Origin of the sequence: Peribacillus sp. AS_2 (assembly GCF_026891895.1) — a bacterium.
Classification (GTDB): Bacteria; Bacillota; Bacilli; order Bacillales; family DSM-1321; genus Peribacillus; species Peribacillus frigoritolerans.
In genome coordinates this window covers 1-114,784 of the sequence record NZ_JAPTGA010000015.1, presented here as the reverse complement: position 1 = coordinate 114,784, position 114,784 = coordinate 1, and the positions used below count along the sequence as shown (strand labels likewise).

Here is a 114,784-nt window from a genome sequence, read left to right as displayed (position 1 = left end):
ACTTGTTCAGTTTGTCTGCAGTTTTTTTAATTAAAAAGTTCTTTTGATTTCAGAAATCCGCACCTTTTCCGCAAGACTGTCTGCCATGCCGTTTCAAAGCAAGCGCCTGTGGTGTCTCTCTTCTAGCCAGTACTTCGGCAGGAGTGTCGCAAATTTCTTCAATCTAATGAGGGTTTCATCCATATAAAAAGTAAAAAAACATGAAGGTTAACCAGCTATTCTTTAAAATCAAGGTTCAGGATGAGACCATTCCGAACCATGATTTGAAACAAAGTTGATTGGAACGTAAGGTACGAGACTCCTGCGGGAAAAGCGCGTCAAAGGGAGACCCCGCAGGCTTGCGCCGAGGAGGCTCCCGGACGGACCGCCCGCGGAAAGCGAGAGCCTGGAGTGGAAAACAACTTCTAACCATCTACTAACTGTCGCTTGTGGCTAGCCAAGCGTTTTTTTGTAGTGGCATTTTATTTATCAATTGATAAAAGTCAGATGATTACGAAATCTGAACAAGGATTCAAGGTATTAAATTCTTTATTGTACTTTAAATGAATAAGGATTAAGATAAAAGAATCGAAAGGAAGTGGATACGAGTGAGCAGCAGTTCTTATGATCCTGAACCCAGAAAGCAAGAGGAAGCCAATATGATGCTAGAAGTCGAGACTGTTATTCTCCCTGAGTATCTGCTCGAAGAAGGTAAATAAGGCTTTCTCTATAGAAGAGGAGGTCAAAAAATGATTGAAATCTACAAGACGGATGATAACCGTCACCTGAACAATATCGAGGAAATGACAAAAGGTTCCTGGGTGAACATTGTCGCGCCCACAGAAGCTGAAATAGATTATATATGCTCGACTTTGAAGTTACCGATCAATTTCATGAAAGATCCACTCGATGATGAGGAAAGACCGCGAATCGAAAAAGAGGATGATAATGTTTTAATAATTGTCGACTTCCCATATTTGACCAGGGATGAAGCCGACTTACCGATTTTTGAAACGATCCCCATAGGCATGATCTTTACCAAAGACTGTTTCATTACGGTATCTCTGAAAGAAACTCCGATATTGGCGAATTTCAAAAACAATAAGATCAAAGGATTCTTCACCAATAAGAAGACGAGATTTGCTTTACAAATATTATTCGAGATTTCATCCTATTATTTACGTTACCTGAAACAGATTAACAAGATGACTAATGAAGCCGAACGTGAATTACATCAGTCGATGAAAAATAAAGAATTATACACTTTCCTTGCTTTGGAAAAAAGCCTGGTTTATTTTACGACATCATTGAAATCCAATCGTGTAGTCCTTGATAAGATCCTCCGATTTAATTATCTGAAAATGTATGAAGAAGATAAAGAATTGCTTGAGGATGTAATCATCGAAAATGCTCAGGCTATCGAAATGGCAGAAGTGTATCTATCTATTCTTAGCGGTATGATGGATGCATTCGCTTCGATCATTTCCAATAATGTCAATAATGCCATGAAGTTTCTAACATCAGTGACCATTATATTAACGCTTCCGACGATGGTGGCAAGTTTTTACGGAATGAATGTGGAACTGCCATTTGAACATAATCGGTTTGCTTTCATTTTTACATTATTAATTGCCATCACTTTGGCGGGGACGACTGCATTCATTTTCTGGAAGAAAAAATATTTTTAAGATTAACCGGCTAATTAAGCCGGTTTTTATTATGGGTTTGTGCAATTTGGAACATTGATTGAAACGTAGGGCACTCGCTTTCCGCGGGCTGTCCGCCCTCGGCGCATTTGCGCTTGTGGGGTCTTTCATGGACTCGCTTTTCCCGCAGGAGTCTCGCACCTTACGTTCCAATTATAGTTCAACTGGTGCGAGAACCATTAGGTTGATGCTGCCAAGCATGTTTTTGTTTTATTCCTCAAAAAAATCAGAAAAACCTTCACTGTTAATGCGATCTGTATAAGGGTTTTCATCATTTACATTCTTTGCATCCAAATTGGTTTTAATCACTAAACGGGGACTCTGTGACGCTTCTCTTATGATACGATCGTTCAACTCTTTAAAATCCGGTACATTCTTATTGCCAGGTTTGTTTGGTTCCAATAAAACCACCTCCATTTTTATCTTTGCAATAAATGATGGGGTGTATTCATGAATAATCTTAGGTTTGGGAAGGATAAAGGACTGAGGAGGAGATCAAGATGACCAAATGGAACGAGCAAGCATCTCGCAATAATAATTTAAGGGCAAGTGATTTAAACCCAGATGGAGCCCGAAAAGGAAAAATGGATTCAAAAACAATTGATGGAGATCAATTGAATGATCTAAAGATCCAAGAGGAAATCAGAAAGCAAAATATGTAAGAGAAGTCCCTGATTTTATTGTAAAGCAAAAAAGAAACATGCAGCGGAAAACGCTTGGCGGATAAACCAAGCGTTTTTTTCGTATCATGGTTTGAATTTCATGGTTGATTTAGGATTCACTTTTATCAGGTACGCTTTTGCTTTTTAAGTGAAGAGGGTTGAGTGAAGGACCCGGTTTCTTTTGTAGTGGTACCTTGCCCCTCTACCTGAGAAGAACCTAAACGAGTTTGTGAAGCATCTTTCTTGTTTTTTCCATTCATGTTTATCACCTCGATATTACTTTTCCTATTTCCTTTGCATCCTATACATATATTGAGGGGGATAAGGACAGGTTAGAAGGTAGAGGAGGTGTGTGTTGATGTCAAGAATCGGTGTTGAAGAATCATTAACGAATATTCAGGAAGCACTTCGTGAAAAAGGTTTTGATGTTGTGGAAATTAAACAAGAAGCTGACGCAAAAAACGTGGATTGTTGTGTGGTAACAGGTTTGGAAAGTAATGTAATGGGTATAAGCGATACTTCATTAAAAGCGTCTATCATTGAGGCAAATGGTTTAACGGCTGATGAAGTGTGCCGCGAGGTTGAAAATAAAGTGAATACCATTCAATAGTTCAAAAAGTGCCTAAACCGATATAGGGTTAGGCACTTTTTCCGTTTATTCAAGGTTACTGTGCTATGGAAATTTCCGCAATCAATTCCACTGCTACATTCCCTTTGATCGCCCGGGAAATCATACATGAAGTCTCGGCTTTCTCAGCAAGTCTCCCCGCTTTTTCAACCAATTTTTCAGAAGTACCCGGCACCAATATAAGTGCGGGGCGATGAATGATTTTCTTATAGGTGAATACACCATTCGTAACATCCACTAACGCTTCCGATTGCATGGTCAAGCTCACCTTTTCTATATGGGACCGCTCTAACATGGCAGCATAGGTAATGATATAGCAGGTCGATGCCGCTCCAAGCAGCATTTCATCGGGATTAGTTCCAATCCCTGGTCCTTCCATTTCCGTAGGAATGCTTATCTGTGTTTGAAGATTCCCTGAATGAATCGTGCCGCTATCATTTCTGCCGCCAGGCCACTCCGCAGTTAAATGAAAGTGATGTATTGTCATTTTTTAACCTCCTTACTATTCTGTAGTGTAAACGACAAAACAGGTTAAGTATCCGATTTTGCTCAATCAGTCAAATAATCCAGCGATTTCCGGAGTTTTTAAATGGCAAAGAATCCACCGCTGTGCGGATCTAAGAAATGAATTGATCAAATAAATTACCGCCCTGCCGAATTACGTTTCCAGCAGGCTCAATTTCTGCTAGCTGACAGAAGCATGCTTATTAAATATAAGATACATGTTGATGAAACAAAAGGCAGAGGCATTAGGCTATTTTAAGCACAATATTGGATAGGCTTTTCTATAATGATATAGACGGTTTTATATAAATAATACTTCATTAAGGAAGGGCTGAAAAGTTGACTACATTGAGTAATATGTTCGATTTGACTAATAAAACGGCTATCATTACCGGCGGCGGCAGAGGACTGGGCAAACAGATCGCCATGGCGTTGGGAGAGGCTGGCGCAAATATAGTCATTGCCTCACGAAATCTGCCTTTATGTGAGGAGGTATGTGAAGACTTGCAATCGATGGGTGTTAATGCCGTTGCCTTTGAATGTGATATCACCGATGTGAGCGCCATTGACCATGTCGTTCAGGAAACGGTTGCTCAATTCGGCACGATTGATATTCTTGTCAATAATAGCGGTACGTCTTGGTCAGGTCCGCTTTTGGATCTTCCAAAGGACAAGTGGGAAAAAGTATTGAATGTTAACGTTACAGGTACATTCCTGTTTTCACAGGCTGTAGCGAAGGTCATGAAGCAGCAAAATTCCGGAAAAATCATAAATATTGCATCGGTGTCAGGTCTTGGCGGGACGTTTCCTGAGCTTTTGGATACGATAGCTTATAACACCAGTAAGGGTGCCATCATTACAATGACCAAGGATTTAGGAGTTAAACTTGCTAGATACGGCATTCAAGTCAATGCAATTGCACCTGGATTTTTCCCGACTAAAATCACAAAGAAAATTCTTGAAAAGTCTAACTATGACATATTAGGTAAAACTCCGGCTGGCAGGTTTGGCGATGAAGATGATTTAAAGGGTGCCGCCGTTTTTTTAGCCTCACAGGCTTCTGACTATATGGTGGGCCATATTTTGATCATTGACGGTGGAATATCAGCATTAGTATAAACGGAGGAGAAAGGAAGGAAGAAATATATGGCGGAAAAATCCAATTTTTATAAAGGGCTTAAATTACTGGGCACACAAAAAGAGCAACAGCTGAATAGTAAAATTCAAAATCTGCTGAATAATCGCGAATTAATCGAAAGAGTGAGCAATAATGCGCAAATGCAGGTACCAAGAATAAATAGTCTGCAGGAAACCTCAGAAAGAATGTCCATCATCATGAATTATCCAACAAAAAAAGATGTGGCGAGTTTAGCGAAATTAGTCATCCAACTCGAAGAAAAAATTGATGGGTTGGAAGAATTGGTCTCTATACTAGTTGAGAGTAGGGGCGGAAATGTCGGGGGTAATTCTTCAATTCGCAATAAAGGCAATGCCAATTCATCCCGCAGCATCAAAAAGAAATCAAGATTGGCATCCAATGAAAAGGAAGGGAGTAAAAAAAGGTTATCTGATTTTATAAATAACTCCTTATTGTTAAGCTCACAGCTGCCTGAGTTCAATTCAGTTGGTCAGGAGAATTCAAATGGCTAAGCGGAAAGTGCCGAAAAATCAATCTGAATCCAAAACTAAATGGCAACATTTATTGGATATTCCCAATCAGCTAATGCCTGAAATGGGACTGACTCCGAAAATAGCGGTGTGGAAAAAAAACAAATCAACGCTTTGGTTTTATCCCTCAGCACAAAAAAAATATGATGTACCGGTTTTTCTTATATATTCACTCATCAATACTCCTTTGATTCTTGATTTATCTCCGGGGAATAGTTTAATAGAATCTTTTGTAAATGAAGGTTTTGATGTGTATTTGCTTGATTTTGGAAGCCCGGGCTTTGAAGATGGTGACATATCGATCGAAGATTATATCGTCGATTATATTCAAAAAGGAGTGCAGCGTGCGTTACGTCACTCTGGAGCATCAGAAATTACAGTCATGGGGTTTTGCCTCGGAGGTACAATAGCCGCAATATATGCTGCCATTGCAGACGAGCCCATCAAGAATTTGATACTTTCCGTGACCCCGGTGGATTTCAGTGCCTCGGAATTTTTTGATCAATGGCAGGAAGCGTTAAAAGAAGGAACAGCGGATTTTGACGAGACAATAGATATTTATCAAACGATACCGGCCAGTGCAGTTAAATATGGTATCAGGTTAATTACATCACCCGTCTATATATCACCTTATTTATCTTTATTGAATCAAGCGGATGATGAAAAATACGTTCAAAACTGGCGCCGCTTCAATGCTTGGGCTAATGGGCATGTACCGTTATCCGGAGCAGCCGCAAAACAAATAACCAAGGATTTATTGATAAAAAATAGCTTGGTTAATGGTGGTTTTAAGGTAAGGGGAAAAAAAGCGAAGCTATCGAAAATTGATGCTAGTGTTTTGGTCATAGCAAGTAAGTATGATCGACTGGTCCCACAGGAAATGATTTATCCGGTAATGGAGCATTTAACATGTAAGGATAAGACATATAGCCTACTGAAAAGTGGACATGCTGCTAGACAATATTCCGGTGTACTCCCATATTATTTGAAGGAATGGCTGCCAGGGCGTTCTTCACCAATTCAATAAGATTAATTAGGGGGATGTGAAATGTACGTGTTGAACGTCAGTGAGGATATCAAAATCATGCCGGTTGTTGAGTATTTAGGCTTTGCGTCATTGATATTTTCAAAATTTTTTGCAACATTTCCGGATTACTAAAGCGAAATAAAATAAAAGGGCTGGCTCGTTAAGTAGAGCCAGTCTCTATTGTATCATTGATAATATTTCACACGTTCTTCAAGTGGTGAGAAGTCTTTATCGCCAGGTTCTGCAGTGGGTTTTCCAAAAGGCAACTGTGCGATGAGTTTCCAATCTCGTGATATATCCCATGTCTTTCTCACTTCGTCATCGATTAAAGGATTATAATGCTGAAGGCTTGCACCAAACCCTTCAATTTCCAAGGAAGTCCATACGACAAATTGTAAAATGGCAGAAGATTGGTTCGACCAAATCGGAAAATTCTCAGCATACGTTTTGTATTGTTCTTGTAGCCTATTTATTTTGGCCTGGTCTTCAAAGAATAAAACCGTTCCATAACCATTTATAAATGATCTCATTTTTTCTTCCGTTTTTGTAAAATCTTTGCCATCGGCTGCTTTTTTTAATGTTTCTTTCGTGATATCCCATAATTGGTCGTGGCTTTGACCAGTTAGTACAATCACTCTGGCACTTTGGGAGTTGAAAGCGGAAGGGGAGTATTGAACGGCATGATCGATAACTTCTTTAATCCTTTTATCAGGAACAACATGTTCCTTGCTAAGGGAATAATAAGAGCGTCTATCTTCAATTGCACTAAAAAAATCTTTAACCATATATCACAACCTCCATTCTTATACCGATTTATTTTGGCCTGTATTTTTTATTTTATGATAAGTGAATCCGGTTGAAATTATTTGAATGAAAATGGTTGACAATTTTATCCCTGTCGTTTATCTTTAAATCAAGATATTTGCATTAAAAGTATTACGTTAGGTTAAATACCTTGAATTCGAGATATTATTAGCGGATTAATTCATCTCCGTAAGGGGAGATTTATAAAGATAGGAGTGGTACGGATGGAATTAAAAGGATTACATCATGTTTCGGCGATTACAGCAAAAGCGGGAAATAACTTTGAATTCTACACAAAAGTCTTAGGGATGCGATTAATCAAAAAAACGGTGAATCAAGATGATGTTCGTGTGTATCACTTATTTTATGGAGATCAAATTGGTTCACCGGGTACGGAATTGACGTTTTTTGAAATTCCGAATGCTGCCCGCACTCATGAGGGAAACAATAGCATTTCAGAAATTTCTTTAAGGGTGAGGGATGATGAAGCGCTAGGATATTGGAAAAAACGGTTTGTGGAATTCAATGTTGAGCACGATGAAATATCGAGCCGTTTTGAAAGAAAGGTGCTTTCTTTTAAAGATCCTGAAGGGCAGAGGCTTCTACTGGTTTCCGATCAGGATAATAACGGCGTTGATGGAGGATTTCCGTGGGATGGAAGCCCAGTGCCGCAAGAGTTTTCCATACTTGGATTAGGACCAGTAAAACTCACAGTACCCAATATTGAACAAACAGAAAGTGTTCTTATCGAGGTATTGGGGTTCAGGAAATCAGGCACATACCCATCCGCAATCAGGGGGCAAAATCCGATAGTCGTTTACGAGACAGGTGAAGGAGGAACTGGAGCAGAACTCCATATTGAAGAAAGGAATGACATACCTCGGGAAAGGCTGGGGAGGGGTGGAGTACATCATGTTGCCTTTCGGGTGGATGATGAAGAAGAATTGAGAAAATGGGTAGAAAAAATTAGTGAATCGAAATTCGTGAACTCGGGATATGTGGACCGCTTTTATTTCCGTTCACTCTATTTTAGGGAGCCGAATGGCATATTGTTTGAACTAGCTACTGATGGACCTGGTTTTGAAGTGGATGAAGCTGAGCAGCATCTAGGTGAGAACCTTGCCCTGCCACCTTTTTTGGAATCGAAAAGAAAGGATATTGAATCGAATTTAAAACCACTTAATACAAAATCAACTAATTAATCAACGGGAAAGGAAGTAATCGGCATGCAAAAGCAAAATGCAGGGATACATCATATAACCGCAATTGTAGGCAATCCTCAAGAGAATGTGGATTTTTATGCTGGAGTATTGGGAATGCGTATGGTGAAGAAAACCGTTAATTTTGATGATCCAGGCACCTATCATTTATATTTCGGAGATGAATCCGGTTCACCGGGCACAATCATCACTTTCTTTCCTTGGCCTGAGGCATACCGAGGGGCAATTGGCTCCGGACAAGTGGGGATTACAACATATGCCGTTCCGGAGGGTTCAATGGGCTTCTGGGAAAATCGTTTGGGTAAATTTAATATAGACTTTGAAAAGGTTTCACGTTTCGGTGAGGAATATCTTGAGTTCCAAGACCCACATGGTTTGCAACTTGAACTGGTTGAGCGTAAAGAAGGTAAAAATAGCGAGTGGTCATTCGGGGGTGTACCAGCTGATAAGGCGGTCAAGGGTTTCGGCGGAGCTGTATTATTTACATCAAAACCGATCAAAACGATGGAACTTTTAGAGGAAGTGATGGGCCTTCAAAAGGTTGGGGAAGAGGGCGATTTCATCCGCTTCAAATCCACATCGGATATCGGCAATTTGATCGATGTTAAAAAAACGGTTTTACCAAACGGTAAAATCGGAGTGGGAACTGTCCATCACATTGCATGGCGTGCGAGCGATAATGAAGATCATAAAGAATGGAGGGAGCATATCGGTAACCATGGCTATGGTGTGACACCCTTTACAGACCGACAATACTTCAATGCCATTTATTTCAGGGAAGATGGAGGCATACTCTTTGAAGTAGCCACAGATCCACCTGGCTTTGCTCATGATGAAACGAAAGAAACGATGGGCAGTAAATTAATGCTGCCGCCATGGTTGGAAGAAAAGCGGGAAGTTATGGAAAAAACGTTACTGCCGGCAGTGCCGAGAGTACTAGAGGAGGATAAATGATGAAACATATTTTTCAAAAAGGAAGTAATCCAGAAGCTCCGTTACTACTGCTGTTACATGGCACTGGAGGAACGGAAACAGATCTCTTGCCATTATCCGAAATGGTTTCACCGGGTTCGTCCGTACTGAGCGTACGGGGAAATGTACTTGAAAATGGAATGCCCCGTTTTTTCCGACGGTTAGCTGAAGGGGTTTTTGATGAAGAGGATTTGATTTTCCGAACGAAGGAGCTTTATGACTTCTTGGAATCAGCGTCCGGAAAATATGACTTCGACCGTGACAGAGTGGTGGCATTAGGTTATTCCAATGGTGCAAATATAGCGGCAAGTTTGCTGTTCCATTACGAAGGGGCCTTACAAGGAGCGATTCTTCATCATCCAATGGTTCCAAGACGAGGGATTGCTTTGCCGTCCCTTTCAGATATACCTGTATTTATAGCTGCAGGTAAAAACGATCCGATTTGCCCTGCAGAAGAAACTGATGAACTTAATCAACTTTTACAGCAAGCTGGCGCTACAGTTGAAGTTCAGTGGGAAAATTACGGTCATCAGTTGACACGTTCAGAGGTTGATGCAGCAGGTTCATGGTTTCAAAAGAACTTTTTAAAAGAATGAGGGGGAATGAAGATGATTTCTGTTAACCCTGAAAGTCTGACTGAACGGGATAATTATAAGTTTTTGACTGGAAGCATTATACCGAGACCTATAGCGCTGGTTACGACACAATCCGAAACCGGTACAATCAATATAGCGCCGTTCAGCTTTTTTAACATAGTCAGTTCAAATCCTCCGATGATTTCCATTTCTGTTCAACGGAAAGAAGGAGTTTCAAAGGATACAGCCCGAAATGCAATTCAAACAGGTGAGTTCGTTGTTCATATCACTGACGAAAATAATGTTGCTGATGCAAATCGAACGGCCAAGGAACTCCCATCTGAAGAAAGTGAATTGGGTCTTACTAATTTCACGCTGGCTGTTAGTGATAGGGTATCCGTACCAGGATTGGAAGAAGCAAAGGTGCGTTTTGAATGTACATTAGAGCAATCGATTCCGTTGGCAGGTTCCAAGAATGAACCTGGTTGTGATTTACTGATAGGGAAAATAGTCTGCTATCATATAGAGCAAGATATTTACCATAATGGCCGTATTGACCCGAAAGGGCTAAAACCTGTAGCAAGATTAGCAGGTCATACTTATACAAAACTAGGGGAATTATTTGAAATAGAACGTCCTTAAGGAAAAAGAAAAAAATGGCGACATCTTTTAAGATGTTGCCATTTTTAAGACCAAAATGACCCCGGTTAGTTTTATTTGCCATTATAATAAGCTTAGCGCTTGTTCCAAAAATAAGCAGCCTTTTAATATTAATGCCGCAGACGCCATGATCGTTAGCATTTAAAAGGAAGTCTTTACATTCCGAAACAAAACTTGACAAATTTTTCATAGATTGATAAAGTTATAAAAAAATAATTTCTTATCCAGAGAGGTGGAGGGACTGGCCCTATGAAACCTCAGCAACAGGTCTACAAAGACACTGTGCTAATTCCAGGGGGTGAAACCTTGATAGATAAGACCGTACGTGTTTATTTGTCAGTAACGCACTCTTTTTTAGAGTGCGTTTTCGTTTTTTCTGGATGCAAGATTAAGGAGAGTAAGAATGGATAACAAAAGGAAGCATGATTTTCAAAGGCAAATGCAAGCACGGCATATAATAATGCTATCGCTTGGCGGGGTGATTGGAACTGGTTTATTCTTAAGTTCGGGTTATACGATTCAACAGGCTGGTCCGTTCGGAACCATCCTTTCGTATCTGATTGGTGCATTAGTGGTTTATCTAGTCATGCTATGTCTAGGTGAACTATCAGTGCATATGCCCGAGACTGGTGCGTTTCATAGTTACGCAACCAAATACATCGGACCAGGGACAGGGTATACAGTAGCCTGGTTGTATTGGCTAACCTGGACTGTTGCACTAGGTTCGGAATTCACGGCTGCAGGATTGTTGATGCAGCGATGGTTTCCATCAATCAGTGTCTGGGTATGGAGTGCTCTATTTGCCATTTTGGTTTTGGCATTAAATGCGTGGACCGTTAAGTTTTTCGCTGAATCCGAATTCTGGTTTGCGTCTATAAAGGTATTTGCTATTGTAATATTCATTATTCTGGGAGCTGCGGCAATGATAGGTTTCATTCCAATGATTAACGCACAATCAGCTCCGTTATTTTCCAATGTTACAAGTGCAGGTTTATTTCCAAATGGTGCTTTTGCCATTCTAATGACGATGCTCGCGGTGAATTTTGCATTTTCTGGAACTGAATTAATCGGAGTTGCAGCTGGAGAAACTGTGAATCCGAAAAAAACGATTCCAAAGGCAATCCGTATGACATTATGGAGATTGATTATCTTTTTTGTCGGTACCATCGTTGTTTTATCCGCATTATTGCCTGTTTCGGATGCAAGCGTATTAGAGAGCCCCTTTGTTGCCGTTCTAGAACGAATTGGAGTGCCATATGCAGCGGATATTATGAACTTTGTTATATTAACTGCCATTTTGTCCGCTGCGAACTCAGGACTATATGCCTCATCCAGGATGCTTTGGTCACTTGCAGATAAGAAAACTATTTCACCAATATTTGCAAAATTGACAAAACGGGGTGTTCCCTTAAATGCAGTCCTTTTCAGTATGCTGGGCGGTGTTTTAGCACTTTTCTCGAGTATTATTGCGCCGGATACTGTATATATAGTGCTTGTATCCATTTCTGGACTAGCCGTGGTTATAGTTTGGATGAGTATTAGCGCGTCACAGTTTCTATTTCGCAGACGATATATAAACGAAGGAAACTCAGTTAATGATTTGGCTTATCATACACCATTATATCCATTCGTACCAATCGTTTCATTTATGCTATGTCTTGCTTCTTGCATAGGAATTGCATTTGATCCTACACAAAGAATAGCACTATATTGTGGCATTCCGTTTATTTTGTTTTGCTATGGAAGTTATTATCTGACACAAACCATAAAGAAAAGAGGAGTAGACCATGAAAAATAAAATTAACCCAATTGAAGCAATTTTACAAGGTCATTCAGTTATGATTTTGGACGGAGCTTTAGCTACAGAGCTTGAAAGTCATGGGTGTGATTTGGACGATCCCCTGTGGTCTGCACGAGTATTACTTGAAAATCCAGAAGTGATTTACCAGGTGCACTCTGACTACTTTCGAGCTGGTGCTGACTGTGCGATAACGGCAAGCTATCAAGCAACGGTTGAAGGTTTCGCCCTCCGCGGAATACAAGAAAAAGAGGCATTGGATCTAATCAGGAAAACGGTTTTACTAGCAAGAAAAGCAAGAGATGACTTTTGGAAGGAAGAATATCAAACGATTAGACCTAAGCCATTGGTTGCTGCATCAGTTGGACCTTATGGGGCTTATCTTGCAGATGGTTCAGAGTATGTTGGGAATTATGGTGTTTCAGATGAAACTTTGGAGGCATTTCATCGCTCACGAATATCAGCTTTGATTGAAGCAGGAGCTGACATTTTAGCATTTGAAACGATTCCTTCCCTGCAAGAAGCAAAAGTATTACATTCATTATTGAAAGATTATCCAGAAGTTTATGCTTGGCTGTCTTTTTCTTTGAAAAATGAAAAAGCGATAAGTGACGGCACATTGCTGGAGGAGTGTGCCAGATTGTTTGGGGACAGTGAGCAAATTGCCGCAATTGGCATCAACTGTGCGCCTGTATCAGTTATCACGGAAGCCATACAGGTGTTGCGTGCAAACACGCATAAACCAATTATCGTTTATCCGAATTCCGGTGAATCATATAATCCAGAAACTAAAACATGGCATGGTCCAGAATCATGTAATAGGCTCGATGTGAAATCTGAAGATTGGCACCATGCGGGGGCAAATATAATTGGAGGATGTTGCAGAACCGCTCCACATCATATTGCTGGCATTTCAAGAAAGTGGCGACCTTCCGTGGTAACGTTCTCCTAGCATTTTTTGTTATCAAAAATATTGTTATTAAATATGTAAGTAGTCGGGAAACCTATAAACAAAAAGAACAGGAATCTGGCGGTTCCTGTTCTTTTTGAGCTCTTTATTCAGATTCGAGTAATTTGAAAGGATTGAATTATTAATTTCTTGGCACTTCAGAAATAAGTCGCACAAGATCAGCTGAAAATTACAGGTAAACCAACCCTTTTGCAAAAACTGTAAAAAGAGAAATTAAATCATATTTTTTTCGTGCTTGGGAAAACTAGACAAACAATGAATGGAAAGGAGAGAATGAGTTATGAGTCGTGGTAAAAATTTTAATCATAAAGAAAAAGGACATCCAGGAAATTTACCCAATAATAGAATTAGCGAAGAGAAGGAACACAGCCGCCAGTATGAACAGATTGAGGATATTGTCACTCATGAAGCTTTCAAGAATAGGGAAAAAGAAGATGAAATGCCTTAAAATATGGAAATGCAGCATATCTGTTGAGACATTATATTGAGGAATTTTCCATTTCTTTAAGGATTCCAATAATAGAAGCACATGAATTAAGACATAACGCTCACTTCATGTTGCTTCTTTTTTGATATTAATTCACCGGGGGAAACCATGATCTTTTCCATGTTTTTTCTTTCATTGCAAATAAAGAGGGAAAATGAATAAGTCTAAAGAGGACAACAGAAAATGAAAATGGATGGGATTTTTTAAAAAAACCGACTATCTTCTATATATTAGTTAATGAAATTTAAATTTCAAACACGGAAATAATTACGTGCAACCGTCAAAATGGGCGAACCGACTATCCTAATTGATGAAAGCCGCGGTATATTACAGTTATAATGAACATGTCAGGCAGTATAAGAACCTGCTGAAGAAGTACGGTTCTTTTACCAAATACCAGTTTAAACTCAATGTCTGCCTATGTTTCATTTTGTTTATCGCGATTTATTTCCACTTCCCGTTTAGCTCTAATAAAAGCGATAAATTGAATCGTTTCCTCTTCAGAAAGGGAAATTCCATCTACAGCTAGCTTCATATCTGGTAAATCCGTTAATTCCATGACTTGAGGCGACTCATTATCCATATCCTTAGATTGATAATCTACTCGACCCAGAATGTAATCAGTTGAGGTATCATATAAGCCTGCCAATAAATTAATCGTTTCTAATGAAGGGCGGCGGTGGCCCGATTCGTAACCGGCATAGGTACTTTTGGCGATTCCGAGCCTGTCAGCGGTATATTGCAAAGACCATCTTTTGGACTTCCTTAATGTAGTCAATCTATTTAAAATCATTATTATTACTCTCCTTTTATATAAATCCATTATAACATCATATTGAAAAAAGTGTACGCGTAATGAATAACTTTCGCTTGATTTCACTATGAAACATGACTATAATTACATGTGTTGTACGCGTTACATGAACATTTACAGCGGAAACATCCTTTTCTGAGATATTAGAATGATAGTGAAACAGGGAGGCTTATTAGGGGGTAGTATATTGGAAAAGTTAAAATCAAAAATGAAGAAGTTGATGTTGCTTACTACAGGTGGTACAATTGCATCGTTAGAAGGAAAAAATGGACTTGTTCCAGAAATGAAAGCTGACGAAATTTTAGGCCACCTACCGGGATTGGATTTACTATGTCAGATTGATAGTAAGCCTTTGATGAATATTGATAGTACAAATATGCAGCCGGAAGATTGGACAGAAATGGCACAATCCATCCATAAGCACTACCATGATTACGATGGCTTTGTGATAACCCATGGAACAGATACAATGGCTTACACTTCTGCTGCGCTCTCATATATGTTACAAGATTTAGGGAAACCAATCGTCATTACTGGTTCTCAGGTCCCGATTGCCTTTAAAAAGACAGATGCCAAAAGGAATATCTCTGATGCGATCCGGTTTGCTTGTGAAGATATTGGAGGAGTATATGTTGTTTTTGATGGCAGAGTCATTCAGGGTACGAGGGCCATTAAATTGAGAACGAAAAGCTATGATTCGTTTGAAAGTATTAACTATCCTTATATTGCGACCATATTCAAAGATAAAATTGAGTATCTAAAGCCAGTTCATTCACGAAAGAATAAGGAAGCTAAGTTGGATGCTTCCCTATGTACTGATGTTGCTTTAGTCAAGCTGCATCCCGGTATTAAGCCTGAATTCTTTGATTTCCTGAAAAATCAATGTCGGGGAATCGTAATTGAAAGTTATGGAAGCGGTGGTATTCCATTTCAAGGAAGAAACATTTTAGAGAAATTGAATGAGTTAGTACAATGTGGAATATCCGTTGTCATTACTACCCAATGCTTAGAAGAAGGGGAAGATATGGATATTTACGAAGTGGGACGAAAAGTGAACAAGAATGTCATCATTCGTTCCAGGAATATGAATACAGAAGCCATCGTTCCTAAGTTGATGTGGATATTAGCGAAGACGCAGGATCCTAAAAAAGTGAAGGAAATGATGGAAACACCGATTGCAGAGGACATTACATTCTAGAACAAACAAAGGGGCAAGAGGAAATGTTGATAGAAGAGAAAACATACCGAATCGAGAAAGACTTTCTTGGGGAAAAGGAAATTCCAGCAGATGTTTATTATGGTATACAAACTTTACGCGCAGTGGAAAATTTTCCGATTACCGGTTACAAAGTCAATGAAGAAATGATTCGTGCACTGGCCATGATTAAAAAAGCGGCCGCTTTAGCGAATATGGATACCAAACGATTATATGATGGTATTGGAAGCGCTATCGTCAAAGCTTCTGAAGAAGTGATCGATGGAAAGTGGCATGAATATTTCATCGTTGACCCAATTCAAGGCGGTGCGGGGACATCGATGAATATGAATATTAATGAAATCGTTGCCAACCGTGCGTTAGAACTTATGGGACACAATAAAGGTGATTATGTACATGTTAGCCCAAATAGCCATGTTAACATGTCTCAATCAACCAATGACGTATTCCCAACTGCCATTCATTTATCAACATTGCGTCTTTTGGAGCAATTGTTACAAACAATGACCAAGATGAGTACGGTTTTAAAGAAAAAAGCAAAACAATTTGATCATGTTATCAAAATGGGACGCACACATCTTCAGGACGCAGTGCCGATTCGCCTTGGTCAAGAATTCGAGGCTTACAGTCGCGTTTTGGATCGGGATATAAAAAGAATAAGTCAATCACGTCAACATTTATATGAAGTGAATATGGGAGCAACAGCAGTGGGAACGGGATTGAACGCAGATCCGCGTTACATTGAAAACGTTGTTACATATTTAGCTGAAATCAGTAACTTGCCGCTTGTAGGAGCAGAACATTTAGTAGATGCAACCCAAAATACGGATGCATACACTGAGGTATCAGCTTCATTGAAAGTATGTATGATGAATATGTCTAAAATTGCAAATGATTTACGTTTGATGGCTTCAGGACCGAGAGCGGGATTAGGAGAAATCACACTTCCAGCCCGTCAACCAGGTTCATCCATCATGCCAGGTAAAGTAAATCCAGTCATGCCAGAATTAATTAATCAAGTCGCTTTCCAAGTAATCGGGAACGATAATACGATTTGCTTAGCATCAGAAGCGGGACAACTAGAGTTGAACGTAATGGAACCAGTGCTTGTATTCAATTTGTTGCAATCAATCAGCATTATGAACAATGCTTTCAATGTCTTTACAGATTATTGCTTGGAAGGCATTGAGGCTAATGAGCAGCATTTAAAAGATTATGTCGAACAAAGCGTCGGAGTGATTACAGCAGTCAATCCGCACCTTGGGTACGAAGTGGTTTCACGTATTGCCCGTGAAGCGATATTGAAAGGGAAATCAGTTCGCGAACTTTGTTTACAATATGATGTGTTGACAGAAGAAGAATTGGATCTGATTCTAAATCCTTATGAGATGACAAAACCCGGAATAGCGGGGGCTTCTCTTTTTGATCGGCAATAACCAGTATCTTGGTAGAAAATATGAATCTATATGATTTTTGATATAATGACCATGCCTTTAGGACCGTTGGTATAAAGGCATGGTCATTTTTTATATGCATTTCAATAAGGTATGTCAAACAAACGTCCGTCAACTTCTTTTTGTCATAGATAACTTAATATTCAGTTATTGCGAGCATCAATCTAATCATGAATCGGTTTAACTGACAGTAGAAAACCCATCCCCCTTAGAATATATCCAGGGGGATGGGGAAACTTGAGCTCAATAATATGCCTGTATTAGCCCTTTACCACTTCCTGTCCTCGAACATTCCAAGTACATGCAAAGACCACTACTGCCAATACACAAGAAATCGTAATTAGAATTTTGTTCAAGATTCTAATCGTACCGTTCTATTCAGTATTGTTCAGCCATACATTACAAAGATGTAAATAGAATGATTAAGGGGGAACTGCTTTGTCAGAAGGTGTGCATAGTATCATATTACCTGTTTCCAAAAAAACGGTATGGGGTTTTGTAAGTAGCATAGATCGTTGGGCACCTCTAGTCCCAGGATATATCAATCATGAGATGTTAAATGAGCGGACACTTATTTGGGAGTTTAAAAGCGATTTGGGATTAATGAAGAAGAAAATTAAACTGGAAGTGAATATATTGGAATGGATTGAACCAGATAAGGTAACATTTAAGCTTAAGGGATTAAATGAAAAATTTGATGGCCATGGCTATTTTTTAGCAGAAGAGTGCGGAATTGGACAGACTAAAATGACTGGCTGCCTGGCGATTACGGCAAAAGGCGCTAAAGCCCCTATCGTCAATGTTTTGTTAAAAACCTACGTTCCCCAAATGACAATCGAGTTTTCTGAGGCAGTTGCTCAAAGTCTCCTTGTACAAAAATAGGAATTACATATTGGAGTTTTATTGGATATTGGCACTTGACAATTATACCTAAGTGGTATGTATTATAAATTGTAAGATTTTTATCAAACCTTCATTTCGTCTGAAAGGGTTTTATGATGGATGTCTGGATAGGATTCATAAGTAATAGGCAGGGTAGGAGGCCTCACATGGAGTACGATAAGCAGGTTAAAAATAGAGTGAAGCGAATTGAAGGACAGCTTCGCGGGATTTTGAAAATGATGGAGGATAATAAAGATTGCAGGGATGTAGTAACTCAGTTATCTGCAACCAGATCTGCAATCGATCGGACGATCGGGGTAATAGTAAGTTCCAATCTTGTTGAATGCGTCCGGGAGGCTAATGAATCCGGGGAAAAGAATCCCGAAGAGCTAGTGAAAGAAGCTGTGAATTTATTAGTGAAAAGCCGGTAAGCAATTATTTTTTTGTTAAATTGGAATTTTTAAAACAAATATTATTAGACTGCCTGGCCAATCTGAGAAATTTTAGTGTCAGGGGTGGATGGATTTTTTAAAATGGACCTCTACAAGAAGAGGTCCATTTTTGTGAATTCTCTGTTTTCATTTCTGATAAGCAAATCCTTTGATATAAAGAATTTGCATGGTATCCTTAAAGGGATAAAAATTTAGTGAGGGTATGCTATGGAATTTACGCATGTTACATCGGTTTTGCTCGGCCTCGTCATCATTCTAAATATTTTATTTGCAACGATTGTCATATTTTTTGAAAGAAGGGAAGCGAGCACGACCTGGGCTTGGTTATTGGTATTATATTTTTTGCCTGTAGTCGGTTTTATTTTATACCTGCTTTTTGGAACAAGTTTAAGGCATGCACACTTATTCCAATGGGAGGATAAGAAGAGGATCGGGATCGAAGAAATCATTGATAAACAGATGGAAGAGCTTTCAACGAATCATTTTCCTTTTCGAAATGCTTCTTCGAGTAATTATCGTGATTTGATTTATATGCATCTCCGAAAAAATGATGCCGTACTTACTGAAGATAATAAAGTCGATATTTTTACGGAAGGGAAAAATAAGTTTGACCAGCTTTTTAAAGATATCGAAGCGGCCGAAAACCATATACATATACAATATTACATCATTCAAAGGGACGGCCTGGGTAAACGATTCATTGAAGCTTTGACTAAAAAAGCGAATGAAGGCGTCAAAGTCCGGCTGCTTTATGACGAATTGGGATCTAGAGGGATGACTAAACGTTTCTTCAGGGAATTTAGGCAGGCTGGAGGACGAGTGGAGGCATTTTTTCCATCCAAATTAAAATTTATAAATTTACGACTGAATTTCCGTAACCATCGAAAGCTCGTCATCATAGATGGAAAAGTAGGATATGTTGGAGGCTTTAATGTTGGTGATGAATATTTAGGGCTTAATCCAAAATTCGGTTATTGGCGTGATACACACCTTCGTATAGAGGGTTCGGCTGTCAAGGCCATTCAAACTCGGTTTATCCTGGATTGGAATCAGGCATCAAAGCATCATGATATAACTTATCAGCCTCATTATTTCCCTATTGTAGAGACTCAAGGAAATATTGATTTGCAAATAGTGACAAGTGGGCCGGATTCGGAATGGGAACAAATTAAAAATGGCTATATTAAATTAATTTCATCAGCAAAGAAATCGATTCTCATTCAAACACCTTACTTCATACCGGATGCCAGTTTATTGGATGCACTCAGGATTGCCAGCTTATCAGGGGTAGATGTGAAAATCATGATTCCGAATAAACCTGATCATCTTTTTGTTTATTGGGCAACGACTTTCAATGCAGGGCAGTTATTAAGAGCGGGTGCTAAGGTATACATCTATGATAACGGCTTTATTCATGCGAAGATGATCGTGGTGGACGAAGAGGTCTCCTCGGTGGGGACAGCAAACATTGATGTCCGTAGTTTTAAATTGAACTTTGAAGTCAATGCCTTCATTTATGATGAAGGCATGGCCGAAACACTGACCAGGATTTTTTATAAGGATATCGATGTATGCAGGCAGCTTACAATTGAAGAATTTGAAAAGCGATCAAAGTGGATTCGTTTTAAAGAGTCCATTGCAAGGCTGGTATCACCGATATTATAATATTTTAAATAAACGAACCATTACAACATGGTCTGTTCAGACTGTAGACAAATTCGAAAAATCGAGTTTGCCTGCAGTTTTTATAGTACGGAGCTTGACTTCAGAAATCCATTCCATTTCAGTTGTAGACCATTGTTATTCATTGAGTTTGCAAAATCGTTGACTTCCTCTCCAGGCACTCGCTTTCCGCTGCGGGGTCTCCCTTGGACGCGCTCTTCCCGCAGGAGTCTTGCACACCACTCCAATCAACTTTGCTTTATTTTTAGATTGAACTTCTTTTGTCTCAAAGTCAATGATTGAGGCTTCCTGCATTTTTAGTCTTATCCTAAAATCACGATATGTGGTGAGACCATTCCGAACTCGTTTTGGTACAATAGTTTATATCTAGAAAAGGGGGAAAGGCTGTGAAAACGTTTATAATCACAGGAGCTTCAAAAGGTTTAGGTGCTGCAATTGCAAAAGGGTGTTTGCAGACAAGTGATCATTGCATTTTAGTTTCCCGTACGGCCCATCCTGAAATGCAGCGGATTGCTGACGGTTCCGGGACGAAACTTACATTTATTTCTCAGGACTTGAATGAAACTGAAAAGTTGCCTTCCTTAGTCAATGAGATTCTTACTGAAGTCGATGATACAAGTGATATTTATTTCATTAATAATGCAGGTGTCATTGAACCTATTAAGCCGGTAGGAAACCTTGGTATAGTAAATTTGGAAACGAGCATGCGGGTGAATTTCATGGCACCCATCGTATTGGCTGATGAATTCGTTAAACAGACAAAGGACTGGAACAGAAAGAAGGTATTGGTCAACATATCTTCAGGAGCGGCAAAAAATCCATATCATGGCTGGGCAGCCTATTGCAGTACTAAGGCGGGGCTGGAAATGTTTACACGGGTTGCAGGGTTGGAACAGGATAAAACGTCTTTTCCTACGTCTCTCATTTCTTTTTCACCAGGGGTAATGGATACGGAGATGCAAGGGACAATCCGATCAGCAGACGAACGGGACTTTGCCGATCGAGACAAATTTCATGAATATAAAGAGAAGGGCATATTAAGAAGCCCTGAATTTGTAGCAGATAAACTTTTGCAGCTGCTTGAAGCAGAAGATTTGGAAAATGGGAAGTTCTACGACATTAAGAATTTACTTTGATGTATAGGAGAATATGGCTTATAGCTTGGGGGTGTCCTTTGGACAGCCTTTTTTTTTGTGAACCTTTTATTCCATTAAAAAAAGACTAAAAACCAGAATATCATCATTAGGAAATGTGATAATTCGTTCTAACCAATTACCTGAATAACATAAACTTTTTTGGAGGGAGTTTGGAGGGTTTTGAATGACGATCATTATTGTGAAAAAAGGTGACAGCCTTTGGGAAATTGCCTCGAAAAATAAAGTTGCCCCATCGAGGATAATTGAAGTCAACGGATTGGAATCAACAACTTTGGTTCCTGGTCTGGCATTGTATATACCTAATGAAAAAGCGGTGAATCGAAGGTATCTAATTAAAAGTCAGGATACCCTTACTAAAATCGGCAGTCGTTTTGGTACGAGTGCAGCGGCAATCAAGGAGGCAAACCCAGGAATCTCTGAAAACTCGCTAAAAGTCGGTACGGAAATTTTGATACCGTCTCCTTACAAAAATCAATTGATTACGCTGGGTTTTGCCTTCCCGACTTCAGGTGGAGTCGTATTTGAAACACTTGAGCAGAATGGTGATAAATTATCCTATTTAGCCATTGTCGCTTATTCGTTTACAAGGGAAGGAAATGCGTACGTTGATGGAGATGATCTCCCGCTTATCGCGAAATGCGAACAGACAGGGGTGAAGCCGCTACTGATGATCCGAAACTTTCAAGATGGTGATTTTGACGCTGATTTGGCTGGTGATGTCCTTGCCAGTTCAGTATACAGAGCGAATTTAATCAATAGTATGCTGACTTTCGTTAGGGAGAAAGGCTATGGGGGAGTCAGCATGGACATCGAATTCATCCCACCTGCCAGGCGTTCCGATTATGTGCTTTTTTTAAAAGAATTAAAGGAGGGGTTGAACGAACTGATCCTGCATGTGAACGTACATGCAAAAACAGCGGATAATCCTGATAATCGAATTGTAGGCGGGCATGATTATCGGGGGATCGGAGAGGCAGCTGACCTTGTTGCCGTGATGACCATTGACTATGGGTATCCGACTGGACCGCCTGAACCCATTTCCCCACTTTGGTGGATGGGAGAGGTTCTTCGTTATGCTTTGTTGAATATTCCTGAATATAAACTGCAGTCGGCATTTCCTATGTATGGATACGATTGGATAGTACCGAGCCACGAGACGAAAGCTTTATCAGCTCAAAATGCCCAAAACCTTGCCATTGCAACTGGTGCTGAAATAACTTTTGACACCTCAGCTGCTTCACCTTCCTATTCCTACCGAAGAGAGAATTCGAATCATGTCGTGTGGTTTGAAGATATACGATCGATAAGTGCAAAATATGAACTGATTGATGCATATGAACTGATAGGAGCAACTTATTGGCAGATCGGTTTGGAATTCCCGCAGAATTGGGAGTTTATAAATAATAATATCTGGATTATCAAATAGAATGAATGGGTGCAGGCGGTTTATATATTTACTTCCCTGTTTGGTTGTACGGCTTTTAACTGAGGCAAGCCAATCATACCGAGCAAGATTTTAAAGAGAGGCAATATTGTTAGACGGGTCTTGAAACGATAAAAAAGGTGCCATGGAAAACCAAGGCTCCTTTTTTTCGTGAAACGAAATCATTTAGGAAGATTAGATGACTCACTTGACAGCAATTGATCACATTGCTTCCCTATTAAGTCGTTCCTTTTAAAAGTTGCATAAAGAAAGGCAAGGAATATCAGCGTGGAGGAAAATTGGAACGTTGTTTTGACACTGTATGTTTCCGTTATAAAGCCTAATAGTAAGACAGAGCCGGCAAATGTAAGATTGATGACCGCTCCCCAAACGGCATGAATTTTTGCAAGAGTCTTTTCCGTAGCATGGTCTTGGAATAGCTTGGTATAGATCACTTCCCGGATTTGTTCTGGGAGCCCGTACAGGCATGCCAGCAGCAAAGCTAAAGCAGGAATACTGGTAGTTCCAAAAAGCAGGATCAGCAGTGAACTGAGAAATAGCCCGAAAGTGATGAAGAATCCTATATATTTTTCTAGTAACTTGGCAAAACGGATGACGATCAATCCACTGAAAATCATGCCGACAAAGTAGCTTGTGTTAATGTACCCCCACCATTCCTCACCCAGTTGCAGGTTCTGTTCTACATATATATAGATAACGGCAGCCACCCACACGCTTGAAGCTAAAGTGGTTATGAAATCAATGGAAATGAGGGTACGGATAGTTGGGATTTGACGAATCGCAACCCATCCGGATTTAATCGAATCCCAGTTTGACGGAGCAACAGGGTCCGTCGCTTGTTCAGGGACTTTGATTCTCCCTGTATAGATCGTTGAAACGGCATAAAGCATGACCGTAAGCCAAATGATGAAACTGCTGTTGGTACTTATCAATAAGACGGAACCTAGTGGCCATCCTGCTACAAAGATGGTCTGGGTGATCACATTCAAGAAACCATTCGCTTTCATCCGCTCTACTTTTGGAACTAATTGAGGAACCAAAGCTGCGCTAACCGGGGCAGCGACTCCGTCCAATAATGAAATCAAAGCAATGAAGAAAATGACGGCAACGGAAAAACCATGATCGAAACTTATTATAAAGATTCCTAGGCAAACGAGTAAGATCGTTTTCCACCATTGAGATTGAACGATGATTCTTTTTAAAGGAAACCTGTCGATGACAAGGGGGGCAAGTAAACTGCTGATGAACCGAAAAATCGTTGTAATGAACGGGACAAACTTAAATAGAAGGCAGACCCCGTCAAATTATATAATAGTGAAATCAACCCGACTACATAAAAAATATCCCCTAGATTTGCAAATGCCTGACCAATCCAAAGGCATCGAAACGATGTGTTTTTCATGAATACCATCCTTTACGAAAATGAAGTTCATGGATATTTAGAATGGTTATTTTTTTACACTGGATTCACTCCTTAGATTCAATAGATTGCATGAGCCGGGTTGGCTTTTTTTATAAATGATTTTACCATAATATGAACGTGGGCGTTCTGAAATGCTTGCTCAATATGGAATATGGAATTATACTCCTTAATATATGTAAAAAAGGAGAAAAATTTGATGATTCGACGTTTTGCTTCATATTACCTGCCGCATAAGCGGTTATTCATTATTGATTTCTTCAGTGCAGTGGTCGTGGCTGTACTTGAACTTGCATTTCCGCTAGCTGTTCAGTGGTTTATTGATACACTGCTGCCTGGCGACGATTGGTCTGCCATAGTTTCGGTAAGTGCCGGTTTGTTCCTGCTTTATATCATTAGTACCTTCTTACAGTTCATAGTAGGGTACTGGGGCCATAAATTGGGTATAAATATCGAGACTGATATGCGTGAGGAATTATTTGAGCATGTGCAGAAACAATCTTTTCGTTTTTTTGATAACACGAAAACCGGCCATATCATGAGCCGCATAACCAATGATCTGTTCGATATTGGTGAACTTGCTCACCATGGTCCCGAAGATTTATTCATTGCTTTCATGACTTTTATAGGTGCATTTTGGATTATGTTGACAATCAATGTGAAACTGGCACTCGTATCGGTTTGTATTTTACCGTTTCTCGTGTTATTGATTGTCATAAGTAATTTAAAGATGAATAAAGCTTGGAAGAAAATGTATACAGAGGTTGCAGATGTAAATGCCCGTGTGGAAGATAGCGTCTCAGGAGTGAGGGTTGTACAATCCTTTACGAATGAAACATATGAAATGAAAAGATTTGCTACTAATAATCGCAGATTCCGTAAAGCGAAACTACTAGGTTATAAGGTTATGTCATTTAGTTTATCAGGCATTTACATGATGACGAGGTTCATGACCCTTGCCGTGTTGGTGATTGGAGCTTGGCTGACTTTTCATGGGCAGCTCTCTTATGGGGAACTGGTTGCATTCGTCTTATATGTTAACGTATTATTTAAGCCGATTGACAAAATCAGTGCGTTGATGGAACTCTATCCAAAAGGGATGGCCGGCTTTAAGCGTTTTACGGAACTACTGGATGTCGCGCCTGATGTAGAGGATAAAAAGGATGCAATTGAGATGACCACCCTCTTAGGGGATATTTCCTTTAAAGATGTTTCTTTTAACTATGAAGACAAAAAGCCGGTTTTAAAAGGAATTGATCTAACAATTAAAGCTGGTGAAACCATCGCTTTTGTCGGGCCTTCAGGGGCTGGGAAAACGACCATATGTTCATTGATCCCGCGTTTTTATGATGTTATGGCCGGTTCAATATCCATTGATGGAATTGATATTCGTGAAATGACGAAAAAGTCATTGCGCTCACAAATTGGCATAGTCCAGCAAGATGTATTCCTTTTCACAGGAACTGTAAAAGAGAACATTGCGTACGGAATGCTTGGAGCATCGGATGAACAAATTCAAGAAGCCGCAAGGAAAGCCCATTTGGAGACTTTCATTGAAGGACTTCCAGAAGGCTATGAAACTCAAATAGGTGAACGAGGCTTGAAATTATCGGGAGGACAAAAACAACGAATTGCAATAGCGAGGATGTTTTTGAAGAATCCGCCAATATTAATTCTCGATGAGGCAACCTCTGCACTAGATACGGAGACGGAAAGAATAATCCAGCAGGCTCTTACGGAACTAGCTGAAAACAGAACTACGTTAATCATCGCACACCGATTGGCAACCATTCGCAACGCTGACAAGATCGTGGTTGTTACGGAAGAAGGAATTGCTGAAGAAGGCGGTCACGATGACTTACTTAAGCAGGGGGGCATTTTTGCCAATCTGCATCAATTACAATTCCAAAAATGATAGAAAGCTATATGCCTAACAAGGACATATAGCTTTTTTAATAGAATGGAAACGAGTTCAATCAATATTGATTTGATAAAATTACATAATTTCCTATTAATATTTTCAATAAAAACATATTCCTATACAACTTAAGGTTCGGTAATGGTGCCTTATTAGTCGGTTATCATTCAAATTGAGTCGAAATCTAATAGGTTTGCCTATAACAATAGAATTGGCTGTGCATACAATAAGGGTAGACGGTGAGGCCATAAACCAGAAAAAAGTAAGGAGTGTAAATCGTGAAAGTAATGACTATTTTAGGGACTCGACCTGAAATTATCAGATTAAGTCTAATCATAAAGAAACTGGATCAATATGCCGATTCACATATTCTAGTGCACACTGGACAAAATTTCACCTCAACCTTAAGTGAAATATTCTTCCAACAGCTAAAGGTACGAACCCCTGATTATGTCTTGCTGAATCAACAGCAAACCCTCGGTGAACAGTTAGCAGCCATATATAAAAAATTAGAGACCATTTTTTTAAATGAAAAACCCGACAAAGTATTAGTGTTGGGGGATACAAACTCCGGACTCAGCTCCATCTTAGCAGAAAGAATGGGCATACCAGTCATTCATATGGAAGCAGGGAACCGTTGTTTTGACTTGGAAGTGCCTGAAGAAAAAAATCGTCGTATTATTGATGCTGTTTCAAGCTTTAATCTACCTTATACTCCTCAAAGTAAAGAGAATCTTTTGAATGAAGGTATCCCGAGCAAAAGAATATATTTATCGGGAAACCCCATTTACGAGGTCTTGAACCATTACGACAATGAAATCGAGCAAAGTTTAATCTTGGACAAAATGTGTTTGGATAAGGAAGATTATTTCCTCGTTACTATCCACCGTGCCGAAAATGTTGACCATGAAGAACGATTGCTGGAAATTATGAAGGGCATTAATTTGGTTGCCGAAACCTATCAAAAAAGAATCATATGCAGTTTACATCCCCGGACAAAATCCCGCATTGAACTCAGTCCCAAATTAGACGTGCATCCATTAATTGAATTTCATGAGCCATTTGGTTTCTTTGATTTTGTAAAGCTGGAAAAAAACGCTTTTTGTGTGCTGACCGATAGTGGAACCGTTCAGGAGGAATGTTGTTTGTTCCATGTACCGGCCGTTACGATACGAAAAACAACCGAAAGGCCAGAAACCATTGAGTCGGGCAGCAATATATTATCAGGAATTAACGCTAAACAAATCGTCAATTGTGTGAAGGTTATGGTTAACCAGCAAAAGAACTGGACTTTTCCAGTAGGCTACGACCATAAAAACGTTTCAGATAAAGTACTTAAAATAATACTGGGGGGCCATGAAATTGATTAAGAATCGAACAATCTTGGTAACAGGCGGTACAGGCTCATGGGGATATGAATTGGTTAGGCAGTTATTGGATTTTGAACCGCGTGAAATACGGATCTTTTCAAGAAATGAGTCCAATCAATTTACAATGAAGCAAGAGTTTGATAGTAATCCGAAATTAAATTTCATAATCGGGGATGTAAAAGAGAAGGAAGCTCTAGTGGAAGCATGCCAAGGTGTTGATTATATTTTTCATTTGGCTGCATTAAAGCATGTTCCTGTATGTGAAGATCAACCCATTGAAGCTTTAAAGACGAACGTGATTGGAACACAGAACGTAATAGATGCGGCCATAAGCTGTAATGTACATTCGGTTGTGAACATTTCTACAGACAAGGCATCGAATCCATCCAACTTTTATGGCCTTTCAAAGGCGATGGCAGAAAGATTGATCATCCACGCTAATACATTAAACACAAAAACAAGATTCGTCTGTATCCGAGGTGGGAATGTTTTAGGAACAAATGGAAGCGTCATCCATGTATTTAAAAAGCAGATTAAAGAAAAGGGGAAAATAGGCATAACCGACTTAAACATGACGAGATTCTTTTTAACAATTGAAGAAGCGATTAAATTGGTATTCAAGGCAACCTTTGAAAGCATTGGCGGAGAAATATTCGTAATGAAAATGCCTTCCTGTAAAATTATTGATCTTGCTCAAGTATTGATTGATTCGTCTGATGTGGAAAATGTTGAAGTGGATATACTAGGTATTAGGCCGGGAGAAAAATTGCACGAACTCCTCCTTTCTGAATACGAGAGTAAAACAACGATTACTTTTGATGAGGAGTACTTTGTTATTCTTCCTACAGTCCAATCAGAAGAAATAAAGGAACATTATTCACAATATAAACCTGTAAACTTATTGAACTACAATTCCAGCAAAGAATTGATGAGTAAAGACGAAATAAAAGATATATTACAAAAAGGCAGGTTTATTTAAATGAAGGTACTAATCCTTGGCGGAAAAGGGATGGCTGGACACGTAATAACAGCATATTTTCAAAAAAATCCACAGTATAAAGTGTTCTATACATCAAGGGACCCTGAAGATAAGGGAAGTATCTACCTAGATATTACTATCCCGACAAAGTTGGAGGAAATCATTGAATCTATAAAGCCGGATATTATTATTAACTGTATTGGTATATTAAATGACCATGCGGACAATAATCCGAAGCTGGCCTTTCAGGTAAATAGCTTATTGCCACATGAGCTGGTCAAATTAGCTGAACGGAACAATGGTAAATTAATTCATATAAGTACAGATTGCGTGTTTTCAGGAACGAAAGGCAATTATACGGAGGATGATATTCCTGACGGTACTTCTTTTTATGCTCAATCAAAACAACTGGGAGAAATCATTAGCGATAAACATTTAACTATTCGTACCTCCATAATAGGCCCAGAACTAAAAGAGGATGGAATTGGCTTATTTCTTTGGTTCATGAAGCAAAAGGGAGAAATAAAGGGGTACGAAAAAGTACTTTGGAATGGTGTAACAACGCTTGAATTAGCTAAAGCCATTGAAGCATTGATTGAGAATAACGTAACGGGCTTATATCATTTAGGTTCTGAGAATAAAATGGCAAAATATAATCTATTGAAATTAATCAAGGGGATCTTTAATAAAACAGATGTTGTGATTTTACCCGACTCAAATATCGTACTGGATCGGACAATAAAAAATACAAGGAACGATTTCTATTATCAGATTCCTAATTATGAACATATGCTGAAAGAATTGAAAAGCTGGATGGAAAAATAATGAGCCAAATGCCTAAATTGTTAATTACCGGGGCAAGCGGTTTCACCGGTCAGCATGCGTGTAATCACTTTGTAAAAGCAGGTTTTACTGTTACTGCTGTGTCTAGAAAGAGTTTCGAAAATGATCAAGTTCAGACAGAGCTTTGTGATCTAACAAACAAGGACCATGTAGGTAAATTAATAAAGAAAGTGAAACCCGATTATCTTCTTCATTTAGCAGGACAAAACCATGTTGGACAATCATGGATTGATCCTGTTTCTTCTCTGGAAGCGAATGCAATGTCAACCCTATATTTAATTGAAGCACTAAGGCAAGAAAATCCAGCCTGTAAAGTGGTTATAGTCGGTTCAGCTCTTCAATTTGACCCTCAAAAAATTACAACTCTAACACACCCTTATAGTTTAAGTAAAACTCTTCAAGTACTTATTGCCCAATCATGGGGAGTACTTTACAACATGAATATTGTAATTGCTAAACCCTCAAACTTGATAGGTCCCGGAATATCAACTGGTGTTTGTTCCATATTTGCAAAAAAAATAGTCGATATGGAAGAAAATAATGCAGAAAAAGTACTTGAAGTAAATAATCTGCAAGCAATAAGGGATTTCGTAGATGTAAGAGATGCGGTTAGGGCTTATGAAATTCTTTTAAGCCAGGGGAAAACAGGGGAAATCTATGATATTGCTTCTGGGGATAGCCACACTTTAGGAGAAGTGATCACCAGTTTTAGAGACTTAACAACGATTGACTTTGGTATAAAGTCTAAAGTAAATGATCAGGAAGAAGGCAGGGTTGAAATTTCACCAGTGGAAATCGTTAAATTAGGTTGGAAACCCGTTCTTTCATTGAAGTCGTCCTTAGAGGATATTCTTTATTTTTATCGTAATAACAAGTAAAAAGAGGATAAAAAATAAAAAATCTATAAAACCAGCAAAACCATTTTAAGGTTGCCTATCCAGATTACATTAATAAAAAAATCTAAATTTAGAATATGTAAGAACATATTAATGACAAAAAGGACGTGTAATTAAGTGTTCAATAAAAATGAAGTTTTAGATAAAATGTTAAAATATAGAGTGCCGTATTTCAACGAAGAGTTTCCTTTAATCCTTTTTTGGAGTCAAAAAAGTGGATGTACATCATTTGCAAAATGGTTTTTTTTTCAAATCGGACTCCTTGATGAAGCTATTCAATATAATCCGTGGATTCATCTTTACGAAGAAGAAGTATATAAAAATCAACCGAATTATAAAAAAGAACTGGTGAAAAGTCTTTTAATATCAAAAAAAAACACATTTAAGCTTGTTCGTGATCCATACAAAAGAGCTGTAAGCCAATTTCTAATCCTAGCCACTACCCAAGGGTTGGTGCAGTGGGAGAAGGAGTGGGAGAAAATTCGAGAATATTTTTATAACGACAAAAAAAGTAAAAAAGGTATTTCATTCAAGCAATTTTTATATTATATAAAAGACTACGATTCGATTGATGATCACTTTACTCCCCAATATATACAAGGTGAAGAGATTTTTGTAAAAAATTATATTTATTTAGAAACATTTGAAGCTCACATTTCGGAAATTGAAAAAAAATATGGGTTGAAAAAATCTAATCTAAATTTGATTACAAAATCAACACACCACCTTACTTCTTCAATGCTTTTAAATGGTAACTATTCTGATATGGAAATAACCAATGAAACATTCATAAGAGAAAGGAAATTTCCAACATATAAAAGTTTTTATGATGTAGAGGCAACTAATTTAGTCAATTTTATCTTCCATAAGGATTTCGAAGTTTATGGATATAAGAAAACAGGTAAAGTTTAAATTTTTATATAAGGATAACACTGTTATTTATATAAGGAGTGAATTATATTGTCTAATCATCATCCTTTGGTAAGCGTGGTGATACCTTTTTACAACTGCCAGTATGTTGCCCAGGCTATTGAAAGCGTATTAAGGCAAACATATCCACATGTTGAACTAATTGTTGTAAATGATGGATCGAATAAGTATCAGGATTTAATTACACCTTATCTATCTAAGATTACCTATATAGAGCAAACAAATAAAGGAGTGGCTGCCGCTTTAAATCATGGACTCAAAAGGGCAAAGGGGGAATACTTGGTTTGGCTTAGCTCAGATGATTTAATGGATGATCATAAAATTGAGTTACAACTTAGTTTCATGAAAAATGTTAACTCTTTTCTAAGCTTTACGAACTTTAATTTAATTAACGAAAATAATGATATTACTAGTTATAATGTAGGGATAAATTTCAAAACGGAATTAGAGATACTCCAAGCGTTATATAAATTTAATCCTATTAATGGATGCACTGTTATGATGTCAAGAAAGGTAATCGAAAAAATAGGTTACTTTAATGAACAACTAAAATACGCACAAGATTATGAATATTGGGTAAGGGTATCACTTCATTTTCCAATTAATTATTTTCATATAACTTTGACTAACTACAGAGTTCATCAATTAATGGGTTCTATCCTTCATAATAATGATCAAATGACTGAGTTTTACTCAATCAGAGAAAAATATAGGGGAAAAATTAATGGATTAATTTCCAAAAAAAGAGCTGAGAGCAATGCTTAACCGACCATATACTTTTAAGGGCAATGAATTTATTGGGATACAATATTTGTTTGAAAATACAGCCAACAATTTTACCTATGAATGTATAGTTCTACCTGGGAAATACAAAAAGGATATTTCGTCTGCTTATATTGTTACTCCTACTTGCAGCACCGAGGAAAATACTGCTGGTGTAGGTATTTCAATCAACGGGCATGAGATACGTGTTTTTGAACACAGTATGAATAGACTTAATACTGTTATCCTCGCACATTATAATAATTCCAATTGGATTGAGCTGGTTCTTGTTTATTCAAATAAAATTCCCTCTTTATTTATCAATGGAAAACTGATTGCTGTTGGTAATAGAAGCCCATTTAATAAAGTATATCCTTCAGGTGTTTTGGGTGGAAATGAAAAAGGAGAATGTTATACAGGTGAGATAAGGTCTGTTAAACTTTGGAATAAAAGTTTAAGCGTAGAACATGTGGCCCTGTTAAAGGAAAAGGCTTATGAGAACAATGAGCACCTTACCTGGGCCCATGACTTTTTAGATGGGGTCATATACAAAAACGGTAAGAAACTTAATGCTAAAGTAAGTGTCATAATGCCAACTTATAACAAATTTCCAGATATACTTATGACCCTTCATTCATTAGAATGTCAGAATTTTGATAAGAACGAGTTTGAAGTAATTATTGTAGACGACGGATCTGGGGACAAAACCCCAACAATATTTAAAGAAAATTCTTTTTCATTTAACTTAAAATATATTCGTTCAAATCATAATATTGGAAGGCCAAACATGAGGAATTTGGGAATCCAGAGTGCAAGTGGAAGTATTATTATATTTTTGGATGCTGAAATATTAGTAAATCCAGACTTTATTCTTCAACATTATTCTGCACATATGAAGAAGGAAAAAATAGTTGTATGCGGAAGTATGGTTCTCAGAGGGGTTTTTACTAAATACCATCCTGAATTTAATGATGATCAGTTAGCCCAGCTTAACTCGATAATACGCAAACAATCTACACTTTCATTAAAAGTTAGGAATAATATTCATAAAAGAAAACCGGTTAACTTATTATGTGAAAAAGACATTTATGACCAAAACTTTATGAAATTATCTTTTGAGAAGCCTCATGTGAAAATTTATAAAGAAACTCTTTTTTGCCACTATGGAAATGAACTTGATGGATTTCACTTTCCATGGATTCTGTTTTGTACTGGCAATGTCTCGGTTAAAACAAAAGGAATTATTGAAGTAGGTCTATTTGAAGAGTACCCTGGATACGGTTGGGATGATCATGAAATGGGTTATCGATTATATAAAAGAGGATACAGTTTCCTTAACCATACTGGTCTAATTTCATATCACCAAGAACATCCCATTGCTCAATCAAATCCTCAAGATGCTTTGCAAAATTTTGTACGAGTGTTTAAAAAATATCCTGAAATACAGATGAGAGTATTTGCACTCCACTTCTTAGGAATATCATTGTATAATATTAATTTAGTCTATGAATCTTATCGGGAATTTTTGAGTTTATTTCCACTTGAGTACCAAGTCGTTAAGGATGCTTTTTATTTTATGCTTGAATCTCTAGCTTCAAGGCTTTGGACTGGAAAAAAATTAACGAATCTCCTAGAAGGATTTCCTGTAGGTACAGAGAAAGTAAAATTTCAGTTAGATGAACTATTAAAAATACCACAACTTCATTCATTTGTTTCTTACTTTAAATATATGATGAATTTATAATTTAAGCCGGGACAATTATGGTCATGTTGTTCCGGCTTGTGTGTTTACCCTTTATGGTATATTCATTCACTTTCAAGCATTTTGATAAACTGCTGACTATATTTATCTGGACTAAAATGGACTTTTACATGGTTAAGAGCTGCTGAAATTATATGTTCTCTCAATTGTACATTCTCAATTAACTCTTTAGCCTCCTTTACAGCTTCCATGGTATTCCCTAGAGAGTAATACTTACCAGTTTGATTATGAATGATTGAATTTTTTACACCATCAGAATCTGTACTAAGTACAGGGCATCGGCAACTCATTGCTTCTACTATTGCATAACCAAATCCCTCTACTTTTGACGTAGAACATAGAAAGCCACCTGAGTCCCCAATAATTGAATAGTATTCAGCCATTTTGTCATTAGGGATATTCGAATAGATGGAAAGACTTTTTTCTAAATTTAAGCGTTTTATTAACTGTTGAAATCTTTGTCTTTCAATAGGGTTAGATAACGAATTGTCTTCAAACATATATAATTTTATATTTGAATTATATCCATTAATAAGATTGTAACCTATATCAAGAAATTCTCTCCAATTTTTATTATCTTCAATACGACCTATCCAAGCGAGAATTAAATGATTTCTTCTTTGTGTGAGTTTATAAGAGAATTTGCTCATATCAAAACAATTATTAAAGATGAACTTTGGAAACGGAAGAGAAAAATCATCTAGTATTTGCATAATGTGAGGGGTTTTAGAACTTAATATCCCATCGCCAAAAGCAGTAACTAATGGTATTGCCTTTTTTAGTTCTGATCTCGCTATGGTTTGAGACCCAAGCCCTTGAATTTCTAATATTATCTTGCCTTTATAGCCTAGTTTTCTAAACCTAGGAAGCCCGCTATAATCAGAAGTTATAATAATTGCACTATAATTTCCTTCTTTTAGGATTATTTTTATTTCATTATCATTATTTGTAATAAATGTTGGTCCATCATGATTATTTACTAATTCCCTCTGCTTACTGTAATAAAGAAAGTGACAATGGATATTTTTCTTTTTAAGTGCAGCACTTCTATGGCGATTTAAGGTTTCCACTCCACCGCTCGGAATAAAATAAACAAATAGTATGTTCATATTCTCCTCCCTAGAAATATAACTGATCTTTTATTGAGAATACATAAATCCTGAGCCATAAGAAACAGCTAAGAAATCGTTTATAAGAAAATGAATAAGTATATTAGGTATTGATTTTCCTTTTTTTATTTACGTGAACATTCAATATGTTAAGTTTGATTCATTGTTTATTAGTATGCTAATCAAGAGGATTATATACAATTTTCTCCTCCTGGAAATACTTAAGTACCTTGTCTAAATGTTTTAAATATATATAATAAAATTGTAATTACTACATATATTCTTATCCCCACTTTAAATAGTAAAGAAAAGTATAACGAATGTATAAAAAATCAGTCTAACCAATACTAAAGTACTGGTTAGCGAATTTCGGAAGACAAAGGATTTTGAATAAATTTTCAATAGTCTAAACACAAGGGAAAATGAACTGCTTTATAGAAATTTTAAAAATAGAATAGTGGTTTTTACGTCTACGAAGAGGCTAAAATGTGTCAAAAGTGTCTATCATTGTTCCATTATTTAATTGCCCCTACATTGATGAAGCATTGGAAAGTTAGATGAATCAAACATATAAAAATATTGAAATTATCGTTGTGAATGATGGCTCTACAAAATATTCGGAAAAAATCACTCCGTATCTAGATAAAATTATATACATCGAAAAGGGAAACGGTGGAACAGCGAGCGCATTGAATATGGGCATCAAAAATGCGACAGGTGACTATTTTTGCTGGCTCAGTTCAGATGACATCTTTTACCCTGAGAAAACAGAAGTTCAATTAGACTTTATGAATAAAAATCTAGCGTTATTTAGTTATACTTCTTATTATTGTATAAATGAAGATGGGAAAGTCATCACTCCTAGTTTAGGTATACATCTGCCTAATAAATTAGAATTGATAAAAGCAATGAGCAAGGGAAATATTATTATTGGCTGCACTGTAATGATGAATAAGAAGATATTTGATTAATTTGAGTGTTTGATGAAACACTTCCATATACTCACGATTATGATTTATGGTTAAGGATCGTACAAAAATTTGACATACAGTTTTTGTCTCAACCTTTATTACTTTATAGGGTTCATCCACAAATGGGCTCGAACAAGCATGCAGTTAGTACCAAAAAAGAAACTTTTATCGATGTTAATCGAAACCGAGCTAAAATGAAACAATTAATGTAAAAATAACTTAGAAAAAAATAATTATTCAGACATAATATGTCACTAGCCTTGTTTCGCTAAAGTCCAAAGTCCTTGTGTTTTAACAAGGGCTTTTCCTATTTTAATAGAAGAAATTTTATTATTTCATATTACTTTCAGGTTAGGACATTAAGTCTTGTTTATGCTGAGGTTAAACATACCCTGTCTAAGGGAAGCGGTAAAGTGATTTTTTTGACTTATTCGTCTATAGCAAGTAAGGGTGTTTTTGCATATCTTATAGAGATTAATCGCCATCTTATCAATAGGTGGTTGTTTCCTTTTTTGAACAACTTTTAAGTCTAGAAAAAGCAATATTTTTTGTTAGGTATTACTTAAATCAAATAAAAGACGAGCATCCGTTTGCAATGTGTTTTGGATTGTCTACAACGCGACAATATACCTATACGATAATAAATCGTTTTGTAGGAGGAAAACATGAAAAAGCTCATCATATTCGCATTGATAGGTTTTTTGGCTCAATTAATTGATGGATCCTTAGGTATGGCCTATGGGGTTACTTCAACATCGCTGTTATTGACATTTGGAATTGCCCCTGCTGTGGCTTCTGCATCCGTACATCTGTCAGAGGTAGTGACTACTGCTGCTTCTGGTATTTCTCATATGAAATTCGGGAACGTTGATCGTCAAGCGCTTTTAAAATTAATCATTCCTGGTTCAATCGGGGCATTTGCAGGAGCGTGTTTTTTGAGTAATTTACCAGGAAATGTAGTAAAACCTTATATTTCGATCTTTTTGTTAATCCTTGGCGTATATGTACTTTTTCGTTTTTTAATTATATCCAACACAAGAACTGAAATGAAATCAATTAATATATCAAGAAAAAAATCAATCTTTTTGGGGTTAATAGCCGGATTTGCAGATGCAACCGGTGGGGGAGGCTGGGGCCCGATTACAACTCCAGTCCTTTTATCCCAAAAAGGTGTTCCTGCTAGAAAAGTGGTTGGTACGGTCGATACGAGTGAGTTTGCTATTGCTGTTTCTGCCACTTTGGGGTTTCTAATTGCATTAGGCTGGCAGGATGTGAACTGGTTTTGGGTATTTGCACTTATGGCAGGGGGAATTATAGCAGCACCCATCGCTGCCTGGATCGTTACAAAATTGCCATCTTATTTATTGGGAGTCCTTGTAGGGGGATTTATTATTTTGACCAATGCACGAACGTTGATTAACACTTGGAAGTTTCTTGATCATTGGTCTCTCGTTATTTATATGCTCATATCAATTGGCTGGACAGTTTCTATAGTCTATGCCATCCGGAATAACAAAAATCCTGTTCCATAACGAAAAAGTAAAGGGGAGATTATATGGGTAAAGATGAGTACATCCATCATCATTCATTTTCTATTACAAAAGAACATAGGCAAGCTTTACATGGACATAAAAGCTTGATTCTTTGGTTTACAGGTTTATCAGGTTCAGGGAAGTCAACCATAGCGAATATGGTCGAAGGAAAACTACATGAGAAGGGTATCTCGACATATATATTGGATGGAGATAATTTACGGAATGGATTAAATGAAGATCTTGGTTTTAGTTCTGAAGATCGCAAGGAAAATATACGCCGAATCGGGGAAGTTGCCAAAATTTTTGTGGATGGCGGCATTGTGGTATTAGCCACGTTTATTTCGCCGTATATTAGTGATCGGGAAGATGTCAGAAAAAAGGTGAAACAGGGTGAATTTCTTGAGATATATGTCAAATGTCCTTTAGAAGCCTGTGAGAAACGAGATCCCAAAGGGCTATATAAAAAAGCTAGAATTGGGGAAATCACACAATTCACAGGGATTTCAGCCCCTTATGAAGAACCGGTAAACCCTGAAATCATTATTGAAACCAGTCAATATTCTATTGAAGAATGTGCGCGGCAGATCATGAACTTCTTAAAAAATAATGGGCATTTAGGGGATGTCAATATTTAAGCCTGAAAAAGTGACAATGGAACGTTCAAATGATGGAGGTGTAATATATGGATGTTCAAAGAACCATCATTAAACCACATGGAGGCAAGTTGATTAATCGTGAATTAGCAGGAATTGATCGAGAAGAATATTTGGAAACGTGCAAATCCCTTTCGTCCCTTACTATCTCAAAATGGATTATTTCGGATATGGAAATGATTTCAAATGGTGGGTTTAGTCCGCTTATTGGATTTATGGGGGAAAAAGATTACCAGAGCGTCTTAAAATATATGCATCTGGCAAACGGATTACCATGGACGCTTCCGGTTACTCTTTCTGTAACAAAGGAAGAGGCGAAGAGTATTAATGCGGGGGATGAAGTGGCTCTATATAGTGATGAGGGAGAACTGACCGGGGTCATTCAGGTAGAAGAAATGTATGAATATAATAAACAGGAAGAAGCTAAACTCGTTTATAAAACAATGGACGCTAACCATCCTGGGGTCAAAAAACTATTTGAGCAAGGGGACATCTATATTGCTGGGCCTATTTTTCTAGTGAATAGGCCTTCACATAAACCGTTTGAAGAATTTTATATGAGTCCAAACGAAACTAGAAAAATGTTCAACGACTTAGGTTGGAGTACGGTGGTCGGTTTTCAAACTAGAAATCCAGTGCATCGAGCACATGAATACTTGCAAAAAACGGCATTAGAAACAGTTGATGGACTTCTGTTGAATCCACTTGTGGGTGAAACGAAAAAGGATGATATACCAGCTGATGTCCGGATGGAAAGCTATCAAATTTTATTAAAATATTACTATCCATTGGACCGGGTCCGTCTTGCAATTTACACAGCAGCTATGCGTTATGCAGGTCCAAGGGAAGCGGTCTTTCATGCACTTGTTCGAAAGAATTATGGTTGTACACACTTTATTGTCGGCCGTGATCATGCTGGGGTAGGGAATTATTATGGGACGTATGATGCGCAAGAAATTTTCAGCCAGTTTGATCCTAAAGAAATAGGTATTAAACCATTGTTTTTTGAACATAGCTTTTACTGTGGAAAATGTATGAATATGGCTTCGTTGAAGACATGCCCTCATTCTGCTGACGATAGGTTCATTTTAAGTGGAACGAAAGTGAGGGAAATGCTATATGAGGGTATTACTCCACCACCGGAATTTACTCGCCCTGAGGTGGCAGAAGTACTTATTAAGGGCATGAAGAAAAAAGGGGAAGGCTAACAGCCATAAAGCACAACGATATCCTAACGGGTATCATACGAGGAGGTCCTTACAAGGGGGTTTATTAAGCCTTTGTTACAGTGCTTATCCAGCTTAAGTCTGAAAAGCCGACTTTATTTTAATATTTCCGCACCAATCCATTGCTAAGCTCCTTATACAAATGACTTTGTACAACCTGTATCTTTAATTCCTTGGAAAATTGATATGTATCCCCTTTTTTAGGAAAAATAAGATCTATACAAGTAGTTGTTTAACATCCATATTATTTAGATGGTCTTTTTATACAGCCTAACTAAGGGGATAATATCTTGTGCAAGCAGAGTAATATATTTTAAAAATTGATGATATTCAAATCCATAAAGCTAGTGATTTATGGCTCAATCTCTAGATTAAGAGGGCGCCAGCTTCCTGTTCTTATATCATGATTACACGAATGGTTTGTAAATGTAGTCGTTAATAAGTGCCTCGATTGGCTAGCTTTAAAATTGTTTAAAGCTAAATGAATATCAGAAAAGCTAAAATGTACGAGACAATCTCGACAAAGGATTAAATCACCTGTAGGTAGACGGTCTTTTGTAATGTCCATATGAAAAAACTGCACATTGTTTAATGGGTATTTTTTTTTATTTGTTTTTATAATCTCATCGACGATATCAACCCCAATATATAATTCACTATTATTTTTGTATACTTCCTTCATCCAATTAAAATCACCACAAGGTGCATCTATCAATTTTTTTATCTGAAGTTTTTTTATTATGCATGGTAATTCCTGAATGAGTGTTTTGGTTTGAGTAAGTGATGAACCTTGACCAGATACAGACTCAGGGTTTCTCCACCTGTTTTTCTTATAAATATTTGTAAATAGTTCTTTCATTTACATTCTCACCTTTCACCATGGACTCTCACAGGGAGATAGGGCGCTCTGTAAAATCTAGAAATCTATATTAAATTTGGCAAAGTACCAATCATCATCATATTTTCGTTTTTGAAAGTAGGCCCGTCGCTGCTTTTTAACTCCATCAAGGAGCACTTGGGATTCAATAGGGTTTGCTTTTACATGGATAAGGAGTTTTTTGCACTTTTGGATACGGTGAGTATTAAAATGAGAGTAGGCCATCCTTAATAAATTATAATAAACTTCATCATAGCTAACTTCATACGGGTGAGCTTTTCTGAACAAATGGATTATTTTTACATTAGGCAGAGCGTGGCAGCGGAATCCAAATAGCCATAGCTTAATAGAAAGCTCTACATCTTCATGTCCCCAAGTTTTAAATCCCGTCTCAAATCCGCCCACATCTTCAAACACTTTTTTTGAGATAATAAAACATCCTCCGGGTAATACGGCAGTTTCAAAGAGGCCATTTTGTTTAGCGTTCCATTTAATTCTGAGGTTTGACTTTAAGGTCTGACCATAGCCAATGAAATCGGAATTGCCAAATGAAGCGATTGCTGGGGTTACTGCATCAGATTTTCCTGTAAGCAGGGGTTCTACAATATGATCGATCCACAAATCTTCAAACTGTAAATGGGCATCGCAAAAAATCAGGAATTCTCCAGAAGCTTTTGCTGCTCCTAAATTCCGTGCGCTTGCAGCTCCTATGCCATCTGTTTCAAAAAGCTTAACCTGGTTTGCGTGATTATAGGTAGTAAGAAAATCGCAGCAATCATCTGATGATCCATCGTTTATAATAATCACTTCGAAGGAATAATGTGTTTCAACTGAAAATAATGAATCAAGAGTGTTTTTCACATTTTCCCCTTCATTTTTGGCTGGAAAAATTATTGAAATTAAAGGATGATTTTTCACTTCATTTATCTCTCCTTTTGTAACGATTTTTCATTAGTAAGAAAAATTCAAGGACTGTGATATTGATTTTAAACGGGGGATTATCACAATCCTTGATCTTCGGTTGAAGGTGGTAATTAAGTTCCTATTTGTAGTTCAATGAGTTAAAGTGAGGGTACATATATTCTAAATAATGGTTATTATTAATGCTTTCTAAAATTCTTAAAGGGATCTATCGCTGTTTTTTGCGCTCCAGAATGTAAATTATATAAAGGATGATTTTTATAAAACATATCTAATGAAAATGAATCTGAATTAGTGTTTTTAAATTTAGTATCTTGGTAATCTTTTTTCTGATACGATGACAAAATCCTGGAATTATAATTTTGTTGAGTTCGATCAATTTCTGTGTAACTCGGTTTATTTAGGGGAGAGGATATTTGACTATGTGATGTTTGCATATTAAAATTTTGGGTTGTATTTTTTTGTTGGTTTGTTTCATTCGAGAATCGAAACGCACTTGGTTGATTAATTACTTCTTTGTAGTTTGGCGAATTGAAATTTCCCATATTAACACGAGTATTTCCAACTTGCTGTTGTATTCCATTTTTATTAATAGGTTTTTCCATTTTTCCTGTTGCTTGCAAATGATTTTTTTCTCGTTCTTTAATATATTTTGTTCGTTCACCTTTATCATGTATTTCTTTTTCTTTTTGATCATTTACCGTTTTATTTATATTTTTTATTTTTTGTAAATAATTAATTTCTTTATCTTTTAAATCTATTATGGATTCGGTTAAGTTCTTAATTTCCTGTTGATGTTGATTTTCAGTTTCCTTTAGATTGTTAATCGTCTGTTCTAAATTATCAATTTCCACTTTATAGTGATTTTCTTGCTCTGAAACAAGAGCAATCGATTGATTTAACTGATCGATTTCTTGTAGATGTTGACTTTCATTTTCCTTAAAATTAATAATCATTTGCTCTAGGTTTTCAATCTCTGCTTTATATCTATTTTCTTGCTCCGAAACAAAAGCGATCGTTTGATTTAACTGATCGATTTCCTGTTGACGATGATTTTCATTTTCCTTTAGATTGTTAATCGTCTGTTCTAAATTATCAATCTCGGCTATATATTTATTTTCTTGCTCCGAAACAAGAGCAATCGATTGATTTAACTGCTCGATTTCTTGTTGATGTTGATTTTCATTTTCCTTTAAATTGATAATCGTATGTTCTAAATTATCAATCTCGGCTTTATATTTATTTTCTTGCTCCGAAACAAGAGCAATCGTTTGATTTAACTGCTCGATTTCTTGTTGATGGTTATCTTCATTTTTCTTAAAATTAATAAGCATTTGCTCCAGGTTATCAATCTCCGCTTTATACTTGTTTTCTTGCCCAGAAAAAAGAGTAATCGATTGATTTAATTGATCGATTTCTTGTTGATGGTTATCTTCATTTTCTTTAAAATCAATAATCATTTCCCCTAGGTTTTCAATCTCGGCTTTATATTTATTTTCCTGTTCGGATAGGTGGTCGATGGTTTGGGTATAATTTTCAATTTCCTGTTTAAAGTTGTCGATAACTTGTATATGATGATTTTCCTTTTCGGAAAGTTCAATCATGGCTTTTTCTAATTTTTCAATCTCCACTTTATATTTATTTTCTTGTTGCGATACAACGCTAATCGTTTGATTTAACTGATCGATTTCTAGTTGATGGTAGTTCTCTTTTTCCTTTAAATCTATAATCATCTGTTCTAGATTTGCAATTTCCACCTTATATTGACTTTCCTGTTCCGATAGTTGGCCGATCATTTGAGTATAATTTTCAATTTCCTGTTTAAAGTTGTCGATAACTTGTTTTTGTTTTTCTTCCTTTTCGGAAAGTTCGATCATGGCTTTTTCTAAACTTTCAATCTCGGCTTTATATTTATTTTCTTGTTGGGATACAACGGCAATCGATTGATTTAATTGCTCGATTTCTAGTTGATGGTAGTTCTCTTTATCCTTTAGGTCGGAAATCATCTGTTCCAAATTCTCAATGTTCACTTTGTAATGATTTTCCTGTTCGGATAGGTGGTCGATCGTTTGCTTATAATTTTCAATTTCCTGTTTAAAATTTTCGATAACTTGTAAATGATGATTTTCCTTTTCGGAAAGTTCGATCATGGCTTTTTCTAAGCTTTCAATCTCCACTTTATATTTATTTTCTTGTTGGGGTACAACGCTAATCGATTGATTTAACTGATCGATTTCTTGTTGATGGTAATTCTCTTTTTCCTTTAAATCTATAATCATCAGTTCTAAATTTGCAATTTCCACCTTATATTGACTTTGCTGTTCCGATAGTTGGCCAATCATTTGAGTATAATTTTCATTTTCCTGTTTAAAGTTACCGATAATTTTTTTCTGCTGTTCTTCCTTTTCGGAAAGTTCGATCATGGCTTTTTCTAAACTTTCAATCTCGGCTTTATATTTATTTTCTTGTTGGGATACAACGCTAATCGTTTGATTTAACTGATCGATTTCTTGCTGATGGTAGTTCTCTTTTTCCTTTATATCGGTAATCATCTGTTCCAAATTCTCAATGTTCACTTTATATTGTCTTTCCTGTTCGGATAGGTGGCCGATTATTTGAGTATAATTTTCAATTTTATGTTTAAAGCTTTCGATAATTTGCTTATGATGATTTTCCTTTTCGGAAAGTTCAATCATGGATTTCTCTAAATTATCAATCTCGGCTTTATATTTATTTTCTTGTTGGGATACAACGCTAATCGTTTGATTTAACTGCTCGTTTTCTTGTTGATGGTAGGACTCTTTTGCCTTTAGATCGGAAATTATCTGTTCTAAATTTGCAATGTCCACCTTATATTTATTTTGCTGTTCCGCTAGTTGATCGATCATTTGAGTATAATTTTCATTTTCCTGTTTAAAGTTTTCGATAATTTGTTTATGATGATTTTCCTTTTCAGAAAGTTCGATCATGGCTTTTTCTAAATTTTCAATATCTACTATATATTTATTTTCTTGTTGGGATACAACGCTAATCGTTTGATTTAGCTGTTTGATTTCTTGTTGATGGTAGTTCTCTTTTTCCTTTAGATCGGAAATCATCTGCTCTAAATTTGCAATGTCCACCTTATATTGACTTTCCTGTTCCGATAGGGTGCCGATCATTTGAGTATAATTTTCAATTTCCTGTTTAAAGTTTTCGATAACTTTTTTCTGCTGCTCTTCCTTTTCGGAAAGTTCGATCATAGCCTTTTCTAAACTTTCAATGTCCAATTTATATTTATTTTCTTGTTGGGATGCATCGCTAATCGTTTGATTTAACTGATCGATTTCTTGTTGATGGTAGTTCTCTTTTTCCTTTAGATCGGAAATCATCAGTTCTAAATTAGCAATGTCCACCTTATATTTATTTTGCTGTTCCGATAGTTGATCGATCATTTGAGCATAATTTTCATTTTCATGTTTAAAGTTTTCGATAACTTGTATATGATGATTTTCCTTTTCGGAAAGTTCAATCATGGCTTTTTCTAATCTTTCAATCTCCTCTTTATATTTATTTTCTTGTTGGGATGCATCGCTAATCGTTTGATTTAACTGATGGATTTCTTGTTGATGGTAGGACTCTTTTTCCTTTAGATCGGAAATCATCAGTTCTAAATTAGCAATGTCCACCTTAAATTGACTTTCCTGTTCGGATAGGTGGCCAATCATTTGGGTATAATTTTCAATTTCAAGTTTAAAGTTATCGATAACTTGTTTCTGCTGCTCTTCCTTTTCGGAAAGTTCGATCAGGTCTTTTTCTAAACGTTCAATCTCCAATTTATATTGACTTTCCTGTTCGGATAGTTGGCTAATCTTTGAAATGTAATGATCAATTTCTTTCTTATATTTTTTTATATCCTTTTTATGATGCTCTTCCTTATCTGAAAGTGCTTTTTCTAAATGATTCATCTCCACTTTATATTGCTTTTCTTGATCGTATAAAAGATCAATGGTTTTAGTAAGCTGATTCATTTCATTTTTATAATTCATTTCTTTTTCGTTGAGAGATTGAATGGTTCCTTTTAACTCTTGAATTTCATTTTTGAAAATATTTTGCTCGTGAAAATAAAACATAACTTTCTCAACTAATTTCTCAATCTCTAAATTTATGCTTTGTACATCTAAGTTAGTTATTTTTTTATTGACTGGAGCAAGAAGGGATTTCACCTCTGTAAGCCCATCCGCCATTTTTTGAAAACCATCGTGGCTTTTATATTCCTCATTTTTAACATATTGTTTTTGAGCAGACTCATAATCTTTAACTTTCTTTTGAAGAGAAGCAATTTCACTTTGTAATAATTTATTCTTATCTCCAAGAGTTTTTATGTCGTTATTTTTCATTTCGTCGTTTGTTTTGGTTTCTTTAAAGTACTGTAGTTCAGCCTTATATTTCTTAATTTCTTCTTCCAACTTCTGAACCTTGGTTTCTGCACTCTTCCTTTCATGTTCCTTCCGATTGATTAGATCTTGATATGTTCTTTGTTCATTTATCATTTCTTCATTGTGTTTTATTAATTTTCTTATTTTCTTTTTACTATAATCGACTTCGTATTCATTAACTTTTGATTTGTATAGCGAAAGTTCAGATCTAAGATGAATGATCATTTGCTGAAGTTGAACTGGAGTTATTTTATTCAATTTACTTTTTTGAATTTCATTGGCTTTTTCATCATCTGTGTACAAAATAACCACTCCTTATTTTTGATCACGTGTGAACAGGCGGCAATCTCCGGCCATTACTAATATGGAATCAATTAGACAGGATGAGATTGAGCGACTGTAAATGACCAAGAAGTTCCTATGCGGAGATGTTTATCAAGATTTTTATGGGTGTGGAGTACCGTTCGTCAGAGTGTTGGTGTTGCTTCATGATTAGGAACAAAGCGACATCCAAATCATTGAAGGGGTATCGTAGACAAAAGAAAATTACTCCTCATAAAATGATCATCTTGACCGAAAAATCTTTGATTTCAATTTTTAAATATTCATGTGACTGGTTTTAATCAAATACTGATCCCTTTATAAATGATTCCATAATAGTTATATGTACCGTATTTCAAAAAGGTGATTATATTTATCACCTTTTTGATTCCCTCATAAAATTCATTTACATGGATGGATGTACTACATTTCCTTTTAATATAGTATTCACAAACTTACACAAGGAATTAGAGTTTGCCGAGTGTATTCTTTATCATTTCTTCATTCCTCTTACATATTATAATTATTGGGTGATATAAGGATTGTGGGAAAAGAGCTGCACCGTATTAATTAATCCTTTTGAATAGTAAATCTGTTACCAGGATTAACAAAAAGGGGGATACATAAATGGATATTAAAGTAGAAGTTGGAGATAAGGGGGCAGGAACCATCCCCTATGAGTCTCTCCCGGCATTTACTTATCTTTTTAGGGAATTGGGTTTTGAGGTGCAGCCAGATACTGAAAATCAGAAAGTACAATTATGTTCTGCATTGCATGGTAAAAGGATTGTCATTTCTTCCGACTATGATGTTAAATATAACACCTTTAGAAAGCACCTTCTAGAAAGGAAGGTGTTGGAGTACATTGAAACATTCCTATCTGCATGCGGGGCAAAGGTGATTCTTATGGATGAAAAGAATGAATCAGAAAGGGCTGATTTTCATGTATACTTTTCACTCTTTGAAATTCCAGGAATAAAAGAGCCCATTCTTGAATTAGTTCATAATTCAAAATCCGCTAATAAAAAGTTATTGGATATTTTTCAATATGAATGTAAAAGAACTGGAACAAAATTTAAATCTAATGAGGTAGTCAGAAACGCAAATAACCCTTTTATTAATATACAGATTATGTATCCTGTTTTTACGGATGAAGATTTTTGGGGAAAACTTGGTGAGAAATATGCGATGTCCATAACAATCGGAATATTGGCTAGATTTCACGAAAGTTCACCTTTATCTGTTTTGTCATTAGTTCCAATTGAAATTTTCTCAAACATGTTTATTCATTCTGAAAATACTGGGATAAATTTAGAGCCTGCCATGCAAAAAGAAAAAAGTTTACCAGAAAAGAAAAAGTTTTTATTAAAGAAACCAACTATTACTAAAAGAAAAGAAGCAGAAGTGTTTTTAGATTATCATATTTTTATTGAAGAACTTGAAGAACGTAACAAAATCAAGCTTATTGGAAATCTTCATATTAAAAATATAGGTACGGAGGTTTTGCGTAATCCAGTTATCTGTCTCCGTTCCAGCCCTTCAGAAAGTATAAAAATATCTGGGCAAATATTGCCGCCCAATGTTGCCGAAACTTTGGGGGTCATGAAAAATGAAGAAACAAAAGGCTGGAAATATATGAATGAGGAATGGTTTGAAGAAATGGAGAAGGGTGAAACCTGGATATGTCCAATTCAATCTAAAAATATAAACCCTAGGCAAACAGAATCTTTAACTAATTTACAAATAAGCATCCTTCAACCTGAAGAAAACAGCAATATTCGTGTAGAGGCTTTTGTATTTTTTAAAGAACAAGATCTGGAAATCAGTTCAAGCAATCAAATTTCCTTATTATTAACGAAGAAACAATAAGGTGATAGATTTAATGGCATAGAAAACCGGGGGTGGGAGTGAGGTGGTTGAAGGAAATTATCACTTTGAGAAATACTTATTAGATAATAGGAAAGTGATAAAATTATTGGACCAAGCGATAAAACAGAATAGAGGCTTTTCTCTTGCTCGTTTTGGAATCGGTGAAATAAGCTATTTAAGCTATCCAGCCAATGGATTACTTGTACAGGAATTTAAACGGTATGAATTTTATGCGGGCGTATCACATGCACCGGAGATAATCAGGAGGGAATTGGTCAGGTCATTGCGGGATACTGATATTGCTGGATTGATAGCTCCTTGGCGACTTGACCCTTGGGCAAAACAAACTAGAACTGTACTTGAACAACTGAAGTTCATGCCTACGAAAGCTTGTTGTGCTTGGATCATGCAGAGCCTCTTGGACGAGGGGACATTATGGCCATGGCTGAGTAATAAGAAGGTATTTCTTGTTGGACGCCGTTCAAAAGAAGCAGAAATCGTTTTTAGAGAACAAGGCATACAAATTACTGGCAGTATAGGTTTAAATGGCTATGAAGAGTTAATTAGAGTACAAAATGAGCTCCAGTCTAATCAGGATTGGGAAATAGCTTTAATTTCCGCTGGGATCCCGGCAACCATTTTAGCTCCAAGAATTGCAAAATCGACACAGAAGGTTGCCATTGATTTCGGGCATGCCCTTGATATGATTCTTGATGGAGAAGAATATAAACTTTCCGACTTAGTAAAAAAGTGGAATGATCAGTTTTCCTAAATAGGAAAACAAAAATTAATTTAACATTGTAGGGAAATAAAGAAAAAATAATACTCGCAAATTCAACCTTGAATTCATAAAGGAAGAGGTGCGAGTATCTTATTCACTAAATTCAGTTTACGAATTTTAATTGTATCGGAAAGACTTTTTTTCCTGTTAGTTGGAAACATTTTAATTCAGGGGTCGAGTTTGCAAACGAAATAATAAGGTGACCTACCTCTGGGTAGTTATTTAAAGTAATATCCCCTTCGGACGGATAAGCACCATCTGTTGGGTGGGAATGGTAGATGCCAATAAATTCTTCATTCCTCCTATCGATAAGTTCAAATACATGACGAATCTGATCTAAATCCATCGAGTAGGAATAGGAGCTCCTATTGACATTTTCCATTGGCCAAATTGTTTCTGCGATCCCATTTTCTCCTGAAAGCAGTCCACAGGCTTCATAAGGAAGTTCTCGTTTGCAATGAGAAATCAATTTTTGCCTAACATGATTGGTCATGTAAAAAGTACCGGATATTACACCTGGATCATTTGTTTTTTCCACAACAACCTTTTGCCCGTACTGGCCGAACCTGGAGGGCTGAGGGAGTGATTTGTTGATGTTGTTGAGCGGGCTGCGGGTTAGGCATTCCTAATTTTCTTCTTACTTTACGTCTTAGCTTATCAGATGCCATTTTTTTCTCTCCTTTTATAGGTATGCTCTATAAATATGAAAACATGAATCTATATGTAACCTAATAATTAATAAATGGGTAGCCTAAAATGCGGGATACATTTACTAAGTGTTGAAGCAAATGATGGAATTAGACTTACCCAAAAAAAACCGAGAGATTAATATCCCTCGGGTTTTTAGTATTATACAGGGAAACGATCGCAATCTCCTACTTCAACCTCTAATCCAGGGTTAGCTCCTTCTGTCAGAGCGATAGTGACGCTTGTAGTTGCACCAGTTATTAAAAGTGTAGCAGCATCTGCTAAAGGATCAGCATCAGTTAGAGTTAGTGTGAATGTCGCATTTTCCGGTACGCCTCCGGCTGGTGTTATAACACCGGTGCCAGTTGCAGTAAGCCCAGTTACTAATCCAGTAGCAGGATCTGTAACACATGTAGGCTGAGCAAAGTCATTGGCTGTAAACGTGAAGCTTTGTTCAATATCAGGACCTGGGTTAGTTGGAGTAGGAGTAGGAGTAGGTCCTAATGTATCGATGTAGGTAACTTGAATCCTGCTACCAGCAAGGTTACATTGGTCACACACCAGGGCAGTAAAATCTAATCTTCCTGTTGTTCCACCACCTTGACCGTCCTCAAATACAAGGATGGATGCTACGCCATCGAATTCTGCTGAACCTTGGCAGTCGCAGTTCAATGTCGGGAAGAAGGTTGGGCATTGTTGCGGGAATCGTGGTGTTGGGCACACGAAGCCGTCTTCTTCAATTGGAATGACAGGACGCGGTCCACAGAACTTAGCTTCGACCTCTAGCTTAACCTCAGCCTCAACTTGAACATCTTTACACATGGTCACATCAAGTACAACCATATCTCCAAGCATTTGATTTAAAACGACTGTACATTGAACATCGAAAATATTACAGTTGATTTCTGTTCCCTCTGGGAAACATAGGATAACTTCATCCATGAAACTAACAGGTACTACGAAATTACAACCTGGTAGTGGTTCTCCATTGCAAAAGAATTGAACGCGGATATGGACATGGAAGGCAAGGGAAACAATTTGGGCCCCTGGAACACTAGGAATGTTAGCTGGAATGGCTCCGATAAAATCACAGCTTCGTGTACCAACTACTTCCGAACAAGTAGCGGTTATTGTGTTACCATCATGACGTGCATCTTCAATTGCTGCAAAGCATTCCTCAGGTATTTGAACTTTATTGCGGTCACGATTTGTTAGAACTACCCAGTCATATACTTTAGTAACACGAATACATTCAGGTCCGATGGGGTTCGGTACCACTTGTCGGCCCTGAATAGATTTGACGTTCCTTTTTTTCATCAAACATCTTTCCCTTCAGTATCAGGTTTTGAACACATTAACATACTATGGGGATATCTTTTTATGGGTACATTTTTCTTAGAAAATGGGCTAATAAAATATTATGAATTTATAAATGTATATTTATATAATCAAAATTCAAATCATAAAATATGAAAAGAAAAATCAGGAGGTGAATAGGTGTTGGCTATTGAATGGCTTGATTTTTTTATTTTAATATTGGCTACCTTTCGATTAACTCATTTAATCGTATTTGACGATATCACTTCATTTATCAGAAAACCTTTCTTGACTTCCACCATCCAAGAAAATGCCTCTGGACAACTGGAGGAAATCATTGAAATAAAAGGGTCAGGAATTCGTCATTTCATTGGTTCGCTTTTAAGCTGTTATTGGTGTGTAGGGTTTTGGTGTTCCGTCATTACTGTACTTATTTATTATTATTTACCTGCCGCTTTTCCACTCCTATTGGTCTTTGCTGTTGCGGGAGCTGCTGCTTTTATTGAATCTAAAACATGAAAGCATAATCGTTTAGGGGGGAGAACTTTATGTAATTTGATATTCAGACTAATAGTATATGCTGAACATCATATTAATGCTTAATGGACAGAGAGGCTTATATATTCTAGGGTTTTAGATCAAAAACAATCCAAAACTGTTGTAGATTGATAGCAAGTACGAGGGCCATTACATTTTAATTTTAAGCATCAGGGAGCAAGCGATTGATTAAAATCCATTCGGTACGAATGGATTTTTTCTTATAATAATAGGAATTGAAATGGAAATATAAATTGGAGTAAAACTTCATTTAATACATGTAAGTCGAGATGAAGGGGGTGAGCCGATTATTAGGCATATGATGCCGAAGAAATCTTTAGCCAGTTCGATACGCTGAAAATAGGAATAAAACCATATTCTTAGAACACAGTTTCTCCTGCAAAAAATGTTAGAACTCCCCATAAAAAGATGAAGATAGATTAATATGTATGGGATTAAGCCAGGAAATGCTCAGGGAGGTACTTATCGCGACTAAGGTGGCTGAGTTCTTATTAGAGGCATGAAGATAAATGAAGGCGAGTAAGCTAATGTGAACGCGTTTAAAGAGGTTATTCAAAAGTTGATAGCTTTTGGAGAGTATGTATCCGGAATAATCAATTTTCCATTTCGACAATTCTGTATTCTTTATTCAACGAAGGGAGCAGGATAGTTCAAGTACAGTTATTGAAGGTTAGTGCATTTTAAGTGAATATAACGAATTGGAGGAGGATTAATGAAAGCAATCGTGTACACCAAGTACGGTCCCCCTGACGTTCTTCATTTGAAAGAGGTAGAAAAACCGGATCCTAACGAGAATGAAATACTGATAAAAGTAAAAGCGGCAACGGTAACAATGGGGGATATTCGGTCACGGAGCTTTACAGTTCCCCTCTCTGTTTGGCTGCCAGCTCGGTTTATTTTGGGATTAAGACGTCCCAAGAAAACCATATTGGGCTTGGAGTTATCTGGAGAAGTTGAGTCAGTGGGCAAAGATGTCAAGCTGTTTAAAGCAGGTGACCAGATTTTTGCCGCTTCCCAAGTGGGTTATGGTGCTTATGCCGAGTATAAGTGCTTGCGTGAAGACGGGCCCGTTTCCATAAAACCTAATAATATATCTTTTGAGGAAGCCGCAGCCATTCCAATCGGGGCACGTACAGCATTGTTTTATCTTAGAAAAGCTAACGTTCAGAGTGGTCAAAAGGTTCTTGTCTATGGTGCTTCAGGGAGTGTAGGAAGTTATGCAGTACAAATTGCCAAGTATTTCGGAGCAAAAGTTACAGGGGTTTGCAGTACCACGAATGTAGAATTGGTAAAATCTCTTGGACCCGATAAGGTCATCGATTACACTTTAGAGGATTTTTCCAGAGATGGTGAGACCTATGATGTTATCTTTGAAGCGGTAAACAAGAGTACGTTTTCAGCTTGTATGAAATCGTTGAAGAAGGACGGAACCTATCTAAATGTCACTGTACCGGTACCTGGTGTTCGAATGCTATGGACTAAATTGACAACCGGCAAGAAGCTGATATTGAGTCAAAATTCACCAGAAACTCCCGAAGCTCTAAACTTCCTCAAGGAGCTTGTTGAAGCAGGGAAGTTAAAAGTGATCATTGACAGATGTTATGCGTTTGAAGAATTAGTTCAAGCCCATAGGTATGTTGAGAAAGGACACAAGAAGGGAAATGTCGTAATAACTCTGGAACATAATGGGGAATCCTGATGGGTAAAACAACGAAGCCCTTAAAAAGATAAGGGTGTGTTCTTAATTATAAGGCAGCCGGTATAGGAAGTATTGGGTACGGGTGTTATTGAGGTGCGCCGCTGGTACGATATAGATCTAATTATATCAAAGGGAGTGGAAAAATGTTTCCGATTTTAGAAACAAAGCGGTTGGTCTTGAGAGAATTGGTTGAAGGTGATGCAGCAGATCTATTAAAATGTTTTTCCAATCCAGATGTATTAAGATATTATGGGCAAACTCCATTAACAAATACAGATCAGGTAAAGCAAATCATTAGGAATTTTTCAAAGAGTTACGAAGAAAAACATGGAATAAAATGGGGAATTGAATGGAAAGGAAAGGAAAGGAGGGCATTATTGGAACGATTGGATTTCAAGAATGGTCTCATGAACATAAAAGAGCAGAACTGAGCTATGCACTTTTCCCAAAATATTGGGGTAACGGTTATGCAACAGAAGCTGTCAGTAAAGTGATTTCTTATGGTTTTAAAGAGCTTGAATTAACGCGTATTGGAGCAATTGTTTTTATTGAAAATAAAGCATCCAACAAATTGTTGATTAATTTAGGTTTCAAAAAGGAAGGGATATTAAGAAATTATATGTACCAAAATGATGTTTCATTTGATACTAATCTATACTCTCTTTTACTGTAAATCCTTAATGGTATGCCAATGAATATTGAAAGGTTCACAGTCAGAAAAGTGGGGGATGATAACTGTTTTACGGGAATCAATAAATGAATATTCAGATATATATTTAAAAATTCATTGTTTTCCTGTAAGATAACAATATATAAAAAACCTGTCGACTTGTCGATTACTTAGAAAACGTGAGGAAAATAGAAATTATGGAATTCGAAAAAAGTGTTGAAAAAAGTTGGAGCAATCAACAAAACATAGCTCTAACAGCATATTTAAAGAAAATGAAGGGTGAAGCTAGGGAAAAGGATAGAATTGATTATATCGATTCCTTTGTTTCAGCTATGGGTGGGCTCATTGCTATAATCATTATTAGTTTTATAGCTGTCTATTTAGGGTATCCGATGGCATTAGCTCCTCTTGGGGCGAGCTGTGTCATTGTTTTTGGTGCGCATAAAAGTCTCTTGTCACAACCCCGTAATGTTATTGGAGGACATATTATCTCTACAACAATAGCTCTTATCATTTGGAGCATTTTTGGTAAAAGCTTATTCATTATCGGTCTCGTATTGGCCATTGTATTAATTATAATGACTTTTACAAAAACTGTTCACCCGCCCGCAGCAGCTAGTGCCCTTGTTTCGATCAATTCTCAAGCTGGTTGGGGATTCCTGACTTCAATTGTAATAGGCACTTTATTATTAGTTTTTATATCGATGATTTATAATAATTTATTTCAAACAAGACAATATCCAAAACACTGGTTATGAAAATTTATATCACATGCTTTTATGTGACTGTTTTGGCTCATCCTTTATTGTTCTAACTGCCTTACTTCAATAAGCGGGGAGCTGCTTTTTCTTACTCTAAGAGTTAAAAACCTTACTTACCATCTTATTACATAAAAGTAACGTATGATAATGATTTACTAAAGCTTGATGGGCAGTGGGCCGGCAAAATACCAAAGTGCGTATGAAATCATCGGGCCCGTAATGGTTGGCCCTTCGAGTTCCCATACAGCCGGGGCTGTTCGGATCGGGAATATTGCCCGCCAGCTTTTAAATGAAAATCCAATATATGTAAAGTTCTCGCTGATGGGCTCTTTTGGCGAAACCTATCAAGGCCATGGTACAGACCTAGCTTTATTGGCCGGTGTTCTTGGGCTATCTACCATGGATGATGGCATTCCAAATGCAAAAAAAATTGCTGAGGAAAATGGCTTACAATATGAATTCACGAAAAGGGTGCTTGGAAGCTATCATCCGAATACCGTTCTCGTAGAATTGACAGGGGGCGCACGTACTGTAAAGGTTTTGGCCAGCTCTTTAGGCGGTGGAAAAGTGGAGGTTCAGGAATTCGATGAATATCCATTTAAATTTTCAGGAGAACGGCCAACACTTGTGATTCGTCATTCCGATCAAAAAGGGGTTATTGCAGAATTATCGGATATTCTTTATCAAAAAGGGATCAATATAGCACGTATGGCCAATGAACGTTCCAAAATCAATGGTGCTGCCATAACGGTTTGTGAAATCGACAATATAATCGAAGACACTTTCTTATCTTTATTAAAAAGAGAGAATCCGATCATTGACGAAATTGTCTTGGTTCAAACTAAGTAGTTACCTGCAATCGTATTTTCGCTGATTCAAAAAGCATGGTATGCGATTATATTCATAAAAGGCATTCGGAATTCTTTCCGAATGCCTTTTGTCAATAAACAGAAGAAATAGGGAATCGACTGTATAGAAGCTTTTTCTGCTGTAGGGCCCCTTTTATAACCTATTAATAACGACCAGTGTTCGCAGAAATAATGAGAGCACCACTTGAAGACTAAATACCTGCTTTGGCCAAAGCATTATACGGATTTAAATTCCATAATTGTGCAGTATATCAGGACGTCTGACCTTTCATGATCCAACCGTTACCACCGGAACTGGCACAACTTGTAAATGCTCTCTTTGTTGTTCCATTAAAACTATCCACCCAAACATTTGCATAATAATCATACGGAGCAGCCCGAATAAAACTTTAGGTATCCCCAAGCCGTATGAAATACGCACTTCCTTATAGCTGCACATAACCAATTTTCACACCGTTTTTATTAATATATTCTGTTTTATAGATGATTGGACTTTTATTCACACAGCCTGTCGAATAGTTATGTAGTAAAGGGATAGTACTCCATTCCCATTAATGGAACGAATACTGGGCCATAGGCCTTTTTTTGATTTATTAATATATAAATTACATTGTTCTTATATTTTATTAATAATGCAAAGGTAGTATTTTAATTGTTAATACCCAAAAATTTAAAAATGAGGAGGATATTTGTCTATTTTCAAAATGATTACATAATGTAAGTGGCTAAACGATAAATAGGAGGAATTGATTTTGAAAGCGAAAAATAAAATTGCTGCAATGTTGACAGTTGTAACGGTAGGAGTAACAACTTCTTTATCAAGTGTACAAGCATTCTCGGAATCTTCAAATTCAGAAAATAAACGTAAACCGGAGCTCGTTTTTCCTGTAATCAGTGATGTACATATTGATGATGGATCAACTGCTGATATGAACAAGTTTAGAACAGCCATGGATCAATTAAACAAAGCTGCGCCTAAACAGGATGCTTTTGTGGTCGTTGGGGACTTAACGGACTATGGATACGCTACTGAATATGATAAGTTCTTCTCTATTTATAATGAGAAGAAACAAGCTGATGTCCAATCCATGTTTACAATGGGAAACCATGATTATTGGAATGGACTTTCCGTTGAAAAAGCACAAGATCGTTTTCTCGAGAAATCAGGAATGGATTCCCTTTACTATCATAAAAAAGTAAATGGATATGATTTTATTTCGTTAAGTCCAGAAAATGGTAATACGCATGGTTTATATTCTGTTAATCAAATTAACTGGCTAGGTGAAAAGTTAGCTGCAGCAGAAAAAGAGAATCCGGACCAACCAATCTTTGTTTTTCTTCATCAACACATTAAAGACACTGTATATGGAAGTGACTTGTGGGGGACTCAGGAAAACAAAGAACTTTTATATGATACGTTAAAAAAGCATCCACAAGTTATTACATTTTCAGGCCATTCTCATTATCCACTTGATGACCCGAGAACGATTCATCAAAAAGACTTTACGTCTGTTGGCACGTCTTCTGTGAGTTATTTGGAATTAGAACCGGGTAAACTTCAAGGGTTTCATCCAGAAGGATATCGGGATATTAGTCAAGGAATGATTGTAGAAGTATATAATAATGAAGTTATCATTAAAAAACGTGACTTTCATAGAGACGATTGGACAGGAAAACCATGGGTAATAAAAAATAAATTTAAATATACAGACGACCGAGATCAGTTGTCACCGTCTTTTGCAGGTAAAGACAAGGCTTCGATTGTAAAAGAAAAATCGACACTAAGAAGTTTAAATGTGACATTTCCCCAGGCGAAAGATAACGTGCTCGTACATTCTTATCACATAACGGCCAAAAACAAGGAATCAGGGGAGCTAGACGCAGATTTCACCGCATTTTCTGAATTCTATCTTGATCCTGTGCCAAAGAATTTAGAGTTCCCTGTAACCGGACTTAAGCCAGGAACAGATTATGAAATTAAGGTACAAGCACTGGATTCATTTAATAATAGCAGTAAAAAGGTGTTACTGGCTGATGGTCAGACAAAAGCACTGGAAATGGTCTCTGCACAAGCTTCTCCATCATTGGTAACGACAGGTGAATCGACTACACTCCAAGTGAAGATGAAAAACTTTGGAAATGATAGTGTAAAAGGAAAAATTAAAGTTGATGCACCTGAAGGGTGGAGTGTGGAGCACAATGAACTTGAATATGAGCTTTCAGGATCAGAAGAAAAGAATTTGCCAATAAAAGCAATACCTAGTAAAGAAAGTTCCGCTTCTTCACAATTCACGATTACTGCTTACGAGGGAGGCCAAATAATTAGCTCCAAGAATATAAATATATTCGTCAACATGAAGCTTGGAGAAAGTTTTGACCAATTGGACTCTGCATTAAAGCCAGCAGTGAATGAAAACATTCCAAGCTCCATTCTAGGTTGGAGCCATACAGCTCCTAACGGCTGGTCGGTTACAAATAGCTCGAATATGCCAGCTGGTACAGAGGAGTGGCAAGGGTGGAGCTTCACAACAAAGGAATTTTGGACAAAAGCGGAAGACCAAGATCGTAGCAAATTTGAACTTGGACAAGGTGTTATAGCAGTAGCGGATCCTGATGAATGGGATGATAACGGTTCACCAGCATCAAAAGGCTTTTTTGATAGTACATTAACTTCCCCTTCTGTAAAAGTTGAGGGTGCAAAAGATCTATACGTAGGATTTGCTTCTCACTATAAACAAGAAGGAACACAAACAGCTGAAGTAACTGCTGTCTTTGATAATGGGGAAAAACAACAAGTTCTCGTTTATGACAATAAAGCAGCTTCGGATAATAAAAATGGACATGTTTTGAATAAGTATGAAGTTAAATCGATTAAGGTTCCTGAAGATGCATCTTCTATGAAATTACAATGGAGAATGCATAATGCGAAAAATAATTGGTTTTGGTCGATTGACGATATTAGATTGGATGACCAAATGATCATCTTGCCAAATTAATAAGAAGAACAGGTGAACTTTTCTTGAAATTTATAAAAAGCGGACTTTCCTTAAGGGGAAGTTCGCTTTTTTCTATGTCTTACAAACTCGGGACAAATAGTAAACTCATAAACCTTCATGATCTTTTCCGTGTGCTTGATAAAGGTTTCGCCTAATTAATTTCGTATTTTTAATGAAAATATTGAAGTGCATCTATATATAATTCTTGGATAATTTATAAATAATATCATTATTATAAAAGGTGTTTAAAAAATTTTTTAACAAAAAATAAGCTTAGCCGGGACCCGGCTAGATGCTTGCGTCGAGGAAGCTTGATAAACAGTCGGTGAAAAGGCGCTGATTTCGGAAATCATCTGAAACTTTCATAAATTAAAAAACCACAGGTACACTAAATAAAGACTTGGTTATACAGCATGATTTTTAATTGTTTAATACTGAAAACCCAATGGATTGAAGAAAATATGGGTCACCCCTGCCTAATAATTGGATATTCGATATCCCGATAGATGTTTGCGGCGGGGAGGTTGACAGACAGTAGGCGGTAAGGAAGGCGGATTTTAGCATGTAGTTTTTCAAATGAAAAATATAGATCTAAAATAGAATAGGATTTTTTCCAAGTATTTTAGAAAATTTTAAGATTTGTGTGATATCTTTTTTTAAGTTCTAAGAAAATGATTCATGGAAATGCAGGAACAGCAGATAAACGGTGAACTCTTCTATAAAAGAGAAAACGAGAGATCGATACGGGGTGAAAAATATTTGTCAATTAAAATGAGGTTTCTGTTGTCCTATGTTGGCGTAATTCTTATTTCCATCACTTTATTTTTAGCAGCTGGATTTTTACTTATTTTTGCAATAACAGGTGATGTAAAATCGATAGAGCATCTATATAAAAACTCTTATCTCCAAAAACCTTTGACTGCAGCAGAAGAAAGTGTGTTTCTCGATTTAAAGCTTTTGGCAAAAAATAACCCTGAACAGCTTCTGAACGAAGAGCAGCTGAAGAAGCTTGAACATGGAGATATTGAGATTGTCGTTAGAAAAGTTAATGACATTGAGTATGCGTCCCCCGCACTTGATAAGCTAGGCTTGGTTCAATCACTTCCCATGTTCGAAGAAACGAACATCAATACACGGGACACAATCAAAATGAAAGACTCTTTTTTCACTTATGTGAAGTTTGATTTTTATTTTTCGGATAAAAGTGAAGGAAGCATTTTTGTCATGAGAAAGGCAAGTTCCTATGCCGAGCTGATTCGGGAGTCATTTCCCATTTTATTCTCCCTATTGTTATTACTGTTTGTAATGATTATTGGACTTTTAAATTATTTAGTTTCAAGAAGCATCATCAAACCTATCTCAATACTTAAAGAGGGAGCGGAGCGGATAAAATCAGGAGATTTAAACTTTGAAATCAAAGCGACTTCGAATGATGAAATCGGACAATTGAATAGGGAATTTGAGGAAATGAGAAAAAAGTTAAAAGAGTCCATAAACCTCCAGCTTCAGTATGAGGAAAATCGCAAAGAACTTCTTTCCAATATTTCTCATGATTTGAAGACACCCATCACTTCGATTATGGGTTATGTTGAGGGGATAAAAGACGGGGTAGCAAACACCCCGCAGAAAATGGATAAGTATTTATCGACGGTATACCTGAAAGCAAGGGATATGGATTCATTGATAGATGAATTGTTTTTATTTTCAAAGTTGGATTTAAAAAAGGAACTATTCACTTTTGAAACGATCAGAATCGATAAATATTTGAAAGACTACGTAGAAGAGCTTCAACTGGATTTACTTCAACAAGGAATCCACATTGAACTTCAACAGCTGTATAAACCGATATACGTGTCAGCGGATAGAGAGAAACTGAAACGCGTATTGGCCAACCTAATCAGCAATTGTGTAAAGTATATGAATAAAGATGAAAAACACATTTCCATTTCTCTGCATGAAGGACTATATGATGTAGTTGTACAAGTAACAGATAATGGTTATGGAATAGAATCTTCCGCTTTGCCTTATATTTTTAACCGCTTTTATCGGGCTGAGCAATCTAGGAATTCCCTGACAGGTGGAAGTGGTTTAGGACTTGCGATCGCAAAAAAAATTATCGACGAGCATGGAGGAGATATCTGGGCTACCAGTGAGATAGGAAAAGGTACAAGTGTTTTCTTTTCCATAAAGAAAGGTGAGGAAATGTGAAAAAGATATTACTTATTGAAGACGAAGTCAGTATTGCTGAATTGCAAAGGGACTATTTGGAAATTAGTGATTTTAGTGTCGATATTCAACATACTGGTGATGCAGGTCTCCAACAGGCCCTTAAAGGAAATTATCATTTAATCATTTTGGACATCATGCTTCCGGGGTTAAATGGCTTTGAGATATGCAAACAAATACGTGCTGTCAAAAATATCCCGATTTTGTTTGTATCTGCGAAAAAGGAAGATATTGATAAAATTCGGGGGCTTGGACTAGGAGCGGATGATTATATTACAAAGCCCTTTAGTCCAAGTGAACTAGTTGCAAGAGTGAAAGCGCACTTAGCGCGTTATGAACGTTTATCAGGAAGTCACCCCAAATCTAATTCAATCTATGTTCATGGAATTTCAATAGATAAGTCAGCACGCAGGGTTCACATAAACGGGGAGGTGGTCCCGTTTACAACAAAGGAATTCGATACTTTAGTGTTTTTTGTCATGCACCCTAATCAAGTATTAAGTAAAGAGCAGCTCTATGAAAATATTTGGGGATTGGAATCGGCTGCGGATGTTTCGACTGTCACTGTCCATATCAGGAAACTACGTGAAAAAATTGAAAGAAATCCTGCACATCCTAAATTTTTGGAAACTGTTTGGGGAGCGGGGTATCGCTTTAATGTTTAAATAGTATATTTTATGACCCGTCACGAAGGTGACGGGATTTTTTTATAAAACCTTAAGAAACTTTATGAGAAAGTTAATCATTTTTTAAGAAATTGTTTAGAGGGAGTTTAAGATTAAGCTCTAATATAATGGAGACGGATTGAGAAAGTCATTTTGGTGCATCAAGATGACGGAAAATCGATTTGGGGAGATGAAAGGACGGTGTGTTTCATGTGGAGACGGCTAACGATTGTCATCGGATGCCTATTCATCCTTCAAGGGTGTGCCTTAGATAGCGAAAGAGAGCCAAATAATCAGCAAAAGGAGTCAGGAAAGGGAATGAATGAATTACTGATTCAAGCAGTAGAACGAAAAGAAACGGAAAGAATAAGGAGTTTGATTGAGGAAGGTGCAGATATTAATACACAGGACTCGGCAGGGCGAACCGCCACTATGATTGCGACTTATAACAACGATGCAGAGACTGCAAAAATCCTTATTGAAGCAGGTGCAGACGTCAACATTCAGGATGAAATGAAAAATAGCCCCTTCTTGTATGCCGGTGCTGAAGGTTATCTAGATATAGTTAAACTTACGATTGAAGCAGGTGCCGACCCATCCATAACCAACCGTTATGGAGGAACGGCTTTAATCCCTGCTTCGGAACATGGATATGTAGAGGTTATTAAAGAACTCCTAACTAAAACTGATATTGATGTGAATCATGTAAATGATCTCGGTTGGACAGCTTTGCTAGAAGCTATCATTTTGAATGATGGTGATGGAAAACAGCAGCGAACAGTGCAATTGTTAATAGATCATGGTGCAGGTGTCAACATTCCTGATAATAATAATGTGACCCCTTTACAACATGCCCGCGAAAAAGGATTTAAAGAGATTGAACAAATTTTATTAACAGCAGGAGCAAAATAACCAGATTGCTATACTTTCATTTTGTAATGTCAATTGCACCGCTAGTTAATTAGAATCACAATAAGTTATGAGGAGACGAAAAAATGAACAAAAAAGCAAAAATTTCATCATCTATACTACTTGGATTAACATTGGCCCTAACAGGATGTAATAACACAAACGCACAAGACAGTCATAATGCACAGAAGCAGGAACAAACTGCCAAAGAAAGTAAACAAGAAAATAAGTTAACAGCAGGCCAGGAATTGACTAAAATTCTTAGTGGCACGAATTGGCAAGGTACAAAAGTTTATGATAAGAATAATAATGACTTAACAAAGGAGAATGCTAACTTTATTGGTCTCGCAAAATATGACGATGAAACATCCAGATATGAATTTTTTGATAAAAATACAAAAGAAAGTCGTGGTGATAAGGGAACTTTCTTTATTACCAATGGGAAGATGCGAGTGCTAATTTCAGAATCGATGGGTTACCAGGCCGTTGTTGAAATAACAGAACTGAATAAGGATATGTTTACTTATAAAAGAATGGGTAAAGATGCTAATGGTAATGACGTAGAGGTGTTTGTTGATCATATACCTTATACGGAAACAGAACTTTCCTTTACAGATCCAGACAAAAATTTGGAAACTTACACAGGGGACGTAGAAACAGATGTTGATGGAGATAAAATTTTATCAAGCACCCCATGGCAAGGAACAGTGGCATTGGATGAAAAGGGAAATGATGTATCAAGCTATAACACGAATTATTTAGGTCTTGCAAAATATGATGATAAAACAAATAAGTATGAATTTTTTGATGCTAAAACCGGTGAAAGCCGTGGTGATTACGGCTATTACGATGTTGTTCACGGAAATAAGATAAGAGCACATGTTTCACTAGGGGAAAATAAATATGGCGCAGTTCTTGAAATTACAGAGCTTAATGAAAATAAATTCACTTATAAACGAATCGGTAAAGATAAAGAGGGAAAAGATATAACGATAACAGTGGAACATATACCTTATAAAGGTGATTTGAAACTAAAATCAACTAAGTAAAATAGTAAGAAAGGGATTTTGCGTGAATAGCAAAATCCCTTTCTTGATATAGTAATAGAGTGTGGTTAGAGATGTTTAAGCGTTAAACCGTTCAACAGATGTTTCCAGGTCATTAGCGAGCTTTACCATTGAGGAGGTGGAGAAGGTAATGTCCTCCATGGATTTGGCTTGTTGATCGGTTGATTGTGCCACTTGCTTTGAAGCCACTGCCGTTTCCCTTGTCAACCCTGCAAAATCTTCTATCGAAGCATTGATTTCCTGAGAACTTGCTGCCATCTGTTCTGTAATGGCTGATATTTCTTGAATCTGATCACTAACATGCTCAAAAGATTTTATAGTCTGTTTAAAAGTTTCTCTTGTATTCAGCACAAATTTTGTCCCTTCTTCTACCTCATTAGTTCCAGTTTCCATCATTTTCACTGATTCATTTATGATGGATTTAAAATGAAGCAGGGACTCTTGAATATGGATTGCAGATTCCTTCGTGCTCACAGCCAATTTCCGTACCTCGTTCGATACCACCGCAAAACCTTTACCTTGTTCACCGGCTCTAGCAGCTTCAATTGCCGCATTTAGTGATAGCAGGTTTGTTTGCTCGGCAATTCCTGTAATTACATGTACAATATTCACAATCTCATTTGCTTGATCGTCCAAATTCTTTATTCTTGAACTTGTTTGCAGCATCACATCTTTTACTTGCAGAATTTGATTTGAGAGTTCATTTATATCCTTATTTCCAATGGACATCCTAGTTGAAACATGATTTGTCTGTTCGCTGACTTCTGAAGAAGCTTCGGCAATTCTTTGTATACCTATGGTCATTTCCTCGATGACCCTCGATGATTCTTCACTTCTGTGTAATTGTACTTCCGCAGCTCCTGCAACTTGCTGAATCCCATTGACGATATATTGTGTGGAAGTATCCATTTCTTTGATTTTGTATTCGATATCACTTGATGATTCCATTAGCTGGAATGATGAGCTTTTCATGGAATTGACGATCCTAGTTGTATTGGTGATCATTTCTTCAAAAGATTTCACTAAAACCTTGATTTCGTCGTTTCCCTTAACCCTTATGTTGCTAATCAGTTTATTGGCTGTTAATAAATCCCCATTTGAGATTTCCTTTGCAGCCAAGCTGACCTTGAGAAGCGGGGTTAACTTTTTAGTCAAGAACCATATTAGTGCACCTACCACGATCGCCATTAAGATTACATTGATTATTATCATCAGGGGCAGGATGCCACCCAGAACCTTGCTGGCCGTAGCATCGACTTAGCTGGCATCGATATCCACCCCTAGAATTCCAATGACCTCGTTACCATTCTTTATGGGAACGAAAACGGATAAATAGTCACCATATTCAGAATCATGAACGATGGAAGTAGTTGAAGCCTTTCCCTTCATGACGCTTTCTACATCGTGAAATGAAGTTGCAGTTGTGGGTGTTAAAATGGGAGATGCTTTATTATTTCCCTTACCCATTCCGTCTATAAGAATATGGACTTTTTCGCTATTTTGGTCAATTCCCAATGTATATACATATAATGCACCAGTTTTTTGTCTATAATCGTCTAACTGCTCGCGTATCTCCCAATATGTAGAGGTTTCGGATTGATTACTTAAAAAATCAGCATAAGATGTTGGATTTATTCCTTGAGAGATGTTGCTTGCTATGTCTAAGCTGCTCATAGCGATTGTTTTCTCAACCGTATCATTTGTACTTTTATACATTAATAATAAACTTCCAATTAATGTAATGATCATGCCTGTTAAAAGAACAAAACCTATTTTCGTACTGAGTTTATTCATCTTTGTTTATTCCTTCCCCGTGTTATATATTTACCATGTGTTATATATCGGTAATAATTAAATTTATTTAATGAGTCCTTTTTAAAACCCTCCGGTGGAGTTTTTATCCTTCAGATTTCAATCTGTTGTAAGAGGGATTCATATTGATTTTCCATCCTATAAATATTCTAATATAGAAAAAAACGACTTTTATCTTTCCCGTTTTGTTCCTAAAAATTTCAACTGTAAATATTAATCAGAGAAATGGAGAATATGTTAAATTGTTATAAAATTCAAAAAATGGTTTGACATTAATAAAAATGGGAGCTTATAATCAACGTAAGATGTAAAATTCGAAAACTGAGTTTTATATTATAGAACAAATTAATCATTAATTTTATTAAGGTAATGGCTTAAAAAGTGAATCAACTTGTGAAACGTAATGAGAAGTGAAGTGTTTTTTCCTCACTCCGAATAAAACAAAAACCAAGTTTTATATTATAAAACGATTTGATTTTTGCTTATACAAGGGTGAGGAGAAGTTTTAAAGATCAGCCTTAAATGATAACGCTTACAAAAAAATCGGGGAGGGTTTTTATTGAAAAAAAATAAGCTATTTGTATTTTCCACAAGCTTAACTCTTGCAATGACATTCCTTTTATCAGGATGTGGTGGAGGTGAGGGAGAAAAGACCAGTGGATCTGGAGTTGAAAAGAAAACAATTAAAGTGGCACATTATTTTGCTGAAAATCATCCTCAAAACATTGCCTTGAAAGAAAAATTTAAAAAAATAGTAGAAAAGGAGAGTAATGGTGAACTAGAGGTTCGGATTTATGCGAACAGCACTTTAGGTGCAGAAAAAGAATTTTATGACGGCGTCAGAAACGGAACGATCGAAATGGGTGTTCCAGGGCTAATTATGCAGTCGGACATTCCTAAAATGGGTGTTCCGGAATGGCCCTTCCTATTCAGGGATTACGATCATGTAAAGACGGTATTGAATGGACCTATCGGAGAGGAATTGACAGAAGATCTTGATCCAAAGCATGGGGTGACACCGCTCGCATGGAGTGCTAACGGTTTTAGGATGTTTTCGAGTAATCGTCCAATTAAGAGCATGAAAGATTTTCATGGACTTCGACTTAGAATGCCGAACATCCCGAATTACATAAAATTAGGTGAATCATTGGGGGCAAATGTTAGCCCATTGCCTATTTCAGAAGTTTTTACCGCACTTGAACAAAAAGTTGTAGATGCTCAGGATAATCCCATAGCCACACTGAGATCCTCGGGGTGGAATGAAGTACAAAGTGATGTACTAGAATCCAAGCATATGTTCAGCCCCAATATTTACATTATCAATAGCAAATTCTATAAAGGGCTAACAAAAGAGCAACAAAAAATCATTCAAAAAGCAGCAAAGGAATCGGCAGCATATGAGTTTGAATTGATGGAAAAAAGTTATGAAGATGACAAAGCTTATCTTAAGGAAAATGGAATCAAATTCACTACGCCTGACAAAGACTTTTCAGAAAAAATGTTAAAAGCATCTCAACCTGTTTATGATGAGGCCTTTGAGGAAAATGACTGGGCGGAGGAGCTCGTCGGAAAAATAAAAGCAGAATGAAGCAGGCGCTCTAGTTAGTAAAGGGGGAGATGTATAGGTGAATAAAATATCCAGAATCTTGGAAAATTCGTTAAACATTATTATGGCAGCTGCTTTAGCGATAATGGTCGTACTCGTGTTTGGTAATGTGGTCCTCCGTTATTTCTTTAATTCAGGGATTACTTGGTCAGAAGAAATGTCAAGGTATCTCTTTATTTGGTTGACGTTCCTCGGCGCCATCGGAGCTTTCAAAAACAAAGAACACTTAGGTGTAGACATGGTCATTAAACGGCTCCCGAATAAGATGAAAAAAGTGGTTCTAGTTATTAGTGATTTGATGATGTTATTCGTTCTTCTCTTAATCCTGGATGGAAGCTGGAAAATGACTATGATAAACATTGACAGTGCTGCACCGGCCACTGGAATGCCACTGGCATTTGTATATGGGACAGGTATTCTTGTAAGTGTTTCAATGGGAAGCATGATCATTTTCAATTTGTATCGGATTTTCTTCAATAAAATTAAAGACGAAGAATTGGTGATGATAAGTGAGTCAGAAGAGCTAATTTCCCTCCATACTGATGAATTTGAGTCAGATATTAGGATAGTTAAGGAGGAGAAGCAGGGATGATAGGTGTATTCGTCGGATCTTTACTGGGAGCCATGGGACTTGGAATACCTATTGCTTTTGCCTTACTTGTTAGTAGCGTAGTGCTTATGTACTTTCTTGGTATTTTTGATAGTCAAATTATCGCACAAAATTTAATCAGTGGGGCGGATAACTTCCCTCTAATGGCCATACCATTCTTTATGCTAGCAGGAGAGGCGATGAATCGGGGCGGTTTATCACGGCGTATCGTTGAGATGGCAATGAAATTGGTGGGTCATATCAAGGGAGGCCTTGGTTATGTAGCGATCATTGCGAGTGTGTTGTTTGCGAGTTTATCAGGATCTGCTGTTGCCGATACGGCCGCGCTTGGGGCTATATTAATTCCAATGATGGTGAAGTCCGGTTATGATGTGAACCGGTCAAGTGGTTTGATTGCATCAGGTGGTATCATTGCCCCGATCATACCGCCAAGTATTGGTTTCATCATTTTCGGTGTCGCAAGCGGTGTGTCCATTACAAAGCTGTTCATGGCAGGAATCGTTCCAGGTGTTTTACTAGCGGTTGGACTTACGGTTACCTGGGCCATTGTTGCACGAAAAGATAAAGTCGCCGTTAACCCCCGAGCTTCAGCAAAAGAAATACTTACTTCTCTTCGTCAAGGCATTTGGGCTCTATTTCTGCCCGTCATCATCATTGGTGGATTGAAATTCGGTTTATTTACACCGACTGAAGCAGCAGTGGTGGCTGCAGTCTATGCAATATTTGTCGGTCTTGTAATCTATCGTGAAATGAAAGTGAAAGATTTGTATGAGGTCTTTGTACATGCAGGAAAAATGACGAGCGTTGTCATGTTTCTGGTCGCTGCAGCTCTCGTATCATCCTGGCTGATAACTGTTGCGGATTTACCTGGTCAGGTGATTGGATTGCTGGAGCCATTTATGGATCATCCTTTGCTTTTATTAGTAATGATAAACCTATTGGTTATCGTAGTTGGAACTGCTATGGATATGACGCCGACAATCCTTATTCTAACACCTGTCTTGATGCCATTGGTGGTCGCTGCAGGTATTGATCCAGTTTACTTTGGTGTCCTGTTTATCCTGAATAACGCCATCGGTTTACTTACACCACCTGTCGGAACCGTGTTAAATGTCATGTGCGGCATAAGTAAGATCAGTATGGAAGAAATCATGAAGGGGATTTGGCCTTTCTTGCTCGTTGAAGTAATTGTATTGATCTTATTGATTTTGTTTCCTTCCTTAGTGCTGGTTCCTCTAGAATGGTTTACCTCCTAACGGAATGAAACTGCTAATTCGGTTTGTATGCTGATCTTCATCTTATTTTATAGGAGGAAAATGATAATGAATAATTTGTTTAAACGTTTGGCGGTCGGAGTAATATTGCCAGCAGTACTGTTATTAAGTGCTTGCGGAAGCGGACAAAATGAAAGCGCTTCGGCTGACGGTATTCAGAAAAGAACAATCAAAGCAGGGATCGGAAATAGTAAAATGCATCCACAAGGAAAAGGAATGGAGAAATTTAAAGAACTGGTTGAAGAAAAAAGCGGCGGGAAAATGAAAGTCCAAAACTTTTTTGATGCGACTCTCGGAGATGATCAGAAAATGACAGAAGCTCTTCAAGGCGGCTTACAGGAAGTAACTGTTCCTTCAACCTCACCACTTGTTGGCATGATTAAGGAATTTGGAATTTATGACTTCCCATTTGTCTTTAATAATGAAGAAGAAGCTTATACAGTACTTGATGGTGCAGTAGGAAAAAAACTTTTGGATAAATTACCGGAACATGATTTAGTAGGTTTGGGATACTGGGAAAATGGTTTCCGAAACTTAACCAACAGCAAACACCCTGTTAAAACGGCTGAAGATTTCAAAGGGCTTAAACTTCGTACCATGCAAAATGAAGTGCATTTAGATGCATTTTCAAAGTTAGGGGCGAATCCATCGCCGATGGCTTTCTCAGAAGTATTTACTGCACTGGAAACAGGCACTGTTGATGGTCAGGAGAATCCACTAGCAACAATTCAAACGCAAAAATATAATGAAGTGCAAGAATACTTAAGTCTTACAAATCATGTTTATACACCATTTGTATTCCTTGTAAGTAAAAAGTTCTGGGATGACCTATCAGAACAAGAACAAGAAATCATGAGTGAGGCCGCACAAGAGGCTGGAAAGTATCAACGGGAAGTTAACCAAAAAGAAAATGAAAAGGCACTTAATTATCTAAAAGAAGAAGGAATGAAAATCAATGAAGTAGAACCGGAAGAAATAGAAAAAATGAAGAAGGCCATCCAACCAGTGACAGACGAATATGCCAAGAAATTCGGACCAGATCTTGTAGAGGAAATGATGAGCGAAGTTGAAAAAGTACGCGGTAAATAATCCAAATTGTTTGGAGGAAAGAAAATGGATATTATCTCTGAACTTTTACGTGAAATCCAATTACCGAAAATGGTACAAGTGAGGCAGAAATTTCGTACAACTCAAATCGCTGATGTAGCTGGTGAGGTGAAGAAGGCGATAAAAGAAGCAGGTGTCTTATCAAGAATAAATGAAGAAGACAGGGTGGCAATTGCAGTAGGAAGCAGAGGGGTAGCGGACCTCCCTACATTAGTAAGAGAAACGGTGGCTGCCGTTAAGGAGGCGGGAGGTAATCCTTTCATCGTACCTGCAATGGGAAGCCATGGTGGTGCCACGGCGAAAGGGCAAATCGATGTGTTGCTTCAGCTGGGTATTTCAGAAGAAGCGGTTGGAGCGCCTATCAGGTCATCGATGGAAGTTATTAAACTGGATGAGTTGTCAAATGGCCTCCCTGTCTATATTGATAAACTTGCTTACGAATCGGATAAAATCATAGTCATTAATCGGATAAAACCACATACAGCATTTCGCGGACCGGTTGAAAGCGGACTTATGAAAATGATAACGATCGGTTTAGGAAAGCAAAAGGGAGCCGAAGCTGCACATGCATACAGCTTTAAGTATATGGCCGAACATGTCCCTGAAATGGCTAAGGTTTCCTTGTCAAAAGCTCCTATCATATTTGGTCTTGCGTCGATTGAAAACGCTTATGATAAACCGGCGAAAATCGTCGCAGTCCCAGCGGAGGATCTGGAGGTAGTGGAACCGGGACTGTTGCTTGAAGCAAAATCATTGATGCCGAAAATACATTTCGATTCGATGGATGTACTTATTGTAAATGAACTCGGAAAGGACATTTCGGGGGATGGAATGGACCCGAACATAACGGGTAATTTCGCCACACCATATGCTACCGGGGGGCCAGACGTTAAACGGACCGTTGTACTTGGACTTACTGAAAAAACTCACGGTAATGCGAATGGCATTGGCATGGCAGATATGACGACAAAAGCCGTCATGAATGAAATAAAATGGGAAAAAGGGTATGCCAATGCACTCACCAGCACAGTCACGGATGTAGTAAAGCTCCCGATGTTTTTGGATACGCAGGAATTGGCTGTAAAAGCTGCCATCAAAACATGCAATGCCTTCGATTTGAATAAAGTGAGAATCGTAAGAATTAAAAACACGCTTGAAATCGGTGAAATTTGGATTTCTGAAAGCATGATGGAAGAAGCTTTAAAGAATGAAGATATAGAGATCTTGTCAGACCCGGAGGACTTGGCACTGGACTAAAAATCTTCTTTACTATTTTCATAGAACAAAAGAATTGATTTGAACTCAGAAAAGGAGTGCTGAAATGACACACCTATATCCACTAATTGATAACGAAATAAACCCTTACCGCGATAATGTGCAGGGAAAAGCAAATGAACCTATTACGGTTGCAGGTCTGTTGGACCGTTCGAAGCTGACGCTAGGCACCACATATGAAGGTGGGAAGCCTGATTGGACGCTTGAAGAAATTTATATGCGGCTCGAGAGAAATGCCCCGCGTATCGCAATAATCGGTGGTTCGTCCGATCATCCGGCCCATATAATGGATTACCAAACGTCAGCACGGGCAGCAATCCGCATTTGGCAAAACGGCGGCGTGCCGTTTCATTTCTCGACACCGGTAATGTGTGATGGCACTGCACAAAACAATCAAGGAATGAGTTACTCTCTCCAGAGCCGAAACGCGGTTGCACAAATGGTTGTCAACCAGCTGGAAGCTCACAGTTATCATGGTGCATTCGTCATTCAAGGGTGTGATAAGCAGCCTCTTGGTGTTGTAAGTGCACTCGCCCATGTTGATCGTGTTCGCCGAAACCGTGGTGAAGCACCCTTTTTCGCAACATTCGCACCTGCTCACGTATTGGAAGGCGGTTCGATTCCAGCTGACGTAATTGAAGAATTGGAAACTCTGGCGAAAAATGCGGAAAGCAAAGGAGCAGCCGATGTAGCCGTAGATTTACGAGATACGATGGCATATATATTGCAATGTTCATCGAATACTGCTTTCCAGGGCGTGTTTGAACGGGCCTATGAACGAGGAATATTGACGAAGGAACAGCATAAATACTTTGAAATGAGACTTGCTGTCGCAACATGTGACGGGCAGGGAGGTGTATGTGCCTTTAATGGTACGGGGAATAGTTCACGTCATTTAGTGGCAGGCATGGGTCTAGTACATCCAGCAGTGGAGCTGTTGACCGATCCGCCAACACAACGCCAGATTAACTCGGTGGTTGATAGCTTTGCCGGCATGATAAACGAAGAGCGCTACGGCGTGGCCAACATTGTCGCTGCGAACATAAAAAATGCAATCCGTATACACAGCGCATCGGGTGGTTCTACTAACTTAATGATGCATATTGTCGCAGGCATGCTTTATGCAGGATTCAAATTCAGTTTATGGGACCTTGACCGCATTCATCATTCACATCCAATTCCTGACTTATTTGATTACAGTTTGACAGAAGGAAGGGACATTTATTCACTTGCGATGCAGTGTTGCAGCGGGAAAAGCAGAGGAATGGAAACACTTTTTCATGAACTTATTGAGAATGGTGTACCAATGGATCAGGATGCGCCGACTGTCGCAGCAAAAACTTGGAAAGAACGTCTTTCGATCACAAATAGCCTAAAAGCAGTTAATGTTAAGAAAAATCAGGTCATTTTATCCAATCCACGACGTGGATTCAGCGGTGTTGATGTATTAAAAGGAAACTTCTTTGAAAGCGCCGTTGTAAAAATCAGCGGAATGCCGACACCACAGCTTGACCAATTCGACGATAAGCTTGCATTTGTCCTTTATTACGAAAATGAAGATGATGCAAATAAAAGCCTGCTCGATTCAAATCTGCTTTCAAAAATAAAAGAGCAAAAGCTTTTCGAACATAATCTATTGCTAGAATCTCTTAAATACAACAATGAGTCGGAATGGTCTCTTCTAAAAACCGCTACCTATGGGGAATTATTTGACAGGATGGTTGAAGCCGGCACATTGAAAATTGCGGTTATTATCTCAGGGCAGGGGCCAGTGGCATTCGGAATGCCGGAAATGTTTACACCAATGCAACACATCAATGCAAATCGTGTTATGAAAAAAATCGCTACAATCATTAGCGACGGCCGCTATTCAGGAGTCACATATGGAGCTGCCATAGGGCATATGACACCGGAAGCGTATGAAGGTGGCGGCATAGGTTTACTTAAATCAGGGGATGTAATTCACCTTCAGCTTCGTGATCGACGAATTGATTTTGTAGATTCTACTAAACTTCATTCTGGAAAGGTTATTCATGATTTTGCGGATCATTTTAAAGAAGAAAGACAATCATTGGCAGCTGAACGCAAGCAGCGGATGAAAGTTAGACAGAAAATGGTTGCGGCAAGCAACAGGATGTTTGGGCATACAGATGCAGCAAATGGTGTTGTTCCAATCGCTGTCATTGAGGATGCGGTACTTGATTATGAACAAGATATTATAATCCATGAAAAAAAAGTAGAAATAAAGTGAGGTATGCTCGTCATAAATCCGATAAGATAAAGGTAGACAGAATGAAAAGGAGTGAGGAACGATGCCTATCATCCAATCGGTGGAGCGTGCCTTGAAAATATTGGATTTATTTGATGAGCGTGAGCGTGAACTAACTATTACAGAGATAAGTAAGAGAATGAATTTACATAAAAGTACGGTTCATTCACTATTAAAAACCTTACAGGAGCATCACTATATTTCACAAGGCGAAGAAAATGGAAAATACTCGCTAGGATTAAAGCTATTGGAGAGGGGAAGCGTTGTTGTGACCCATCTCGATTTGCGCAATGTAGCAAGAAAACATCTTGAAGGGCTTTCAGCAACAACGAATTTGACGCTGCACCTTGTCATATTGGACGGGCAGGAAGGTGTCTATGTCGATAAAGTTGAAGGTACTGGGGTAACGGTCCTGTATTCCCGTATTGGCCGTCGTGTTCCGATTCATACAAGTGCAGTCGGCAAATCTCTTGTTGCAACCAAAACGGATAGTGAACTGGATTTGCTCTTGGACGGCTATGATTATACGGGACCGACAGAAAAATCGATTAGATCCAAGGAACAGTTTTTAGCCGAAATCGAAAAAGCACGCATTAATGGTTATTCAATGGATAATGAAGAAAATGAACCGGGCATTTTCTGTCTTGCCGTACCGATAAGAGATTATTCAGGAAAGGTAATCGCTGCAATGAGTGTATCGATGCCTGCATCGAAAGTAAACGAAGAAACACAAGAGTATTATGTACGTCTCTTAAAGGAATGCAGCAGTAAAATTTCACAGGAGCTCGGTTATGAATATCAAAAAATATAAAAAGAGGTTTGCCCTAAGGAGGAACTAGCAAATGAGAATTATTCGCTATGTACATGAAAACAAAAAACAACTTGCTGCCGTGACAAACGAAAACAATGTGGTGGACCTTCCATTTACTGATTTTATGTCGTTGATTACAACGGCACGCCATGAAAACAGAACGCCGTTTGACATTGTAAAACAAATTGTCGCTGAAGGGAAAAAGCTGCCATTGGAAGGTCTTCAATTAACAACGCCTATCGACGCACCGGAAGTATGGGCATCTGGCGTTACGTATAAAAAAAGCAAGGAAGCACGTAACTACGAAGCTACGCAAGGAAAGCTGGACCGCCAAACTTTCTATGACAAAGTTTATGATGCAGAGCGTCCTGAGATTTTCTTTAAATCAACTGCAGCAAGAACCGTAGGACCGAATGACCCGGTATATTTGCGTTCAGATTCAAAATGGCAAATTCCGGAGCCGGAGCTTGGTCTTGTCATCGATAAAAAGGGAACGGTGCTTGGATATATCGCAGGTAATGACATGAGCTGCCGTGATATTGAAGGTGAAAACCCGCTTTATCTCCCACAGGCAAAAGTTTGGAAAAACTCTTGTTCCATTGGACCGGCCATCTTGTTAAAAGAGGCTGTTCCAGATCCATATGAGCTTAAAATCATGTGCCGGATTTTTCGAAATGAAGAAAAAGTATTTGAAGGTGAAGCGAAAGTAAACCAACTGAAACGAAAGTTGGAAGAGCTCGTCGACTATTTAGTTTTAGATAATACTGTATTTGACGGATCAGTTTTACTTACAGGTACTTGCGTGGTTCCGCCAAATGAATTTACATTGAAAGGCAATGACCGGATTGAAATCGAAATACCAGGGATAGGGGTATTAAACAACCCGGTCATCCAAAGTAAAGCAGTTCAAACCATTTAAGGGGTGACAAAATGAGCGAGTATAAAACACTTTACCTAAGTAGGGAAGATAGTGTAGCTGTCGCTTTATCCGAAATCCCTGCAAACACATCAGTAGTTGTGAAGTCAGACCTTCAAGAACTTGTCGTACCCATTCTTGAACCGATCCGTTTTGGACATAAGTTCGCAGTCAAGGCCATCAAACAAGGAGAAGACATAATTAAATATGGGGAAGTCATAGGTGCAGCCTCAGCTTTTATTCCCATTGGTGCACATGTTCATGTACACAATTTAGAAGGCAAAAGAGGAAGGGGTGACAAAATTGCTGAATGAAAAAATGCAGTTTTGGGGTTACCGCCGTCCGGACGGCCGCGTCGGTGTACGGAATCATGTACTGATTTTGCCGACGATAACATGTGCAACTCAAACAGCTCAGCGTGTCACAGAATTGGTGAGCGGAACCGTCACATTCATTCATCAGCATGGCTGTGCGCAAGTGGGAACTGATTATGATCAAACGGCCCGAACCTATGCGGGAATGGGCATGAATCCAAATGTATATGGTGTCATAGTACTCGGACTTGGCTGTGAAACACATCAGGCGCACCGTATTGGGGATGAAATTGCCAAATGCGGTAAACCAGTGAAAACTGTATCGATCCAGGATCATGGAGGCACTCTTCAAACCATTGCCGAAGTATCTAAAATCGCAGTCAAAATGGTCCAGGATGCCTCGATGGTGCAACGGGAATTATGTGATTTTAGCGAGCTGATTGTCGGCACAGAATGCGGTGGGTCGGATGCATGCTCCGGCTTATCGGCGAACCCGGCAGTCGGACGTACTAGCGATTTGGTAGTTCAGCAAGGGGGAACCGCAATATTAGCGGAAACGACTGAACTCATCGGTGCAGAGCATTTGATCGCAAACAGGGCGGCAAACGACCAGGTAGCAAAAAAAGCGTATGCGGTTATTAAAATGATGGAAGACCGCTCGATTCAAATGGGCGTTGACATCCGCACCGGAAATCCAAGTCCGGGAAACATTGAGGGAGGTCTCAGCTCACTAGAAGAAAAATCCCTGGGGGCAGCGACAAAATCAGGTACAACCAGATTGGAAGAAGTCATTGATTATGCCCAGGTACCCACAAAAAAAGGGCTAGTATGGATGGATACGCCTGGCCATGACATTGAGCAATTGACGGGTATGGTCGCAGGCGGTGCCCAAATCGTTCTCTTTACAAGTGGAAGAGGCACGCCGACTGGTTCTCCTATTTCACCCGTCATAAAAATCTCGACTAATACACCAATGTTTGACAGGATGAATGAAAATATGGATTTAAATGCTGGTACGATCGTTGATGGTTTAGAAACCGTTGATGAAGTGGGCAGGCGCATCATGGAAGAAATTCAACATGTTTCTAACGGGAAACTAACAAAAGCGGAGATATTAAAGCAGCATGACTTTGGTATATGGAGAATTGGACCGACATTCTAAAACGAAAAAGGAGCTAAAGACTATGATATCAACTACATTTGCAACGAAAACATATAAAAATTTCATTAATAATGAGTGGGTGGATGCATCTTCTGGAAATACAATCCAAAGCATTAATCCTGCGGACAAAGAACCGGTTGGCTACGTACAAAGCTCAACCGAAAAAGACTTGAATAAAGCTGTAGCCGCAGCGCATAAGGCAAAAAGGGATTGGCGCAGGCTCGGCCAGTCTGCACGTGGGCAAATCCTTTTCAAAACGGCCAATATATTGGAAGAAAATCTAGATGAAATTGCCGAAACCATGACTCGCGAAATGGGTAAAACGTTACCTGAAGCAAAGGGTGAAACGGCACGGGGTGTTGCAATCCTGCGTTACTATGCTGGGGAAGGAATGCGGAAAGACGGCGATGTTATTCCATCATCCGATAAAGATGCCCTAATGTTCACGAAACGCAGCCCACTAGGTGTTGTCGGGATAATCACGCCATGGAACTTCCCGGTAGCAATACCCATCTGGAAAATGGCTCCAGCTCTAGTTTATGGCAACTCAATCGTATGGAAACCTGCTACGGAGGGAGCCGTTACGGCAGCGAAAGTCATGGAATGCTTCACAAAAGCAGGCTTCCCTGATGGCGTAGTGAATTTTATTACCGGTAAAGGATCGATCATCGGTCAAGGACTCATCGATCATCCGCTTTTAAATGCGATCACATTTACCGGTTCTGAAAGTGTCGGTCAGAGCGTCGCAAAATCAGCTTCAGCCCGCGGGATAAAATATCAGCTTGAAATGGGTGGAAAGAATCCAGTCATCGTAACGAAAGATGCAAACATCGACCAAGCTGTCGAGGCGGTCATCAGCGGTGGATTTCGTTCTTCCGGCCAGAAATGCACAGCTTCAAGCCGTGTTGTCGTTGAATCGTCCGTCTATGATGAATTCAAACAAAAACTGGTAAAGGCAGCAGCGGAAATTACAGTTGGCAACGGTCTTCAAGAGGGTATTTGGATGGGCCCATGTGCAAGCGAAAGCCAGTTCAAAACGGTCACAGAGTACATTGAAAAAGGCAAGCAGGAGGGTGCAAAACTCATACATGGCGGGGAGATATTAACTGGCGGAGACTATGATAGGGGCTTTTTCATCACACCAGCGATTTTTGAAGACGTGACGTCCGAAATGGAGATTGCACAGGCAGAAATTTTTGGACCAGTTATCGCGCTTATGAAAGCAACAGATCTGGTCGAAGCGATTGACTTGGCAAATAATACGAAGTACGGATTGAGTGCATCAATCTTCACATCAAATATTAGTTCAATTTTGGAATTCATCGATGAAATTGAAGCAGGTCTTGTCCGCATTAACGCAGAAAGCGCGGGCGTAGAGTTGCAAGCCCCATTCGGAGGCATGAAGGCATCAAGCACGGGTTCGCGAGAGCAAGGTGAAGCGGCGAAAGAATTTTATACAGCCATAAAAACGGTTTTTATTAAAGGTTCTTAACAAGTGCAAGGGAGGTTTCCATGTTTGAAAATCTCTCTTTCTTCAAAAAAACATTGCGAGGTGCTTGATGAAAATCATAAAAATTTCTTTATACAAAGTTCCGCCCCGCTGGCTGTTTTTAAAAATCGATACGGATGAAGGCATTTCCGGATGGGGAGAGCCTGTCGTGGAAGGCCGTGCTGAAACGGTTAAAGCAGCAGTTAACGAACTGACTGATTATTTGATCGGGAGAAATCCGAACGACATTGAAGATATCTGGCAAACGCTTTATCGAGGTGGATTTTACCGCGGTGGCCCAATTTTAATGAGCGCGATTTCCGGCATTGAGCAGGCATTATGGGATATAAAAGGAAAATACTTCGATATTCCTGTATACCAAATGCTCGGCGGCAAAGCACGTCAAAAAATTAAAGTGTATTCATGGGTCGGAGGAGATAGACCTGTGGATGTCGTTGCAGCCGCAATTGAAAAACAGAAAGAAGGCTTCCTTGCTGTCAAAATGAACGCATCAGAAGAAATGAATTACATAGATAGCTTTTCGAAAGTAGAAGCGGTCATCGAACGGGTTGCTTCAATCAGGGAAGCGGTTGGCAAAGACTTTGGCATCGGTGTGGATTTTCACGGGAGGATTCATAAAACGATGGCAAAAGCGATTGTAAAAGAACTGGAACCTTACCGTCCCATGTTCATTGAAGAACCGGTGCTCCCGGAAAACAATGAAGCACTTCGTGAGATTGCCTGGCATACTACGTGTCCGATTGCGACGGGAGAAAGAATGTATACGCGCTGGGGCTTTAAGCAGCTACTTCAAGATGGTTATGTCGATATAATTCAGCCGGATCTGTCTCATACAGGTGGTATTTTAGAAGGGAAAAAAATTGCCGCAATGGCAGAAGCGTATGATGTAGCCATTGCGCCGCACTGCCCGCTCGGTCCGATGACTCTTGCTTCATCCATTCATCTGGACGCAACGACACCGAATTTCATTATTCAGGAGCAAAGCCTTGGTATTCATTACAACGAAGGCATGGACATTCTCGATTATATGAAAAATCCAGAATTATTCGACTATGAAGATGGTTATGTGAACATTCCTGATAAACCGGGTCTTGGTGTGGAAATCGATGAGGAAAAAGTGATGCAGGCAGCAGAGACCGGACATGATTGGAAGAACCCAATTTGGCGAAATGAGGACGGGAGCATCGCTGAATGGTAATAAAAGGAGGAAAAATAATGGACTTTCATGGCATCATTCCACCGGTAGTCACCTTATTTGATGAAACGGGGAACTTGGATTTGGAGTTGAACAGAAGGTATATCGACCTATTAATCTCACGGAATATTGACGGTATTTTGTTGATGGGCAGTTCAGGTGAGTTCTCCTCACTTACAACTGAAGAAAGGAAATTATATGTACGCGAAATGTTAAAGTACATTAACGGAAGAGTGCCAGTTATGGTCGGAGTCGGGCATACCGCATTAAAAGAGGTGCAAGAACTGACTTCTTATGCAGAAGAGCATGGAGCTAACGGCATTCTCGTGGTCAACCCATATTACTGGAAGCTGTCTGACGAGCAATTATACCGACATTTTTCCAGTGTGGCGAACCATACTGATCTGCAAGTTTTCATTTATAACATCCCGCTCTTGACAGGTCAAAACTTATCCATCGAACTGATTAAAAAATTAGCCGAAGATCATTCAAACATTGCAGGTATTAAAGAGACGGTCAGTGATTTCGGCCACCTTCGTCAAGTGCTGGCTGAAGTGAAGAAAGTTCGCAGTGATTTCAAAGTCTTCTCCGCTTTTGACGAGCATTTGCTTCCGGCCCAAATGATTGGAGCAGCGGGAAGTATTAATGGAAGCGCGGTCTTTGCCCCGGAAATATCCGTACATTTATATGAATCGTATCATAAAGGAGATCTCGCTGAAGCCCAGAAAAATCATCAAGTGATTTCAAAACTGATGGATGTGTACAATTACGGTCCGACATTTTTTACAGCCATGAAGGAAGCTGTTCATCAGCGCTGGTTTGACGTTGCTGCTGGTCACCGTGCCCCATGCGATGTATACCCTGCTGATTTGGGTGACAAAGTAGCTGCTCTCTTAAAAAATATAGATATGAAAGAAGGCGTCCAAAAATGAAAGAATCACGCGACTTGCTCGAAACGTTAGGCTACCCATCTACTGATCTTAAAGAACTTCCTACATCAACGAAAACATTTCCGGACGGTGCTCAATACCGCATTGAACTGCCAAGTGTAGAAGGCCCAGCGGCCCTAAAAGAAACATTGAAAGAAATTGACCGGCTAGGTTTGACTATTCATCGGATATCCCAGGGCAGCGGCATCATGCTTCAAACGGATGAAGAAATTAAAGAAATGTGTGAAATGACAGCAGAGCGCGGTATGGAGCTCAGTTTGTTTGTCGGTCCTAGGGGTTCTTGGGATGTCAGTGCGGGACCGCTTACGCCAGGAGGTAAATCCCAGGGAATCCGCCATGAAGGATCGGACCAGCTTGTTTATGCCATGGAAGACTTGAAAAGAGGAGCTGCACTTGGTCTTCGCGGTGCGTTAGTTGCAGATGAAGGACTCCTACTTTTAACGAAAGAAATGAAAAAACACGGACAGCTTCCGAAAGACTTTGTTGTTAAAGTATCGGTTCAAATGGGTTCAGCCAATCCAGTATCCGTTAAATTAATGGAAGACATCGGAGCGGATACCTACAACGTACCACCTGCATTAACGCTGTCCAAACTTGCAGCGATCCGACAATCAATAAACATTCCCATTGATTTATATGTTGAAGTTCCGGATACCTTCGGAGGCTTTCTTCGCTATTATGAAATACCAGAAATTATCCGTGTATTGGCGCCAGTATACATTAAATTTGGTCTGCGTAATCATCCTGATGTATACCCTTCAGGGAAACAATGGCAAAGTACGAACATCTCACTCGCTCAAGAACGTGTACGCCGTGCTGCAATTGGCATTCAAATGATCGAACGATACTATCCTGAAGCAATAACATCGAAACTCGGTGCAGAAGGACTCGGCATTGCAAAAATTGAAAAGGCAGCAGCGAAATAGATGTCTGGTCTTACTATAAAGGAGTGGAGCCCGAATGACCTTTAAAATATTATTAACGGATTACGAATTTGAACATTTGAAATATGAAGAAGAGATTTTTCAAGAAAGCGGTCTGGATATCAATTTCATCAAAGCGCAATGCAAAACTGAAGAGGAAGTAATGGAGCATGCAAAAGAAGCGGATGCAATTTTAAATCAATATGCTCCTATCTCAAGACGAGTCATCGAGTCGCTCGAAAACACGAAAATCATTTCCCGCTATGGTGTTGGCGTCAATACAATTGATCTCGATGCCGCTAAGGAAAAGGGGATTACTGTCGCTAATGTACCGGATTATGGCATGGAAGAAGTATCGAATCATGCATTGGCACTTTTACTTTCTTCGGCGCGGAAAGTGGCACTGTTAAACAAGGAAGTGAAAAAAGGTAACTGGGACTTTAAAGTGTGTGTCCCGATTCACCGTTTTAACGAACAAACGGTTGGGGTTCTCGGCTTTGGCCGGATTCCGCGCCGTTTCATTGAAAAGGTGAAACCGCTCGGCTTTAAAACCGCTGCTTATGACCCTTTCGTTTCGGCTGCAGACATGGCTGCAGTCGGGGTTCAAAAAATGGATCTCGACGAAATTATAGGCGAAGCCGATTATTTGTCGATCCATGTGCCCTTAATTGATGATACATACCACCTGATCAATGAGGAGCGCCTTAAACAGATGAAGAGTAACGCGGTCATCATTAACACGGCACGCGGACCGATAATCGATGAAAAAGCACTTTCCAATGCACTTGAAAAAGGGATCATTGCAGGTGCTGCACTTGATGTGACAGAAAATGAGCCTGTCAGCATCGATAGCCCGCTACTCACAATGGACAATGTCATCATTACGCCTCACAGCGCCTGGTATTCTGAGGAAGCGATGGTTGAACTTCGTCAAAAAGCAGCAAGAAATATCGTTCAGGTCTTAAAAGGGGAAAAAACACCATACGCATTAACCTAAGAAAGGGGAAAAAAATGAAAATAGCGACTTTTTCCGTGCAATCCGAACAGCACATCGGTCTAGTTCAAGATGATCAAATAATTAGTTTAACGGCTCTCTGTCCAGAGGAATTTCCTGCATGCATGAAAAAATTTATAGAACGAAGCAGCGAGTTGCGCACACGTGCTGAACACTTTATCGAGCAACGGATAAATGAGGATGCAATATTCAAAACGTCAGATGTGAAAATCCTGCCGCCAATCGCAAAGCCTGATAAAATCATTTGCGTAGGACTTAACTATTTTGATCATTGTAAGGAAACGGGGATGGAGCCGCCTGCTTCGCCAGTCATTTTTTCAAAATATTCGAATGCGATTACAGGTCATAATGATCCGATTGAAATCCCAATTAATTCAACAGAGGTCGACTTTGAAGCAGAGCTTGCTTTTGTCATTGGAAAAGAAGCGAAACGTGTGTCAGAAGAAGAGGCGGATGACTACGTCTTTGGCTACACGATTATGAATGATATCAGCGCCCGAGATTTGCAATTTCAGGACGGTCAGTGGTCAAGAGGCAAAACGGCGGACACATTTGCTCCATTTGGTCCTGCTATCGTTACAAAAGATGAAGTGGGTGACCCTCACAATCTAGCGATTTCGCTTGAATTAAACGGTGAAATTATGCAGGATTCAAATACAAGCAACCTAATTTTTACGGTTCCGAAAATCATTTCATTTTTATCACAGTCCATGACACTAATGCCAGGTGATTTGATTGCAACTGGCACGCCGCCAGGAGTAGGAATGGGAAGGAATCCAAAAATCTGGTTGAAAAACGGTGACCGGATGAACGTCAGCATTGAGAAGATCGGTACGCTTTCTAATCACGTAATAGCATGACAAGAGAAAGAAGATGATGACATGGATGTTGTAACCATCGGAGAAACGATGACAGTGTTTACCCCGAATGAAGAAGGTCCGCTTCGTCACGCCAGATCTTTTTCGATGAAGTTTGCCGGTGCGGAATCCAATGTCGCGATCGGGTTAAGCCGACTCGGTCATTGCTCACGCTGGATTAGCCGTCTCGGTGATGACGAATTTGGCGATGCCATGCAATCTTTCATTCGCGGAGAAGGCGTTGATGTCTCTTATGTAACGAGAGACCCTGATGCGCCTACCGGAGTCTTTTTTAAAGAATTCAGACGGCTGAATGATACCCGGGTTTATTATTACCGGAAAGATTCGGCAGCTAGTAAAATGACGGCGGAATTACTAACTGATCTTGCCATCCAAGATGCCGCTTATCTCCATATTACGGGGATTACCCCTGCACTAGGGAATTCTTGTCAGTCGCTCTTGGATAAGGCGGTCCGCATTGCTAAAGAAAACGGAACAAAAATCGTCTTCGATCCGAATATTCGCTTGAAAATATGGGGTGATGAAGATGAAGCACGTCACATCATAACAAAGTACGCCTCGAAAAGTGATATCGTCATGCCTGGGGTGGCCGAAGCCGAATTTTTATTCGGCTCCCATACTCCGGAGAAATTTGCCGATCATTTTCATGAACTCGGTGTCGAAACAGTTTTACTTAAATTGGGCAAAGAAGGCTCTTTGATTTCAGCCCCGTCTGTACCGAAAACATACATTCCTGGATTCTATGTGGAACGGGTCGTGGATCCCATCGGTGCTGGTGATGCTTTTGCATCCGGTGTACTTTCCGGACTGCTTGATGGACTCCCGTTAGATGAAGCTGCAAGGCGTGGAAATGCCATGGGAGCAATGGCAACGATGGTAAATGGCGATGTTGAGGGTTTGCCGGCCCGTGTCGACCTCGATTTGTTCATGAGTGGCGGCACAGAGGAAGTAACGAGGTAGAAAGGTGGAAAAAATGACTAAACTTGAAGAGCTTAAACATGGGAAGCTGGTCGGCGTCATCCGCGGTGCACGCCCCGATCAAATTATACCAATCGCCCGGGCCCTGAAAGAGGGCGGCATCCGAACGTTAGAAATAACAGTGGAAACACCCAAAGTGTGCCATTTGATTGAAAAAGTGAAAGAGGAGTTCGGTGATGATATCATAGCGGGTGCCGGTACAGTATTGGATCCTGAAACGGCCCGTGCGGTCATCATGGCAGGGGCTGAATTTATCTTTTCTCCAACCGTCAATGTCCAAACGATTAAACTGGCGAAGCGCTATGGCGTTATTAGCATCCCTGGTGCGCTCACACCAACCGAAATATTGACTGCTTACGAGCATGGAGCTGACATTATTAAAGTTTTCCCGGCAGATGCACTAGGTGTTAGCTACTTTAAAAATCTTAAAGGACCGCTCCCTCATATTCCCCTTATGCCAACTGGCGGTGTCAACCTTGACAACCTCGCGTCATTTTTTAAGGCAGGGGCCATCGCGGCGGGAGTAGGCGGTTCATTGATCAATCCTGCGAAATTGATTATAGGTGAAGATTACACCAGGCTGACAGAAACGGCAAAAAAATTCTCGGCTATCGTACAAAAAAGCTAAATCCGTCCAGCGCTTATATGAATATCTTTCAATAAGCGCTGGGAATGAAAGTACGACTGCTTTATTTCCTCCTTTTCAATTTTTTTGTAGTCCATCAAGGGTGTGATAATGCCGGTGGGCAGTGGATAAATTCAGCTAAACCAGAAAGGGGAAAAGTGATATGTTACTAGAAAAGTACAGAAATCTGCAGGATATTCTTCAAAAAATGGAGTCGGTTGTGGTCGCTTTTTCAGGAGGGGTGGACAGCACGTTTTTGCTAAAAGTCGCTATTGATACTCTGGGTTATGATAATGTGTTAGCCGTTACAGCGGATTCTGAAACCTATCCATCGAGTGAGTTGAAAGAAGCCATTATGCTATCAAAATGGATTGGTGCAAAACATCTTGTCATTCAAACTTCGGAGTTGGCCATTCCTGGATATAAAGAAAACAATCAGAATCGCTGTTACTTTTGTAAAAGTAGTTTATTTGACCACCTGCTTCCTATTCTTGAAGAATATGAATTTAATAATATTATTTATGGAGTTATCGCTGATGATGCTAACGAATTTCGTCCAGGCATGAAAGCAGCTAAAGAAAAAGGAATTAGTGGACCTCTTCTAGAAGCCGATTTATTCAAAGAAGAAATAAGAGTATTGTCCAAGCAAGCCGGATTGCCAACCTGGGATAAACCGTCATTTGCTTGCCTATCCTCACGAATAGCATATGGCGATATCATTACGAGGGAAAAATTGACCAAAGTTGATAAATCAGAGGCTTACATAAAATCACTGGATATTCATCAGGTAAGAGTCAGGACCCATGAGGATACTGCCCGAATTGAAGTTGAACCCGATGATATGCCAAGAGTGCTTCAATACCATGCGGCGATCACGAAACGGCTGAAGCAATTTGGATATAAGTATGTATCAATGGATCTCACCGGCTATACAAGCGGAAGTATGAATATGGCGCTTAAAAAGGAAGAGATGTCATGATTGACGATATTTTGGAGCAGGTTCAAAAGGGTTCATTAACAGTTGCGGAAGCCAAGGGAAAACTTGCATCCTATGATAATTTAGGGTTTGTAAAAATCGATCATCATCGCAAAAGGAGACAAGGCTTTCCCGAAATTGTGTTTGGGGAAGGGAAAACAGCTGAACAAATTTTAACGATTGTCCAATCGCTGCGGACAAGGAATGATTCCGTGCTTGTGACTCGTATTTCTCGGGAAAAAGCGGTATTTGTACAAAAAGAATGTAGTGATTTTGAGTATAACGAGATTGCACGGACACTTGCTTGGGTTAGAGAAAAGCCGAAAACTGTTGATTCATATATTGCAATTGTATGCGCCGGGACATCAGATTTGTCTGTTGCTGAAGAAGCAGCCGTGACGGCCGAAACTCTAGGTATTCCTGTCAGGCGTATATACGATGTTGGCGTTGCTGGGCTTCATCGCCTCCTTGATAATATAGACGAAATAAGGGGTGCTACCGTATCAGTTTGTGTCGCGGGAATGGAAGGGGCACTTCCAAGTGTGTTAGGAGGCCTTGTCACGAATCCAATTATTGCTGTGCCGACAAGTATTGGTTACGGTGCTAATTTTAACGGTTTATCGGCCCTTTTATCAATGCTCAATTCATGCGCATCTGGTGTAAGTGTGGTGAACATCGATAATGGATTTGGTGCAGCCTACAATGCAGCGATTATATACAAGCTTGTACATAAAAAGGAGGCCAATTGTGATGAGGACTTTATATTTTGACTGCTTTTCCGGCATAAGCGGAGATATGGTTATTGGTGCGTTGATTGATGCAGGTGCAGACCCTGTACAAATGGAAGAAGAGTTAAAAAAGTTGAACATGGATGAAGAATATAATCTGTCATGGGGGAAGGTCGTCAAAAATGGCATTACGAGTACTAAATTTGATGTCATTCTTACCAGTAAATCAGACCAAACACATGAACATAGCCACAGCCATGAACACGAGCACAGTGATGGACACAGCCACAGTCATGAACACGAGCACAGTCATGGACACGAGCAGAGTCTTGGACATGAACACAACCATAGCCATGTACCTCACACCCATCACGGCAGCCGTACCTACAAACAAATTGTAGAAGCTATCAATGAGGCGAACTTTAATGAATCGGTAGCTAACATGTCACTCGCCATTTTTAAGAAGATTGGTGAAGCGGAAGGACATATACACGGGCTTCCACTGGAAAAAGTACACTTTCATGAAGTAGGGGCGGTAGATTCAATAATAGATATAATCGGGGCTGCAATTTTAATCGATCAGCTAGGTATTGAATCAGTTCAGTCATCAGCCATTCCAACGGGATCTGGACATATACATATTGATCACGGAATATATCCTGTTCCTGCACCTGCCACTCTTGAAATATTAAAGGGGGTACCGATTGCCTCAAACGATATTCGTTCTGAATTAGCAACGCCGACCGGGGCTGCAATCGCTGCGGTTTTAGCTGGGAATTTTGGCTCGCTTCCATCAATGACTGTCGAATCGATTGGCTATGGTGCGGGCTCAAAAACCTTCGAAAATCATCCGAACGTCCTTCGAGTTATCATAGGGGAGACTCAATGAACCGCCCGCCTGATCATGAGCATCTTGATGAACAAATGGTGAAAATGGAAGTGAATCTAGATGATATTTCCGGTGAATGGCTTGGGCATGTTATGGATTTGCTGTTTGAATCAGGAGCAAATGATGTATTTTATACGCCAATCTATATGAAAAAAAATCGACCGGGAGTGTTATTGCAGCTTCTCTGTTCACAGCAGGTGATTTCGAAAATGAAGATGATATTATTTGCTGAAACGACGACTCTCGGTATTCGTTACTACCCGCTTACCGTGCACCGGCTTGAGCGCTCTTTTTTCAATGTGAATACTCAATGGGGGGAAGTCAAGATGAAGAGAGGGATTCATGAGGGATTGACCTTGCAGCAGGCACCTGAATATGAAGATTGCCGTAAAATTGCCTTACAGAACAATATACCTCTTAAAAGGGTGTACGAAGAAGTTTGGAAGTGTCTCGGGGAGGTCAAAGAGAAATGAGTTTGGTGTCGATTCTTACATTAGGATTCCTATTGGGGATAAAGCATTCGTTAGAACCGGATCATGTTATTGCCGTAGCAACGACGGCAGGAAACACGAAAAAATTATCCCGTTCCACTCTAACGGGGGTGTATTGGGGGATAGGCCATACAAGTACGCTGTTTCTTATAGGTGTGCTATTCATTTGGATGAAGGGGGAAATTCCAGAGTCGATAAGCATGACGCTGGAATTCGGCGTTGGAATTATGCTTGTTATGCTAGGGGCGAGAAGTTTATTTAAAGCACGACCTGATATTAAGGACGAGAAAGATAGATTTCGTCCTTATTTGGTGTCTGCTTTAATTGGTTTCGTCCATGGTCTCGCGGGCAGTGCCGCAATGGTCATTTTAACGATGTCGACCGTAACCGGTATTGGCGAGGGAGCCATCTATATCATTATATTTGGCGCAGGGACAATTATTGGCATGCTGTGCTTTACTACCATTCTAGGCATACCGTTTGCTTTGAATGGGAAGGACATCGTTTTAAACCGAATCTTCATCAAGATGGCGGGAGCTATAAGTTTTGCATTCGGAATTTATTATATTTACAAATTGGGTGTAACAGAAGGCTTGTTTGCGCTCTGGGCTAGTTGATTTATTTTATAAGCATGATATTTGACTGTCTAAAGCGAATAGTCAGTCTTTTTTATTATATAAGTTCATCAAACCAAGCTTGATTCCTCAGAAAGAAAAGGCCACAACCGACAATAAGCTTGTCTTTACAGGAACACTTCAATGGACATGTTCAAGCAAATTTTTGGGTATATTGTAACAGATATGAATCTCCAATTATTATTCTGCAATTATTTGTAGTTGAAAGAAGGGAAGGACAATAAAAATAAGATCCTACGACACTGCCATTTTTATAAGAATGGCAGTGTCGTAGGATCTGTTATCATGTTACATAGAAAGTCACGAAATCCAGTTCCGCTCCGGCCGCTAGGCAGATAAACGTTTATTTTTCTTTTGGAGAATCCATATTTCAATTGCACCAGAGCCAAGCAATACTCCTGAAACAATGAAGATAAGTCCAATGAAATGTGCAGGCACAAGGGCTTCATTAAGGAAAAATGCCGCCCCTAACAAAGAGAATAAGGTGTTTAAGTTAAGAAATATGGATGATTCGGCTGCACCTACCTTACCAATGGCATAATTATAGCTCATGTGCCCAAGGGCGGTGGCAAAAATAGCGGAGAAAAAGAAAGCTCCCCAGATGGATGGCGGTGCGGTTGCCAGGGACGATAAGCCCTCTGGTTCCTTCCATAAGCTGATGGCAAAAAGAATAAAAGACCCGATCAGCATCATGTAGCCGGTTAATAATCGTGGATCCATTGTTTTTGAGGCTTTATTTATGAGGATGAAACTCAATGCCTGTGAAAGAATGGAAAGCAAAATATCCACATCCCCAAGATTAATAGAATGAATTCCTCCGCTTCCTGCCATAACGGTAAAACTCACACCCAGGGAACCGCATATAAAGCCAAGCCGCTTGATTAACGTAGGTTTTTTTCGAAAGAAAATCATGGTTAAAATGACAGTCAATATTGGCCCCATGCCCAAAATCAATCCAGCATTCGAGGCGGATGTCTTCGTCAATCCCTCAGCTAAAAAATAATGATGAAAAACGACACTCAAAAGTGCTCCTCCAAAAACGTAAAAAAGTTCACTTTTTTTAGGAAGGCGTATTAGTCCAAAGAAGAATAGGATAATAATGACGATAAGAGAAGCAGTAAAAATTCTCATAGATGTTATCGTTACGGGCTGCGTATGCGCAACTAAAATTTTAATAACTGAGACATTTAACCCCCATGTAATCATTATTCCGGTAAGTAAGATGTATATTTTCAAAAAACTCATTCCAAACAACCTTTCAAACTTATTTAACAATTGATATATTATACAACTTTCTCCCAAATTAATAGCAAAGAGTAAATTTGATCGAAAAAAATCTGAAACTGTCAATCATTTAAAGATGAAACAGTTCTTGTTCGTTTTCCACAATATGGTTTTTTTATCGTAAATTTAGCTGAAATATCATCTGGAAAAGTATGGAATAAAAATAAAATTACAAATTATCAAACTTTTCTATTGTTTTTGATAGGGTTTTCATTTACAATTTCCTTATGATTTACCAAACCGGTTTAGTAATTAACTAAATCGATTTAGCTAATAAGCATAATGAAAGTGATATGATCAAATGTTTTTGTTTCCATTTGTGAATGTTCGCAAGAAGGAGGTACTGTATTGTCATCAAAATATGGTGTTTTAACGCTGGGCGACGCCATGATCACGCTAAATCCGGAAGAGACAGGACCTTTAAGATTCGTTAACCGTTTTGAGCGAAAAGTAGGGGGCGCTGAACTGAATTTTGCGATTGGCTGTGCAAGGCTAGGCTTGCGGTCAAAATGGATAAGCCGTTTAGGCAAGGATGAGTTCGGTAAAGTTATTTATAATTTCGCTCGTGGGGAAGGCGTGGACATGAGTGATGTGGCCTATGTAAATGGATATCCAACATCTCTTAACTTTAAAGAAATTCGGGAAGATGGTTCCGGAAAGACATTTTATTACCGCTATCAATCTCCCATTTTAACTTTAAAGCCTGGAGATATAACAGAGAAGATGTTTGAAGGGATTGATATAGTCCACCTTACTGGAGTATTTTTGGCTATAGATCCGAAAAATATCAACATTGCCAAGAGGGTAATGGAAATTGCAAAACAAAAAAATATACCTGTTTCTTTTGATCCGAATATCCGCTTAAAGCTATGGTCCATCGAGGAAGCAAGGTCAGTTTACTATGATATTTTTCCATATGTTGATATTTTGCTTACAGGTTTAGATGAAATAAGATTGATCATCGGTACTGACTCAAAAGAATCTTTGGCTGAATTCGCGAAGGTGAATGCTATTGATCAGCTTGTCATTAAGGACGGGAAACAAGGTTCAAAACTATATACCAAAAGTGAATGGCATGAAAAAGAAGCTTTCCCTGTAATACCTGTAGATACAGTTGGTGCAGGAGATGGTTATGATGCCGGTTATATTTACGGATACCTTAATGGTTTATCAATTGATGAAAGATTGGCATTCGCAAATGGTGTAGGAGCTCTTGTCACCACTGTTGCAGGGGACAATGAAGGATTACCATATTTGGATGAAGTAATGCCTTTCATACAGAATGAGATTGTAATAGAAAGATAGTAGGCTGAAAGAAATGGGGAGAGAAAATGGCAACAGTAACGATACAAGCAGAGGAAGCAAAACGATTAGTTATAAAGCAGCTGACCAAAGTGGGTTTGAATGAAGAAACTGCCGGGAAAATTGCGGAAGTATTGGTTCATGCCGATCTCAGAAATGTCAATTCCCATGGTGTTTTGCGAACAGAGCATTATGTGAACCGTTTACAGGCAGGGGGTATAAATCCCGAAGCCCAGATTTCCTTCCAAAAGACAGGGCCCGTTACCGGTGTAGTTGATGGAGATGATGGATTTGGGCATGTGATCAGCGACGTGGCCATGGACCATGCAATCGATATGGCGAGAGAAAATGGCGTGGGCATGGTGACTGTTTTTAATAGCAGCCATTGCGGAGCACTAAGTTATTTCGTTCAAAAAGCCGCTGATGCAAAGTTGATTGGCATCGCGATGTCACATACCGATAAAATTGTCGTCCCGTTCGGAGGAAAAACATCATTTCTTGGTACCAACCCAATCGCTTACGGAGTTCCTGCCAAAACGAAGAAACCCTATATTCTTGATATGGCAACATCCAATGTTGCATGGGGGAAAATTCTCCAGGCACGCGAAGAAGGAAAGGAAATCCCTGAAGGATGGGGTGTCGATGAAAATGGAGCTGCAGTCACGGATCCGAATAAAGTCGTTTCCCTTTCCACTTTCGGAGGCCCGAAAGGCTATGGTCTATCGGTAATTGTAGATGTGTTTTCTGGATTATTGGCCGGTGCGGCATTTGGTCCGCACATTGGGAAAATGTATGACGATCTTGATAAGAAACGGAAGCTGGGGCATTATTTTTGTGTAATTAATCCTTCATTCTTTACTGATACTGATATATTTTTAGAGCAAATGGATCAAATGATTGAAGAGCTGAAACAGGTTGAACCTGCTCCAGGGGTCGATCGCGTATATGTACCGGGTGAGATTGAACAGATCAATGAAGAAAAAAACCTGAAACATGGTATTACGATAGCATCAAGTGTTTATGAATTTCTTACAAAGTAGGTGGGAGAAATGAAAGCGGTTCAAGTACGGAAAGCTCATGAACTTATCATACAAGAAGTGGAAAAACCACGGATTTCGAACTCGACGGATGTCCTTGTAAAAGTGAAAAGAGTCGGGATTTGCGGATCGGATATGCATATTTACCATGGTACGAATCCTCTTGCTACGCTGCCGCGAGTCGTCGGGCATGAAGTAGCGGGAGAAGTTGTGGAGATTGGACAAGGCGTCTTGGGCATAAAAGTTGGAGACCATGTTGTTATTGAGCCCATCAGTTACTGCGGGAAGTGTTACGCCTGCCGCAAAGGCCGCCAAAATGTTTGTGAAAAACTGTCCGTTTTTGGCGTACATGAAGATGGTGGTATGAGAGAATGGTTCGTCCTTCCCGAGAAACAATTACATGTTGTGGATTCCGCGTTGGCTTGGGAAGAAATAGTATTGGCTGAGCCATATACAATCGGAGCACAGGCGGTTTGGAGAGGTGAAGTGGAGGAAGGGGAAACAGTGCTTATCCAGGGAGCTGGGCCTATTGGGATTTGCATATTAAAGATGGCAAAGCTTCAAGGAGCATCAGTGATGATCACGGATTTAAGTGAGGAACGTTTGGAATTCGCTAAAGAAAGCGGCGCTGATATCATTGTCCATGCGGGAAAAGAAGATGTTCAAAAACGAGTGGAAGAATGGACGAATGGAGAAGGTGCCAACGTCGTCATTGATGCAGTATGCTTGCCGATGACATTTGAATTGTCCTTTGATGTCGTATCAACGGCGGGCCGGATTGTCGTACTCGGTTTTGATGAACGGCCTGCATCAGTTTCCCAACTCCCAATCACTAAAAAGGAAGTCTCGGTTAAAGGATCTAGGTTGCAAACCAATCAGTTCCCAAAAGTAGTTAAACTTTTAAATGAAGGAAAACTCAGACAAGAAGGTTTAATTACCCACACATTTTCTCTGGATGATATCCAGGAGGCATTTAATTTTGTGGAAAATCATCCCGAACAAGTTCGAAAAGCGATCATCGTTTTTAATTAAAGGGGGGCAGGATTTATGGACAAACATTCAATCATTCATCGAATAAAGGAAACGAAAGTTGTAGCTGTTATCCGGGGACAGGATGCAAAGGAAGCGGCACAACTGTCTAAAGCAGCTGTGGAAGGCGGTGTTCGGGCAATAGAATTGACTTATACAACACCGGGAATTGAAGAAGCTTTCAAAGAACTGCAGAATACGGATGCACTCTTAGGAGCAGGATCGGTACTTGATTCTGAAACGGCCCGACATGCGATTTTAGCTGGTGCCAATTTTATCGTCAGTCCCTATTTTGTCAAGGGAGTAGCCGAACTTTGTAATCGATACGGCATTCCCTATATGCCTGGTTGCATGACAATCAAAGAAATGGCTACGGCAATGGAAGCAGGTTGTGATGTTTTGAAGTTATTTCCGGCAAACCATTTTGAACCGTCTTTCATCAAGTCGGTTAATGGTCCACTGCCTAATGTAAGAATCATGCCAACCGGCGGAATTAATTTGGATAACATGAAGGACTGGCTGAATGCAGGTGCGGTAGCAATCGGGATCGGCAGTGATTTGAACAAAGCCTATCTAAATGGCGGCTATGAAGCAGCAGTGGAATTAAGCGGAAAATATATGCAAAAGATTGCGGAATGACGGAGGTGCATGATGAACATTACATTTAGATGGTATGGGAAAGACAATGATACCGTTACATTGGAGCACATTAAACAGATTCCTGGTGTGAAAGGGATTGTTTGGGCACTACACCAAAAACCTGTTGGTGAGGTATGGGAAAAGGAAGAAATTAAAGAAGAAATCGAATATATCCAATCATTTGGTTTTCACACGGATGTTGTAGAAAGTGTAAATGTCCATGAATCGATTAAATTGGGTAACGAAGACCGCATGATATATATTGAGAAATACAAAGAGACGATCCGAAATCTCTCGGAAGCTGGAGTGAAAGTCATTTGCTATAACTTCATGCCGATTTTTGATTGGACTCGTACGGAAATGTTCCATCCTTTGGAAGATGGCTCAACTGCCCTATTTTATGAAAAGGCGAAAGTGGATACGTTAGAACCGCAAGATTTGATTCGTACTGTGACGGAAGCTTCCGATTTAACTTTACCAGGTTGGGAACCAGAAAAGATGGATCGAATTTCTGAATTATTCGAAGCTTACAAAACTGTCGACGAAGAGCAGTTATGGGCGAATCTTGAAATTTTCCTAAAAGAAATATTACCTGTTGCCGAAGCTTGCGGCATTAAAATGGCTATTCATCCGGATGATCCGCCATGGTCCATTTTTGGCTTGCCAAGAATCATCACCGGAGAATCGAGCTATGAAAAACTGATCTCGATTTCGGACTCACCGTCGAATGCGTTCACCATGTGTACAGGCTCGATGGGGGCAAACCCTGAAAATGATATGGTCCAAGTGGCTAAAAAGTATGCAAACCGTTCGCCTTTCTCCCATATTCGAAATGTGAAGATTTATGAAAATGGTGACTTTGTCGAAACATCCCATCATACCCAGGATGGATCCATCAATATACAGGGCGTCGTGGAAGAACTGAATAAGCAGAATTATACAGGTTATGTCAGACCAGATCATGGCCGCCATATTTGGGGTGAAGATTGTCGCCCAGGTTACGGTTTATATGACCGAGCATTGGGCATCATGTATTTGCTCGGATTATGGGATGCATATGAAGCTGGTAAATCAGGTGGGAAATCATGATTCCCATCCATGAAAACTTATCGAATAGGGTGGCAGTGATCACTGGAGGCAGCGGTGTTTTATGTTCGAAAATGGCTGTGGAATTGGCCCGTCATGGTGTCAGGATAGCTATATTGAACAGATCGGCCGAAAAAGGGAAAGAAGTGGTCGAACTCATTGAACAAAAAGGGGGCACTGCGATATCCATAGCAGCAGACGTTTTGGATAGAGCCTCATTGGAGAATGCAAGAGGAAAAATAATAGAAGCGTTTGGAAGAGTGGATCTATTAATAAATGGAGCTGGAGGCAATCATCCTGATGCCATTACAGCTCCAGAGAAATATGGGGAAGAAGCGGAAGGGAAATCCTTTTTTGATTTAGATGAAAATGGTTTCTCCCAGGTTTTTGCCAGTAATTTCACCGGTACATTTTTGGCCAGTCAGGTTTTTGGGAAAGAGTTATTGCAAGTGGAAGCACCGGTTATCGTAAATGTATCTTCCATGAGTGCCTACGCTCCGATGACTAAAGTGCCAGCATACAGTGCGGCCAAAGCTTCGATAAATAATTTTACGATGTGGATGGCTGTACATTTTGCCGAAGCAGGTTTACGGGTGAATGCCATTGCTCCAGGATTCTTTTTGACGAAGCAAAATCGGGATCTTCTGCTTAATGAAGATGGCAGTCTGACAGCAAGGTCTAATAAAATCATTACTTCAACACCCATGAAGCGTTTTGGGCAGCCTGAAGACTTACTTGGAACGTTGCTTTGGCTCGCTGATGAATCCTACTCGGGCTTTGTCACTGGAATTACGGTACCGGTCGATGGTGGTTTCATGGCATACTCCGGCGTCTGAATTCAGCTCCTATAAAAAGGCAAACAAGTTAACGTGATAAATTAGTTCCATGGTATTGGAAATTGACTTTTTTACTGCATCAGAAGGTGATTGTAAAGCTTTACTTATTATAATAGAATATTCCTTATATATTGAAATCACACGACAGGGATGAATGAAATGAAAACCATTACAATTACTGATGTCGCCAATCACGCGAAAGTATCAAAAAGCACAGTTTCCCAATACCTGAACAAACGCTATGAATATATGAGTGAAAAAACCAGGAAAAAAATTGAAGAAACAATCGAAGAGTTAAACTATCAGCCTAATATAATAGCGCGCAGTTTAAAACAAAAGTCCACTTTTACCGTTGGGGTAGTGGTTGCCAATATCCTTCACACGTTTTCAACGCAAGTTATTAGAGCGATAGAAAACTACTTTTATGAACAAGGGTTCCATATTATCGTATGCAATGCGGATGACAATCCTGAAAAGGAAAAGAATTATATTGAAATGCTAAGAGCTAAACAAGTGGATGGGATCATCATTTTCCCCACAGGGGACAATCTTGATTTATATCGACGGATGAAGAGTGATCAATTCCCGATTGTATTCATGGATAGGACAATCCAAGAATTGAATATCGCTACAGTCATGCTCGATAATCACCTTGCTTCCAAGTTAGCGATCGATCGATTTATTGAAAAGGGTTTTGAAAACATTGCAATCATAACCACTTCAATAATACGCGATATCAGCCCTCGAATCGAACGGATCCAAGGGTATAAGGATTCACTCGCGTCACATGGGATACCAGTCAATTCTGAATATATAAAAACCGTGAATGCAGACGAAATTCCGCTTGCGCTTTCAGAATTTTTCGAATTGGAAAAGCCGCCTCAAGCCATATTGGCAGGAAATGATATCGTACTTAATGAAGTATTGCGTTATATGAAACAGCATGAAATCCATATACCTGATGACATAGCGGTCATAGGCATCGATGATGTACCATATGCCAGTTTCTATACACCGACCATCACAACGGTTAATCAGCCAGCCATTGAAATGGCCAACTTGGCAGCGGAGTTACTGCTTAGTCAAATCAATAAAACAGGAAAAGAGGATACAAGCGTGCATCGCTTGAAACCGACTTTGCTAACAAGAAATTCTTGCTAAAAATGGTTGTAAGATTCCTGTAAAAAAGGAAGCGCTTTTTTACAGGAATTCTAAACCGATTTAGTTATAGATCTTTAGGTTTTACTCTTGGTTATTAAATGGAAACGTTTCCAAAAATGCTGCTGCATTTACAGAAATGTATAGGGGGGTACTTTATGTTTTCAAATGGTAGAGGAATGGTTATCGTATTCTTGTTCTTGGCAGGCGTAATAAATTATCTGGACCGATCTGCACTGTCCATTGCAGCTCCGTTCATTCAAGATGATTTATCTTTAACAGCCACACAGATGGGAATTATCTTTAGTAGCTTTTCCGTTGGTTATGCCGTATTTAACTTCCTTGGAGGCATGGCGTCCGATAAATGGGGAGCGAAGCTTACGCTTTTCGTGGCGATGATCGTTTGGTCTTTATTCAGTGGTGCGCTTGTACTTGCTGTCGGTTTTGCCAGTATGATCGTCATCCGTATCCTGTTTGGGATGGGCGAAGGCCCTCTTTCGGCAACCATCAATAAAATGGTGAATAACTGGTTCCCGGCAAATCAACGGGCATCTGTCGTTGGTTTGACGAATAGCGGGACGCCGCTTGGTGGCGCCATTGCAGGTCCGATAGTTGGATTCATTGCCATCTCTTATGGATGGAGAGTTTCTTTCATTGCCATAATGGTAATTGGTCTTATATGGGCGATTTGCTGGTGGAAGTTCGTTAAAGAAAAACCAGAAGAGTCAAAAGAACAGAAGCATACAGGAAAATCTTATGTAGCGGCAACATCGGAAGGGAAATTGAAATTCACCTTCTATTTAAAACAAAAAACGGTTTTATTTACAGCTCTAGCCTTTTTTTCTTACAACTACATTCTCTTCTTTTTCTTAACTTGGTTCCCAAGCTATTTGGTGGATGCACGCGGGCTAAGTGTAGAAAATATGAGTATCATTACAGTGATTCCTTGGATTTTTGGATTCATCGGACTAGCTTTGGGTGGATTCGTGTCAGATTTCTTCTATAAAAAATTCGCACAAAAAGGTGTTTTATTCTCACGCAAGCTAGTGCTAGTAACATGTTTGTTCTTATCGGCGTTATGTATCGGTTTTGCTGGACTTGTATCCACAACAGTCAGTGCAGTAACGCTTGTCGCACTTTCCGTCTTCTTCCTATATTTGACTGGTGCCATTTACTGGGCCATCGTCAACGATGTCGTCGACCCTGGTAATGTTGGTTCTGTTGGTGGTTTTATGCATTTCTTGGCAAATACAGCAGGAATCATCGGACCGACGTTAACAGGGTACATTGTCGATACCTCAGGCACATACACAGTTGCATTCTTGCTTGCAGGTGGATTGGCAGTTGTTGCCTCGCTAGCGGTCATCCGTTTTGTACGACCGATAGTAAAGCCTGCGTAATAGATTGTTAGAATGGAAGTGTCTCCCAAGTGGAAGACACTTCCATTTTTCATTTGTATTAGGCATGCCTAGCGGATCCTATTTTCTTTTCGAAATGTAGCTGGTGTCTTTTCATTGTATTTCTTAAAGGTACGATAAAATTGGGGCATGCTTTCAAAACCACACATTTCGGCAATATGGGCAATGGTGTGATTCGTTTCCAGTAAAAGTTCCTTTGCCTTTATGATCCTTTTCGTGTTTAGATACACGACTAACCCAATTCCAGTCGTTTCCTTAAAAACCCTGCTAAAATGTGCGGGACTGACCAATGCTTTTTGTGCAAGTATCGTCAGCGTCAATGGTTCATCCATATGTTCATTAATATAGATTAAAATATCTTTCATCCATTCTGAACTATAGCTCTTGCCCTCGGATAATTCTTGTTTGCCATTTATCCGGATACGGTATAAATCAAGTATAATCTGATGAACGGTCAGCAAACAAGCATGCCTCGAGCCCATCGATCGGCTATTCGTTTCTTGCAGGATGAGTTCTAGCTGTTCTTCCATCTTAACTTGTTTCTTTTGCGGCAATGATATTTTATAGTTCTTACTCTTTTTTGTCAGATCAAACAAATGTAAATATGAAAAAGAATCATCAACCATATCTTTATATATTAATGTGGGACTGAAAAAGATAATGGTGGAGGTAACAGGGTCGTCCTTATTCGGTAAAGCCCTATGAATGGTATTATTCGGGATCAGGAATACATCCCCTTGCTGCATATCATAAAACACATCACCGATAAAAAAGGTCCCTTTACCGTTATAAACATAAACAATTTCATAATGGTCATGCATATGATCGGACAATTCATTCTGGGGACTTTTCGTATCTTGATAGACAAAAGAAAATGGGAAGAGTAAATCATGATTTAATGCATTATGGATTTTTTTCATTTGTTCATCTCCTGAAAGTATAATACAACAAGAATGAGTATATTTATAGCAAAATACGCAATTAATATTTCAAAAATTGATGTTAAAATTAATAGAGGATTTGAAAATTAAAAAAATTCAAGGGAAAAATGAAAGGGCTTTCGGAATGGATTTACGTTACCTTTAGAACTTTTTCACTCATGATAAGGAGGGAACAAAATGAATAAATTTGTTCAATTGCATTCAAACGATGATGTTGTTATTTCCTTGGAGGGGATTCAGAAAGGACAGAGCCTCCAGATTCAAACAAAAGATAGGGGAATGATCCATATCAAGGCACGTGATGACATTCCTAAAGGGCATAAAATGTTAGTGAATCCGGTTAAGCGAGGGGAGGACGTAATCAAATTTGGCTACTCGATCGGAAAAGCTAAAGAAGATCTCTCCATTGGAGATTGGGTTCACACCCATAATCTGACATCCGGTTTGCATGGCATATTGGATTACTCCTATCAACCTAGCAGACAAAAAACAAAAGAACCCAGTCAAAATCATACCTTCCAAGGATATATACGTGAAAATGGGGAAGTAGGTATCCGGAATGAAATCTGGATCATCAATACGGTAGGCTGTATCAATAAAACATGTGAACTTCTCGCCAAAATGGGCAGTGAGCAATTTAAAGATCGTCAAATCGATGGAATTCATCACTTTTCCCACCCCTACGGTTGTTCTCAATTGGGAGATGATTTGACCCATACGCAGAAACTATTGGCAGCCTTGGCTCAACATCCAAATGCAGCAGGGGTTTTAGTTGTAGGATTAGGGTGTGAGAACAATCAAATCGAAGCATTTAAAGAAGTTATAGGCGAATTTCCTCCAAGTCGGATTAAATTTTTAAAAGCCCAGGAGGTTCAAGATGAATTGGAGAGCGGCTTACGTTTAATGGGGGAACTAGTTGACTATGCGGAAGGGTTCGTACGCCAGAACGTACCAGTTTCAAAGTTGAAAATAGGCTTGAAATGCGGTGGTTCCGATGGTTTTTCAGGCATTACTGCTAATCCATTGGTTGGTGCGGTTTCTGACTTAATTGTGGAAAATGGCGGGACCACGATATTGACAGAGGTTCCTGAGATGTTTGGAGCGGAAACGATATTGATGAACAGGGCGAGGGATGAAGAAACCTTTAAGAAAATCGTTGGCCTTATAAATGATTTCAAACAGTATTTCATTCGCCATGATCAAGAAATTTATGAAAACCCTTCACCTGGAAACAAGGAAGGCGGCATAAGTACACTGGAGGAAAAATCACTTGGATGTACACAAAAAGGGGGACATGCCACTGTAGTGGATGTAAGCCCATATGGACAACGAGTAGAGAAGCATGGTTTGAATTTAATCAATTCTCCTGGAAATGACCTGATTTCGGTGACGGCTTTGGCAGCAGCAGGCGCACATATCGTTCTATTCACTACAGGAAGAGGAACACCATTCGGCGGACCGGTGCCAACTGTAAAAATAGCCACGAATTCGGATTTAGCCGATCGTAAAAAGCACTGGATTGATTATAATGCCGGCCGGTTGATAGAAGGCCAAAAGATCGATGAATTAAAGGACGATTTATTCCATTACATTCTTGAGCTTTCATCCGGTAAAAAGAAAACGAATAATGAAAAATTCGGGTATAGGGAGATTAGCATCTTTAAAGAAGGTGTCATTCTCTAATAGTACAAGGTTTCTATTAAGCTATAAAAAAGGAGTGTTAATCATGAAAAGTATCGTTTGTGAACAACCTTTTGAATTTAAGATGATACAGTCGGAAAAACCCGTACCAAACTCAGGGGAAGCTTTGATTCGTGTGCGGCGAATAGGTATATGCGGTACGGATATCCATGCCTATGGAGGCAATCAACCCTTTTTTAGCTATCCCCGAATACTTGGCCATGAATTATCCGGTTATATTGAGTCCATACCGGAAAATGAATCTGGGCTTAATGTCGGGGATCAAGTATCGATCATCCCCTATATGGAATGTGGAGAATGCCTGGCTTGCAGAAGTGGAAAAACGAACTGCTGTACGGATATGAAAGTGTTGGGTGTACATGCTGAAGGCGGCATGAGTGAGTGGATTACGGTTCCTTATAATCATTTGGTGAAAACAGAGGGTCTCACACTTGATCAATCCGCAATGGTAGAGCCATTAAGTATCGGGGCTCACGCAGTTAGGCGTGCCGCTATTCATAAAGGGGAATTTGCACTAGTGATTGGTGCTGGTCCCATTGGTTTGGGAGTCATGGCATTCGCTAAAGAACAGGGTGCGAAGGTGATCGCAATGGATGTAAATGATGAACGCCTTGCGTTTGCTGGCAAATGGGCAAATGTCGATTATACTTTGAACGTTATGGAGAATCCAATGGAGAAATTGGCCCAATTGACGAATGGAGATATGCCAAGCGTGGTATTTGATGCTACAGGTAATGCTAAGTCAATGATGGAGTCTTTTAAATATCCTGCTCACGGCGGAAGATTGATTTATGTAGGTTTAGTTAAAGCAAATATTTCCTTCAATGATCCTGAATTCCACAGTAAAGAGCTTACATTGATGGGAAGCCGCAATGCAACAAGGGATGACTTTGATTATGTCGTGAATACGCTGAAAAATGATTTATTGGATATGATCCAGTATATTACACACCGCACACATATGGATGAAATGATCAATCAATTTGAAAGATGGTTAACTCCTGAAGCTAAAGTGATCAAGGCGATTGTCGAAATATAAGCACTAGGTATGCTGTTAGTTCGCATTCTAAATTGGATATTTCAATAAGAAAGGAATTCTTTGATCATGAACATAAATAAAAGTCCACTAAAGCATTTGAGTAAAGATACAAAAGCTGCCCAATCCTCACATAAGATGGATTTCCCCATAAAAGTATTGCAGATTGGTGAGGGGAATTTTCTTCGGGGCTTCTTTGATTGGATGATTCATGAGTGTAATAAACAAGGTCATTTCAAGGGAAGTATTGCAGTTACCCAGCCCCGCCGCGCCGGTATAGGGAAAATAGAGGAAGTGAAGCGGCAAGATGGACTGTATACATTAATGTTACGTGGTTTTCACCAAGGGAAGAAAGTGGAACATACAGAGATCATTTCCGTTTTTTCAAAGGTTATTGATCCATATGAAGAATGGATGGAATTTTTAGCACTATCAGAAAATCCTGAATTGGAATTTGTAGTTTCCAACACGACTGAAGCAGGACTCAAATACCAGCCGATTCCTTTGGAAGAAGGAAAGCCGATGGAATCTTTTCCAGGAAAGCTGACTGCTTTTTTGTATCATCGCTATCTGCATTTTAACGGGGATGCGAAAAAGGGACTGATCATGCTTCCATGTGAGCTTTTAGAGAGAAATGGTGATTCATTGAAGCAATATGTTCTTAAGCATAGCAGGGATTGGGATTTACCAAAGCCTTTCATGGAGTGGGTGGACCGGGACAACCTATTCCTGAACTCGCTTGTAGACCGTATCGTTACAGGATTTCCAGCCAATGAGTCGGACACCCTATTTGCTGAATGGGGATACAAGGATACTCTGCTAAATACGGCAGAACCCTACCATTTATGGGCTATTGAAGGTGACCCTTGTATCGATCAACGTCTTCCTTTACAACAATCCGGATTGAATGTGCATTGGGTAAAAGATTTGACACCTTATCAAATGAGGAAGGTAAGGATACTTAATGGTTCACATACCTTGTTGGCTCCTTTAGGCATTTTATCTGGATTGGAAGAAGTAAAACAGGCAATCGATCATCCGGAATTCAACCAATTTCTAAGCAATGCCATAGAAAAGGAAATAATTCCTTCATTACCTTTTGATCAAAATGAGATGATGCAATATGGGGAAAGTGTTCTTGAGCGATTTAAGAATCCTTTTGTACATCACCTCCTGGCCGATATCTCGCTGAACAGCATTTCGAAGTTCAAGGCTCGTCTCCTTCCTACCCTAGAGAAATATCATGAGGCGAATGGCACGCTGCCCGACTGTATCGTAAGAGGTTTTTCGGGCCTGATCCGATTTTATAGGGTTAATGAAATGAAGGGGAGTTATATTGGTAAAAGCTTTGCGGGTAAAGACTATGTCGTTAAAGATGATATAAAGGCAATTGAATTTTTCCAGGAACAATGGCTTCGTTATGATAAGGGGGAAGTCCCGCTTAGACAATTGATAGAGGCAATCTTAAGTAATCAATATCTATGGGGGAAGGATTTGAGCGATATCCCTAACCTTGGAAACGAATTATGCCAATATCTAGAAGGGATGATTGACTGAAATTAGTCTTTGAAAGGATTTAGCAAGATTAATTTTATGAATATTCTCCCTATCTCTTATTTTTTTCTTTCTTTTATTTGTATTTTTGGTATACTGTATTAGTGATATTTTTTCTTGGTAGTTTTTCTAATGGAAAGATATTAAAAGAATTACATATTCTTTTATTCCCGTGAAGGGGAGTAGCGTCAGGGATAACCTGAAATAAAGTCGTCATTACGTGGGAACCCCACCGGCTTTATTGGCCTAATTCATTTAGTGCTTAGCGAGACCTTTGCCATTTATGGCAGAGGTCTCTTTATTTTTGTAAAAAGGAGGAATTTGTGTTGGATTTTTTATCAGGTGAATTCATTTCAGGACTTTTAGCGATCATTATGATAGATTTGGTTCTAGCCGGTGATAATGCGATCCTTATTGGATTGGCTGCAAGAAAGCTTCCAAAAGAACAGCAAAAAAAGGTGATAATATGGGGCGCGGTCGGGGCAATAGTGATAAGGATCATTGCAACGCTGCTAGTTGTTTGGCTATTAGAGGTGCCAGGACTGCATTTAATAGGGGGATTACTTCTTGTATGGATTGCTTATAAGCTCCTTATCGATGAAGAAGAACATGATGTGAAGCCTGCAGACTCGATGTGGGCTGCCATTAAAACCATCATTATTGCTGATGCATTGATGGGATTGGACAATGTCCTAGCGGTTGCAGGTGCTTCTCATGGTAACTTCATTTTAGTGGTGATCGGTTTACTTGTATCAATTCCAGTAGTGATGTATGGAAGCACTTTGATCCTGAAACTGATCGAACGCTTCCCATTCATCATAATAATTGGTGCGGGAATACTAGGCTGGACAGCTGCTAAAATGATCGTAGCTGAACCTTTCATGCACGACTACTTTGCAAATCCCTTCATTAAATATGGATTTGAAGCGATAGTGGTGATTGGAATCCTGTTTGCCGGGATTTCAAGACAGAAAAATATCGAAAAAGAAAAAGCAAACAGAGAAAAAATGCAAATCGAACGTAATGGATAATCGATACAAAGAGACCTTTCGGATGAAAGGTCTCTTCTTTTTGTCTATGCCATATAAGTACAAAACAAGAAAAGGGACGAACCAAAGTCCGCACTTTGGTTCGTCCTTTTGCGAATTAGCAAACGACAACATGCACTTCAATCATGATATCTTAGCCAAATGAGCATATGGAGCGTTCACTCTGTTAGTTTAGTTTAAGTTAATCCAGACACTTTTGACTTCCGTATAATTATCCAAAGCATAACTGCCCATTTCCCGACCGATTCCACTTTGTTTATACCCGCCAAATGGAGAAGCTGCATCAAATGCGTTATAGCAGTTTACCCAAACTGTACCTGCTTTTAATTCATTAGCGACATAATGGGCTTTTTTTACATCCTGTGTCCATAAACCTGCAGCCAATCCATATTCTGAGTTATTTGCCCGGTTTATTACATCATCCAAATCGTCGAAAGGCATCGCAGCTACAACTGGACCGAAGATTTCCTCTTTAGCAATTGTCATTTCGTCCTCAACGCCTGCAAATATTGTAGGAGTTACAAAATAACCCTCTCCTTGTCCGTAATTACCCCCGGTAACCACTTCAGCTCCTTCAGACTTTCCTTTTTCAATATAACCGCCGACTCTTTCCATTTGTTCACTGGATACCAAAGGCCCTATCTGGGTAGATGGATCAAGACCGGCCCCTTGTTTAATGTTTTTTGCATGGGACACTAAGTCTGCTACCACGTTATCATAGGATTTCTTTTGAATGTACAGGCGGGAACCGGCACAGCAAACTTGTCCTTGATTAAACATGATGCCCATTAAAGCTCCAGGAATGGCTTTACTCATATCTGCATCCGGTAAAATGATATTAGGAGATTTCCCGCCTAATTCCAACGAGATTTTTTTCACGGTTCCCGAAGCTTGGCGCATGATCATTTTCCCTACTGAGGTTGAACCGGTAAAGGCAATTTTATCGACATCAGGATGATCTACAAGCGGTGACCCTGCTGTTTCACCAAATCCTGGTATGACATTGAGAACGCCTGGAGGAAAACCTGCTTCAAGCGCCAATTGTCCTAAATATAAGGCTGAAAGCGGCGTTTGCTCCGCTGGTTTTAAAACGATCGTACATCCGGTGGCAAGGGCTGCGCCTAATTTCCATGCGGCCATAAGTAGGGGGAAATTCCAAGGGATGATCTGACCTACCACTCCAACCGCTTCATGACGGGTATAATTGAAGTAATTCCCAGCAACAGGTATTGTTTGTCCTACTATCTTAGTGGTCCATCCCGCATAATAACGGAAGTGATCGATTGCAAGGGGGACATCGGCATTAGTGGTTTCGCCAATTGGCTTGCCATTATCCAGGGTATCCAATTGCGCTAACGCCTCTTTATGTTCCTCCATGAGGTCCGCTAATTTATAAATGAGGCGACTTCGTTCAGATGCACTCATTTTTTTCCAAGGACCGTTGTCGAACGCCGTACGTGCTGCTTTGACTGCTTTATCTACATCTTCCGGACCCGCTTCACTCACAACCGCTAAAACCTTGCCGTTTGAAGGATCGAGAGTATCAAAGGTTTTTCCTGAAGCAGCTTCCACCAATTCCCCATTTATCAAAAGCTTTTTGGTGCCCTTCAAGAATTCTTGCACACGTGGATTGAGTTTAATAGTTTGTTCCATGTATAATACCCCTTTTCAATTGTATTATATGTTCGATATCTGTTTGGACAATGGCTCTAAGTAAAAGGATCAGACATACTTTTATGTTTTTTTCCAATTCCCTTTGGCAGACTTGCCAGCGATTCTGACTATCTTGATTTCTTTCTTACCCCCCTTTATCAAAAGGAATCAATATCTCGACATGTAATTATGCAAGACTGATGCCATAACAAAAAACCGATGAAATCAGTTAAAAAGGTGGTGGAGGGAAAAGGGAAGGTGCCTTACTGTTCCATATTGGAACAGGCAGGTGTTCCAATATGGAACAAAAAAGTTTAGTAGTTCACAGAAGCTTGTTTTCATTTTGGTGGATATCTGAATTTTCTGTTATAATTAAATTGAAGGAACGAACCCTGAATGCTCTGAAACCTTGGGTCACTTAGAGTTTCATTAATGAAATTGAATAAAAAACAGAAGCCGATTTACTTGATTATACATACGGGAGGATTATTCAATGTCTGTTAATATAAGCGCGGATAAAGGAACCATACCGGCATTTATTCAAGAATCATGGCAGCGGTGCATTTCGAAGGGACTTCAGCCAAGCATGATGGAAAAGGAAGATATGCTTGGTGCTTTTGAGTTGGCCGAATACCACGATCGATATGCGGAACTTCTGTACCATTCTTCTCCCATTTTAGAAGAAGTTTATCATTCGATTAATGGTTTGGAGTCCATTTTATTACTTGCTGCACCTGAAGGATATATCATCGAAACAGTTGGGGATCCAGCTTTCATCCGCCATGCAGATAATGTTTCCTTAAGAAAAGGGGCCAATTGGCTAGAGGAATCAAAAGGAACAAATGCAATAGGAACAGCCATAGTGGAGAGGAATCCTGTATTGATTCATGGCAGTCAACACTTTCATCAGGATAACCATTTTCTTACTTGTGCCGCATCACCCATTTATCACCCTGATGGGCACCTGCTTGGTGTTTTGAACTTAAGCAGTCATCAACAGAATTATCATCCTTTTTCCATTAGCTTAGTTCAGAGGGTGGCTGATAGCATCAAACAATCACTCTTGTTGTCCCAAACACAAAAAAGGGAGAAAAACCTTTATTTTATATATGATTCATACCCTGATCCGTTAATTACCCTAGATAAAGAAGGGAAAGTTACAGATCTCAATTCAGCGGCGTCAGATGTTATCGGCACATTGGAAAAACCGGTATCGAATATTGTATCAGGAACTGACCCACTCGTTTTAGAACGGAGGGTTTCCATTAAAGACCAGGAATTCTTGGTTCAAACCCTTGGCAAAAATATAGAAAATCAATCATCCGTGATCGTACGGTTAAAAAAACAGAAATTGATTGATGGATTAACAACCAATCGTTATCAATTTACCGATATAATAAGTAATGATCCGCAAATGAATCAAACCATATCCATTGCTAAAAGAGCTTCAGCGCTTGATATCAGCTTGCTAATCACTGGAGAAAGCGGAACGGGAAAAGAACTGTTCGCTCAATCCATTCATGGGTATAGCTTAAGAAGTGATAAGCCATTCATCGCCATTAATTGCAGCGCAATTCCAGAAAACTTATTGGAAAGTGAGTTATTTGGGTATGAAAAGGGTGCCTTTACTGGAGCAAAAAGCGGCGGGCATAAGGGGAAGTTCGAAGCTGCAGATGGCGGAACCCTGTTTTTGGATGAAATCGGGGACATGCCGGTACAAGCTCAAGCGTCTCTGCTCCGAGTGCTTCAGGAACGATGTGTGACGCGTGTCGGCGGACATGCTTCCATTCCAATCGATGTCAGGGTAATTGCTGCCACCAACAAAGACTTACAAAAAGAAATGGAAGCTGGAAAATTCCGTGCAGATTTATTTTTCCGCCTTTGTGGATTATCTTTAAAACTTCCAAATCTGAGGAGTCGTAAAGATTTATTGCTCTTAGCAGAATACATTTTAGCGGATTTACCTTATAAGAGCGAACATACTGAACTGACAGTCGAAGCTAAAACATTCATTTTGGGATATTCGTGGCCAGGAAATTTCCGTGAATTGCAAAACGTTCTCGGACAGGCTGCATTCCTAGCTGATAAGGGCCCGATTACAAGGGACATGCTTGTGGCACTTTGTCCTGTTTCTTCCATTACCAATGAGGAAGGGGCAATTGCCGATCGGGAACCAAGAAACTTTCAAGAACAAGAAACCCAGCTTATCAGAAATGCATTGGAACGAACAGGTGGAAATATCAGTAACGCCGCGAAACAACTCGACATCGGCCGAAATACGCTTTATAGAAAAATGAAAAAATATGGAATCAACTTTCAAAAGTAAGAGTTCCTTAGTATATAAAAAAACATGTATGATAATTTTTCTTTTAAAATCTCTCAGATTCCCGACTTGATTTGGTCGGTTCTTGTTATTGCAAGTAAATATATGCGAACATGCATACCTTGTCTCCTTATAAGCTACATTTCACTACTATAAATAATGAAGTGCAGGAAATCAAAATCTCATATAGAATGATGTTATTGATATAGTATCTAAATTTCCGTAAGGGGATGTGTGGTCAATAGTATGAAGTTGTCATCTGAACATAAGAAGTATAAATTTGTATTGATCCAATATTTGGAAGAAAAAGAATCTGAGTTTTTAAATGAATGGAACGAGACTATTAAGATCAATGAAATAGATCCCTACAAAGAAAAGATTAAAGAAAATGGTTATGGAATGTACTCACTGGTGATCCAAACGTTCAAGGAAGTACTATCTGAAGATTTGCTGATTAAATTGGCTTACCAGGTTGCAAAAGAACGTCTTGAAGCGAATATCAATATTGGGGATTTTCTATATAATATCAATTTAGGGAGAAATATCATAATCAGAAATCTTTTTGGGGCAAATATCCCGATTAATTATATGCAGAAATTCATTAATGACATCAACTTGCACTTTGATACGTTCAGCTACCATGCAGTAACGAGATATACGAATCTTACAAATGAAGTGATTGAGGAAAAAAAGTCTTATATAAGTGAAAACCACAAAGATAAATTAGCGGTATTGGGCCAGATATCATCAAGCTTTGTACATGAATTCCGAAATCCTCTTACAGCTATCATGGGGTTCAATAAATTACTGAAGAGGGAGAATCCGGATTTGAAATATTTGGATATCATTGATTATGAGTTAAATCAGCTGAATTTCAGGATAACCCAATTCCTCCATACCTCTAAATCAGATTTTAATGAGGAACAAAGAGAGGAAATTTCAGTGTTAAAGCTAATTGAAGAAATTCAAGAACTGACTTATGCAAATATTGTGGATGCCAGTGTTAATGTGGAAATAGATATTTATCCAAACTTCGCCATGACAGCGAGCAAGGATGGGTTAAAACAAGTGTTCTTGAATCTTTTTATTAATTCGATTGATGCCTTAAAGGATAAGGAACATCCAAGAATTTTGAGGATAAACTCTTTAATCGAGGCGAATGAGAGAATAATTAGAATTTCAAATAATGGACCGGCCATTGCAAGTGAATTGATTGAATCTATTTTTGAACCCTTTGTCACGACGAAAGAGTTAGGAACGGGAATTGGGTTATACGTATGTAAAAAAATCATCGAAAGTAATGATGGATATATGAATTGTGTCTCCAATGAAAATTTAACCACATTCAGCATCCATTTCCCTAAAGTCCAGAATGAGCTTCAAAGGGTATAATACATATCATATAGTGACTTTTCATAAAGTAAAATAGTATACATATCGATATTTTTCGAAGCATGTACAGATTTTTGATTAATAGGAAAGGCTGTTTCGGATCTGCCGGTATTACATAAAATCATTCTCAAGAAAATAAATATATTTGGAAGATGCAAAATCATAATTTGGTTTTTGGCATCTTCTTTTTATCTCTGTCATTTTTCGGTATGTAAAGGTGTCGAAATCTAAAATGAAATCAGTTAAATTGTCATTTTTAATTCAATTGTGAATCAAAAAGGGTCAATAATTAATATATGAATCAAAAAATGCATTTATGATGCAAAAATGAATCGTTTTTAATCCATAAAAGCGTTAAACCCTAATTGAATAACTATCCTTTTTTTGGCATGGATATTGCTTTTATTTTATATAGGTATGAAATTTTAATGAGAGAGGGTGCTTTTATAAAAAAAGAAGATAGAGGAAAGAAAGAATAAGAGCTGGTTATTTTACATAAAAGAACTTCACTCAACAAAAAGCGAAAGTGAAATATCAACAAGGACCATTGTACATTCCGTGTAATTCATTGAGGGGCTGATGGTAGTAAAGAGATAGTATAAATAGAAATGCATTACCGGTTAATAGAATATACGCTGTTCAATATACATATAACGATTGTGAATTTGGCCTCATGAAAACGAATAATGAAACGGGTATAGGACTGTTAACATTGTTTTTTTGAATGAAAGATTTCTACTAGGGCACCCATGAGCAGTGGTTTACTGCTTACAAAACGTTAAATTGACAGTTTTTAAGGATGGTGACAATAGTGGCACTTCAAACAAATGAATTGAAACATGGTCTCAAGACCAGGCATGTCACAATGATTTCTATTGGCGGGGTAATTGGGGCAGGACTATTTATCGGAAGCGGAACCATAATTGATTCAGCTGGTCCTGGTGCGATTTTATCGTATATAATCGCAGGATTGATGATCGTGCTTATAATGCGTATGCTGGGTGAAATGGCTGTTGTAAATCCTGATAGCGGATCCTTCTCAACATATGCACATCAAGCATTCGGTCCTTGGGCCGGATACACGATCGGCTGGTTATACTGGTTCAACTGGGTTATCATCATTGCTATTGAAACTACGTTATTGGGAACTATGATTCATGATTGGTTTCCTGGTATACCTATATGGGCTGCCAGTCTATCTTTCCCTATATTAATGACGATTACGAATATCTATTCAGTCAAAGCTTATGGGGAATTTGAATACTGGTTAGCTTTCATGAAAGTGGCTGCCATTGTAATATTCCTCTTCCTTGGTGCCGCCATGATCTTTGGATTGGTTCCGGGATTTGATTCACCAGGCCTTTCAAACATAACTGGATCGGAAGGATTTTTACCAAAAGGTTTTCTGCCTGTCCTTCTTAGTGTGATATTCATCACTTTCTCTTTATCAGGAAGTGAGGTAGCTGCCATTGCTGCAGGAGAGTCTGAAAACCCTGAAAAAAACATTATTAGAGCCATAAACAGTGTCGTATGGCGTCTTCTTCTTTTCTTTGTTGGTTCAGTGACCGTGTTGGTTCTCGTAATCCCCCAAGGTGCTGAAGATTTACTGAAAACCCCCTATGCCAGCGTATTTGACATGGCAGGCCTGCCGGCAGCGGGTCAAATCATGAATATCGTAATCTTCACTTCATTGCTTTCTGTTTTGAATTCAGGCCTATATACTAGCTCTCGTATGTTATATTCTTTATCAAAAAAAGGTGATGCACCGAAAATCCTTTCCCGAGTGAATAAGCGGGGAATCCCGATTTGGGCGTTAATGGCAAGTGTTTTCTTTGCTTATGTGTTCACGACATTTAAATTTGTTTCCCCTGATAAATTGTTTGCTTTTCTCGCAAACAGCTCGGGAGGGGTCACGATGATCATGTATATCTTTATCGCCTTTTCTCATCTATATTTACGGAAAAAGACGGAAAAAGAAAATCCCGGGACACTCAAAGTGAAAATGTGGCTATTCCCTTATTTAACCTATGCGACCATTGCCGTTTTATTTATTATATTCGTTGCTCAGGCGTTTATTGATTCCATGAGATTGCAATTCTTTCTTACAACCCTTCTCACGATTCTAGTTATTGGGTCATACTTTCTGTTTTATCATAAGAAAAACGTAATTGCTGCTGAACAAGAAGGAAAACTAAAAAATATCCACGTTAAGGAAGGTTGAGGAATGTAGTCGCTTTGTCCGATTATAGAGAAAAAAGATTGACTATTCTAATAAAAGACTGCCTTTAGTGGGGAGCTCCGTTGTCGACTATAGGGGTTTCGAAATAGTCTCTACCTAAACCATGATTTAAAAGAAGACTAAGTTATCCTTCATGTTTTTTTTTTACGGGGGTTGTACACTTTGAACGTGAGACCCCGCAGGTGAAAGCCGAGGGCCGACCGCCCGCGGAAAGCGAGTGCCCTACGTTCCAATCAACGTCCAAATTGTACAAGCCATAAAAATAGACAAACTCGATTTACATCGAGTTTGTCTACAGCCTGGGCTGCCCTTAGTGGGCAGCTTTTTTTCTGGTTCCAAAAATGATTGCATTCATAGCATGGGGGCGTTTATATATAATCGTTACCTTGACTGCCACCCCCTCTGTACAATTATGATACTCATTCATTTGCAACTTTGAAATCCTTTGCTAGAATATAATCTATAGAAAAGATTAGGAGTGGTGACTGTGGCTGAAACTCCAGCTGAAGGTTTGATTCATTATATTGCACCAAAAGGAGAGTATATCCCTTTTTTAGATGATACGGACTATATCGCTAAAGGATTGGAATGGAAATTATTCACTGCCCGTTCGGTTAAAAGAGAACTATTATATAAAAGCGGAAGTTTTCAAGCAAAAGTCAAATTGGCAGGTTATGAACAATATGGCAACGGACTTGACACTATCGTCGTTGAATTTGAAAATGGTAAGCTTAGCTGCATTAACCCTTCCTATTTAAAGGAAATGCAAAGCTCCAGTTTCGGAAAAGAACTGTTGAGTGGCCCGGTTTCCGAAACCGCTGCAGTTTCAAGTGAAATTGAGCAGGTGGATGAAGCACCAATTACGGAAAACGCCGATCAGCCAAGTGCAGAACCAAAAAAGGCAAAAACCAAAACTAAAAAGACGACAGCAAAACCTAAATTGGACTTGCCTGGGGAAAAAGTGCATTTCACCGCGACTATCAAGGAGTTCACGGCAAAAATGAACCATTTCACTGGTGAAGAAGATGAAGTCATACTCTTGGAGAATGTCAAAGTGACAACGGAGCCTGAATTGACTATCGGCGATGCTTGGTGTGGATATAGCAAGACATTAAAAAAAGCTGAGCTCGAAGAAGGAGACGCAATCGAATTTGATGGAAAAGTGGTCGACAAAAAATACAATAAAGAAATACGCTATAAAGTAAATAATCCATCCAAGTTAGTGAAAAAAGAAGGATAAACACTCGAAGTTATTGGATGATATGGAGTAAGCCGCCGCTTACTCCTTTTTTTATTTGCCGTATTCAACATGAACTTATTAGAATAGATGCGTCCACCACTGGAATATATTCGTTTGTGGGAGATACAACTTATAACCTTTCTCCAATCGTATTGGTTTTGCGTTTGTGGTTTCATATTTTCCAGTGTTGGGGATAATACATTATAATCATGCATTTATAAAAAAATAAGGGGGGATTTTCATATGAAAGAATTATTTCGATTATTGAAACAAGGTAATAAATCGGCGTTCATTGCTGCCTGTGTGAATAGTATCATCGCAGTGCTAAAGGGGATTGCCTATTTCATGACAGGAAATGTCGCTATGTTTGCTGAAACTTTACATACTTTGGGTGATGCTGCGAATCAGTTTTTCGTCTTCATTGGTTCTGCACTAAGTAAAAAGTCACCAACTGATCGATTCCCTGATGGTTTTGGACGTTTGGTTAACCTTGTATTACTAGGGGCAGTATTGGTTGTCGGGATCATGTCTTATGAAACGATTAAAGAAGGGTTCCATCACATTTTACACCCTTCAGAATCAACTGGTATCCTCATTAACTTGTCAGTCCTTTCGTTAGCGGTTGTGTTGGAATCATATGTATTATTTAAAGCGATGAAAGAAGTGGTTCATGAGACTGGAATCGAAGCTAAAGGGGCAGCCGTCATATTCAAGAGCTTTTCTGGTTTAAAAAGGGCAAAACCAGCGACGAAATTAGTATTTATGGAAGATATGGTAGCGACAGGTGGCGGCGTGCTTGCGATAATTGCCATATTATTAGCAAACTTCACGCCTTTTATCCAAGCGGAAGGAGTTGCTTCCGTCATGATCGGTCTTGGTATGTTCTATGTGGTTGGAAGGGTTTTTCTTGACAATGCTGCTGGTGCTCTTGGGGAAGCCGATATTGAAATGCGGCAAAAAATTGGTGCGATGGTCATGGATGATCTAGACGTAAGGGATATACAGAAACTGGCCGTAATAAAAGAAGGGGAAGATTTTCATGTTGAACTTGAAGTTGAACTGGATCCCCATATTTCAATCGCACAGGCGGACGACATTAAAGATCGGCTGTTTAATCAAATATTAAAGGAAAGAGGGGTAACGGACGTCATTATAGAATTTGATGAAAATGATGGTATCCCAAAATGGGAAGGTCAGATAAAAAAAGAATTGAATGAAATCAAAAAAGACAGCGAGTAGAAATAATGGCAGAATACAAAATGTCATGATCAGGATAATTGTGTGATTATAAATCAAGACACTAATGATAATACTGTTCAATTCATCACGTACTTTCCTTGGGTATGCATTATAAGCTATCATGGACTTAGTTACATAATGAAGGATTATGGAAGGGTGAATAAGAATGGAGAAACAAAATATTAAGCTAGTTGCACTTGATATGGATGGCACGCTTCTCAATAAGGCTGGAGAGATATCTGAAGAAAACCGGAGAGCGATAAAAGAAGCCGAAAATGAAGGGGTTTTTGTGGTATTGAGCACAGGAAGATCCTATGCGACGTGCAGTGATTTTGCAAAGTCAATGGAACTCCAATCATACCTCATTACAGTAAACGGAAGCGAAATTTACGATAACCAAGGAAAACTGGTGGAAAGGAATATCGTCGATAGTGAATCCATACAATGGATGTGGGAATTAAGCCAAAAACATGGTACACATTTTTGGGCCATTAGCTGCGATAATATTTACAGGGCCGAAATGCCTGAGAAAATCCATGATTCGCAATGGCTTAAATTCGGTTTTGATACAAATGATGCAAGCATCCGCCAAATCATCATGGATGAACTGGTATCAAAAGGAACCTTTGAAATAAGCAATTCAAGCCCAACGAATATTGAAGTGAATGCCATGGGAGTCAATAAAGCGAAAGCGATAAAGCTCGTATGTTCACTGCTCGACATTACCATGGAAAATGTAATGGCAGTGGGTGACAGCCTTAATGACCTTGCGATGATTTCTGAAGCAAAAATGGGCGTGGCAATGGGAAATGCCCAAGAAATTGTGAAAGAAAAAGCAGATTGGATTACAGCGACAAACGAAGAAGATGGTGTAGCTAAGGCCATTCGGAAATGGGTGCTTTCAAATTGAATCGAAACTGTATATGGGGATT

At 38.9% G+C, this 114,784-nt stretch carries 101 protein-coding genes, 1 pseudogene and 1 riboswitch; of the genes and pseudogenes, 85 read left to right on the top strand and 17 right to left on the bottom strand.

What is annotated here, in order from left to right:
* The first annotated feature begins 728 nt into the window (after window positions 1-728).
* Window positions 729-1,667 carry a magnesium transporter CorA family protein gene (locus OTG27_RS22205; RefSeq protein WP_034307265.1) on the top strand — a complete coding sequence of 313 codons (939 nt, stop codon included), beginning with the start codon at window positions 729-731 and terminating at the stop codon, window positions 1,665-1,667.
* A gap of 228 nt (window positions 1,668-1,895) precedes the next feature.
* Here the strand turns inward: OTG27_RS22205 and OTG27_RS22200 are convergent, their stop codons facing one another.
* A complete protein-coding gene (locus OTG27_RS22200; protein WP_063576027.1) occupies window positions 1,896-2,087 on the bottom strand; it encodes a hypothetical protein in 192 nt (63 codons plus the stop codon).
* Window positions 2,088-2,185: 98 nt separating this feature from the next.
* Between OTG27_RS22200 and OTG27_RS22195 the strand changes: the two genes are divergently transcribed.
* Window positions 2,186-2,347, top strand: a complete 162-nt coding sequence (locus tag OTG27_RS22195) for a hypothetical protein (protein WP_268565788.1) — start codon at window positions 2,186-2,188, stop codon at window positions 2,345-2,347.
* A gap of 125 nt (window positions 2,348-2,472) precedes the next feature.
* On the opposite strand, the gene OTG27_RS22190 is transcribed toward OTG27_RS22195, so the two are convergent.
* On the bottom strand, window positions 2,473-2,607 hold the full coding sequence (locus OTG27_RS22190) for a YuzL family protein (protein ID WP_095392115.1): 135 nt from the start codon (window positions 2,605-2,607) through the stop codon (window positions 2,473-2,475).
* 98 nt (window positions 2,608-2,705) lie between these two features.
* Here OTG27_RS22190 and OTG27_RS22185 point away from each other — a divergent pair, with 98 nt between their 5' ends.
* Window positions 2,706-2,957 (top strand): YkuS family protein, encoded by a 252-nt coding sequence (locus OTG27_RS22185; RefSeq protein WP_034307261.1) that lies wholly within the window; start codon window positions 2,706-2,708, stop codon window positions 2,955-2,957.
* A 55-nt stretch (window positions 2,958-3,012) separates the two neighbouring features.
* On the opposite strand, the gene OTG27_RS22180 is transcribed toward OTG27_RS22185, so the two are convergent.
* The gene (locus OTG27_RS22180; protein WP_268565789.1) at window positions 3,013-3,462 is read right to left on the bottom strand and encodes an OsmC family protein; all 450 of its coding nucleotides are present in this window, start codon (window positions 3,460-3,462) and stop codon (window positions 3,013-3,015) included.
* A gap of 374 nt (window positions 3,463-3,836) precedes the next feature.
* On the opposite strand from OTG27_RS22180, the gene OTG27_RS22175 reads away from it, so the two are divergent.
* From OTG27_RS22175 to OTG27_RS22165, 3 genes are read left to right on the top strand one after another with little or no spacing between them, the layout of a single operon-like run.
* On the top strand, window positions 3,837-4,598 hold the full coding sequence (locus OTG27_RS22175) for an SDR family oxidoreductase (RefSeq protein WP_057277435.1): 762 nt from the start codon (window positions 3,837-3,839) through the stop codon (window positions 4,596-4,598).
* A 27-nt stretch (window positions 4,599-4,625) separates the two neighbouring features.
* A complete protein-coding gene (locus OTG27_RS22170; RefSeq protein ID WP_268938141.1) occupies window positions 4,626-5,129 on the top strand; it encodes a hypothetical protein in 504 nt (167 codons plus the stop codon).
* The gene (locus OTG27_RS22165; RefSeq protein ID WP_268938140.1) at window positions 5,122-6,174 is read left to right on the top strand and encodes an alpha/beta fold hydrolase; all 1,053 of its coding nucleotides are present in this window, start codon (window positions 5,122-5,124) and stop codon (window positions 6,172-6,174) included. The genes OTG27_RS22170 and OTG27_RS22165 overlap by 8 nt, the downstream gene beginning before the upstream one ends.
* Window positions 6,175-6,359: 185 nt before the next feature.
* On the opposite strand, the gene OTG27_RS22160 is transcribed toward OTG27_RS22165, so the two are convergent.
* A complete protein-coding gene (locus tag OTG27_RS22160) occupies window positions 6,360-6,959 on the bottom strand; it encodes a nitroreductase family protein (protein WP_063576031.1) in 600 nt (199 codons plus the stop codon).
* 243 nt (window positions 6,960-7,202) lie between these two features.
* Between OTG27_RS22160 and OTG27_RS22155 the strand changes: the two genes are divergently transcribed.
* The 7 genes from OTG27_RS22155 to OTG27_RS22125 all read left to right on the top strand — a co-directional run bounded on the left by OTG27_RS22155 (window position 7,203) and on the right by OTG27_RS22125 (window position 13,621).
* A complete protein-coding gene (locus OTG27_RS22155; RefSeq protein WP_057277438.1) occupies window positions 7,203-8,180 on the top strand; it encodes a ring-cleaving dioxygenase in 978 nt (325 codons plus the stop codon).
* 24 nt (window positions 8,181-8,204) lie between these two features.
* A complete protein-coding gene (locus OTG27_RS22150; RefSeq protein WP_268938139.1) occupies window positions 8,205-9,152 on the top strand; it encodes a ring-cleaving dioxygenase in 948 nt (315 codons plus the stop codon).
* Window positions 9,152-9,766, top strand: coding sequence for an alpha/beta hydrolase (locus tag OTG27_RS22145; RefSeq protein ID WP_268938138.1), 615 nt, complete (start codon window positions 9,152-9,154; stop codon window positions 9,764-9,766). Before OTG27_RS22150 ends, OTG27_RS22145 begins: the two co-directional genes overlap by 1 nt.
* A gap of 12 nt (window positions 9,767-9,778) precedes the next feature.
* A complete protein-coding gene (locus OTG27_RS22140; protein WP_095678951.1) occupies window positions 9,779-10,387 on the top strand; it encodes a flavin reductase family protein in 609 nt (202 codons plus the stop codon).
* A 235-nt stretch (window positions 10,388-10,622) separates the two neighbouring features.
* A riboswitch (SAM riboswitch) is annotated at window positions 10,623-10,725 on the top strand.
* An 83-nt stretch (window positions 10,726-10,808) separates the two neighbouring features.
* A complete protein-coding gene (gene mmuP, locus OTG27_RS22135) occupies window positions 10,809-12,203 on the top strand; it encodes an S-methylmethionine permease (RefSeq protein WP_268938137.1) in 1,395 nt (464 codons plus the stop codon).
* Entirely contained in the window at window positions 12,193-13,155 is a 963-nt protein-coding gene (mmuM, locus tag OTG27_RS22130) for a homocysteine S-methyltransferase (protein WP_268938136.1), read from the top strand. The genes mmuP and mmuM overlap by 11 nt, the downstream gene beginning before the upstream one ends.
* A 298-nt stretch (window positions 13,156-13,453) precedes the next feature.
* Window positions 13,454-13,621 (top strand): hypothetical protein, encoded by a 168-nt coding sequence (locus OTG27_RS22125; RefSeq protein WP_162878727.1) that lies wholly within the window; start codon window positions 13,454-13,456, stop codon window positions 13,619-13,621.
* Window positions 13,622-14,078: 457 nt separating this feature from the next.
* On the opposite strand, the gene OTG27_RS22120 is transcribed toward OTG27_RS22125, so the two are convergent.
* Window positions 14,079-14,453 carry a helix-turn-helix domain-containing protein gene (locus OTG27_RS22120; RefSeq protein ID WP_106027413.1) on the bottom strand — a complete coding sequence of 125 codons (375 nt, stop codon included), beginning with the start codon at window positions 14,451-14,453 and terminating at the stop codon, window positions 14,079-14,081.
* A gap of 229 nt (window positions 14,454-14,682) precedes the next feature.
* On the opposite strand from OTG27_RS22120, the gene OTG27_RS22115 reads away from it, so the two are divergent.
* The 7 genes from OTG27_RS22115 (at window position 14,683) to OTG27_RS22085 (ending at window position 22,744) form a co-directional block, all read left to right on the top strand.
* On the top strand, window positions 14,683-15,672 hold the full coding sequence (locus tag OTG27_RS22115) for an asparaginase (RefSeq protein WP_063577719.1): 990 nt from the start codon (window positions 14,683-14,685) through the stop codon (window positions 15,670-15,672).
* 23 nt (window positions 15,673-15,695) lie between these two features.
* On the top strand, window positions 15,696-17,126 hold the full coding sequence (gene aspA, locus OTG27_RS22110) for an aspartate ammonia-lyase (RefSeq protein ID WP_034307227.1): 1,431 nt from the start codon (window positions 15,696-15,698) through the stop codon (window positions 17,124-17,126).
* Between the two features lie 456 nt (window positions 17,127-17,582).
* Window positions 17,583-18,026: an SRPBCC family protein gene (locus OTG27_RS22105; RefSeq protein ID WP_268938135.1), complete on the top strand. Its 444-nt coding sequence runs from the start codon at window positions 17,583-17,585 to the stop codon at window positions 18,024-18,026.
* 167 nt (window positions 18,027-18,193) lie between these two features.
* Entirely contained in the window at window positions 18,194-18,457 is a 264-nt protein-coding gene (locus tag OTG27_RS22100) for a metal-sensitive transcriptional regulator (protein ID WP_034307218.1), read from the top strand.
* Window positions 18,458-18,685: 228 nt separating this feature from the next.
* Window positions 18,686-20,143 carry a cardiolipin synthase gene (cls, locus tag OTG27_RS22095; RefSeq protein WP_268565794.1) on the top strand — a complete coding sequence of 486 codons (1,458 nt, stop codon included), beginning with the start codon at window positions 18,686-18,688 and terminating at the stop codon, window positions 20,141-20,143.
* A 404-nt stretch (window positions 20,144-20,547) separates the two neighbouring features.
* Window positions 20,548-21,297: a (S)-benzoin forming benzil reductase gene (locus OTG27_RS22090; protein WP_268938134.1), complete on the top strand. Its 750-nt coding sequence runs from the start codon at window positions 20,548-20,550 to the stop codon at window positions 21,295-21,297.
* Window positions 21,298-21,481: 184 nt separating this feature from the next.
* The gene (locus tag OTG27_RS22085) at window positions 21,482-22,744 is read left to right on the top strand and encodes a LysM peptidoglycan-binding domain-containing protein (protein ID WP_268938133.1); all 1,263 of its coding nucleotides are present in this window, start codon (window positions 21,482-21,484) and stop codon (window positions 22,742-22,744) included.
* A 179-nt stretch (window positions 22,745-22,923) separates the two neighbouring features.
* Here OTG27_RS22085 and OTG27_RS22080 read toward each other — a convergent pair whose 3' ends face one another.
* Window positions 22,924-24,018, bottom strand: coding sequence for an MFS transporter (locus OTG27_RS22080; protein WP_268938143.1), 1,095 nt, complete (start codon window positions 24,016-24,018; stop codon window positions 22,924-22,926).
* 363 nt (window positions 24,019-24,381) lie between these two features.
* Here OTG27_RS22080 and OTG27_RS22075 point away from each other — a divergent pair, with 363 nt between their 5' ends.
* From OTG27_RS22075 to OTG27_RS22040, 8 genes are all read left to right on the top strand, one after another.
* A complete protein-coding gene (locus tag OTG27_RS22075) occupies window positions 24,382-26,097 on the top strand; it encodes an ABC transporter ATP-binding protein (protein ID WP_106027407.1) in 1,716 nt (571 codons plus the stop codon).
* Between the two features lie 281 nt (window positions 26,098-26,378).
* Window positions 26,379-27,470 carry a non-hydrolyzing UDP-N-acetylglucosamine 2-epimerase gene (wecB, locus tag OTG27_RS22070; protein WP_268938132.1) on the top strand — a complete coding sequence of 364 codons (1,092 nt, stop codon included), beginning with the start codon at window positions 26,379-26,381 and terminating at the stop codon, window positions 27,468-27,470.
* Window positions 27,463-28,449 (top strand): polysaccharide biosynthesis protein, encoded by a 987-nt coding sequence (locus OTG27_RS22065; RefSeq protein WP_268938131.1) that lies wholly within the window; start codon window positions 27,463-27,465, stop codon window positions 28,447-28,449. The genes wecB and OTG27_RS22065 overlap by 8 nt, the downstream gene beginning before the upstream one ends.
* A complete protein-coding gene (locus OTG27_RS22060; RefSeq protein WP_268938130.1) occupies window positions 28,450-29,274 on the top strand; it encodes a dTDP-4-dehydrorhamnose reductase family protein in 825 nt (274 codons plus the stop codon). It begins immediately after the preceding gene.
* On the top strand, window positions 29,274-30,170 hold the full coding sequence (locus OTG27_RS22055; protein WP_268938129.1) for an NAD-dependent epimerase/dehydratase family protein: 897 nt from the start codon (window positions 29,274-29,276) through the stop codon (window positions 30,168-30,170). Before OTG27_RS22060 ends, OTG27_RS22055 begins: the two co-directional genes overlap by 1 nt.
* 165 nt (window positions 30,171-30,335) lie before the next feature.
* Window positions 30,336-31,100, top strand: a complete 765-nt coding sequence (locus OTG27_RS22050) for a sulfotransferase family 2 domain-containing protein (RefSeq protein ID WP_307730161.1) — start codon at window positions 30,336-30,338, stop codon at window positions 31,098-31,100.
* A 48-nt stretch (window positions 31,101-31,148) separates the two neighbouring features.
* A complete protein-coding gene (locus tag OTG27_RS22045) occupies window positions 31,149-31,883 on the top strand; it encodes a glycosyltransferase (RefSeq protein WP_268938127.1) in 735 nt (244 codons plus the stop codon).
* On the top strand, window positions 31,876-33,624 hold the full coding sequence (locus OTG27_RS22040; protein ID WP_268938126.1) for a glycosyltransferase: 1,749 nt from the start codon (window positions 31,876-31,878) through the stop codon (window positions 33,622-33,624). Before OTG27_RS22045 ends, OTG27_RS22040 begins: the two co-directional genes overlap by 8 nt.
* 62 nt (window positions 33,625-33,686) lie before the next feature.
* Here OTG27_RS22040 and OTG27_RS22035 read toward each other — a convergent pair whose 3' ends face one another.
* Window positions 33,687-34,751: a glycosyltransferase family 4 protein gene (locus OTG27_RS22035; protein WP_268938125.1), complete on the bottom strand. Its 1,065-nt coding sequence runs from the start codon at window positions 34,749-34,751 to the stop codon at window positions 33,687-33,689.
* A gap of 557 nt (window positions 34,752-35,308) precedes the next feature.
* On the opposite strand from OTG27_RS22035, the gene OTG27_RS22030 reads away from it, so the two are divergent.
* The 4 genes from OTG27_RS22030 (at window position 35,309) to sat (ending at window position 39,118) form a co-directional block, all read left to right on the top strand.
* Window positions 35,309-35,722 (top strand): glycosyltransferase family 2 protein, encoded by a 414-nt coding sequence (locus OTG27_RS22030; RefSeq protein WP_268938124.1) that lies wholly within the window; start codon window positions 35,309-35,311, stop codon window positions 35,720-35,722.
* A gap of 665 nt (window positions 35,723-36,387) precedes the next feature.
* A complete protein-coding gene (locus OTG27_RS22025) occupies window positions 36,388-37,254 on the top strand; it encodes a sulfite exporter TauE/SafE family protein (protein ID WP_268938123.1) in 867 nt (288 codons plus the stop codon).
* A 23-nt stretch (window positions 37,255-37,277) separates the two neighbouring features.
* Entirely contained in the window at window positions 37,278-37,892 is a 615-nt protein-coding gene (cysC, locus tag OTG27_RS22020) for an adenylyl-sulfate kinase (protein WP_268938122.1), read from the top strand.
* 47 nt (window positions 37,893-37,939) lie between these two features.
* Complete coding sequence (sat, locus tag OTG27_RS22015; protein ID WP_268938121.1) at window positions 37,940-39,118, top strand: sulfate adenylyltransferase; 1,179 nt, start codon at window positions 37,940-37,942, stop codon at window positions 39,116-39,118.
* A 370-nt stretch (window positions 39,119-39,488) separates the two neighbouring features.
* Here the strand turns inward: sat and OTG27_RS22010 are convergent, their stop codons facing one another.
* The 3 genes from OTG27_RS22010 to OTG27_RS22000 all read right to left on the bottom strand — a co-directional run bounded on the left by OTG27_RS22010 (window position 39,489) and on the right by OTG27_RS22000 (window position 45,655).
* Window positions 39,489-39,995: a class I SAM-dependent methyltransferase gene (locus OTG27_RS22010; protein WP_268938120.1), complete on the bottom strand. Its 507-nt coding sequence runs from the start codon at window positions 39,993-39,995 to the stop codon at window positions 39,489-39,491.
* Between the two features lie 57 nt (window positions 39,996-40,052).
* On the bottom strand, window positions 40,053-40,940 hold the full coding sequence (locus OTG27_RS22005; RefSeq protein WP_374941280.1) for a glycosyltransferase family 2 protein: 888 nt from the start codon (window positions 40,938-40,940) through the stop codon (window positions 40,053-40,055).
* Between the two features lie 173 nt (window positions 40,941-41,113).
* On the bottom strand, window positions 41,114-45,655 hold the full coding sequence (locus tag OTG27_RS22000; protein WP_268938118.1) for a hypothetical protein: 4,542 nt from the start codon (window positions 45,653-45,655) through the stop codon (window positions 41,114-41,116).
* Between the two features lie 645 nt (window positions 45,656-46,300).
* Between OTG27_RS22000 and OTG27_RS21995 the strand changes: the two genes are divergently transcribed.
* Both OTG27_RS21995 and OTG27_RS21990 read left to right on the top strand, forming a co-directional pair.
* Window positions 46,301-47,542, top strand: coding sequence for a hypothetical protein (locus OTG27_RS21995; RefSeq protein WP_268938116.1), 1,242 nt, complete (start codon window positions 46,301-46,303; stop codon window positions 47,540-47,542).
* A 43-nt stretch (window positions 47,543-47,585) separates the two neighbouring features.
* On the top strand, window positions 47,586-48,314 hold the full coding sequence (locus OTG27_RS21990) for a GT-D fold domain-containing protein (protein WP_268938115.1): 729 nt from the start codon (window positions 47,586-47,588) through the stop codon (window positions 48,312-48,314).
* A 112-nt stretch (window positions 48,315-48,426) separates the two neighbouring features.
* Here OTG27_RS21990 and OTG27_RS21985 read toward each other — a convergent pair whose 3' ends face one another.
* A complete protein-coding gene (locus tag OTG27_RS21985) occupies window positions 48,427-48,861 on the bottom strand; it encodes a M67 family metallopeptidase (RefSeq protein WP_268938114.1) in 435 nt (144 codons plus the stop codon).
* Window positions 48,862-49,172: 311 nt separating this feature from the next.
* The gene (locus OTG27_RS21980; RefSeq protein ID WP_268938113.1) at window positions 49,173-50,288 is read right to left on the bottom strand and encodes a BMQ_0737 family morphogenetic spore coat protein; all 1,116 of its coding nucleotides are present in this window, start codon (window positions 50,286-50,288) and stop codon (window positions 49,173-49,175) included.
* A gap of 219 nt (window positions 50,289-50,507) precedes the next feature.
* Here OTG27_RS21980 and OTG27_RS21975 point away from each other — a divergent pair, with 219 nt between their 5' ends.
* From OTG27_RS21975 to OTG27_RS21930, 10 genes and pseudogenes are all read left to right on the top strand, one after another.
* Window positions 50,508-50,846, top strand: coding sequence for a DUF1360 domain-containing protein (locus OTG27_RS21975; protein WP_268938112.1), 339 nt, complete (start codon window positions 50,508-50,510; stop codon window positions 50,844-50,846).
* 751 nt (window positions 50,847-51,597) lie between these two features.
* Window positions 51,598-52,584, top strand: a complete 987-nt coding sequence (locus OTG27_RS21970) for an NAD(P)-dependent alcohol dehydrogenase (RefSeq protein ID WP_268938111.1) — start codon at window positions 51,598-51,600, stop codon at window positions 52,582-52,584.
* A 143-nt stretch (window positions 52,585-52,727) separates the two neighbouring features.
* Window positions 52,728-53,257: pseudogene (locus OTG27_RS21965) on the top strand (GNAT family N-acetyltransferase).
* 194 nt (window positions 53,258-53,451) lie between these two features.
* Window positions 53,452-54,012 carry an HPP family protein gene (locus tag OTG27_RS21960; protein WP_057277470.1) on the top strand — a complete coding sequence of 187 codons (561 nt, stop codon included), beginning with the start codon at window positions 53,452-53,454 and terminating at the stop codon, window positions 54,010-54,012.
* Between the two features lie 168 nt (window positions 54,013-54,180).
* The gene (gene sdaAB / locus OTG27_RS21955) at window positions 54,181-54,864 is read left to right on the top strand and encodes an L-serine ammonia-lyase, iron-sulfur-dependent subunit beta (protein WP_268938142.1); all 684 of its coding nucleotides are present in this window, start codon (window positions 54,181-54,183) and stop codon (window positions 54,862-54,864) included.
* A gap of 772 nt (window positions 54,865-55,636) precedes the next feature.
* A complete protein-coding gene (locus OTG27_RS21950) occupies window positions 55,637-57,880 on the top strand; it encodes a metallophosphoesterase (protein ID WP_268938110.1) in 2,244 nt (747 codons plus the stop codon).
* Between the two features lie 759 nt (window positions 57,881-58,639).
* Entirely contained in the window at window positions 58,640-60,088 is a 1,449-nt protein-coding gene (locus tag OTG27_RS21945; RefSeq protein ID WP_268938109.1) for a sensor histidine kinase, read from the top strand.
* Window positions 60,085-60,771: a response regulator transcription factor gene (locus tag OTG27_RS21940; protein ID WP_268938108.1), complete on the top strand. Its 687-nt coding sequence runs from the start codon at window positions 60,085-60,087 to the stop codon at window positions 60,769-60,771. The genes OTG27_RS21945 and OTG27_RS21940 overlap by 4 nt, the downstream gene beginning before the upstream one ends.
* Window positions 60,772-60,981: 210 nt before the next feature.
* Window positions 60,982-61,683, top strand: coding sequence for an ankyrin repeat domain-containing protein (locus OTG27_RS21935; RefSeq protein ID WP_268938107.1), 702 nt, complete (start codon window positions 60,982-60,984; stop codon window positions 61,681-61,683).
* Between the two features lie 83 nt (window positions 61,684-61,766).
* Window positions 61,767-62,729 (top strand): DUF4822 domain-containing protein, encoded by a 963-nt coding sequence (locus OTG27_RS21930; RefSeq protein WP_268938106.1) that lies wholly within the window; start codon window positions 61,767-61,769, stop codon window positions 62,727-62,729.
* A gap of 75 nt (window positions 62,730-62,804) precedes the next feature.
* Here the strand turns inward: OTG27_RS21930 and OTG27_RS21925 are convergent, their stop codons facing one another.
* A complete protein-coding gene (locus OTG27_RS21925; protein WP_268938105.1) occupies window positions 62,805-63,959 on the bottom strand; it encodes a methyl-accepting chemotaxis protein in 1,155 nt (384 codons plus the stop codon).
* Window positions 63,960-64,004: 45 nt separating this feature from the next.
* Complete coding sequence (locus tag OTG27_RS21920) at window positions 64,005-64,541, bottom strand: hypothetical protein (RefSeq protein WP_268938104.1); 537 nt, start codon at window positions 64,539-64,541, stop codon at window positions 64,005-64,007.
* Window positions 64,542-65,118: 577 nt separating this feature from the next.
* On the opposite strand from OTG27_RS21920, the gene OTG27_RS21915 reads away from it, so the two are divergent.
* The 23 genes from OTG27_RS21915 to OTG27_RS21805 all read left to right on the top strand — a co-directional run bounded on the left by OTG27_RS21915 (window position 65,119) and on the right by OTG27_RS21805 (window position 87,678).
* Window positions 65,119-66,147, top strand: coding sequence for a TRAP transporter substrate-binding protein (locus OTG27_RS21915; protein ID WP_268938103.1), 1,029 nt, complete (start codon window positions 65,119-65,121; stop codon window positions 66,145-66,147).
* A 37-nt stretch (window positions 66,148-66,184) separates the two neighbouring features.
* Window positions 66,185-66,757, top strand: coding sequence for a TRAP transporter small permease (locus OTG27_RS21910; RefSeq protein WP_268938102.1), 573 nt, complete (start codon window positions 66,185-66,187; stop codon window positions 66,755-66,757).
* Window positions 66,754-68,031 (top strand): TRAP transporter large permease subunit, encoded by a 1,278-nt coding sequence (locus OTG27_RS21905; RefSeq protein WP_268938101.1) that lies wholly within the window; start codon window positions 66,754-66,756, stop codon window positions 68,029-68,031. The genes OTG27_RS21910 and OTG27_RS21905 overlap by 4 nt, the downstream gene beginning before the upstream one ends.
* A 60-nt stretch (window positions 68,032-68,091) precedes the next feature.
* Window positions 68,092-69,138 carry a TRAP transporter substrate-binding protein gene (locus OTG27_RS21900; RefSeq protein WP_258248953.1) on the top strand — a complete coding sequence of 349 codons (1,047 nt, stop codon included), beginning with the start codon at window positions 68,092-68,094 and terminating at the stop codon, window positions 69,136-69,138.
* Between the two features lie 24 nt (window positions 69,139-69,162).
* Window positions 69,163-70,413 (top strand): nickel pincer cofactor-dependent isomerase, group 22, encoded by a 1,251-nt coding sequence (locus OTG27_RS21895; protein ID WP_268938100.1) that lies wholly within the window; start codon window positions 69,163-69,165, stop codon window positions 70,411-70,413.
* A gap of 64 nt (window positions 70,414-70,477) precedes the next feature.
* Window positions 70,478-72,682 carry a dihydroxy-acid dehydratase domain-containing protein gene (locus OTG27_RS21890; protein WP_268565284.1) on the top strand — a complete coding sequence of 735 codons (2,205 nt, stop codon included), beginning with the start codon at window positions 70,478-70,480 and terminating at the stop codon, window positions 72,680-72,682.
* Window positions 72,683-72,743: 61 nt separating this feature from the next.
* Window positions 72,744-73,511, top strand: a complete 768-nt coding sequence (locus OTG27_RS21885; protein ID WP_262869309.1) for an IclR family transcriptional regulator — start codon at window positions 72,744-72,746, stop codon at window positions 73,509-73,511.
* A gap of 31 nt (window positions 73,512-73,542) precedes the next feature.
* Window positions 73,543-74,430: a fumarylacetoacetate hydrolase family protein gene (locus OTG27_RS21880; protein WP_268938099.1), complete on the top strand. Its 888-nt coding sequence runs from the start codon at window positions 73,543-73,545 to the stop codon at window positions 74,428-74,430.
* An 11-nt stretch (window positions 74,431-74,441) separates the two neighbouring features.
* A complete protein-coding gene (locus tag OTG27_RS21875) occupies window positions 74,442-74,741 on the top strand; it encodes a UxaA family hydrolase (RefSeq protein WP_268938098.1) in 300 nt (99 codons plus the stop codon).
* A gap of 4 nt (window positions 74,742-74,745) precedes the next feature.
* Window positions 74,746-75,903: a UxaA family hydrolase gene (locus OTG27_RS21870; protein ID WP_063592552.1), complete on the top strand. Its 1,158-nt coding sequence runs from the start codon at window positions 74,746-74,748 to the stop codon at window positions 75,901-75,903.
* 22 nt (window positions 75,904-75,925) lie between these two features.
* Entirely contained in the window at window positions 75,926-77,395 is a 1,470-nt protein-coding gene (gene gucD, locus OTG27_RS21865) for an alpha-ketoglutaric semialdehyde dehydrogenase GucD (RefSeq protein WP_268938097.1), read from the top strand.
* A gap of 67 nt (window positions 77,396-77,462) precedes the next feature.
* Window positions 77,463-78,611, top strand: a complete 1,149-nt coding sequence (dgoD, locus tag OTG27_RS21860; RefSeq protein ID WP_057277484.1) for a galactonate dehydratase — start codon at window positions 77,463-77,465, stop codon at window positions 78,609-78,611.
* Between the two features lie 17 nt (window positions 78,612-78,628).
* Window positions 78,629-79,540 carry a dihydrodipicolinate synthase family protein gene (locus OTG27_RS21855; protein ID WP_191930136.1) on the top strand — a complete coding sequence of 304 codons (912 nt, stop codon included), beginning with the start codon at window positions 78,629-78,631 and terminating at the stop codon, window positions 79,538-79,540.
* Window positions 79,537-80,484: a U32 family peptidase gene (locus OTG27_RS21850; protein WP_268938096.1), complete on the top strand. Its 948-nt coding sequence runs from the start codon at window positions 79,537-79,539 to the stop codon at window positions 80,482-80,484. The genes OTG27_RS21855 and OTG27_RS21850 overlap by 4 nt, the downstream gene beginning before the upstream one ends.
* A gap of 34 nt (window positions 80,485-80,518) precedes the next feature.
* On the top strand, window positions 80,519-81,478 hold the full coding sequence (locus OTG27_RS21845) for a C-terminal binding protein (RefSeq protein WP_268938095.1): 960 nt from the start codon (window positions 80,519-80,521) through the stop codon (window positions 81,476-81,478).
* Between the two features lie 14 nt (window positions 81,479-81,492).
* Entirely contained in the window at window positions 81,493-82,356 is an 864-nt protein-coding gene (locus tag OTG27_RS21840) for a fumarylacetoacetate hydrolase family protein (protein WP_268938094.1), read from the top strand.
* A gap of 21 nt (window positions 82,357-82,377) precedes the next feature.
* Window positions 82,378-83,334 (top strand): sugar kinase, encoded by a 957-nt coding sequence (locus OTG27_RS21835; protein ID WP_268938093.1) that lies wholly within the window; start codon window positions 82,378-82,380, stop codon window positions 83,332-83,334.
* Window positions 83,335-83,347: 13 nt separating this feature from the next.
* Window positions 83,348-83,980: a bifunctional 4-hydroxy-2-oxoglutarate aldolase/2-dehydro-3-deoxy-phosphogluconate aldolase gene (locus OTG27_RS21830; protein ID WP_268938092.1), complete on the top strand. Its 633-nt coding sequence runs from the start codon at window positions 83,348-83,350 to the stop codon at window positions 83,978-83,980.
* Between the two features lie 160 nt (window positions 83,981-84,140).
* A complete protein-coding gene (larE, locus tag OTG27_RS21825; protein ID WP_268938091.1) occupies window positions 84,141-84,956 on the top strand; it encodes an ATP-dependent sacrificial sulfur transferase LarE in 816 nt (271 codons plus the stop codon).
* Window positions 84,953-85,723, top strand: a complete 771-nt coding sequence (larB, locus tag OTG27_RS21820; RefSeq protein ID WP_268938090.1) for a nickel pincer cofactor biosynthesis protein LarB — start codon at window positions 84,953-84,955, stop codon at window positions 85,721-85,723. Before larE ends, larB begins: the two co-directional genes overlap by 4 nt.
* Complete coding sequence (gene larC, locus OTG27_RS21815; protein WP_268938089.1) at window positions 85,704-86,570, top strand: nickel pincer cofactor biosynthesis protein LarC; 867 nt, start codon at window positions 85,704-85,706, stop codon at window positions 86,568-86,570. Before larB ends, larC begins: the two co-directional genes overlap by 20 nt.
* Complete coding sequence (gene larC2 / locus OTG27_RS21810) at window positions 86,567-87,043, top strand: nickel pincer cofactor biosynthesis protein LarC2 (protein ID WP_145505420.1); 477 nt, start codon at window positions 86,567-86,569, stop codon at window positions 87,041-87,043. Before larC ends, larC2 begins: the two co-directional genes overlap by 4 nt.
* A complete protein-coding gene (locus OTG27_RS21805) occupies window positions 87,040-87,678 on the top strand; it encodes a DUF4833 domain-containing protein (protein ID WP_268938088.1) in 639 nt (212 codons plus the stop codon). Before larC2 ends, OTG27_RS21805 begins: the two co-directional genes overlap by 4 nt.
* A gap of 345 nt (window positions 87,679-88,023) precedes the next feature.
* Here the strand turns inward: OTG27_RS21805 and OTG27_RS21800 are convergent, their stop codons facing one another.
* Complete coding sequence (locus tag OTG27_RS21800) at window positions 88,024-88,941, bottom strand: DMT family transporter (RefSeq protein ID WP_268938087.1); 918 nt, start codon at window positions 88,939-88,941, stop codon at window positions 88,024-88,026.
* 387 nt (window positions 88,942-89,328) lie between these two features.
* Here OTG27_RS21800 and OTG27_RS21795 point away from each other — a divergent pair, with 387 nt between their 5' ends.
* The 8 genes from OTG27_RS21795 to OTG27_RS21760 all read left to right on the top strand — a co-directional run bounded on the left by OTG27_RS21795 (window position 89,329) and on the right by OTG27_RS21760 (window position 97,467).
* Complete coding sequence (locus OTG27_RS21795) at window positions 89,329-90,285, top strand: sugar kinase (RefSeq protein ID WP_268938086.1); 957 nt, start codon at window positions 89,329-89,331, stop codon at window positions 90,283-90,285.
* Between the two features lie 26 nt (window positions 90,286-90,311).
* Entirely contained in the window at window positions 90,312-91,322 is a 1,011-nt protein-coding gene (gene allD, locus OTG27_RS21790) for an ureidoglycolate dehydrogenase (RefSeq protein ID WP_268938085.1), read from the top strand.
* A gap of 9 nt (window positions 91,323-91,331) precedes the next feature.
* The gene (locus OTG27_RS21785; protein ID WP_268938084.1) at window positions 91,332-92,351 is read left to right on the top strand and encodes a zinc-binding alcohol dehydrogenase family protein; all 1,020 of its coding nucleotides are present in this window, start codon (window positions 91,332-91,334) and stop codon (window positions 92,349-92,351) included.
* 15 nt (window positions 92,352-92,366) lie between these two features.
* A complete protein-coding gene (locus tag OTG27_RS21780) occupies window positions 92,367-92,987 on the top strand; it encodes a bifunctional 2-keto-4-hydroxyglutarate aldolase/2-keto-3-deoxy-6-phosphogluconate aldolase (RefSeq protein WP_268938083.1) in 621 nt (206 codons plus the stop codon).
* 12 nt (window positions 92,988-92,999) lie between these two features.
* Entirely contained in the window at window positions 93,000-94,076 is a 1,077-nt protein-coding gene (gene uxuA, locus OTG27_RS21775) for a mannonate dehydratase (RefSeq protein ID WP_054395679.1), read from the top strand.
* Entirely contained in the window at window positions 94,073-94,909 is an 837-nt protein-coding gene (locus tag OTG27_RS21770; RefSeq protein WP_268565272.1) for an SDR family oxidoreductase, read from the top strand. Before uxuA ends, OTG27_RS21770 begins: the two co-directional genes overlap by 4 nt.
* Before the next feature lie 159 nt (window positions 94,910-95,068).
* The gene (locus OTG27_RS21765; RefSeq protein WP_268565271.1) at window positions 95,069-96,070 is read left to right on the top strand and encodes a LacI family DNA-binding transcriptional regulator; all 1,002 of its coding nucleotides are present in this window, start codon (window positions 95,069-95,071) and stop codon (window positions 96,068-96,070) included.
* 155 nt (window positions 96,071-96,225) lie between these two features.
* Window positions 96,226-97,467 carry an MFS transporter gene (locus OTG27_RS21760; protein WP_098185409.1) on the top strand — a complete coding sequence of 414 codons (1,242 nt, stop codon included), beginning with the start codon at window positions 96,226-96,228 and terminating at the stop codon, window positions 97,465-97,467.
* 68 nt (window positions 97,468-97,535) lie between these two features.
* On the opposite strand, the gene OTG27_RS21755 is transcribed toward OTG27_RS21760, so the two are convergent.
* A complete protein-coding gene (locus OTG27_RS21755) occupies window positions 97,536-98,405 on the bottom strand; it encodes an AraC family transcriptional regulator (RefSeq protein WP_057277503.1) in 870 nt (289 codons plus the stop codon).
* 198 nt (window positions 98,406-98,603) lie between these two features.
* Here OTG27_RS21755 and OTG27_RS21750 point away from each other — a divergent pair, with 198 nt between their 5' ends.
* From OTG27_RS21750 to OTG27_RS21735, 4 genes are all read left to right on the top strand, one after another.
* The gene (locus tag OTG27_RS21750) at window positions 98,604-100,109 is read left to right on the top strand and encodes a UxaA family hydrolase (RefSeq protein ID WP_268938082.1); all 1,506 of its coding nucleotides are present in this window, start codon (window positions 98,604-98,606) and stop codon (window positions 100,107-100,109) included.
* Window positions 100,110-100,152: 43 nt separating this feature from the next.
* Window positions 100,153-101,166, top strand: a complete 1,014-nt coding sequence (locus OTG27_RS21745; protein ID WP_268938081.1) for a zinc-binding alcohol dehydrogenase family protein — start codon at window positions 100,153-100,155, stop codon at window positions 101,164-101,166.
* A gap of 66 nt (window positions 101,167-101,232) precedes the next feature.
* Window positions 101,233-102,720 carry a tagaturonate reductase gene (locus tag OTG27_RS21740; protein ID WP_268938080.1) on the top strand — a complete coding sequence of 496 codons (1,488 nt, stop codon included), beginning with the start codon at window positions 101,233-101,235 and terminating at the stop codon, window positions 102,718-102,720.
* A gap of 323 nt (window positions 102,721-103,043) precedes the next feature.
* A complete protein-coding gene (locus tag OTG27_RS21735) occupies window positions 103,044-103,748 on the top strand; it encodes a TerC family protein (RefSeq protein ID WP_057277507.1) in 705 nt (234 codons plus the stop codon).
* A 189-nt stretch (window positions 103,749-103,937) separates the two neighbouring features.
* Here the strand turns inward: OTG27_RS21735 and OTG27_RS21730 are convergent, their stop codons facing one another.
* Entirely contained in the window at window positions 103,938-105,419 is a 1,482-nt protein-coding gene (locus OTG27_RS21730) for an aldehyde dehydrogenase family protein (RefSeq protein ID WP_268938079.1), read from the bottom strand.
* Between the two features lie 493 nt (window positions 105,420-105,912).
* On the opposite strand from OTG27_RS21730, the gene OTG27_RS21725 reads away from it, so the two are divergent.
* From OTG27_RS21725 to OTG27_RS21700, 6 genes are all read left to right on the top strand, one after another.
* Window positions 105,913-107,745 carry a sigma-54-dependent Fis family transcriptional regulator gene (locus tag OTG27_RS21725; protein WP_268938078.1) on the top strand — a complete coding sequence of 611 codons (1,833 nt, stop codon included), beginning with the start codon at window positions 105,913-105,915 and terminating at the stop codon, window positions 107,743-107,745.
* 243 nt (window positions 107,746-107,988) lie between these two features.
* Window positions 107,989-109,134 carry a histidine kinase N-terminal domain-containing protein gene (locus tag OTG27_RS21720; RefSeq protein ID WP_095679521.1) on the top strand — a complete coding sequence of 382 codons (1,146 nt, stop codon included), beginning with the start codon at window positions 107,989-107,991 and terminating at the stop codon, window positions 109,132-109,134.
* An 802-nt stretch (window positions 109,135-109,936) separates the two neighbouring features.
* Complete coding sequence (locus OTG27_RS21715) at window positions 109,937-111,355, top strand: amino acid permease (RefSeq protein ID WP_268938077.1); 1,419 nt, start codon at window positions 109,937-109,939, stop codon at window positions 111,353-111,355.
* A 505-nt stretch (window positions 111,356-111,860) separates the two neighbouring features.
* Window positions 111,861-112,613: a hypothetical protein gene (locus tag OTG27_RS21710; protein WP_082854619.1), complete on the top strand. Its 753-nt coding sequence runs from the start codon at window positions 111,861-111,863 to the stop codon at window positions 112,611-112,613.
* 243 nt (window positions 112,614-112,856) lie between these two features.
* Entirely contained in the window at window positions 112,857-113,852 is a 996-nt protein-coding gene (locus tag OTG27_RS21705; protein ID WP_063576112.1) for a cation diffusion facilitator family transporter, read from the top strand.
* 166 nt (window positions 113,853-114,018) lie between these two features.
* Complete coding sequence (locus OTG27_RS21700) at window positions 114,019-114,762, top strand: Cof-type HAD-IIB family hydrolase (protein WP_268938076.1); 744 nt, start codon at window positions 114,019-114,021, stop codon at window positions 114,760-114,762.
* The last annotated feature ends 22 nt before the right edge of the window (window positions 114,763-114,784 follow it).

Bases quoted from the DNA above. Each gene is read 5' to 3' on its own strand.
- OTG27_RS22205 (WP_034307265.1), top strand. From the start codon at position 729: ATGATTGAAATCTACAAGACGGATGATAACCGTCACCTGAACAATATC.
- OTG27_RS22195 (WP_268565788.1), top strand. From the start codon at position 2,186: ATGACCAAATGGAACGAGCAAGCATCTCGCAATAATAATTTAAGGGCA.
- OTG27_RS22190 (WP_095392115.1), bottom strand. From the start codon at position 2,607: ATGAATGGAAAAAACAAGAAAGATGCTTCACAAACTCGTTTAGGTTCT.
- OTG27_RS22185 (WP_034307261.1), top strand. From the start codon at position 2,706: ATGTCAAGAATCGGTGTTGAAGAATCATTAACGAATATTCAGGAAGCA.
- OTG27_RS22180 (WP_268565789.1), bottom strand. From the start codon at position 3,462: ATGACAATACATCACTTTCATTTAACTGCGGAGTGGCCTGGCGGCAGA.
- OTG27_RS22175 (WP_057277435.1), top strand. From the start codon at position 3,837: ATGTTCGATTTGACTAATAAAACGGCTATCATTACCGGCGGCGGCAGA.
- OTG27_RS22170 (WP_268938141.1), top strand. From the start codon at position 4,626: ATGGCGGAAAAATCCAATTTTTATAAAGGGCTTAAATTACTGGGCACA.
- OTG27_RS22165 (WP_268938140.1), top strand. From the start codon at position 5,122: ATGGCTAAGCGGAAAGTGCCGAAAAATCAATCTGAATCCAAAACTAAA.
- OTG27_RS22160 (WP_063576031.1), bottom strand. From the start codon at position 6,959: ATGGTTAAAGATTTTTTTAGTGCAATTGAAGATAGACGCTCTTATTAT.
- OTG27_RS22155 (WP_057277438.1), top strand. From the start codon at position 7,203: ATGGAATTAAAAGGATTACATCATGTTTCGGCGATTACAGCAAAAGCG.
- OTG27_RS22150 (WP_268938139.1), top strand. From the start codon at position 8,205: ATGCAAAAGCAAAATGCAGGGATACATCATATAACCGCAATTGTAGGC.
- OTG27_RS22145 (WP_268938138.1), top strand. From the start codon at position 9,152: ATGAAACATATTTTTCAAAAAGGAAGTAATCCAGAAGCTCCGTTACTA.
- OTG27_RS22140 (WP_095678951.1), top strand. From the start codon at position 9,779: ATGATTTCTGTTAACCCTGAAAGTCTGACTGAACGGGATAATTATAAG.
- mmuP (WP_268938137.1), top strand. From the start codon at position 10,809: ATGGATAACAAAAGGAAGCATGATTTTCAAAGGCAAATGCAAGCACGG.
- mmuM (WP_268938136.1), top strand. From the start codon at position 12,193: ATGAAAAATAAAATTAACCCAATTGAAGCAATTTTACAAGGTCATTCA.
- OTG27_RS22125 (WP_162878727.1), top strand. From the start codon at position 13,454: ATGAGTCGTGGTAAAAATTTTAATCATAAAGAAAAAGGACATCCAGGA.
- OTG27_RS22120 (WP_106027413.1), bottom strand. From the start codon at position 14,453: ATGATTTTAAATAGATTGACTACATTAAGGAAGTCCAAAAGATGGTCT.
- OTG27_RS22115 (WP_063577719.1), top strand. From the start codon at position 14,683: ATGAAGAAGTTGATGTTGCTTACTACAGGTGGTACAATTGCATCGTTA.
- aspA (WP_034307227.1), top strand. From the start codon at position 15,696: ATGTTGATAGAAGAGAAAACATACCGAATCGAGAAAGACTTTCTTGGG.
- OTG27_RS22100 (WP_034307218.1), top strand. From the start codon at position 18,194: ATGGAGTACGATAAGCAGGTTAAAAATAGAGTGAAGCGAATTGAAGGA.
- cls (WP_268565794.1), top strand. From the start codon at position 18,686: ATGGAATTTACGCATGTTACATCGGTTTTGCTCGGCCTCGTCATCATT.
- OTG27_RS22085 (WP_268938133.1), top strand. From the start codon at position 21,482: ATGACGATCATTATTGTGAAAAAAGGTGACAGCCTTTGGGAAATTGCC.
- OTG27_RS22075 (WP_106027407.1), top strand. From the start codon at position 24,382: ATGATTCGACGTTTTGCTTCATATTACCTGCCGCATAAGCGGTTATTC.
- OTG27_RS22060 (WP_268938130.1), top strand. From the start codon at position 28,450: ATGAAGGTACTAATCCTTGGCGGAAAAGGGATGGCTGGACACGTAATA.
- OTG27_RS22055 (WP_268938129.1), top strand. From the start codon at position 29,274: ATGAGCCAAATGCCTAAATTGTTAATTACCGGGGCAAGCGGTTTCACC.
- OTG27_RS22050 (WP_307730161.1), top strand. From the start codon at position 30,336: ATGTTAAAATATAGAGTGCCGTATTTCAACGAAGAGTTTCCTTTAATC.
- OTG27_RS22040 (WP_268938126.1), top strand. From the start codon at position 31,876: ATGCTTAACCGACCATATACTTTTAAGGGCAATGAATTTATTGGGATA.
- OTG27_RS22035 (WP_268938125.1), bottom strand. From the start codon at position 34,751: ATGAACATACTATTTGTTTATTTTATTCCGAGCGGTGGAGTGGAAACC.
- OTG27_RS22030 (WP_268938124.1), top strand. From the start codon at position 35,309: ATGAATCAAACATATAAAAATATTGAAATTATCGTTGTGAATGATGGC.
- OTG27_RS22025 (WP_268938123.1), top strand. From the start codon at position 36,388: ATGAAAAAGCTCATCATATTCGCATTGATAGGTTTTTTGGCTCAATTA.
- cysC (WP_268938122.1), top strand. From the start codon at position 37,278: ATGGGTAAAGATGAGTACATCCATCATCATTCATTTTCTATTACAAAA.
- sat (WP_268938121.1), top strand. From the start codon at position 37,940: ATGGATGTTCAAAGAACCATCATTAAACCACATGGAGGCAAGTTGATT.
- OTG27_RS22010 (WP_268938120.1), bottom strand. From the start codon at position 39,995: ATGAAAGAACTATTTACAAATATTTATAAGAAAAACAGGTGGAGAAAC.
- OTG27_RS21995 (WP_268938116.1), top strand. From the start codon at position 46,301: ATGGATATTAAAGTAGAAGTTGGAGATAAGGGGGCAGGAACCATCCCC.
- OTG27_RS21970 (WP_268938111.1), top strand. From the start codon at position 51,598: ATGAAAGCAATCGTGTACACCAAGTACGGTCCCCCTGACGTTCTTCAT.
- OTG27_RS21960 (WP_057277470.1), top strand. From the start codon at position 53,452: ATGGAATTCGAAAAAAGTGTTGAAAAAAGTTGGAGCAATCAACAAAAC.
- sdaAB (WP_268938142.1), top strand. From the start codon at position 54,181: ATGGGCAGTGGGCCGGCAAAATACCAAAGTGCGTATGAAATCATCGGG.
- OTG27_RS21935 (WP_268938107.1), top strand. From the start codon at position 60,982: ATGTGGAGACGGCTAACGATTGTCATCGGATGCCTATTCATCCTTCAA.
- OTG27_RS21930 (WP_268938106.1), top strand. From the start codon at position 61,767: ATGAACAAAAAAGCAAAAATTTCATCATCTATACTACTTGGATTAACA.
- OTG27_RS21925 (WP_268938105.1), bottom strand. From the start codon at position 63,959: ATGATAATAATCAATGTAATCTTAATGGCGATCGTGGTAGGTGCACTA.
- OTG27_RS21920 (WP_268938104.1), bottom strand. From the start codon at position 64,541: ATGAATAAACTCAGTACGAAAATAGGTTTTGTTCTTTTAACAGGCATG.
- OTG27_RS21905 (WP_268938101.1), top strand. From the start codon at position 66,754: ATGATAGGTGTATTCGTCGGATCTTTACTGGGAGCCATGGGACTTGGA.
- OTG27_RS21900 (WP_258248953.1), top strand. From the start codon at position 68,092: ATGATAATGAATAATTTGTTTAAACGTTTGGCGGTCGGAGTAATATTG.
- OTG27_RS21895 (WP_268938100.1), top strand. From the start codon at position 69,163: ATGGATATTATCTCTGAACTTTTACGTGAAATCCAATTACCGAAAATG.
- OTG27_RS21890 (WP_268565284.1), top strand. From the start codon at position 70,478: ATGACACACCTATATCCACTAATTGATAACGAAATAAACCCTTACCGC.
- OTG27_RS21885 (WP_262869309.1), top strand. From the start codon at position 72,744: ATGCCTATCATCCAATCGGTGGAGCGTGCCTTGAAAATATTGGATTTA.
- OTG27_RS21880 (WP_268938099.1), top strand. From the start codon at position 73,543: ATGAGAATTATTCGCTATGTACATGAAAACAAAAAACAACTTGCTGCC.
- OTG27_RS21875 (WP_268938098.1), top strand. From the start codon at position 74,442: ATGAGCGAGTATAAAACACTTTACCTAAGTAGGGAAGATAGTGTAGCT.
- OTG27_RS21870 (WP_063592552.1), top strand. From the start codon at position 74,746: ATGCAGTTTTGGGGTTACCGCCGTCCGGACGGCCGCGTCGGTGTACGG.
- gucD (WP_268938097.1), top strand. From the start codon at position 75,926: ATGATATCAACTACATTTGCAACGAAAACATATAAAAATTTCATTAAT.
- dgoD (WP_057277484.1), top strand. From the start codon at position 77,463: ATGAAAATCATAAAAATTTCTTTATACAAAGTTCCGCCCCGCTGGCTG.
- OTG27_RS21855 (WP_191930136.1), top strand. From the start codon at position 78,629: ATGGACTTTCATGGCATCATTCCACCGGTAGTCACCTTATTTGATGAA.
- OTG27_RS21850 (WP_268938096.1), top strand. From the start codon at position 79,537: ATGAAAGAATCACGCGACTTGCTCGAAACGTTAGGCTACCCATCTACT.
- OTG27_RS21845 (WP_268938095.1), top strand. From the start codon at position 80,519: ATGACCTTTAAAATATTATTAACGGATTACGAATTTGAACATTTGAAA.
- OTG27_RS21840 (WP_268938094.1), top strand. From the start codon at position 81,493: ATGAAAATAGCGACTTTTTCCGTGCAATCCGAACAGCACATCGGTCTA.
- OTG27_RS21835 (WP_268938093.1), top strand. From the start codon at position 82,378: ATGGATGTTGTAACCATCGGAGAAACGATGACAGTGTTTACCCCGAAT.
- OTG27_RS21830 (WP_268938092.1), top strand. From the start codon at position 83,348: ATGACTAAACTTGAAGAGCTTAAACATGGGAAGCTGGTCGGCGTCATC.
- larE (WP_268938091.1), top strand. From the start codon at position 84,141: ATGTTACTAGAAAAGTACAGAAATCTGCAGGATATTCTTCAAAAAATG.
- larB (WP_268938090.1), top strand. From the start codon at position 84,953: ATGATTGACGATATTTTGGAGCAGGTTCAAAAGGGTTCATTAACAGTT.
- larC (WP_268938089.1), top strand. From the start codon at position 85,704: ATGAGGACTTTATATTTTGACTGCTTTTCCGGCATAAGCGGAGATATG.
- larC2 (WP_145505420.1), top strand. From the start codon at position 86,567: ATGAACCGCCCGCCTGATCATGAGCATCTTGATGAACAAATGGTGAAA.
- OTG27_RS21805 (WP_268938088.1), top strand. From the start codon at position 87,040: ATGAGTTTGGTGTCGATTCTTACATTAGGATTCCTATTGGGGATAAAG.
- OTG27_RS21800 (WP_268938087.1), bottom strand. From the start codon at position 88,941: ATGAGTTTTTTGAAAATATACATCTTACTTACCGGAATAATGATTACA.
- allD (WP_268938085.1), top strand. From the start codon at position 90,312: ATGGCAACAGTAACGATACAAGCAGAGGAAGCAAAACGATTAGTTATA.
- OTG27_RS21785 (WP_268938084.1), top strand. From the start codon at position 91,332: ATGAAAGCGGTTCAAGTACGGAAAGCTCATGAACTTATCATACAAGAA.
- OTG27_RS21780 (WP_268938083.1), top strand. From the start codon at position 92,367: ATGGACAAACATTCAATCATTCATCGAATAAAGGAAACGAAAGTTGTA.
- uxuA (WP_054395679.1), top strand. From the start codon at position 93,000: ATGAACATTACATTTAGATGGTATGGGAAAGACAATGATACCGTTACA.
- OTG27_RS21770 (WP_268565272.1), top strand. From the start codon at position 94,073: ATGATTCCCATCCATGAAAACTTATCGAATAGGGTGGCAGTGATCACT.
- OTG27_RS21765 (WP_268565271.1), top strand. From the start codon at position 95,069: ATGAAAACCATTACAATTACTGATGTCGCCAATCACGCGAAAGTATCA.
- OTG27_RS21760 (WP_098185409.1), top strand. From the start codon at position 96,226: ATGTTTTCAAATGGTAGAGGAATGGTTATCGTATTCTTGTTCTTGGCA.
- OTG27_RS21755 (WP_057277503.1), bottom strand. From the start codon at position 98,405: ATGAAAAAAATCCATAATGCATTAAATCATGATTTACTCTTCCCATTT.
- OTG27_RS21750 (WP_268938082.1), top strand. From the start codon at position 98,604: ATGAATAAATTTGTTCAATTGCATTCAAACGATGATGTTGTTATTTCC.
- OTG27_RS21745 (WP_268938081.1), top strand. From the start codon at position 100,153: ATGAAAAGTATCGTTTGTGAACAACCTTTTGAATTTAAGATGATACAG.
- OTG27_RS21740 (WP_268938080.1), top strand. From the start codon at position 101,233: ATGAACATAAATAAAAGTCCACTAAAGCATTTGAGTAAAGATACAAAA.
- OTG27_RS21730 (WP_268938079.1), bottom strand. From the start codon at position 105,419: ATGGAACAAACTATTAAACTCAATCCACGTGTGCAAGAATTCTTGAAG.
- OTG27_RS21725 (WP_268938078.1), top strand. From the start codon at position 105,913: ATGTCTGTTAATATAAGCGCGGATAAAGGAACCATACCGGCATTTATT.
- OTG27_RS21720 (WP_095679521.1), top strand. From the start codon at position 107,989: ATGAAGTTGTCATCTGAACATAAGAAGTATAAATTTGTATTGATCCAA.
- OTG27_RS21705 (WP_063576112.1), top strand. From the start codon at position 112,857: ATGAAAGAATTATTTCGATTATTGAAACAAGGTAATAAATCGGCGTTC.
- OTG27_RS21700 (WP_268938076.1), top strand. From the start codon at position 114,019: ATGGAGAAACAAAATATTAAGCTAGTTGCACTTGATATGGATGGCACG.